The 87,022-nt window shown below is 45.7% G+C and carries 86 protein-coding genes, 1 pseudogene and 1 other annotated feature; of the genes and pseudogenes, 20 read left to right on the forward strand and 67 right to left on the reverse strand.

Annotated elements, in window-relative coordinates:
* Window positions 1-211 precede the first annotated feature (211 nt).
* The 5 genes from J7I83_RS07745 to J7I83_RS07765 all read right to left on the reverse strand — a co-directional run bounded on the left by J7I83_RS07745 (window position 212) and on the right by J7I83_RS07765 (window position 4,820).
* Window positions 212-1,051, reverse strand: a complete 840-nt coding sequence (locus J7I83_RS07745) for a M15 family metallopeptidase (protein ID WP_483313431.1) — start codon at window positions 1,049-1,051, stop codon at window positions 212-214.
* A 364-nt stretch (window positions 1,052-1,415) separates the two neighbouring features.
* Window positions 1,416-1,655 (reverse strand): hypothetical protein, encoded by a 240-nt coding sequence (locus J7I83_RS07750; RefSeq protein ID WP_251047544.1) that lies wholly within the window; start codon window positions 1,653-1,655, stop codon window positions 1,416-1,418.
* 57 nt (window positions 1,656-1,712) lie between these two features.
* Window positions 1,713-2,492, reverse strand: a complete 780-nt coding sequence (gene yidC / locus J7I83_RS07755; RefSeq protein ID WP_215100131.1) for a membrane protein insertase YidC — start codon at window positions 2,490-2,492, stop codon at window positions 1,713-1,715.
* Between the two features lie 294 nt (window positions 2,493-2,786).
* The gene (locus J7I83_RS07760; RefSeq protein WP_215100132.1) at window positions 2,787-3,572 is read right to left on the reverse strand and encodes a helix-turn-helix domain-containing protein; all 786 of its coding nucleotides are present in this window, start codon (window positions 3,570-3,572) and stop codon (window positions 2,787-2,789) included.
* 351 nt (window positions 3,573-3,923) lie between these two features.
* The gene (locus J7I83_RS07765; RefSeq protein WP_215100133.1) at window positions 3,924-4,820 is read right to left on the reverse strand and encodes a diacylglycerol/lipid kinase family protein; all 897 of its coding nucleotides are present in this window, start codon (window positions 4,818-4,820) and stop codon (window positions 3,924-3,926) included.
* Between the two features lie 103 nt (window positions 4,821-4,923).
* On the opposite strand from J7I83_RS07765, the gene J7I83_RS07770 reads away from it, so the two are divergent.
* Window positions 4,924-6,051, forward strand: coding sequence for an MFS transporter (locus J7I83_RS07770; protein WP_215100134.1), 1,128 nt, complete (start codon window positions 4,924-4,926; stop codon window positions 6,049-6,051).
* A gap of 37 nt (window positions 6,052-6,088) precedes the next feature.
* On the opposite strand, the gene J7I83_RS07775 is transcribed toward J7I83_RS07770, so the two are convergent.
* Window positions 6,089-6,481: a hypothetical protein gene (locus tag J7I83_RS07775; protein WP_215100135.1), complete on the reverse strand. Its 393-nt coding sequence runs from the start codon at window positions 6,479-6,481 to the stop codon at window positions 6,089-6,091.
* 86 nt (window positions 6,482-6,567) lie between these two features.
* Window positions 6,568-7,020, reverse strand: coding sequence for a GNAT family N-acetyltransferase (locus J7I83_RS07780; protein WP_215100136.1), 453 nt, complete (start codon window positions 7,018-7,020; stop codon window positions 6,568-6,570).
* A gap of 95 nt (window positions 7,021-7,115) precedes the next feature.
* On the opposite strand from J7I83_RS07780, the gene J7I83_RS07785 reads away from it, so the two are divergent.
* Window positions 7,116-7,607 carry a GNAT family N-acetyltransferase gene (locus J7I83_RS07785; protein ID WP_215100137.1) on the forward strand — a complete coding sequence of 164 codons (492 nt, stop codon included), beginning with the start codon at window positions 7,116-7,118 and terminating at the stop codon, window positions 7,605-7,607.
* 88 nt (window positions 7,608-7,695) lie between these two features.
* Here J7I83_RS07785 and J7I83_RS07790 read toward each other — a convergent pair whose 3' ends face one another.
* The 6 genes from J7I83_RS07790 to mntR all read right to left on the reverse strand — a co-directional run bounded on the left by J7I83_RS07790 (window position 7,696) and on the right by mntR (window position 12,340).
* A complete protein-coding gene (locus J7I83_RS07790; RefSeq protein WP_215100138.1) occupies window positions 7,696-8,280 on the reverse strand; it encodes a DUF4064 domain-containing protein in 585 nt (194 codons plus the stop codon).
* Window positions 8,281-8,692: 412 nt separating this feature from the next.
* Window positions 8,693-8,974 (reverse strand): GNAT family N-acetyltransferase, encoded by a 282-nt coding sequence (locus J7I83_RS07795; RefSeq protein ID WP_215100139.1) that lies wholly within the window; start codon window positions 8,972-8,974, stop codon window positions 8,693-8,695.
* An 18-nt stretch (window positions 8,975-8,992) separates the two neighbouring features.
* Window positions 8,993-9,961, reverse strand: a complete 969-nt coding sequence (locus J7I83_RS07800) for a ring-cleaving dioxygenase (RefSeq protein ID WP_215100140.1) — start codon at window positions 9,959-9,961, stop codon at window positions 8,993-8,995.
* 133 nt (window positions 9,962-10,094) lie between these two features.
* Window positions 10,095-10,982 carry a DUF1002 domain-containing protein gene (locus J7I83_RS07805; RefSeq protein WP_215100141.1) on the reverse strand — a complete coding sequence of 296 codons (888 nt, stop codon included), beginning with the start codon at window positions 10,980-10,982 and terminating at the stop codon, window positions 10,095-10,097.
* A gap of 53 nt (window positions 10,983-11,035) precedes the next feature.
* The gene (locus tag J7I83_RS07810) at window positions 11,036-11,896 is read right to left on the reverse strand and encodes a CvfB family protein (RefSeq protein ID WP_215100142.1); all 861 of its coding nucleotides are present in this window, start codon (window positions 11,894-11,896) and stop codon (window positions 11,036-11,038) included.
* Window positions 11,897-11,917: 21 nt separating this feature from the next.
* On the reverse strand, window positions 11,918-12,340 hold the full coding sequence (mntR, locus tag J7I83_RS07815; RefSeq protein WP_215100143.1) for a transcriptional regulator MntR: 423 nt from the start codon (window positions 12,338-12,340) through the stop codon (window positions 11,918-11,920).
* Window positions 12,341-12,515: 175 nt separating this feature from the next.
* On the opposite strand from mntR, the gene J7I83_RS07820 reads away from it, so the two are divergent.
* Entirely contained in the window at window positions 12,516-12,671 is a 156-nt protein-coding gene (locus tag J7I83_RS07820; protein WP_146558271.1) for a lmo0937 family membrane protein, read from the forward strand.
* 187 nt (window positions 12,672-12,858) lie between these two features.
* Here the strand turns inward: J7I83_RS07820 and J7I83_RS07825 are convergent, their stop codons facing one another.
* The 3 genes from J7I83_RS07825 to J7I83_RS07835 are packed head-to-tail and all read right to left on the reverse strand — an operon-like array spanning window position 12,859 to window position 16,417.
* On the reverse strand, window positions 12,859-13,977 hold the full coding sequence (locus J7I83_RS07825; RefSeq protein ID WP_215100144.1) for a GNAT family N-acetyltransferase: 1,119 nt from the start codon (window positions 13,975-13,977) through the stop codon (window positions 12,859-12,861).
* A gap of 21 nt (window positions 13,978-13,998) precedes the next feature.
* Window positions 13,999-16,068: a heavy metal translocating P-type ATPase gene (locus J7I83_RS07830; protein WP_215100145.1), complete on the reverse strand. Its 2,070-nt coding sequence runs from the start codon at window positions 16,066-16,068 to the stop codon at window positions 13,999-14,001.
* Window positions 16,061-16,417 carry an ArsR/SmtB family transcription factor gene (locus tag J7I83_RS07835; RefSeq protein WP_215100146.1) on the reverse strand — a complete coding sequence of 119 codons (357 nt, stop codon included), beginning with the start codon at window positions 16,415-16,417 and terminating at the stop codon, window positions 16,061-16,063. Before J7I83_RS07835 ends, J7I83_RS07830 begins: the two co-directional genes overlap by 8 nt.
* Before the next feature lie 188 nt (window positions 16,418-16,605).
* On the opposite strand from J7I83_RS07835, the gene J7I83_RS17795 reads away from it, so the two are divergent.
* Both J7I83_RS17795 and J7I83_RS07845 read left to right on the forward strand, forming a co-directional pair.
* On the forward strand, window positions 16,606-16,806 hold the full coding sequence (locus J7I83_RS17795; protein ID WP_251047530.1) for an STAS domain-containing protein: 201 nt from the start codon (window positions 16,606-16,608) through the stop codon (window positions 16,804-16,806).
* A gap of 81 nt (window positions 16,807-16,887) precedes the next feature.
* Complete coding sequence (locus J7I83_RS07845) at window positions 16,888-17,307, forward strand: universal stress protein (RefSeq protein ID WP_215100147.1); 420 nt, start codon at window positions 16,888-16,890, stop codon at window positions 17,305-17,307.
* A gap of 211 nt (window positions 17,308-17,518) precedes the next feature.
* Here the strand turns inward: J7I83_RS07845 and J7I83_RS07850 are convergent, their stop codons facing one another.
* Both J7I83_RS07850 and J7I83_RS07855 read right to left on the reverse strand, forming a co-directional pair.
* Entirely contained in the window at window positions 17,519-17,851 is a 333-nt protein-coding gene (locus J7I83_RS07850) for a fluoride efflux transporter FluC (RefSeq protein WP_215100148.1), read from the reverse strand.
* The gene (locus J7I83_RS07855; protein WP_215100149.1) at window positions 17,848-18,201 is read right to left on the reverse strand and encodes a fluoride efflux transporter FluC; all 354 of its coding nucleotides are present in this window, start codon (window positions 18,199-18,201) and stop codon (window positions 17,848-17,850) included. The genes J7I83_RS07850 and J7I83_RS07855 overlap by 4 nt, the downstream gene beginning before the upstream one ends.
* A 520-nt stretch (window positions 18,202-18,721) precedes the next feature.
* On the opposite strand from J7I83_RS07855, the pseudogene J7I83_RS07860 reads away from it, so the two are divergent.
* Window positions 18,722-20,177, forward strand: a pseudogene (locus J7I83_RS07860) (BCCT family transporter).
* A 343-nt stretch (window positions 20,178-20,520) separates the two neighbouring features.
* On the forward strand, window positions 20,521-20,985 hold the full coding sequence (locus J7I83_RS07865) for a CadD family cadmium resistance transporter (RefSeq protein WP_483313432.1): 465 nt from the start codon (window positions 20,521-20,523) through the stop codon (window positions 20,983-20,985).
* Between the two features lie 203 nt (window positions 20,986-21,188).
* Here the strand turns inward: J7I83_RS07865 and J7I83_RS07870 are convergent, their stop codons facing one another.
* Entirely contained in the window at window positions 21,189-22,097 is a 909-nt protein-coding gene (locus J7I83_RS07870; protein ID WP_215100150.1) for a DMT family transporter, read from the reverse strand.
* 154 nt (window positions 22,098-22,251) lie between these two features.
* On the opposite strand from J7I83_RS07870, the gene J7I83_RS07875 reads away from it, so the two are divergent.
* On the forward strand, window positions 22,252-23,661 hold the full coding sequence (locus J7I83_RS07875; RefSeq protein ID WP_215100151.1) for an aminotransferase-like domain-containing protein: 1,410 nt from the start codon (window positions 22,252-22,254) through the stop codon (window positions 23,659-23,661).
* 282 nt (window positions 23,662-23,943) lie between these two features.
* On the opposite strand, the gene J7I83_RS07880 is transcribed toward J7I83_RS07875, so the two are convergent.
* Together J7I83_RS07880 and murB are read right to left on the reverse strand one after the other, a co-directional pair.
* Complete coding sequence (locus tag J7I83_RS07880; RefSeq protein WP_215100152.1) at window positions 23,944-26,310, reverse strand: penicillin acylase family protein; 2,367 nt, start codon at window positions 26,308-26,310, stop codon at window positions 23,944-23,946.
* Between the two features lie 150 nt (window positions 26,311-26,460).
* Window positions 26,461-27,378: a UDP-N-acetylmuramate dehydrogenase gene (gene murB / locus J7I83_RS07885; RefSeq protein ID WP_215100153.1), complete on the reverse strand. Its 918-nt coding sequence runs from the start codon at window positions 27,376-27,378 to the stop codon at window positions 26,461-26,463.
* 202 nt (window positions 27,379-27,580) lie between these two features.
* On the opposite strand from murB, the gene J7I83_RS07890 reads away from it, so the two are divergent.
* Window positions 27,581-28,102, forward strand: coding sequence for a YceI family protein (locus tag J7I83_RS07890; RefSeq protein WP_215100154.1), 522 nt, complete (start codon window positions 27,581-27,583; stop codon window positions 28,100-28,102).
* A 122-nt stretch (window positions 28,103-28,224) separates the two neighbouring features.
* Here the strand turns inward: J7I83_RS07890 and J7I83_RS07895 are convergent, their stop codons facing one another.
* The 4 genes from J7I83_RS07895 to J7I83_RS07910 all read right to left on the reverse strand — a co-directional run bounded on the left by J7I83_RS07895 (window position 28,225) and on the right by J7I83_RS07910 (window position 32,553).
* Entirely contained in the window at window positions 28,225-29,772 is a 1,548-nt protein-coding gene (locus J7I83_RS07895; RefSeq protein ID WP_251047532.1) for an FAD-dependent oxidoreductase, read from the reverse strand.
* Window positions 29,773-30,020: 248 nt separating this feature from the next.
* Window positions 30,021-30,659: an FMN-dependent NADH-azoreductase gene (locus J7I83_RS07900; RefSeq protein ID WP_215100155.1), complete on the reverse strand. Its 639-nt coding sequence runs from the start codon at window positions 30,657-30,659 to the stop codon at window positions 30,021-30,023.
* Window positions 30,660-30,767: 108 nt separating this feature from the next.
* Entirely contained in the window at window positions 30,768-31,478 is a 711-nt protein-coding gene (locus J7I83_RS07905; RefSeq protein ID WP_215100156.1) for a DsbA family oxidoreductase, read from the reverse strand.
* A 148-nt stretch (window positions 31,479-31,626) separates the two neighbouring features.
* Window positions 31,627-32,553: a manganese-dependent inorganic pyrophosphatase gene (locus tag J7I83_RS07910; protein ID WP_215100157.1), complete on the reverse strand. Its 927-nt coding sequence runs from the start codon at window positions 32,551-32,553 to the stop codon at window positions 31,627-31,629.
* A gap of 210 nt (window positions 32,554-32,763) precedes the next feature.
* Here J7I83_RS07910 and J7I83_RS07915 point away from each other — a divergent pair, with 210 nt between their 5' ends.
* Complete coding sequence (locus J7I83_RS07915; protein ID WP_251047533.1) at window positions 32,764-33,573, forward strand: GNAT family N-acetyltransferase; 810 nt, start codon at window positions 32,764-32,766, stop codon at window positions 33,571-33,573.
* A 122-nt stretch (window positions 33,574-33,695) separates the two neighbouring features.
* Here the strand turns inward: J7I83_RS07915 and J7I83_RS07920 are convergent, their stop codons facing one another.
* The 21 genes from J7I83_RS07920 to J7I83_RS08015 all read right to left on the reverse strand — a co-directional run bounded on the left by J7I83_RS07920 (window position 33,696) and on the right by J7I83_RS08015 (window position 54,632).
* Entirely contained in the window at window positions 33,696-34,217 is a 522-nt protein-coding gene (locus J7I83_RS07920; protein WP_215100158.1) for a type 1 glutamine amidotransferase domain-containing protein, read from the reverse strand.
* A 69-nt stretch (window positions 34,218-34,286) separates the two neighbouring features.
* A complete protein-coding gene (locus tag J7I83_RS07925; protein WP_215100159.1) occupies window positions 34,287-34,877 on the reverse strand; it encodes a DNA-3-methyladenine glycosylase in 591 nt (196 codons plus the stop codon).
* Between the two features lie 20 nt (window positions 34,878-34,897).
* Window positions 34,898-35,668, reverse strand: coding sequence for a tryptophan synthase subunit alpha (gene trpA / locus J7I83_RS07930; protein ID WP_215100160.1), 771 nt, complete (start codon window positions 35,666-35,668; stop codon window positions 34,898-34,900).
* Entirely contained in the window at window positions 35,665-37,461 is a 1,797-nt protein-coding gene (gene trpB, locus J7I83_RS07935; RefSeq protein WP_215100161.1) for a tryptophan synthase subunit beta, read from the reverse strand. The genes trpA and trpB overlap by 4 nt, the downstream gene beginning before the upstream one ends.
* Entirely contained in the window at window positions 37,458-38,231 is a 774-nt protein-coding gene (gene trpC, locus J7I83_RS07940; RefSeq protein WP_215100162.1) for an indole-3-glycerol phosphate synthase TrpC, read from the reverse strand. Before trpC ends, trpB begins: the two co-directional genes overlap by 4 nt.
* Window positions 38,228-39,220 carry an anthranilate phosphoribosyltransferase gene (gene trpD / locus J7I83_RS07945; RefSeq protein WP_215100163.1) on the reverse strand — a complete coding sequence of 331 codons (993 nt, stop codon included), beginning with the start codon at window positions 39,218-39,220 and terminating at the stop codon, window positions 38,228-38,230. The genes trpC and trpD overlap by 4 nt, the downstream gene beginning before the upstream one ends.
* Window positions 39,221-39,281: 61 nt before the next feature.
* Window positions 39,282-39,517, reverse strand: a binding site (T-box leader).
* 458 nt (window positions 39,518-39,975) lie between these two features.
* Complete coding sequence (locus J7I83_RS07950; RefSeq protein WP_215100164.1) at window positions 39,976-41,592, reverse strand: long-chain fatty acid--CoA ligase; 1,617 nt, start codon at window positions 41,590-41,592, stop codon at window positions 39,976-39,978.
* A complete protein-coding gene (locus J7I83_RS07955; protein WP_215100165.1) occupies window positions 41,589-42,572 on the reverse strand; it encodes a CaiB/BaiF CoA transferase family protein in 984 nt (327 codons plus the stop codon). The genes J7I83_RS07950 and J7I83_RS07955 overlap by 4 nt, the downstream gene beginning before the upstream one ends.
* Complete coding sequence (locus tag J7I83_RS07960) at window positions 42,573-43,721, reverse strand: acyl-CoA dehydrogenase family protein (RefSeq protein WP_215100166.1); 1,149 nt, start codon at window positions 43,719-43,721, stop codon at window positions 42,573-42,575.
* A 14-nt stretch (window positions 43,722-43,735) separates the two neighbouring features.
* Window positions 43,736-44,506, reverse strand: a complete 771-nt coding sequence (locus J7I83_RS07965) for a 3-hydroxyacyl-CoA dehydrogenase (protein ID WP_215100167.1) — start codon at window positions 44,504-44,506, stop codon at window positions 43,736-43,738.
* A gap of 28 nt (window positions 44,507-44,534) precedes the next feature.
* Window positions 44,535-45,683, reverse strand: a complete 1,149-nt coding sequence (locus tag J7I83_RS07970) for a thiolase family protein (protein WP_215100168.1) — start codon at window positions 45,681-45,683, stop codon at window positions 44,535-44,537.
* A 448-nt stretch (window positions 45,684-46,131) separates the two neighbouring features.
* Window positions 46,132-47,025: a glycine betaine ABC transporter substrate-binding protein gene (locus J7I83_RS07975; protein WP_251047547.1), complete on the reverse strand. Its 894-nt coding sequence runs from the start codon at window positions 47,023-47,025 to the stop codon at window positions 46,132-46,134.
* Between the two features lie 165 nt (window positions 47,026-47,190).
* Window positions 47,191-48,093 carry a glycine betaine ABC transporter substrate-binding protein gene (locus J7I83_RS07980; RefSeq protein ID WP_215100170.1) on the reverse strand — a complete coding sequence of 301 codons (903 nt, stop codon included), beginning with the start codon at window positions 48,091-48,093 and terminating at the stop codon, window positions 47,191-47,193.
* Window positions 48,094-48,104: 11 nt separating this feature from the next.
* Entirely contained in the window at window positions 48,105-48,743 is a 639-nt protein-coding gene (locus tag J7I83_RS07985; protein WP_215100171.1) for an ABC transporter permease, read from the reverse strand.
* On the reverse strand, window positions 48,740-49,708 hold the full coding sequence (locus J7I83_RS07990) for an ABC transporter ATP-binding protein (protein WP_215100172.1): 969 nt from the start codon (window positions 49,706-49,708) through the stop codon (window positions 48,740-48,742). Before J7I83_RS07990 ends, J7I83_RS07985 begins: the two co-directional genes overlap by 4 nt.
* Before the next feature lie 88 nt (window positions 49,709-49,796).
* Entirely contained in the window at window positions 49,797-50,642 is an 846-nt protein-coding gene (locus J7I83_RS07995) for a GNAT family N-acetyltransferase (RefSeq protein ID WP_215100173.1), read from the reverse strand.
* Window positions 50,643-50,785: 143 nt separating this feature from the next.
* Entirely contained in the window at window positions 50,786-52,003 is a 1,218-nt protein-coding gene (locus J7I83_RS08000; RefSeq protein WP_215100174.1) for an MFS transporter, read from the reverse strand.
* A gap of 170 nt (window positions 52,004-52,173) precedes the next feature.
* Window positions 52,174-52,356: a hypothetical protein gene (locus tag J7I83_RS17805; protein WP_251047534.1), complete on the reverse strand. Its 183-nt coding sequence runs from the start codon at window positions 52,354-52,356 to the stop codon at window positions 52,174-52,176.
* Between the two features lie 36 nt (window positions 52,357-52,392).
* On the reverse strand, window positions 52,393-53,022 hold the full coding sequence (locus tag J7I83_RS08005) for a DUF4003 family protein (protein ID WP_251047535.1): 630 nt from the start codon (window positions 53,020-53,022) through the stop codon (window positions 52,393-52,395).
* Window positions 53,023-53,077: 55 nt separating this feature from the next.
* Window positions 53,078-53,887 carry a zinc transporter ZupT gene (gene zupT, locus J7I83_RS08010; protein ID WP_215100175.1) on the reverse strand — a complete coding sequence of 270 codons (810 nt, stop codon included), beginning with the start codon at window positions 53,885-53,887 and terminating at the stop codon, window positions 53,078-53,080.
* Window positions 53,888-53,987: 100 nt separating this feature from the next.
* The gene (locus J7I83_RS08015; protein WP_215100176.1) at window positions 53,988-54,632 is read right to left on the reverse strand and encodes a uracil-DNA glycosylase; all 645 of its coding nucleotides are present in this window, start codon (window positions 54,630-54,632) and stop codon (window positions 53,988-53,990) included.
* A 124-nt stretch (window positions 54,633-54,756) separates the two neighbouring features.
* On the opposite strand from J7I83_RS08015, the gene J7I83_RS08020 reads away from it, so the two are divergent.
* On the forward strand, window positions 54,757-55,098 hold the full coding sequence (locus J7I83_RS08020; RefSeq protein WP_215100177.1) for a P-II family nitrogen regulator: 342 nt from the start codon (window positions 54,757-54,759) through the stop codon (window positions 55,096-55,098).
* A gap of 12 nt (window positions 55,099-55,110) precedes the next feature.
* Complete coding sequence (locus J7I83_RS08025) at window positions 55,111-56,400, forward strand: ammonium transporter (RefSeq protein WP_215100178.1); 1,290 nt, start codon at window positions 55,111-55,113, stop codon at window positions 56,398-56,400.
* Between the two features lie 28 nt (window positions 56,401-56,428).
* On the opposite strand, the gene J7I83_RS18085 is transcribed toward J7I83_RS08025, so the two are convergent.
* The 9 genes from J7I83_RS18085 to J7I83_RS08070 all read right to left on the reverse strand — a co-directional run bounded on the left by J7I83_RS18085 (window position 56,429) and on the right by J7I83_RS08070 (window position 64,563).
* Entirely contained in the window at window positions 56,429-57,067 is a 639-nt protein-coding gene (locus J7I83_RS18085) for a phosphatase PAP2 family protein (RefSeq protein WP_215100179.1), read from the reverse strand.
* 96 nt (window positions 57,068-57,163) lie between these two features.
* On the reverse strand, window positions 57,164-57,832 hold the full coding sequence (locus tag J7I83_RS08035; RefSeq protein ID WP_215100180.1) for an ABC transporter ATP-binding protein: 669 nt from the start codon (window positions 57,830-57,832) through the stop codon (window positions 57,164-57,166).
* A 3-nt stretch (window positions 57,833-57,835) separates the two neighbouring features.
* Window positions 57,836-58,903, reverse strand: coding sequence for an ABC transporter permease (locus J7I83_RS08040; protein WP_215100181.1), 1,068 nt, complete (start codon window positions 58,901-58,903; stop codon window positions 57,836-57,838).
* A gap of 491 nt (window positions 58,904-59,394) precedes the next feature.
* On the reverse strand, window positions 59,395-59,703 hold the full coding sequence (locus tag J7I83_RS08045; protein ID WP_215100182.1) for an antibiotic biosynthesis monooxygenase family protein: 309 nt from the start codon (window positions 59,701-59,703) through the stop codon (window positions 59,395-59,397).
* Window positions 59,704-59,798: 95 nt separating this feature from the next.
* A complete protein-coding gene (locus tag J7I83_RS08050) occupies window positions 59,799-60,758 on the reverse strand; it encodes a siderophore ABC transporter substrate-binding protein (protein ID WP_215100183.1) in 960 nt (319 codons plus the stop codon).
* Between the two features lie 22 nt (window positions 60,759-60,780).
* Window positions 60,781-61,542, reverse strand: a complete 762-nt coding sequence (locus J7I83_RS08055; protein WP_215100184.1) for an iron ABC transporter ATP-binding protein — start codon at window positions 61,540-61,542, stop codon at window positions 60,781-60,783.
* Window positions 61,539-62,489: an iron chelate uptake ABC transporter family permease subunit gene (locus tag J7I83_RS08060; protein ID WP_215100185.1), complete on the reverse strand. Its 951-nt coding sequence runs from the start codon at window positions 62,487-62,489 to the stop codon at window positions 61,539-61,541. The genes J7I83_RS08055 and J7I83_RS08060 overlap by 4 nt, the downstream gene beginning before the upstream one ends.
* Window positions 62,482-63,432, reverse strand: a complete 951-nt coding sequence (locus tag J7I83_RS08065; protein ID WP_215100186.1) for an ABC transporter permease — start codon at window positions 63,430-63,432, stop codon at window positions 62,482-62,484. Before J7I83_RS08065 ends, J7I83_RS08060 begins: the two co-directional genes overlap by 8 nt.
* Before the next feature lie 267 nt (window positions 63,433-63,699).
* On the reverse strand, window positions 63,700-64,563 hold the full coding sequence (locus tag J7I83_RS08070; RefSeq protein WP_215100187.1) for a DUF6612 family protein: 864 nt from the start codon (window positions 64,561-64,563) through the stop codon (window positions 63,700-63,702).
* Between the two features lie 203 nt (window positions 64,564-64,766).
* Here J7I83_RS08070 and J7I83_RS08075 point away from each other — a divergent pair, with 203 nt between their 5' ends.
* Window positions 64,767-66,485, forward strand: a complete 1,719-nt coding sequence (locus J7I83_RS08075) for an ABC transporter ATP-binding protein (protein WP_215100188.1) — start codon at window positions 64,767-64,769, stop codon at window positions 66,483-66,485.
* A gap of 644 nt (window positions 66,486-67,129) precedes the next feature.
* Here J7I83_RS08075 and hflX read toward each other — a convergent pair.
* A complete protein-coding gene (gene hflX, locus J7I83_RS08080) occupies window positions 67,130-68,401 on the reverse strand; it encodes a GTPase HflX (protein ID WP_215100189.1) in 1,272 nt (423 codons plus the stop codon).
* Window positions 68,402-68,479: 78 nt separating this feature from the next.
* Window positions 68,480-69,193, reverse strand: a complete 714-nt coding sequence (locus J7I83_RS08085) for a VOC family protein (protein WP_215100190.1) — start codon at window positions 69,191-69,193, stop codon at window positions 68,480-68,482.
* A gap of 197 nt (window positions 69,194-69,390) precedes the next feature.
* On the opposite strand from J7I83_RS08085, the gene J7I83_RS08090 reads away from it, so the two are divergent.
* Window positions 69,391-70,941, forward strand: coding sequence for a BCCT family transporter (locus J7I83_RS08090; RefSeq protein WP_215100191.1), 1,551 nt, complete (start codon window positions 69,391-69,393; stop codon window positions 70,939-70,941).
* A 70-nt stretch (window positions 70,942-71,011) separates the two neighbouring features.
* Here the strand turns inward: J7I83_RS08090 and putP are convergent, their stop codons facing one another.
* On the reverse strand, window positions 71,012-72,532 hold the full coding sequence (gene putP, locus J7I83_RS08095) for a sodium/proline symporter PutP (protein ID WP_215100192.1): 1,521 nt from the start codon (window positions 72,530-72,532) through the stop codon (window positions 71,012-71,014).
* A 110-nt stretch (window positions 72,533-72,642) separates the two neighbouring features.
* Between putP and J7I83_RS08100 the strand changes: the two genes are divergently transcribed.
* On the forward strand, window positions 72,643-73,005 hold the full coding sequence (locus J7I83_RS08100) for a DUF2188 domain-containing protein (protein WP_215100193.1): 363 nt from the start codon (window positions 72,643-72,645) through the stop codon (window positions 73,003-73,005).
* A 42-nt stretch (window positions 73,006-73,047) separates the two neighbouring features.
* Here J7I83_RS08100 and J7I83_RS08105 read toward each other — a convergent pair whose 3' ends face one another.
* From J7I83_RS08105 to desA, 3 genes are all read right to left on the reverse strand, one after another.
* Window positions 73,048-73,647, reverse strand: coding sequence for a response regulator transcription factor (locus J7I83_RS08105; RefSeq protein ID WP_215100194.1), 600 nt, complete (start codon window positions 73,645-73,647; stop codon window positions 73,048-73,050).
* Entirely contained in the window at window positions 73,644-74,780 is a 1,137-nt protein-coding gene (locus tag J7I83_RS08110; RefSeq protein WP_215100195.1) for a sensor histidine kinase, read from the reverse strand. The genes J7I83_RS08105 and J7I83_RS08110 overlap by 4 nt, the downstream gene beginning before the upstream one ends.
* Before the next feature lie 98 nt (window positions 74,781-74,878).
* On the reverse strand, window positions 74,879-75,898 hold the full coding sequence (gene desA, locus J7I83_RS08115) for a Delta(5) desaturase DesA (protein ID WP_215100196.1): 1,020 nt from the start codon (window positions 75,896-75,898) through the stop codon (window positions 74,879-74,881).
* Between the two features lie 207 nt (window positions 75,899-76,105).
* Between desA and J7I83_RS08120 the strand changes: the two genes are divergently transcribed.
* Complete coding sequence (locus J7I83_RS08120; protein WP_215100197.1) at window positions 76,106-76,336, forward strand: hypothetical protein; 231 nt, start codon at window positions 76,106-76,108, stop codon at window positions 76,334-76,336.
* 60 nt (window positions 76,337-76,396) lie between these two features.
* On the opposite strand, the gene cydC is transcribed toward J7I83_RS08120, so the two are convergent.
* The 5 genes from cydC to J7I83_RS08145 form a co-directional block, all read right to left on the reverse strand.
* Entirely contained in the window at window positions 76,397-78,103 is a 1,707-nt protein-coding gene (gene cydC / locus J7I83_RS08125) for a thiol reductant ABC exporter subunit CydC (protein WP_215100198.1), read from the reverse strand.
* Entirely contained in the window at window positions 78,100-79,824 is a 1,725-nt protein-coding gene (gene cydD, locus J7I83_RS08130) for a thiol reductant ABC exporter subunit CydD (RefSeq protein WP_215100199.1), read from the reverse strand. The genes cydC and cydD overlap by 4 nt, the downstream gene beginning before the upstream one ends.
* Window positions 79,825-80,004: 180 nt before the next feature.
* Window positions 80,005-80,175 (reverse strand): hypothetical protein, encoded by a 171-nt coding sequence (locus tag J7I83_RS08135; protein ID WP_215100200.1) that lies wholly within the window; start codon window positions 80,173-80,175, stop codon window positions 80,005-80,007.
* Window positions 80,176-80,286: 111 nt separating this feature from the next.
* Window positions 80,287-81,018, reverse strand: coding sequence for a ZIP family metal transporter (locus J7I83_RS08140; RefSeq protein WP_215100201.1), 732 nt, complete (start codon window positions 81,016-81,018; stop codon window positions 80,287-80,289).
* 202 nt (window positions 81,019-81,220) lie between these two features.
* Window positions 81,221-82,864: an AMP-binding protein gene (locus J7I83_RS08145; RefSeq protein WP_215100202.1), complete on the reverse strand. Its 1,644-nt coding sequence runs from the start codon at window positions 82,862-82,864 to the stop codon at window positions 81,221-81,223.
* Window positions 82,865-83,020: 156 nt separating this feature from the next.
* Here J7I83_RS08145 and J7I83_RS08150 point away from each other — a divergent pair, with 156 nt between their 5' ends.
* The gene (locus J7I83_RS08150) at window positions 83,021-84,178 is read left to right on the forward strand and encodes a class I SAM-dependent methyltransferase (RefSeq protein ID WP_215100203.1); all 1,158 of its coding nucleotides are present in this window, start codon (window positions 83,021-83,023) and stop codon (window positions 84,176-84,178) included.
* Complete coding sequence (locus tag J7I83_RS08155) at window positions 84,175-84,429, forward strand: hypothetical protein (RefSeq protein ID WP_215100204.1); 255 nt, start codon at window positions 84,175-84,177, stop codon at window positions 84,427-84,429. Before J7I83_RS08150 ends, J7I83_RS08155 begins: the two co-directional genes overlap by 4 nt.
* A 54-nt stretch (window positions 84,430-84,483) precedes the next feature.
* Here the strand turns inward: J7I83_RS08155 and J7I83_RS08160 are convergent, their stop codons facing one another.
* Window positions 84,484-84,903, reverse strand: a complete 420-nt coding sequence (locus tag J7I83_RS08160; protein ID WP_215100205.1) for a hypothetical protein — start codon at window positions 84,901-84,903, stop codon at window positions 84,484-84,486.
* Window positions 84,904-85,057: 154 nt separating this feature from the next.
* On the opposite strand from J7I83_RS08160, the gene J7I83_RS08165 reads away from it, so the two are divergent.
* Together J7I83_RS08165 and J7I83_RS08170 are read left to right on the forward strand one after the other, a co-directional pair.
* On the forward strand, window positions 85,058-85,981 hold the full coding sequence (locus J7I83_RS08165) for an ABC transporter ATP-binding protein (protein ID WP_215100206.1): 924 nt from the start codon (window positions 85,058-85,060) through the stop codon (window positions 85,979-85,981).
* Complete coding sequence (locus J7I83_RS08170; RefSeq protein WP_215100207.1) at window positions 85,959-86,903, forward strand: ABC transporter permease subunit; 945 nt, start codon at window positions 85,959-85,961, stop codon at window positions 86,901-86,903. Before J7I83_RS08165 ends, J7I83_RS08170 begins: the two co-directional genes overlap by 23 nt.
* Window positions 86,904-87,022: the final 119 nt, after the last annotated feature.

Genomic DNA, 87,022 nt, shown 5'->3' on the forward strand with positions numbered 1-87,022 from the left:
GTTTCCGCGGACGAAGCGCTGAGCCTCCTCGTCGCAAGCTCCTGCGGGGTCTCATCACTCCGTTCTACCGCAGGAGTCGCCACCTTGCGCTCCAGATCCTTGAGTGAAGGGATTACTACGCTTGTTGGGGTTATACACCGCTATTCGTTTTGATTAGACTTTGTCTACACTCTGAACGTCTCCGAAAAACGGAGACGTTTTTTTTGCTTTCTTAAACCCCTAGATACTCTTCCAACGTCATGCCTTTTTGATAAATTTCTGTAGCAATATCTTTTCCAACATAACGGAAATGCCAAGATTCATGCATATAGCCCGTGATTTGTTCACTGCCTTCCGGATAGCGCAGAATAAATCCATATTTATGGGCATTAGCTGCCAGCCATTTGCCCCCTTCAGTGTCACCAAAGGATGCGGAAGCCCAATGCTGCTCTTGTCCGGCTTCACCGATGTCAAATGCGAGACCTGTCTGATGTTCCGAGTAGCCAGGGCGTGCACTGTATCGGTCTGCCGCTTGTTGGCCATCCTTCGCTACATAACCTTCGTACAATTGTTTTTGCCGTGCAAAATCACGATATGTACTGAATGCTGACAGGTTGAGACCGTCTTCCGCTGCTGCGGCTTTCATCGTTTCAAAAGCTGCACGCGCTTCCGGCACTTCTCCGGGCGCATAGGTTTCAGGCAACGGATGCTGTTTGTTTGCGAGTAACACGCCATTGACCAAAGTAGGTTCTACAGGCAATGCACTGACTTCCGGATAGACCGTAGCATCTGTCTTTCCCTCTACTTCAGGTTTTTCTGCTGCTGGCTCCTCTTCCCTTGCTTCCGGCTTTTCGGGTTCAGTTGGCGCTGCCGCATCCTCTTTCGGTGTTTCTATAGCGGGCTCTTCAATTGTTACAGCTTCCGCCAATGCTTTCATACTTTGCTCGACATCCCAGTCGTGTACGTAAAACCATACTGCTGCAAGAGCAGCCATAATTGCTGACACACAGATCACCATCCATTTTATATAGAACTTTTTGTTGTTTTGTTTAATTTTATCCATGAACTTCATGCCAAGCCTTCCTTCTGTCAACTTCTTTATTATTCTACCATGCTTATTGTTGAATTTCTTCTTCGATGAGCTCTATTTTCTCTATGCTTGAACCTGCATACCCAAAAAACATGAGCCATATTCACGGGAAATGACATGCTGTTTGCATTCACTTTGTTTATACGACCCCCATAAGCATGAGGTTTTTTACGAAAAACTGATTATAAATCTAGAAGGAGTGGAAACATTGAGTCGTATTACTGAATGTGATATCCAGGCATTAATGAACCAATTGGATACACTACTTGAAGAACGAATGAAAGAACAGTATGAATATACAAAAACAGCGTAATCTCAGTAAATGAGATTACGCTGTTTTTTATTTCTATACCAAAATAGTCGCCAACACCACAAAGAACAAGATGCCAAAGAGAATGCTCATGCCAAGCATCCACTTGGCTTCCCGGTGCATGCCTTGTGCCTTCATATGGCGATAACGGAAGCTGTTTGTCAGAACGAACAGCAAAGTCATAAACAGTACCGCTACTTCCAGGTAACCGAATATCAGAAACGTTAATGCGGTGACACTCAACAGCCCAATCCCGATTCCTTGCAATAGTTTCATATTCACGTAAGCATCCTCCAAAAAAGAAAGCCGGCAATATTTGCCGGCCAGCCATTATTATTTTTTTTCTTCTACTGCTTCAAGCGCTTTTTCCGGATGGTTCGAATAGAACTTGCGACCAATGAAGGTCTGAATGATCAGTAAGATCCCTCCGACTATCCAGTAAACCGGTAAAGCTGCCATCGATGTAAATGAAATGAACATGATCATGATTGGCGAAATATAAACGAACAGTTTCATCTGCTTTTGCTGCTGTTCAGGCATCGTCCATAAAGACACTTTTGCCTGGAAGAAGTAAACTGCTCCGGCAATCAAAGTCATGATCACATCGGGTGAACCGAGGTTAAACCATAAGAACTCGTGGGAGCGAACATCCGGTGAGTACAGAATAGCAAAATAAAGACCCATGATGATTGGCATTTGAATAATGACAGGCAAACAACCCATGTTCAGCGGATTTACTTCATGTTTCTTATAAAGACCCATCATTTCCTGCTGCAGTTTCATCTGTTCATCTTTATCCTTTGTTTCTTTCAAACGCTTTTGGATATCTTCCATTTCTGGACGCATTTTATCCATCTTGACTTTCATACCTTGCTGGCGTTTGTATGTGCGCAGCATGAAAGGCATTAATACTAAGCGGATAATGATCGTAATGACAACAATGGCCATGCCGTAGCTGCCACCGAACAATCCGCCTAAATAATCTAAAGAGATATCAAATGGTTTTACAAATATGGAATAAAAGTATCCCTCTTTGTTTTCAACAGCGGAACAACCACTCAATAAAACAGCAGCAATAGCCATCATCATTAATAATGTAATTTTCTTTTTCAAATTAGTCACCTTCACCCTTTTCAACTACTAAGAAGTATAACGATAAGCGCAGCAAAATTCAATCCATGGACAGAACACTGTTTGATTTTTTAAGTTTTGTGACAAAATTACGGCTTTGCATACCGCAAGATGAACCGGCACTTTTCAGCTGTTATCTTCTGAAAAAAATCCCCGTTTCCCTATAACGGCGAACCACAAAGCCAAAGTGATATGCGAAAGGAAAATCATTAACCAAGTAAATCCAGTTGGACCAGGGTGAAAAGTGAGCAAGAAAAAAAGGAGAATTTCTTCTCCTTACTTGGCGTTTGGTAGTGTATAGCGGAAATATGGAATGTGTTGGCTGTCACGGAATTGTTTTGGCGTGACTGCGGTATATTTTTTGAAGATTCGTGTAAAGTAGCTTTGGTTGCAGAAATGAAACTGCTTGGAAATATCTGAAATGCCTTTGTCGGAATGGCGCAGATAGTATTGTGATTCTTCGACACGGCGGACGTTCAAATATTCAACAAGGGTAATACCGGCATGCTCTCTGAAAATCCGGGATAAATGGCTTGTTGAAATATTAAAGTGCTTGGCAATCTCCTCGACTGACAAATCGCGCTCTACCTCATCATTAATGTAGATGACAACTTTATTGACTGTTTGATGGCCAAAAGACGGCTGCTTGCGCTCAGAAATAATCGATACAAAGAATTCGATCAACTCATCTGCCACAAACATGAATTCTGAATCATTCATATGCTTATCCACTAATTCTACACAAGCTGAATTAAAAGCGAATGCTTTCTTAGGTGGTACACGCATTTCGTATAGTTTGCGCGCCATGACGGAAGACAGAATAATGTAATAGTTGCGGATCGAGCGGATGATGTCTTTTTCCGAGCGAAGAGAAAGCATATCAATCAATTCTCTCAAGGTTTCTTTTGCCCGCTCTTTTTCAAGGTGGTGAATCTCATACATTAACTGTGTTTCAATTTCAAAAAATTTATCCAACCCTTCAATTTGGTTTAAACTTTCTGTTTCATTCATAAAGATTTTCGAAATGGTTTCTTGAATGGATGGTGCGGTGATAATATTCATCGTTTCCCCGTCTTTCTTTGTACAAGTTTTTGCAGCGTTGTTTCAACTATATACTGAAATAACCTAAAATAATAGCGATATGCTGCTGATTTTGTAATTTTTTTGTGTAATTTGCTCTACTAATCTAATACATTCCTTATGCCATCAGTAACATTTTAATACAAAATTTATACTAAATATAACGAAATCGTTTTAAAAAGGTTTCATTTTTACTTCATAAAACTCAATTTTAACAGGAATGTAAAACAAACCGAAAAAAATAGATAGTTTGTTTTAAATTCCTGCTTGGCAGTCGAATAGATTTCAGCGTCTGCACCTTGAAATCCATTCGGTAATGTATTTAGCTGTTATTTATTCATCTTTGTCCGGTGGGATTAGCGCACGGATATGACGCGGCAATACTTCAATGACAAATGGCGTTTTGGATCCCTCATCACCATCTATGTTACAGGACAAAGGTTCATTGGTTTTAATTGACACTTTTGTTGTATGAACTGCCTCTACTGACGGATCTTCTTCCAGCTTGCCTCTCAACACCGATGTTGCAATGCGGATAAAGCTTGGCAATGCTGCATTTTTCACAATATACAAATGCAGCAAACCATCATCAGTCAAAGCTTCCGGCGCTAATTTTTCAAAACCGCCTACTGAATTTGTCAGTGCGACTAATACCAGTTTCGCTTCTCCAGCCCAAGTCCCATGATCATGCTCAATCTCAAAATAGGTTTCTGTATCTGCTGTAATGGCTTTTATACCTTCAAGAAAGTAGGCTAAAGCTCCCAATTTGGTTTTCAACTCCGGATCAACATCATAAGTGGATTCTGCAATATCTCCGATTGCCAGTATGTTCATAAAGAAATGGTCTCCGACTTTCGCGATATCCACTCGCTTTTCATAACCGGTTTTAAGTGCTTCGATTGCTTCAGGCGGATCTAGTGAAATTCCGAGAGCCCGCGCAAAATCGTTGACAGTGCCAAGTGGAATCAATGAAAACAACGGCTGATGCGGTTTTTCCGCTAATCCGGATACAGCTTCGTTGATGGTGCCATCGCCGCCCATCGCGACGACGAAATCGTATTCTTTTTCACAAGCTTCAGCTGCGAAATGAGTCGCATCTTTCGCCTTCTGCGTTTCTCTCGTATCCACTTCATAGCCCATTGAGACAAGCGTTTCTTCGACTTGTTCACGGTATTCTGCAGCACGTTCTTTTCCAGAAGATGGATTTAGTATAAACATTGCTTTTTTCATCATCAGACCTCCGATGGTATAATAGAGCTATAGCTATCTTTACCCCTGAATCAGGGTGAACAAATCCTAAAACTGCGATTTGTTCAAGAAAGTAGGAACTGTCTTGCGAATCTTCGTTTATATTATTATCTTTTTTGCGTTTTTCGACTTATTTGCCCAGCTTCCCATCATGAGCACCTATGCGGTGTCATTGGGTGCCAGCCCTTTTATTGCTGGATTGGCAGTCGGCATGTATTCGCTGTCTAATACATTCGGGAACGTCATTTCCGGTATTTTTTCCGATCGAAAAGGGCCTTTTGCAATTTTAGTCATCGGCTTATTGTCGACCAGCTTCACCTTGTTCACATATTCTTCAATCGATGGTCCATATAGTCTGCTGGCTGTCAGATTTCTTCATGGTTTGGCAGCCGGACTTACGGTGCCAGCAGCTTTCACTTACCTGGCCAACCACACTGAACCCACAAAACGCGGAAAAGGTGCGGCTTTGTCAGGTGCTTTTGTCGGATTGGCAGCCATTCTTGGACCCGCTTATGGAGCCATTTATGCAAGCCGAAACGATGTTCCGCAAACCATGCTTCTGACTGGAATACTGATTTTGCTGATGGGGATAGCTGCATTTTTCACATTACGCCAGACAGCCGTAAAGAAAAAAAAGGCAGTCAAATACGCGGTTTCTCTAAAGGATATCTTAAAGAACAACGGGTTGATCCGCTCTTTTTCAGGTGCTTTTTTTCTGATGTTTTCGCAGGGAGTCCTGGCTTATATGCTGCCGCTTAAAGTTGAAGGACTTGGGATGGATTCCCAGCTCAGCGGTTTGCTGCTCAGCACCTTCGGATTAACGGCCATACTGGTGTTTCTGCTGCCTGTCAATCGAATTTTCGATGCCGCCAGGCCCATTTACACCTTAATCGCCGGCTTTGCAGTCATGGGCGCCTCACTGTTCTTCCTGAGTGCTGTATCGGTTGAGTGGCTGTTATATGCCAGCATGTGTGCCTACGGATTGGGCTTCGCTCTGCTGTTCCCGTCGATCAATTCCATCCTGATCGATTCAACGGATCCTGCATCCCGAGGTCGGGCTTACGGTTATTTCTATGCATTCTTTTCCATCGGTGTCGTAGCCGGTTCCGGTATTACGGGTGCATTTGCTTTAAGCCCCAACCAGGGATTTATGGTCAGCGGTTCGCTATTAATGGTTGTCGCTTTGCTTAATGTGCTGACTTTCAAAAAATAATTGGCAGTAAAAAGGATGGTCCAGGACCATCCTATTCTTATAATTTATCTGTATCGATTTTATTTTCAGGTGTAGCTGAAGATGTGTTTTCGGATTTCTCACTGCTGTTATCGTTCGATGACAGCTTCATGTCGGCCTTTTCTTTATCGAGCTTTTTTTGCTGCTGTTCATTGTAGTACTGAACGCTTGCTGAGGCGCCGCCTTCTGCAACCATCTTGTTTTCGCGCTTTTCTGTGGTGCTTGGTCCATCAGCATTGTCCGAGGTCGGATTGCCTTCTTTATCAAGGTTTTGCGATTCCATATAAGAATTCACTTTCACCTTCGCCTCATTGAAAGCTTTTGTGGCTTTTTCACGGTTTTCAGGATTTTTGAAATATGCATATGCTCCTGCAGCTAACCCTGCTAATAAGAGACCTCTTCCTCTTGCCATTTACAACACTCCTTCATCTAATTTGTTTATTATTTAGTAAATACCCTATTTTTCATAAGCTAATCTTTTTTTATATGTCAAAAGCATTACATTTTACTATGCGTAAGTTTCATGTCCACATGTGGAATCCCGTCTTCATCGTAGCTGTCTGAGATGGATTGGAATCCGAAAGATTGATAGAACTCCTTCAAATATACCTGTCCTTGCAACTGAATTGCCGAAGCCTGCCATTCCTCCAAAATATAGTTGATGCTGCGCTCCAGCAACTGCTTCGCAAAGCCGCGCCCTCTGGCATCTTCACGTACGATGACCCTGCCAATGGAAGGCAGCTCGTATTTCACTCCTGCCGGAACCAGCCGCGCATAGGCTAATACTTCATCATTTTCACTGTACAACAAATGAATGGACCGCTGGTCTAAATCGTCCAGCTCGGGGTAGGGGCAGTTTTGTTCAACCACAAACACATCCACACGCAGCTTTAACACCTCATATAATTTTTTAGCAGTTAGTTCATCGAATCGGTAGGTCTTCCAGTCCATATGTTACAGCCTCCTTTTACTTCTATTATTCCACATTAGTGGCTATTGGGCTCTTTTTTTGATATGATTGCAGAAACAATTTCAGAGGTGATTGCATGATTCGTACAGGTACATCCGCAGATATCACATCTGTTCAGGAAATTGCCAAAGTTAGTTGGAATGACACTTACACTGGCATCATTCCACCTACAGTCCAACAAATTTTTCTGGATAAATCATATTCTACTCCAATGATGGAGATGCGTTTAAAAAGAACCATTATATTGCTGGCGGAACACGAAGGCCAGCCCGTTGGTTTCGCTAATTTCACGAAAGTGGACGAAGATGGTGATGCCGAGCTGATTGCCATTTACATGAAACCGGAATTTCAACGCTCCGGCTATGGTAAACAATTGCTCAATAGCGGCCTGAGTTACCTGCTTAACGGCAACCAGTTATTCGTCTACGTAGAAAGCGAGAATATGAAAGGCCGTAATTTCTATGAAGCAAACGGTTTTGAATTTTTGGAGGAATTCGAAGAATTGTTCGAAGGCCATCCTCTCCAAACCGCCAAATATGTCTATGATTTAAAAGCACCTGCCCTATAGGCAGCTGCTTTTCTTGCAGACACATCAAAAGAGACGTTCAGGCTGAAAATGCCTGAGCGTCTCTTTCTCTTTTCGCACTTTCTCTGTTTTACAGCGGACGATAAGGCGTATCGTCATCGTTGCGGGTTGTTGCATCGTCACGGCGTACTTCGTCTTCGCGGCGCACTGATTCTTCTTTGCGGCGAAGTTGATCCTCCTGGTACTTGAAATCATCATCTCGTACATTTTGATTGTTTTGCACACTCGGTTTGCGTACAAAACACATGATTGCAGCGATATAGAAAAGAATGGAAGTTAATGATAGTAACCCCGCAAACAAACCAGCCAAGATAAAGAAGACACCGGCAATGGATGCTTTCCCGCTTTTCCGGAGATTAACTAAGGCAATAATTGCTAGAATTGTACTTAACGCCAATAGTGCAATCAGCACCCATCCCATTACGCCGAAGCTTGCCGACATCATGTCCATGACAACCTGTGCTTCTTCCGGAGTTGAAAATTCCGGATTGGCCATCATTTCCTCTTCGATAAACTGCTGGAATTCCGGGGTACCTTGAACGTTCGCATAGCTGGCCATCGCAAAACCGATTAAAGCGATAGCTAAGATATTAAAGATGATTCCGATAATGCCGAGCACTTTCTCTCCCGCTCTGTTCACCGTGTCTTGATTCATTTAATCCACCTCTTTCTTTTTACTTTTAACCTCTTAAATGTAGTAGACGTATAAATAAGAGATTTGCTCATATACTTACATTGTTCCCCTATTAAAATTAATAAAACCTGTTTAAAAAACTGCCAGTCGGGTATTTTATTAATATCAAGCATTTGAAAGGGGTTCTAAAAAATGGAAAAAAAACTAATTTTTAATCAAGCGGATTTCATGTATGGTGTTGGTGGAGCTTCAGTTTTAACAGCGATTGTTTTCTTTATGACAAGCATTTAAAGCGGAGGTAACAAATGAAAAACTACATAATCTTCAATTAACAAAGCAATCCACTCGACTGACAGCGGATTGCTTTTTGTGTGTCCATTATTCCATTTTCATGATCAACTAAAGTGAAATCCCCATTGTAGAAGAACTTTGATTATATTTTGACGTCATCGTATTCTTTATAGCGGTCAAAAGCCGTCACTGCATAAGAACAGACCGGTTCCATTTTATAGCTGTGTTCACGTGCGTAGTCTGCTGCCTGATCTAAAAGCTTCTTGGCCAACCCTTTGTGGCGCATCGCTTCATCAACAAATGTATGCTCAATGACCATGACATCCGCCAACTCTGTCCACGTGATTTCCGCTTTCATTTCCCCTTCTTCTTCCAGACGGAAGGAAAATTCGTCGTTTCCTAATTCAATCAATTTAAAATTCATCTTCCATTCTCCTCCTATTCACTGGTTAATATTCAATGGGCGAAGAGATGCTTCGATCTGAGCGCGTTTCGGCTCCAAAAATGGCGGCAGTGCAAGCTCTTCTCCTAAAGCATCCATCGGTTCGTCCGTTGCGAAGCCTGGCTCATCTGTCGATAATTCAAAAAGAATCCCATTAGGCTCCCGGAAATAAATTGCCTTAAAATAATAACGGTCGACTTCGCCGGAAGTTACAAAACCATTTGATCGCAAATAATCATTCCACTTGCTGTAATCTTCGTACGTTTTTATACGGAACGCAACATGATGGACACTTCCTCTGCCGGGACGTTCCGGCGGAAGGTCTGAACGCTCCTCTAAGTGTATTTCGCCAGCGGGACCGCCTTTTCCTGTCGAAAAGACTAAAATATCTTTTTGTCCCTCTACAGTGGATGGATAGCCACCTACCTGTTGAAATCCCATAATGTCTGTCAAAACAGCTGCAGTTTTATCGCTTTTGCGGACCGTCAAGCGGACATGCCCCAATCCGATAATCGCAAACTCTTCCGGAATTCCGGACTTGGTCCACGGTATTCCATATTCAATGCCGTTGCCGTCATCGGCGACAAGCATCAATCTGGAGCCTTCGAAATCCTGGAAAGTTAAAGTTGCACGATTGAAGCGCTTCTCAATGCTGCCATGGGGAACCTGCAATTCAACAAAGCGTTCAATCCAATAATCCAGCGCTCTTTCACTTTTTACACGGAATGCGGTATTGCTGATACTTGAAACACCGGGGCGTGTCCTTCCGGCCATGGGAATATCGAAATACGTCATGTCACTACCCGGAGTTCCGACAGCATCAGCGTAGAACAGATGATAGGAAGATGGATTGTCCTGATTGACGCTTTTCTTTACTAAGCGCATTCCCAGTATCCGTGTAAAAAAGTCATGGTTAGCGTCAGCATTAGCTGTTATAGCAGAAACGTGGTGAATTCCTTCTAATTTCATCCTTAGTCCCTCCCAATTATCTTGAATTCGAGATATTAATTCAATGTTATCACTGTCTTTTATCGGGTGCAAGCCATTAAACTCCAACAAAAAAAACAAGCAGACCCTGAAATTCAGGGCTTGCTTGTTCCAATTAATTCATCCAGCCGCGTACTGTATCAGCTAAATTTCTGAAGAACTTCTTCACACTTTCCCAAAATCCTTCGTCGTTGACGATTTCGCCAATTTTGTCTTCAATGGTCTTGCTCAAGTCTTCCAACTGGGTTGACCACTGTGAAAAATCGATATCAAGCTGTCGGATTCGGTCCATCAGATCCACCAATAATTGACGGTCTTCCGGACTTAATTCGATTTGAAGATTGCTCAATTGCTCTTCGACTATTTGTTCCACTTCTTCACGCGTAGCCGGATTTTGCTCTGCAATCTGCTTTTTGATTTCAGTTAACAGTTCGCTGACTTTAGCCTCTTCCACGCCGCCATCTGCCAGTTCAGTTGCAACGGTCAATTCGTCGTTTGCGACATCTGTCCGTTCGGGATCCAATTCTTCGCCGTTCACTTCATACGCTTTGTAGATTCCTACGAGCGCTGAATGGCCGGTTACTGCTTTGGGTGCTGCCACTTCTACAGTAGCGTTTTCAATACCTGCAGTGAGCATGGCATTGGCGTACATTTCAGACGTCACTTGTGTGATGTTGTCGGGAGTCACGATTTCAATGACCAGACCAGCACCTTCATCTTTGCGGGTGATCTTTGCAGATGAATACATGTTCGCACGGGAGTCGCCATCTTTGATGTAGTTGACCAGGTCCTGTCCGGTCACTTCAATTTCTTCCACATCCACTTCTCCTGCAACATCCAGGCTTTCAGCAACAGATGCTTTTTCATCAGCTGATAAATTGCCTCCGTAAACTACGATCGGCAGGCCAAACTTTTCATTGATGCCGACATTTGCCGAACTGTATGACGGCAGCATAATAGACAGAGTGAACAGTAATGCTATGACAGTGAGTAATTTTTTCATTTTTTATTGCCCCTTTCTTTAAATTAATACGAAATTAACTTAAAAAGGTTCCTTTACTTCGTTGACTTGGTCCATCCTTCTTCTTGGGTGATCTGGCGGTTTTTATACAATTTGCCGAGTGCACGCTTGAAAGCCGCTTTGCTCATACCGAAGATTTCTTGGATTTCGTCCGGTGAAGATTTATCGGTAAATGGCATCTTGCCGCCCGATTCTTCGAGATAACGCATGATTTCATCCGCGTCATCTGACAAACGTTCCTGTTTTCTTGGAAGCAACGAGCCGTTAAGTGTACCATCGTCTTTGACATCGATGATGCGGACGGTTTTTTCTTCCCCAAGGCGTGGTTCTTCATGGCGTTCTGTTTCGTGAACGAAGATCCGGTACATTTCAGGTACTGACAGCATGAAAGTACCAACCGGCAACAGGCGGTAAGCGCGTGCCTGCAAGTTTTGATTAAAAGCGGTTCCCGGTGCCGGCTGCATCAGTTCCAGAACTTTTTCTTCAGTTGCGAGACGCCCGTACAGATCACCGTGGCGATCTGTACGAAGTGTCATAAAGATATGGTCGCCCTGCTTTGGCCATAATTCCATGATTTGTGGAAGATCGGCTGGCAGTAGATAGACTTCGCGTGTTGTGCCGATATCAACTACTGCGCCTTCCCGAGGTGACACTTTCAAAACTTTCGCCCAGCCGTATTCACTTGGCAGGATGTGAGGAATCATCGGCGTGGCCGAAACGCCTCCTTGGCGGTTGCGGTATAGAAAGACTTCAATCTCTTCTCCGATTTCCTGGCCTTCTTCTATTTCTGACGCATTCATCATCACTTCATCGCCTGAACCATCTGATAAAATCCATTGCGATGTCGAACGGTCTTTTACTTGTAATGTCGCTTTTAATCCTGGGTGTAAAGCCATAATAAGCTCCTCCTATTTTTATTAACTGTCTTTTCCTTCTTTTTTCAGCTGTTCGAGCTTCTCCCTAAAATCCGGGCTTTCTTCCAGCAGTTGGACCAAATCGGCAATCCGATCGATTGAATTCCAGCTCAAATGGTGTTCGATTCCTTCAACGTCTCCATAGATCCGCTCTTCTTCCACACCAATCAACTGGAGAAATTGCTCAAGCAAACCATGCCGTTGCAACAACCGTTTTCCCAGTTTCTGACCTTTTGGCGTCAACACTAGACCTCGATAACGTTCGTATATCAAGTATCCGTCCTTATCCAGCTTCTGAACCATCTTGGTGACAGAAGAAGGCAACACCGATAAGGCCTCCGCGATATCCGATACACGCGCATAGCCCTTTTGCTCAATTAATGAATAGATGATTTCAATATGGTCTTCCATACTTGGAGTAGGCAAAATTCTTTCCTCCCTCACGTAACTATGTTCAGTTTACTATACCGCCATCATTGAAACAACTGAACTTGGGTGTCCTTGTAACAGTCCGTTTTTTCAGAAAGGTTTAAGCTAATTGCGGTCAGGGTAGTTATTACTATAAACAAAATAGTTATTCTTGAAAAGGTAGGTGAAAAATATGGGACGCATTCTTTGGATTATTTTAGCAGTTATTATCGTAGTATGGCTTATCGGATTCTTAATGGACGTAGCAGGTGGACTAATACACATTCTTCTAATCATTGCTGCAATCGTTCTGGTTATCAATTTAGTAACTGGACGTAAAGGCGTATAGCCATAGCATTAACTGAACGCACAAGGCTGTTCCCAAAGTCATTTATTATGACTTTGGGAACAGCCTTTTTTTGTTTTCTTATTTAGGATGCTCCAGTTTTAAAAGCGGGAAGAGAAAAACATCAGCCTTTCTCTTACCGCTTTCCAAAGAGCTTAACCGCTCCCCTAATTGTTCTTAGAGCCGGACTCTATTTTCTGACCTTAGCGTAAACACAGGTATCCCGGAGCTTATTCCCTACCCTGGAAACCGCATCATTCCGCAAGATGCCTTCCAACTCGAATTGCAGCCGGTTGGCTACCGCACGGCTGCGGACATTGTCGGGGTCACAACGGATTTCGACGCGGTTGGCTCCGAGTTCTTCAAAAGCGAAACGTGTGATGCGTTCGACCGCTTCTGTAACAAATCCTTTGCCCTCGTAGCGGCTGTCAACCCAATAGCCAATCTCGAATTTGCGTACTTCCCAGTCGATGCGATGAAGCCCTGTAGAACCGATAAACTGTCCGGTTTCCTTCAGAAAGAAATGAAGCCGCAAATCCTTGCGCAATTTAAAATCCGCCTCAGCTTCAACCAAGGTCGCTTTTGTTTCTGAAAGGTCAGGCTTTTGCTGTGCAAATGGCAGCCATGGCCGGAATGCCTCCAGAGAATGCATGACCGCCTCGTAACTGGCCTGTGCGTCTTCTTTTCTTGGCGCACGGATCAGTAAGCGCTCCGACTCGAATTCTTCCGGGAAATCCAGCAGTATCGGATTGAACGGCGGCTCTTTGATTTCTGTTACGTTGTCGTCCCACAGCACCGGCGTTGTGATTCCCGCCTGCCAGTCTTCGCGGGTCATGCCATAAGTCACTGCATCATAATAGCGGTTTTCCCTTGGAGAAAACCAGGCTTGGCGCAAATGGGCCTCTTTGACAAAGCCGGTACGCTCAAAAGCTTTGCGCATGGCAAAATTGTCATGCCGTGTATTGCCTTCCAGACGAATTTTCTTCTCTGGCAGCGAGAAGACAAAATCTGCGACCAACTTCAATGCTTTCGGTCCATAGCCTTTGCTGCGGTAAGGATCTGCAATCCGCAAATCGAAAAGTGGGATGTCGTCCTGCAAATCAAAGATTTTCACTAAGCCCACCTGCTGTTTTTCTTCATCTTCAATCCAGAATGTCGTCACTTGATCCGACTTATAGCCGCCCTCTTCAATCGTTTTTTCGATCAAAGCCCGGACAGGATGCTCATGCCCATGAAAAGGCCACGAGTTGGTTGTCATAAAATGAATCAGCTGCTCTTGTTCTTCCATTGTCCACTCTGTTAACTTCAATACAAAACCTCCAAACGTACCTCACTTCTGAACTTTCACAAGACGCAATGCATTCAAGATTACTATGAGCGTGGCACCCATATCTGCGAAAATCGCAATCCACAGTGTCAGCCAGCCTGGAATAATTAACAGCAATGCAATGATCTTGAGCCCTAATGCAAAGACGATATTTTCTTTTATTATACGCAATGTCTTTCGGCTGAGTCGAATTGTATAAGGAAGTTTTTCCAAATCATCGGCCATCAGGGCGATATCCGCAGTTTCCAGCGCTGCGTCTGTCCCTGCTCCGCCCATCGCGATGCCAATGCTTGATGCAGCCAGAGCCGGTGCATCGTTAATGCCATCACCGACCATAGCAACTCGGCCGTACTGCTTTTTCAACTCTTTAATTGCAGATAGTTTGTCTTCAGGCATTAATCCCGCCCGGACATCCGTTACACCGATTTCCGCTGCAATAGCTGTTGCCGTTGCCGGATGATCCCCTGTCAGCATAATGGTCCCTTTGATGCCCATTTCTTTCAGTTTCTTAATGATTGAAGGGCTTTCTGTGCGAATGGCATCTGCTACGGCAATGATTCCCAGCAGCGCTGTTTCTGAAAATACAGCGGTAACGGACTTTCCACTCTCTTGCAGTTTACGCGCTTTTTCCGGAATACGTAAGCCTTTTTCTTCTGCCCAATCCAAACTGCCGACGTGGATAGTTTCTTCATTAACCAGTGCATAAGCACCTTTGCCCGTAACCGAGTTAAACTCTTCAGAAGCATAGACACCTGCTGCTGCTTTTGAAATGGCTCTTGCCAAGGGATGCTGTGACATGGTTTCCACTGATGCTGCCAGTTTCAGCAGCTCTTCATTGGCGATGGTACTTTGGGTCAGAACGTCTGTCACTTCCGGATACCCTTTAGTCAATGTTCCCGTTTTATCAAAGGCGACTGCGTTGATCCGGCCGGTTTCTTCCAAGTGAACGCCGCCTTTAATGAGTACTCCCTGACGCGCGGCATTGCCGATGGCTGTCACAATGGCGACCGGAGTTGACACAACTAACGCACATGGACAACCCACTACAAGTACTGCCAAGCCCTGGTAAACCCACAGTTCCCAATTACCGGTCACAAAGCCTGGGACCAATGCTACGAAAAAGGCGATGGCGATGATGGCTGGTGTGTAGTATTTGGCGAACTGATCGATAAACTTCTGGGTCGGCGCTTTTTCGGCCTGCGCTTCTTCTACAAGATGGATGATTTTTGCGATGGTAGTGTCTTCCACACGTTTGGTAACGGTGACTTCGAGTGCCCCTTCATCATTCATCGTACCGGCAAAAACTTCATCTCCGACAGTTTTGACCGCAGGAAGCGATTCTCCTGTAATGGCTGCTTGGTTGACCGCCGACTGCCCGCGAAGGACCGTGCCGTCCATGGCGATTTTCTGCCCCGGTTTGACGATCAAAATATCTCCGATTCGGATATCTTCCGTATCCATTTCAATCAATTCACCGCTGCGCTGAATGAGTGCCCGTGCCGGAGCCAGATCCATCAGGCTGCGGATCGACTGGCGCGCTTTGTTCATGGAGAAGGACTCTAATGCTTCACTGACAGCGAAAAGAAATACCACAACAGCGCCTTCACGCCATTCGCCGATAATGACTGCACCAATAATTGCGATTGTCATCAACGTTTTCATATCAAACTGCAATGTGCTGAGGTTTTTCAGCCCGGTCCAGAACATATGGTAACCACCGATTGCCATGGAACCGCCAAACAGCGCAATGGACCAGGGATGCGTTTCGCCGATTTGGAACGAAACAATGATTCCCGCTATCAGCAGCAGCAGCGAAAGAGCGGTCTCTATCGTCTGGCGACGCTGATAGAAGGGAACATGCTGGACTTTTTCTTTTTCAGGATAAACACGGATATGGTCGAAGGCGCCTGCTTTTTCAAGCGCTTCAATCGTCACATTCCCGTCGATGGTCAATTTGGAAGCACCGAAATTCAAATTGACATCCTTGATATCAGGCAAGTCACGGACATTCCTTTCAAACTTGGCCGCACAACTGGTACACGATAAATTTTCAAGGCGGTAGGTTTTAACCATTTTCCACACCTTCTTTCGTGTGTTCATGAGCGATTGTCACCAATTGGCGGACATGGTCATCCGACAAGGAATAGTAAATCTGCTTTCCTTTGCGCTCCGACTTTGCCAATGCACGCTCCCGCAGATAACGCAGGTGATGGGAAGCGGTCGCTGTGGAAGAGCCAATGACCGCAGCAATATCACAGACGCACATTTCTTCTTCTATCGTTAAGGCATATGCGATGCTCAATCTAGTTTCATCCGCCAGCGCTTTAAATAAATTTGCTACATCCCCTAAATCGGTCATGCGCTTCTGGACGCGATCGACCGCTTCCGGATGGACTTTTGTCACTTCACATACTTCTTTCATGCCGCACCTCTTTCATTCAAATAGAGATTTGATTGTTTCCATCAGTATATCTACTCCACCCACTACAGTCAAACGAATGTTTGAATGAATTACATTTACTTCCTAAAAAGACGATCCAGTTTCAAGTTATTGTTTTGGAGAGCATCACTTTCGCCTAAATCTCCAAAGTGAACGCCCGCAAAGAAGGAATGGAATCCAACGCGTCGAATAGATATACCATACACGGGCAATTGTTTTTTGCTTCTTCCCAAAACTTCGTCTCCGCATTCGATAAAGTTGAAGCCGCCAAAGGAGTTATCCTGAATTACTCAGATGCGGCTGTCTGGGACGATTCCGGTATCGGTGCAATTGACCGGGTCATGAATAAACTGTTGAAATTGTCGGTTTGAATGTCTCCAGCCAGAAGCTCGTGGATAAGTCAGCGACATCCGGCAATGCAGGCAAGAACACACATTAAGGGGGGATGCTCCATGTATGAGAAAATCTTAGTTGCAGCTGACGGCTCCGATCATTCAAAAAGAGCCGCTCAAGAAGCTGCCAGAATGGCCAAAGCCAATCCGCAGGCTTTCGTCACTTTGCTGTATGTCATCGATTATGAAAAAGCACGAACCGAAATTCTCCATGGCCAAAGCAGTGACGAAGTTCATTTGGAACGCCGTAAATATCTGGTGCCGCTCGAAGAAATCTTCAGTTCTGCGGGTGTTGATTTCGAAACCAAAACGCTGCATGGCGTTCCTGGCCCAACCATTGTCAAGCATGCCAATGAAACCGGCTATGATGTCGTATTGATCGGCAGCCGCGGATTAAACGTGCTGCAGGAGATGGTGCTCGGCAGCGTCAGCCATAAGGTGGCCAAACGCGTTCAAGCTCCTGTCATCATCGTCAAATAAACCCAGCCGCTTTTCGGATTTTCCGAAAAGTGGCTGGGTTTTTGTTTATTTCTAATTTGCAGTCGTTCAACGGGATTTACGGTCGCTTAGAAAAATTTACAGTCGTTCAGCAGATTTTACAGTCGCTCAGCCGGATTTGCAGTCGCTCAACGGGATTTATGGTCGCTCATAAGAAAACTCCTCCTGCATCGATCACAGGAAGAGCCCAAACTTATTGCATCAAGATGTAGCCGAGGATGAACAATAAAAGCCCACTCGCTAAAGTGGCGAGAATATAACTGCCGCCCTGCAGCCATTTGCCGTCTTCGAAGTCTTTGACAGCATCCAAGGACATCGTTGAAAACGTGGTGAAGGCTCCGAGAAAACCGGTGATCCAAAATGCTGACAAACTGCCGCTGCCGACAAATGCGCCCAGCACCAATGAACCGATGCTGTTGACCAGCCAGGTGGCGGCTTTCGGCTGCCATGACCTGCTTTCAACCAACAGGTAGAACATGTAGCGTGTGATAGCGCCTAAAAATCCGCCAATCGCTATGCCGATCATACCGACACCCCTCTTCGCCCAATCCACAGTCCCGCGGCCGCCGAGACAATACAAGTCACTGTCATGCTTCCGGCAAAAGCTATGCCCAGCCAAATGGATGACTCCAAGTGATGGAACCAGTCAGCGGAGAATGCGGAAAAAGTGGTAAACGACCCTAATAGGCCTGTCGACACCAATAACCGCAGCTCTCCCGACTGGCGGGCCAAACGGACAGCTGCAACTCCGATCAAAAAACTTCCAACTATGTTAACGAGCCAAAGCCCGAGCCCTCCTGCAACCGCCATGTATACTCCTGCACGCAACAACGCGCCAGCCATCCCGCCAAACCCTACCGCCAGTATCCGTTTCATTCCAAACGCCCCGCATCCGTTTTTCTTCAGTATAGCTTATTGAAAAGAAACATGTTTATTTGTCAAGTCAAGAGATAAGTTGCTTCAATCTCGAGCTCTTTTGCAGTAAACCTAAAGAACCCCCTCGTAACCTTTTAATACCAAGGTTACGAGGGGGTTCTTCAGGTATATACTCAGGCTATTGCAGCTTCCGTTAAACGATTATATGTTAATTTAATACGGTGTATGTATATTCGTTAAGTTAATCTTTTGCGAATATATATAAATGAATAACTATTATCCATTGTTCCAGTTTAAACTGAGTCTCGAATCAGCGATACTTAAAATTAATCTCATTTGGTGTCTTGGTTCTATAAGAATAAAATTTTCTCTATTTCAATACAATCCAGCAAAAGCTTCAGCAAAACAATTTGTAAACTTAATATTATAATACCCCAATGATCAGGTTATCCATTCGTGTTTAACTCTTTTTTGAGGTGGAAAACATCTATTAATACCTTTCTGTTGAAGGAGTAATTTTATGTGGAACAAAAACATCGGATTTGTATTTTATATTTCATTCAGCATTGTCATCATCCTGGTTCTGGCCGGCGTTTTTATTCCGGAAGTGCTGCAACAATGGAGCAGTGCAACGCTATCGTGGGTGCAAAAAAGCTTCAGCTGGTTCTACATGCTCGTGATGACATTTTTCGTCATCATGGCACTTTTCCTCGGATTCGGGCCATACCGGAAAATGCGTCTCGGCAAACCGGATGAGAAGCCCGAGTATTCGTTCTATACTTGGATTGGCTTGATTTTTGCGGGTGGCATGGGCGTTGGCCTTGTATTTTATGGAACAGCCGAACCCATTCTTCATTATATCAATCCGCCGCCCGGGACAGAAGCGGAAACCGTGGAAGCAGCAAGAACTTCCCTGCAATACAGTGCATTCCACTGGGCTCTGCAGCCATGGGCAGTTTACGCCACTGTTGGGCTGGCAATCGCCTTCATCAAATTTCGCGAAGGCTATCCGGTTCTTCTCAGCCAGGCTTTCCGTCCGCTGATCGGTGATCGAGTTGACGGGCTTGCTGGAAAAGTGATCAACATTATCGCGGTTATCACGACCGCCATCGGTGTTGCCACCACTTTCGGTTTGAGTGCGCTGCAAGTGAGCGGCGGTATATCTGAAGTGTTTTCAATCCCCAATTCAACGGCCACCCAATTGATCATTATCGCGGTCATCTCCGTGCTGTTTATGATTTCTGCATTATCCGGTGTCAATAAAGGCATCCGATATTTAAGTATGATCAACTTGGCTTTGGCCGGCCTTTTGTTGCTCGCTGTTCTTTTTCTCGGGCCGACCGCGTTTCTGTTTGAGAACTTTACAACGGCAATCGGCAGTTATCTGGGCAATTTTCTCGAACTCAGCCTGACGCTTGCGCCGTATTCCGACGAAGGCTGGTTCGGCGAATGGACCATCTTCTTCTGGGCGTGGGGTATTTCATGGGCACCCTATGTCGGCACATTCATCGCCCGGGTATCACGCGGGCGAACCATTCAGGAATTCATCATCGGCGTGCTTGCCGTGCCATCCCTTCTCGGCATTTTGTGGTTTACAGTTTTCGGCGGCACAGCAATCGACATGCAGATCAACGGTGTTGCCGACATTGCCGGACCCAGCCGGGAAAACCAGGAGCTTGCGCTGTTCTTAATGCTCCAGAACCTGCCTGGCGGATTGATACTGAGCATTATGGCTTTATTGCTGATTGTAATTTTCTTCATTACATCAGCTGACTCGGCCAGCTATGTGCTCAGTACATTGACTTCGAGTGGCGCCATACGCCCCTCAAAGGCTGTCCACTGCGGCGTCGCTTCTCCTAAGCGGCGGACTTAAGGCACTCCAGTCCATTGCAATCATTACCGCACTGCCGTTTTCCATCATCATTGTTATTATGGCTTTTTCACTCATCAAAGGCCTGAAAAGGGACAAAAGGTGAATTGGATGAAAGAAGGGGATGCTCCATAATCCCCTAACATCTAAATGGAACCGTTGAAAGCTTAGTCGGTATTATCGGCTTCCCATACATACAGGTTTTAACAAGTAAACCACAACATTTAAATATTCATTTGAACGTTTAGCTAATCGAATGGTATTAGTCGGTGCTAGTATCTACAAAGGAGTTGATGATGCTGATATCCACTATTTTTTCTGCCATTGCAGTTTATATTGCAAAAAGCATTGATTACGTTATTATTTTATTGATTTTGTTTTCACAAATCACAAAAAAGGCCAGTTAAAATCAATTGTCATTGGTCAGTATTTAGGGACAGCTCTATTGGTTGGCGTCAGTCTATTGGCTGCATCAGGTCTTGCCCCTCGTGCCGGAACGCTGGGTTGGGCTACTAGGACTAATTCCGATTTATTTGGGAATTAAAGTGTGGTTTAAAGGAGAAGAGGAAACCGACGACGAAGATATCTTATCCCGATTGTCTTCCGGAAAATCCAATCGTTTGTATATGACCGTCACGTTCATTACATTGGCAGCCGGCGGCGATAACGTCGGCGTCTACATACCTTACTTTTCAACTTTGAACCCAAGTAACACCGTCGTGATGCTTGTTGTCTTCGCCATTATGATCGCCGTTTTGTGTTACCTCAGTTACCGTTTGGCATCCATTGAATCGGTCTGGGAAACGATTGAGAAATGGGAGCGATGGATTGTCCCGATTGTCTTGATCGGACTGGGAATCTTGATCATGGTGGAGAACGGAACATTCCAATTTCTTTGTAGTTTGTTGAGCTGAAGTGATTTTTCATGCTTCAATTTTCTATAGAAGAAAGTCTATTGCTAAAAAACGAATCATGAAAAAAGTGAAAAACGGGCCCCTACCAGGGCTATCCTTAACTTATTCTCATCGGATTGTTAATACGCTAAATCCTCATAATTTTTGACGGCCTCCCCTTCGGCTTTGAAGCTATGAAAGAGAATCAATCAGCATTCAACTAATTAAGACACTGCCTCGATTTCTTTTTTCGGTTGTTTCTCTTTGCTTTTTGTGTTGGATACGAACACTCCCAACAATACAATAACTCCACCCAGGATGGCATAAAAGGGCGGCACTTCCCCAAGCCAAATCCACGCAATCAGAAAAGCGAAAGCTGGCGTCAGATACAGGGAGCTTGTCGCTTCGGATGCCCCTGAATGCGAAGTGATATAGGCCAAAGCAAAGTATGGAATAACAGTGGGAAAAAGGCCTAAGTAAACCACGGTCATGGTGACATCAAGAGGAGCCTCGCTAATTTCATGCCCGAGACCAGGAATGAACAACAACATGAAAAGAGTTCCCGACCAAATGGCATACATCGTAAAAGGAACAAACCCGTATTTTTTCAAATACGGACTCTGGAAAACAAAATAGATACTCTCTGAGAAGGAAGCTACTAAAATGAGAAGTAGACCTAGATTTAATGCAAGATTGCCGGTCGATCCGCCTAACGAAATGAATGCCACGCCCGCAAACCCAATCAATGCACCGATCCATCCTCTGATGCCAATTTTCGCGCGAAAGAAGATTAAAGCAAGAAGTGCTGTGAATATAGGAGTTGTGGAAACCAATAAACTGGCGACGCCCGCGCTGACTGTCTGTTCTCCGTAATTCAAGGCGGTTTGATAAACAGAAAAGCCCAAAAATCCCAGCAATAAGATAAAAGGGAGATCTTTCGGCTCCGGAAGACGAATTTTGATAATAAGGGCCACTATGATTAAGAAGACCGAGCCAATCAGCAACCGTAAAAGAGATAAATGTTCTGGTGAATAAGCTGTAAGGGCTGCTCGGATTCCTGGAAACGCAGATGCCCATAAAATAATGGTCAATAAATGGGCCGTAATCAATTTCAACTGGAGTTTATTCCCCATTTAACCACTTCCTCTTCAATTAGTTAACCAACCATTATTTTTAATTCGGCAGGATGTTACCAATCTTAATCTCAGTTTGTTAAAATGTCTTCAACCAGTTAAGTTATTGAAAACCAACCAATTTTCAAATTAAGGTTTGAAGGAGATTTCCAGAATGAGTAAACCGAAGTATGTAATGATCGTTGAACATGTAAAAGAAAAAATTGCAAAAGGCGAGTGGATCATCGGTAGCCGAATTTCAAGCCAAAGAGAACTTGCCACCAAATTTGGAGTTAATCGAAGCACAGTTATCACTGCATTAGAAGAGTTAATGGCAGAGGGTCTGATCGAAGGCAGAGCAGGCATGGGAACGGTTGTGACGAACAATACCTGGACGCTAATGGGAAACCAGTCATCAGCTAATTGGAATGAAAATGTTAATTCCGGCATTCATAAAGCCAGTTTAGCAACTGTACAAGAAATTAATGAAGCCGAATCAAATCAGCAGCTGATTCAAATGAGTAAAGGAGAATTGTCTCCCGACATTTTTCCGTTAGAAGAAATGAAATCTGTTGTCCGTAAAGTCTCGGATCAGTTGTTGCCTTTTGGGTATGAAGAGCCGAAGGGAAATCTACACTTGCGCAAAGCCATTAGTGAACACTTAAAGAAAGACGGGATTGATGCCTCCCCTTCTTCCATTCTTGTCGTATCTGGGGCTCTTCAGGCATTACACCTAATTTCAATCGGCCTTCTTTCAAGAGGTTCCTCTGTCTTGTTAGAAGTGCCCTCGTACCTTTATTCGTTATCCGTTTTCCAATCTGCGGGGATGAAATTGAGAGGATTGCCGATGGATAAAGAAGGAGTGATGGCAAATTCAATCTATCAATCCAGTGAGTCAGAGGAAAGTATTCTTTACACCATTCCAACTTTCCATAACCCAACAGGAATATTAATGCCGGAAAAAAGACGTAAAGAGCTTATGGAAATCTGTGAGAGGGAACAACTTCCGATTATTGAGGATGACGTTTACCGTGAATTATGGATTGATGCACCTCCTCCGCCTTCATTGAAATCAACTGATAAATATGGAAACGTCTTATATATTGGGAGCCTCTCCAAATCACTGAGTCCTGGGTTGAGAATTGGGTGGGTAGTTGGGGCAGAGTCGGTGATTTCCCGTTTAGCCGACTTGAAAATGCAATCTGATTACGGCTCAAGCTCCTTATCCCAGCGTGTCGCAGCGGAGTGGTTATCTAGCGGTTTATATGAAACCCATCTATTGTATGTTAGAGATCAGCTTAAAGTCAGGAGAGATGCAGCATTAAAAGCATTAGAACAATATTTAAGCAGCTATGCCAGTTGGGAAAAACCCAGTGGAGGCTTTTTCATTTGGGTTAAAATAAAACCTGATTTCAAAGTAAGCCAGCTGTTTCGTAAGGCGATGTCAAAGGGCATCCTTCTTAACCCGGGAAGTATTTATGCGGTAAATTCGGGACAGTTTATCCGACTGTCCTACGCGTTTGCTTCCTTGGAAGAAATTAAAGAAGGAATAATTCAATTAGGAAAAATTATTGAAAATGGTTAGTTGGTCTGTGTTTTTACTTTTGATTCCTTATACAAGGTAAATGGAACATTTCCCTACTATTTCGATAATTGAACTACGCCGACTCTTTCCGAAATATTATGAATATCCAAGACAGGTAAGTTGGAAAGTTTTTTATAAAATGCGCGTTCGTAAAAGTACACTTTGGCGAACCCTTTCAAAATAGCTGGAAAACGGCAAAAAGAACGTTCGTAAAGGTGTCAAAACACTTTACGAACGTTCGTGAATTTCCATACACTTTTACGAACGGTTTTCAGGTATAACTCATTGCGCTTTCAAAATTAATGTCGACCCTTCAACGTCTGCGACAATCTCAGTTTTGTGAAATCTGCCTTCGGCCCATTTGTCCACTTGATTGTGGAAGTAATCGGATTTTATGTGTCCGCTTAAACCGGGTCCGACAATATGATAGGCACTTGATAAATCAGCTAGATCCGCTACAAATCGCCAGGACGCACCGTGATCCACATTGCCTTCCGGTGTGGACGCAGCTGCCTGAACCGTGATGTTGGAACCTCCAATCGGCACCGGATCCGGGTTAAGGAATTCAGCAAAAATTGCGGAGGCACCCGCAAGCGGATGCGGGAAAGTCAATTGATGATGGTCTCCCCATACCCAATCACCCAAATCACTTCCCTGTTCTTCTTCAACTTCAGCAACTGCCGCCTCCAGCGAATCGACAAGCCATTTTTCGGTACCGCCGTATTCCGTTATCCAAATTCCTTCATCTCCATCAAACGCATTGCGCATCATTTCATCAGTAATGTGATTTTTGCCTGCCAGCATATCGAAGACATCTTCCGGAAATTCAGCCGCCAATAAAGTTTCCGGTAGCTGCTTCATCCACTTATGGAAAACCAGCGGCGCACCCTGGTCTTCACCGTCGACCTGATCCCATTCTTCCAGCAAAGTCAGGACTCCATCGTATTCGTCGGTTTCACTGCGCACGATCGAAATCATCTCTTCCAAAAACTCAGCCGCATATAAATTCTGCTGATCCATCTGCAGCTCCATCATATCCTGTGCTGTCAGATCATCCGATGCTTCCAGCACCTCGGCAATCCGTTCGTAGCGATACGGCTGCGCCCAAAAATCGGTGATGTGGTACGGATAGGACTCATCAATCACTTCATTATTCGCTGTGGCAATAAACCCGCTTTCCGGATTGACTGCAGTCGGCAATTCGTCAAAAGGCACATAGCCTTCCCAGCCGTATTCTGCAGAATCTCCCGGAACCGGCAATTGGCCGTCTCCGGATTTACGGATGGGGATGCGGCCATTCGCTTTATAGGCGATCGTTCCATCCGTGGAAGCAAAGACAAAATTCTGTGCAGGTGCCTGAAAATCCTCCAGCGCCAGTTCAAACTCTTCCCAATTGGATGCTTTATTGAAATTCAGGACTGCCTGTAGCTCCAGCGTCGGCTCAAGGGCTGTCCATTGCATCGAAAAGACGGCGTCCGCTTCCTCTTCATCGTACAGGACATTCGACACGACAGGACCGTGCCTGGTCACCAGCACTTCAAAGTTTTCGGTTTCCCCGTCCTTGACTTTGATCGGTTCTTTCCTTACTTCCGCCTGCTCCCACTCGCCCTCATACTGGAACTGTGTCGGATCGTCGGGATTTGGCGTTTCGATATAAAGATCCTGAACGTCCGGTCCGACATTGGTGACACCCCAGGCAATTTCTTCGTTATGCCCCAGGATAATTCCGGGAATGCCCGCAAAAATGACGCCACTGACATTTTGTTCAGGCGATTTCAAATGCATTTGGTACCAGATGGACGGCGTGCTCAGCCCAAGATGCGGATCATCTGCAAGCAGCGGTTTGCCGCTCGCGGTTTTGTCTCCCGACACCACCCAGTTATTGCTGCCATTGAATTCAGGCGGAAGAACAGAGGCATCGAATTCTCCGGCTACTTGAACAGGCTGCTGTTTGTTCGCTGCCAAAATCGCCGGTGCAATTTCTGGATAAGATATAAACAGCTCACGGGCTTTGTCTTCTGGGAATTCGTTCAATGCCCAGTGGCGGACTGCAAGTGTATTCCAATGCCCGCCGAGGTCATAAGCCATGAACTTTCCGATTGTCAGTGAGTCGACAGGGGTCCATTCCGAAGGTTGGTAACCGAGCAGCGTGAACTCAAAGCTCAACCTGCCGTCCTCCTTCGCCTCTTCCATGTAAGCATTAACGCCTTCCGCATACCATTCAAGAACCTGCTTGGCTTCTGCGTCATAGCCATCCCAAGACTTTTCCGCAGCATCCCGCAAACTGAAGGTCCGGAAAAACTTATCGGTATCGACCGCATCTGCTCCGATTACTTCCGCCAATTGGCCACTGGCCTGTCTGCGCGACAGATCCATCTGGAACATCCGATCCTGCGCCTGTACATATCCTTGCGCCCGGTAAAGGTCAGCATCTGTGTCCGCCTGAATATGCGGCACGCCGATGCTATCGCGAATGACCGAAACATCACTATCCAGTATGGAGACTGCTGCTTCGCCTTCAATAACCGGTTTGGATTTCCCTATGTAAACGTTTACAAAAATAAGTGCGGCTACCGCAATTGCAACAAGAACACCAAAAATACCCAAGAGCCATTTCAGCCATCTTCTGCTTTTCACTTTTTTCTCCATTGTCCTTCCCCCTTTTCTTATGGTGTTTTATTCGACTGGCGAAGGATAAATCCCTTTTTTTTTTAAAAAGAATAACCTTTCTTGCAGGAGAACATTCACAGGCATTTTCCCACAAAAAAAGATGTCCCGGCTAAGGGACATCTTTTCCAATCAAACTTGGTCTTCTCCTACAATCTTCACTTCCAACTCCAAATCAATGCCGAATTTTTCCTGGACAGCCGCTTTGACCATCTCAATAGTCTGGATGTAATCGTTGGCGGATGCATTGTTTTTATTGACAATAAAACCAGCATGTTTAGTGGAAACTTCCGCTCCACCGAATCCCCGTCCCTGAAGGCCGCTGTCCTGTATCAATTTGCCGGCAAAATTGCCCGGTGGACGTTTAAAGACACTACCTGCAGAAGGAAATTCCAATGGTTGTTTCGTTTCCCGCTGATATGTCAATTCAGTCATTTTGGCATCGATGATCGTTTGCTTGCCGATTTCCAACTCAAATTCAGCCGACAAGACGTAAAATCCTTTTTTAATGATGATGCTCTTCCGGTAGCCAAGATCCAAGTCTTCTTTGGATAAAATCAGCTTTTCTCCTTCTTTCGAAAGAACTGTTGCCTGTATAATGACATCTTTGATTTCTCCACCATAAGCGCCCGCATTCATCGCCATGGCACCGCCGATGGAACCCGGGATTCCGCAAGCAAACTCAAATCCTGTGAGCTGTTTCGCTGCAACGGTTTTCGATACCTTTTTGATGTTTGCCCCACCTTGAGCATAAACTTTCGTACCGTCTATGCGGATCTCCTGTAAACTCTTTAAAGTCAGGACAATTCCACGGAATCCTCCGTCCCGGACAACCATGTTAGATCCATTTCCGAGAAGCAATAAAGGGATGTTATTCGTATATGCATATTTTACTGTAAAAGCAGTTTCATCTTCAGTCGTCGGTGTCACAAAAATATCAGCTGGCCCACCCATTTTAGTTAATGTATGAAGGTGTAGCGGTTCATCCATTTTGACGTGATCATCTGTTAAAAAATCGCGTAAATCCGTCAACCATTGTTGTTTCGTCATCTAAAGCAAATCCCTTCTAAACTTATAACTTCTACTAGTATCCAATTTTCATACTGGTTTGACAAGCAATATAATAAGGTTCAGGCCAAAAGTCCAATAAAATAATATCTCGAATTCGAGAATCATTAATTAATAACTATTGACTTTGAGATTTAATACCCTTATATTTAGGCTAGAAGAATATTTTTAGGAGGAATTTAACATGAAAAAATGGACGGTAGACACAGCACACTCAGAAATCGGATTTTCCGTAAAACACATGATGATTTCGAAAGTAAAAGGCTCTTTTACATCTTACGAAGCAATCGTTGAAGCAAACGAAGAAGATCTGCAAGGTGCATTGATCGACTTCAAAATCGACGTAGCAAGCATCAATACCAACAATACAGACCGTGACAACCATTTGCGCTCTGCTGATTTCTTTGACGCTGAGCAGTTCCCATATATCACATTTAAAGCCAACGATATCGTTAAAAAAGACAGCGAATACGAATTGACTGGTGACCTTACGATGAAAGGTGTTACACGTCCGGCTACTTTTGAAGTGGAATATGGCGGCAAAGGCACGAATCCTTGGGGAGTTGAAGTAGTCGCTTTCAATGTAGAAGGCAAAGTAAACCGCAAAGATTTCGGCCTTACGTGGAACCAAGCTCTTGAAACTGGCGGCGTAATGGTCGGCGAAGACATCAAAATCACATTGGAATTAGAAGGCAACCCAGCATAATAGCAAAAACGTAAAAAGCAGTGCGAGGAATTTTCCTCGCACTGCTTTTTTGGAGCTTCTGAATAGTTAATGCTTTAGCTCTTCAGATCATAAGTCAATTCCTCACAGATACTCCCGCTTTTCTATTCTTCTATTTTCTTCAACGGTTTAACAGCCGGCCCATTCAATACATCTCCAGTATAAGAGAAACGCGAGCCGTGGCACGGACAATCCCAAGATCGTTCCGCGTCATTCCAATTGACTTCGCATCCCATATGGGTGCATGCCGTATCAACAAGATGGACTTGGCCATATTCATCCCGGTAGCCGCCTGCCTTCTTCTTGCCGACTTTGACTAGTGACCCTTCGTCCTTGCCAAGATCCTCGACAGTTTTGGAAGCTCTTTTCAGTTTCCCTTTGACCAATTCCTTGGCAACCGACGCATTGTCTTTTGCAAAGCTTGCAACATCCACAGCCTTCATCTTAGGCCGAGTAGGACTGAAGATGGGCGCATAGCGATTTTCCTTGCCCAAAATCTGATCTGTCAGCAGCATGCCGGCCAAGGCACCATTTGACATTCCCCATTTGTGGAACCCGGTCGCTACCAGGATATTGTCATATCCAGCCGTGATGGTTCCGATATAAGGGATCTGGTCGAGTGTTGTCATGTCCTGAGCTGACCAGCGGTATGGAATCTCCTGAATGCCAAAATGCTCGTCCCCAAACTTCTCAAGGTTATAGTAGTGTTCCATGGTTTCGCTGGAGCTCTTTCCTGTTGTATGGCCATCGCCGCCGATCAGCAAAAGCCTCTCCCCATCCTCACCCGTTGCGTAGCGGAGGGAACGGGACGGCATATCACCGCTGATGTACATGCCATTCGGAATCTTGCCGCTCACTTTGGCTGCAATGACATACGAGCGGTTGACGGATAAACGTGAAAAATACATGCCATCAAAATCATTAAATGGATAGTGGGTAGCGACAATCACTTTATTGCACGATAAATGCGAAAGATTTTCGGTTTGGATGACCGGATCGTTTTTGCTCAAAATCTTTACAGCGCGTGTGTGCTCATAGATTTTGCCGCCCAGCCGTTCAATCTCCTTCACCAATCCTGCCAGGAATTTCACTGGATGAAATTGGGCCTGGCCGCGCATGACCACAGCTTCTTTCACCTGAAACGGCAATTCGACTTCGTCTTTTGCCAACTCACCGTCAATTCCCAGTTGCTCATAAGTCTCTGCCTCTTTCTCAACCAGCTTTGCCCCTGCAGCCGTATTGGCATAGACGAACGCATTATGATGGGAAAAATCACAGTCGATGCCCAGTTCACCGGCAGTTTCTTCAACGAATTTCAAGCCATCCATATTTGCCTGGTAATACAGCTTCGCTTTTTCTTCTCCTACCAGCTTGACCAGCGGATAATAAAACAGGCCATGCTGTGCGGTTACTTTAGCGGTCGTGTAACCCGTTACTCCGTCAACCAGTTTTCCAGCATCGATCAACGTCACTTTTCTCCCGGCTTTCGCCAAAAGATAAGCACTAATAATACCGACCATCCCGCCGCCGACAACAGCAATATCTGTCGACTCATTTTCCTGTAAAGCAGGATAACTTGGAATATCCTTGTATTCTCTCCAATACGACTTCTGCTCTTCTGGAACCCGACTCACGTTATCACTTTTCACCATACCGTTCCTCCTTAAAAGTAGCTTTTAATAAATGTCTACCCCTAATGAAAAATCCTAATCAGGCTAGTTGTTTAACAAGTATATTTCCCATTTTTTGGATATACTGTGAATTAGGCGAAATACTGTCCAAGTTTCAAAAACACTGTCCGCTTCCGATGATTTACTGTCCGTTATCCCAAGTTTACTGTCCAGATACCGGGAAAACCAAAAAAGGACCGCCCTTTAAGGGCAGTCTTTCATCCAAAAATTTATGCGTATACTTTTACTAATGAATTTGCAGATTGCTCTACGCGCTTCATGCCTTCAGCAACGATTTCTTCCGCACGGTCCGGATACATATTATGTCCTTCGATGATAACTTCTTCAATATCAGTGATGCCGAAGAAATCCATGATCAAACGGATATAGTTGACGCTCATTTCAGCAGGAGCCATTTCAGGCGTTGAATAAACTCCGCCGCGAGCGTTCAGGATGATGACTTTTTTCTCCGGTACAAGGCCAACCGGGCCTTCAGCTGTATATTTGAACGTAACGCCTGCACGGTAAACGTAATCAATGAACGTCTGCAATGGTGCAGGAATTGTTTTATTCCATAATGGGAATGCGAATACGACCACATCAGCATCCATGAATGCATCCATAGCTTTGTTGGCAGCAGTCAAAATGCGCTGCTCCAACTCAGTCATTTCTTCAGCTTGTGCGGATTTTTGCATAGCGTCAAAGAAATCCTGGCCAAAATATGGCATATCTTCTTTAAATACATCGAAGGTGTTGATGTCAAGTTCAGTACCCATACCAATCGAATCCATGAATACTTCGTACATTTTGCTTGAAACCCCCTCAGATGCAGGGCGATTATTTGCTTTTACTACTAGAACGTTTGTCATTAGGTTAAAACTCCTTTTGTAATTACATTAAAATTATTTATCTCAGATTAAAAGTACTTTATTATTTTAAGAAAAGGCAGAGTAAAAGTCAATTACTCTGCCTCGGGCTTACACCCCGTCACAAGAATCTCCTGTGCAATAACTGGTTTTCTTTTTGCCCATTGGCTTTAGCTTAGGACGAACCCCTTCTTCTTCAGCAATTTGTTCCAATGCTTCAACAAATGCTTCCAAAGGCTGAGCACCGGAAATGGCATATTTGCGGTTAACAACAAAAAACGGGACACCCTGCACGCCGATTTGGCCGGCTTCGGCGATATCAACCTGTACCTCTGCCATGAATTGGTCTGATTCCAGCACCTTTTTCGCTTCGTCGCCCGGCAGCCCGACTGCTTGCGTCAGGTCCAATAAAACCTCATGATTGCTGACGTTTTTGGCTTCCACGAAATACTGATGCATAAGCTGTTCAGTCAGTTCTGCATCTTTGCCATGGGTTTCAGCCCATTTCACCAAACGATGAGCAGCCAATGTATTGGCTTCCACCATACCTTCGAAATTATATTCCAAACCTACGGAACGGGCATGCTGCGCCACTCCTTCAGTCATTTCTTTCGCTTGTTCCATAGTTTGCCCCAATTTTTTCGCTAGACTTTCATAAGTCGAAACAACAGAATCGGTCGGGGTATTCGGATCTAACTGATAAGCCTTAAACGAAACCTCCGCCTGACTTTCAAAGCCCGATTGAACCAACGCCTTTTCCAAAGTTCGCTTGCCTATATAGCAGAATGGGCATACATAATCTGACCAAACTTCAATTTTCATATTATCCACCTCGCCATTAACTATAGCAACGAAAACAACAGCCCTCAATTTTTTTGCCTGTGGAAAGAAAAACAGAGGCGATCGAGCGAGACCTGACGGACATAAGCTGTGCTATTAAACCACAAAAAAACTGACTCCCAAAAGGGAATCAGCTTAATGCTTCGGTGATGACAGGAACAATCTGCTTCTTGCGTGACACGACACCCGGCAGCAGGACACGGTTATCAACCACGCTTGTTTTAAAGGCACCTTCAATAATGCCTGCTCTTTCGCCAAGAACGATCGCAACCGAGTTATTGTTGAGAATATCCGTGACAGCAAATACGAAAAGATCCAGGCCTTTGGCAGAAATGGTATTTGCCATCAATGCTTCAAGCTCTTTTTGGCGGACCATGACTTCTTCGACGTCGATGGCGTTGACTTGAGCAACTTCAAACCGGCGATCGCCTGCTTCGAATTCTTTTGAATCCAATGAAATCAAGTCTTCCAGTGTTTTATTGCTTAAATCAGCGCCAGCTTTCAATAGGCCAAGCCCGTAATTTTGCACATCGACATCAGCGATTTTCGCCAATTCTTTGGCTGCGTTAACGTCTTGTGGTGTGCAGGTCGGTGACTTGAAAAGAAGTGAATCTGAAATAATGGCCGACAGCATCAGGCCGGCAATGTTCGGCGGCACTTCCACACCATTTTCTTTAAATAATTTCAAGATGATGGTCGTCGTGCAGCCAACCGGCTCTGCACGGAAAAAAAGCGGATCTGTGGTTTCAAAGTTGGCGATGCGGTGATGGTCCACTACTTCAATCACTTGAACTTCGTTGATGTCTTCTGCACTTTGCTGGCGTTCATTGTGATCCACCAAAATTACCTGCGCAGCTTCTTTCGCGACTTGTGTTACCAGACGCGGCTGATCGAATTTGAATGTCTCTAGAGCGAATAAGGTTTCGTTGTTCACTTCACCTAAGCGGATAGGTTCAGCAACCATGCCCATTTCATTCTTTAAATAAGCATATGAAATGGCCGAACAAATTGAATCGGTGTCCGGATTTTTATGACCCAATACTAAAACATTTGACATGAATGATAGCCTCCTGGAAAACTTAGTTTCTGTGTTTATTCTATCATAAGAACAGCATTTGAAAAAATCGAACCTAAAAGCTATAAAAAATAAACCTAAAAGAGTATGAAGTTTATAGAATTATCTGTTTTTTATGAATTTGATATGTACTTTAGCACATGCGAATGGTATAATATGACTAACTAATTCAAAGTTAGGTGGAAGGAAGAGATGCCTGTGACCGTTTTATTGGAAAAGAAATACATTCCTCTGGCTGATTATTTCTCCGGAGCGACGAATTCCTCAATAAAGTTAACATTTTCTGAAATCGAACAAATTATGGGACAGAATTTGCCCAATGCGGCCTACTTGAACAAAAGCTGGTGGAAAAAGACAAAAGCACCGGCGAAACACTTCCACGCTTGGGTGGACGCTGGTTATTTTGTCAGTGATGTTGAACCAGACCGCTTTGTTGTCTTCGAACGAGTGGACCTTTCGAATGGAAAGGGCTCAGGACAAGACGAAGAGGATCAGGACATCCTTCTTATCCGAACAGCAGAGCACGGGGATGCACGCTCTCTTGCCGCCTTACAGAAAACGGTGGAATCTGAATCTGATTTTATGCTGTACGCTAAAGATGAGCGAACACAATCCACACAAAAAGTCCGCAAGCAAATCATCGAATGGAAACAAAGCGGACACTCGACCATTATCATTGCTATCTTGAACGGTCAGCATGTCGGCTATTTGATGATTATGGGAAATGATGCAAAGCGCGCCGCTCATCGGGCCACAATCGACCTTGGCCTTCAGAAAGATGCCCAAGGCAAAGGGATTGCAAAATCTTTGCTCACAAAAGCAGAGGAATGGTCCAAAGAAAAAGGCATCACCCGACTTGAACTGACAGTCGTCGAAGAAAACGAACCGGCCCGCAAATTATATGAAAAAGCTGGTTTTGAATCTGAGGGCATCCGCCAAAAATCCATGATGATAAACGGCGAACCCCATAACGAAATTTATTTGGCAAAGTTTTTGGATTAGCTAAAAGGAGCGTGCTTTGTGCACGCTCCTTTTCAACGGATTTAGTTGCTCGATTGCGTAAACATAAAGACTTTTGCGAAATAAAACCCGAACCAGCTTGGCTGGTTCGGGTTTTATTTTTATTAAGCTAATTTTTCAAGCAGACGCAGCGATTCGCGGTTGAATGCCGGAAGGTCATCCGGCTGACGGCTAGTGACCAGTTGATCCTGGCACACTGCCACTTCTTCATCCACTACAGTAGCTCCTGCATATTCCATATCGACTTGAATCGATTTATAGCCCGTCGCTTTGCGGCCTTCCAATGCTTTGGCCGTAATCAATAGTTGAGGCCCATGACAGATTGCAAAGACCGGTTTTTTCGCGTCCATGAAGGTTTTCGTGAATGCCACGAAACGATCATCCGCACGCAATTGATCTGGAGAAAATCCGCCTGGCAGGAATAAAGCATCGTAGTCATCCGGATTGACATCATCAATGCCTTTGTCGATCGTGACAACAGCTTCGCCCTGTTTGCCTGTCACTTCTTTGCCAGCTTCTTTTTCGATGGTGAAAACTTCGTGACCCGCATCATTAAACGCTTTCGATGGATCTGTATATTCCACATCTTCGAACATGTCTGTAATTAAAGTTGCGATTTTTGCCACTTTCTACCACTCCTTCTGCTTAATCATTCTCTTTCAGTATTCCACCAAAAGATGACATTAAACACAGAACTAGCGAAATTTCGAGACAAAGGGATTTTCTGTCTCCCAAAAACGATAAGGATAGTCGACCGCTTCGAGTGAATTTCCGATGCCCACGCGCGGGCCAACCGATACGGCATGAACCGGATCTCCTTGAGCGATATAAAGCGGTTTCTCAGAAAAATGGTTGCCGTAATAATCCATTGTAATAGCCATCGCCTTGGTCAGTTTTCCAGGTCCACTTGTCCATTGTTTCATCGGCATGTGTTTGCCGCGCAGTTCCGCCATCAGATCAATGCCTTCTACCGGTTCGACTGCACGAATCAAAATCGCCCGCGGGGTATCTTCCGGCCCGCTGACGACATTGATCAATGTATGGGTGTGCATTTGGTAAGTATAAATAAGTCCGGGTTTTCCGAACATGATTTCTGTGCGTTTGGTACGGCGATTGCCGAAACTGTGGGCAGCACGATCTTCCGCTCCCATATAGGCTTCGGTTTCCACTATTCGCCCCGCAATGATGCCTTCCGGTAATTCATGGACCAGGATCTGGCCAAGCAATTTACGGGACAGCTCCAATGTCGGAACATGGAAAAATTCAGCAGTGACTGGTGTAAACATAAAATCTCCTCCTATCGGCATTATACCGAATGGATGGCAGTCACTGCATGGATAAGCGGTTCAATTTCCTGAATTCTATTGTCATTGAAAGCTTCCACAATGGCGCTTCCTACAATGAATCCATCTACATCATCACGCAGCATGTCGACGTGGCTGCTTTTTGAAATTCCGAATCCAGCATAAACCGGAACCGGGCTTTTATCCCGTACTTTGCGCATAAAGGCTTTAACATCTTCCGACATTTCATCGCGTGATCCCGTTATGCCTTTGACCGTTACTGCATAAACAAAGCCTTCCGCTCCGCTGAGGATATCATCCAGCCGAACATCGGTCGTCGTCAAGGTCACCAGTTGAATTAATTTGATGCCTTCTTTATCAACATGGGGCTGTACCAGCTCTTTATGTTCATAAGGAAGATCCGGTATGATGACAGCTGACACTCCAGCCTTGCTGCATTCAGACGCAAAACGTTCCACGCCAAATTTCAGCACCGGATTCAGATACGTCATAATCAGCAGCGGTATTTCGACCTGGAAAGTCCAGGTTTGCATTTCTTCCAGTACTTTCTGCAGCGTGACGCCCTGTTTCAAGGCACGGTTGCCCGCCGCTTCGATCGTCGGGCCATCCGCTACCGGGTCAGAAAAAGGGATGCCGATTTCAATGGCTGTTACGCCAGCTCCCTGTAGGTACTGCACTTGTTCCTTCAAACGGTCGAGGCCGCCGTCTCCTGCCATGATGTAGGCGACAAACGCTTTATTTCCTGAACTTTTCAGCTGTTCCAGTCGTTTCATGACAGTCCCTCCAGTTGCTCAGCATAAGTGGCCATATCTTTGTCACCGCGTCCTGATACGCAAATGACCAAAATCTGGTCTGTAGTCATCGTCTTGGCTTGCTTCTCAGCTTCTGCAATGGCATGTGCTGTTTCAAGAGCAGGGATGATCCCTTCAAGGCGGGACATGCTAATGACCGCATCAAGCGCTTCCTTGTCCGTAATCGAACGGTATTCAACGCGGCCGATATCCGCCAAATAAGCATGTTCTGGTCCGATTCCCGGATAATCAAGACCTGCAGAAATCGAGTGTGCTTCCTGTACTTGCCCGGCATCATCCTGCAATAATTTCATCATAGCGCCGTGAAGTACACCTTCTGTTCCTTTCGTTAAGGTCGCCGCATGCTTGTCCGTATCCACACCTTGACCAGCTGCTTCAACGCCGATCAACTGAACATCTTTATCTTTAATGAAGGGATAGAACATGCCGATGGCGTTGCTGCCACCGCCGACGCATGCCAAAATGGCGTCAGGCAAACGTCCTTCTTTATCCAGAATCTGACGTCTCGTCTCATCGCCGATGACGCGTTGGAAATCACGGACCATCGTTGGGAACGGATGCGGCCCGAGAGCCGAACCGATCAGGTAATGCGTATCTTCCACATTGGAAACCCAGTAGCGCAAGGCTTCATTGACTGCATCCTTCAAAGTTGCACTGCCTTTTGTGACACTTTCCACACGTGCGCCCAGGAGCTTCATGCGAAAAACATTCAGTTGTTGGCGCTTGATATCTTCTTCCCCCATGAAAATGACGCATTCCAAATCGAAAAGGGCACAGATTGTCGCTGTTGCCACACCATGCTGGCCCGCCCCTGTTTCTGCTACAATTTTGCGTTTGCCCATGCGCATGGCAAGCAAGGCCTGGCCAATTGCATTATTCACTTTATGGGCACCGGTATGATTCAAGTCTTCCCGTTTTAAATAGATTTTCGGTCCACCCAGCGCTTCAGTCATCCGTTTTGCGAATGTCAGTGGCTGTTCGCGTCCAACATACTCTGATAGATAATGATTGTATTCTTTATAGAATTCGGGATCTTTTTTTACCGCTTCGTAAGCATCTTCTAATTCCTTGACGGCTTTCATCAAGGTTTCCGGCACAAATTGGCCACCGTATTTGCCGAAAAATCCGGTTTTCTCTATTGTCTGTTCCATCGAATCATCCTTTACCTGTTTAATGAATTTCTGTATCTTCTCGGTATCTTTGCGGCCGTCTGTTTCGACTCCGCTTGAAACATCCACCATATAAGGCGTTGTCTGTGTAATGGCTGCATGAACATTATTCGGATTCAAGCCGCCTGCTATAATCAGGCGGGATGGATCGATAGCAGCTCCGTCCAATAGAGACCAATCGAAGACATTGCCACTGCCTCCGCGGTAATCGGTGCCAGGGGCATCCACCAGCACATAATCAGCCAGGGATTTCTCCAACTGGTCCACATCTTTTTTCGTACGGATGGAAAAAGCCTGAATGACCGGTACTCGAATTGCCTTGATCAGTTCATCTGGTTCATCTCCGTGCAATTGGACCATCGTCAATGGAACGCCTGCAATCGTCTCTTCGATTTCTTCTAAAGAAGCATTGACGAACACACCAATTTTATCGGTATCTGTTGGAATATGTTTTGCCAGTTCAGCCGCCTGTTCGATTGTCACCTGACGTTTGCTCGGAGCAAAGACAAAGCCTATGGCATCTGCCCGTTTCGCCGCTTCAACATGCTGTTTTTCCTTCAAGCCACAGATTTTCACTTTGGTCATTGGACTGCCTCCTCGCTGGTCGCCTCGCGGATCCAGCTGCCCGGATCCTCTGATCGCATCAATGCCTCGCCCACCAAAATTCCTGAAGCACCACTCGCATAAGCGAATTTCGCATCTTCTTGCGTATGCATCCCACTCTCACTGATCAGCACACGTTCGCCGTCGAATGGGAATTTCTCAGCCAATTGCGCGGTCCGCTCAATCGAAACGTCAAAGGTCTTCAGGTTGCGGTTATTGACGCCAATCAGCTTGGCATCCAGCTCCAGCGCTCTCTGCAGCTCTTCTTCATCATGGACTTCCACCAAAACCTCGAGTCCTTTAGATAGGGCATACTGGTAAAGGCTATGCAGCTCTTGCTTTTCGAGTGCCGCAACAATCAATAGGATGATGGTGCCTCCTGCGTGCTGGGCACGGTCAATCTGAATTTCGCTGACCATAAAATCTTTGCACAGAACAGGAATCGAAACGGCTTTTGCCACTTCGCGCAGATCATCAATCGATCCTTTAAAGTAGGTTTCATCGGTGAGGACCGAAATTGCGGCCGCTCCCGCTGCTTCGTATTTTTTAGCTTGCGCCACAACATCCACTCTTGTGTGGATATCCCCTTTTGACGGGGAAGCGCGTTTTATTTCTGAAATGACGCCATTTTTTTCTTTTAGGCGCTGCAGCAGCTTTGATTTTTCCGGAAAAACGATGCTGCCGGACTCAACCGGTTTATAGGTTTTGATTTCTTCGTGTTTAGTTGCAATGATTTTATCCAGTATTGTCATACAAATACCCCCGCTGCTAACCGGTGCAAGTCGAAGACACGCGCGGTTTCGCCTGATTTGATTGATGCTTTTGCCTGTTGTACACCTTCCGCCACGGTTTCGGCCTTGCCACTGACATACAATACGGTTCCTGCATTTAAAGCCACTGTGTCCAAATATGGGCTCTCGGTCCCAGATAGAACGTCCATAAAGATCTCGGCATTGCGTTCCGGATCGCCGCCGCGAATCGCTTCGATCGGCGCGACTTCCAAACCAACCTCATTTGGATGGATGGTCATTTTCCGCTTGCCCCGTTCATCAAAAACGATCAATTCGTTGGTGCCGGCAAGCGACAATTCGTCCAATCCCCCTGCACCGTGAACCAAGGCACCTTTTTTTCTGCCCAGCCGAATCAAGGCATCTGCCATCGGCTCCAGCATATCAAGGCGATAAACACCAGTCATTTGAACCGTAATCGGCAATGGATTTGCCAAAGGCCCAACTAAATTAAAGATGGTCGGAGTGCCGATGTCTTTGCGGATCTGACGCAGCCCACCGAGTGCCGGATGGATAGCGGGCGCAAATAAAAGTGCAATCCCAGTTTGATCCAGCATCGCCGGAATTGACACAATATCCGATTTTGTTGAAATGCCGAGTGCTTCCAATACATCGGAACTGCCGGTCTTGCTCGACACACTGCGATTGCCGTGCTTGGCAACGGTCAATCCACAGCCTGCCAAAACAAAAGCCGTCAATGTACTGATGTTGAAACTATAGGAACGATCCCCTCCAGTTCCGCAAACATCGACCAACTCGCCTTCCACCACTGGAAGTTTCACCGCTTTTTCACGCATCGCTTTGACCAAACCGACCAATTCATCTGCTGTTTCGCCTTTTTCATGCAAATCAGATAAAAATTTTTTCACTTGTTGCTCATCTATCGTACCGTTCAAAATTTCCAACGATTTTTCGTACATCAATTGTTCGCTCAAATTCTCTACTCTGCTCATCCTGATCTCTCCTCGTCTTGTTTTGAATGCAAAAATCCCCGCAACCAGATAGTTATCTGATTGCGGGGACGGGTTGAAACCGCGGTACCACCACGCATTAATGCAAAAAAATTCTGCACTCACTTAAACAGGCTCTTCGCCTTTCCCTTTAACGCAGGGCTTACGTCTCCCTTACTCGCTTCCGCTTTCAGGCCAGCTCTCCTAAGTCCATTCGCGCAGATCACCCAATCAGCTTCCACCAGCCGCTGACTCTCTAAATGGATTTCCCTGCCTACTCGTCTCAATCCTCGATTTGTACACTCTTCTATTCTAGTCTTCTCTAGGCTCTTCTCTCAAAAGGACTTGCTTCTCATACAACAAGTTGACCCTTATATTAAAAGGTTTTGTTTATTCTGTCAAGTGTTAAGAAATGTGCAGGCAGCCATATAGCTCTGACGGGCATAAGACAGACCAGCGAAGTGGTGCTTTTTACCACACAGTTGGGTTGGCTTATGACCCGAAGAGCTGGCTGCCGGAGTCTGGACACTATAGAAATGCGGAAGCGGCCGTGCAGGTCCGATGGGCATAAGACAGACCGGCGAAGCCACGCGTTTTCAGCCGCATAGCCAGAGTGGCTTACGTCCCGAAGAGCTAGGCACTGCAACTGGACACCAGGTTGGCTTATGACCCTGAGAATCTGGGCACTGAAGTCCAGACAACAAGAAAAGCCCAGGCACCCATCTTTCTCTTGGCGCCTGAGCTCAAACAAATAATAGTTATTGATAATAGCCATCCAGTTCTTTTCGCAAAGCCGCTTTAAGGAATTTCCCGACCGAGGTCTTTGGCACTTCTTTCAAAAAGACCACATCGTCCGGAACCCACCATTTGGCGAATTGGCTCTCCAGGTATGTCAGCAACTCCAATTTCATCGCTTCGTCTTCAGCATAGCCTTCTTTTAGGACCACACAGGCGAGTGGGCGTTCCATCCATTTCTCATGTGGAATTGCGACAACTGCTGCTTCAAAAACTGCATCATGTGTCATCAATGAGTTTTCCAGGTCGACAGATGAAATCCATTCCCCGCCGCTCTTGATCAGATCTTTTGTCCGGTCTGTCAGCTTGATATAACCATCCGGTTCAATGACAGCGATGTCACCCGTATAAAGCCAGCCGTCCCTAAAGGCATCTGCAGTCCGTTCATCCTTATAATATTCATCAGCGATCCATGCCCCTTTGACATTCAGCTCGCCCATCGTTTCGCCGTCCCAGGGAGCCTCACCATCTTCATTGACAATCCGCACTTCCAGCCCTGGCATCGGCAAACCTGCCATCGAGCGGCGTTCGATGCGCTCATCCATCGTCATATCAGCCATGGCCGAAGTGGTGATGGCCAAACTGACAAGTGGCGCGGTTTCCGTCATGCCATAGCCTGTCACAAACGGTACACCGTATTTCTCCTCAAACGCCCGTATCAAGCCTTTCGGTGAAGCTGAGCCACCGCAGATGATCATCCGAAGCGTTCCAATATTGCGCGGGTTCGCTTCCAGTTCCTTCAGTACGCCCATCCAAATGGTTGGGACACCGGCAGTCAAAGTAACTTTCTCGGATTCAATCAAATCCAACAGCATGCCTGGAGCAAAGCCCGGCCCCGGCAATACTTGCGTAGTACCAAACAAGACACTGGCAAACGGCAGGCCCCATGCATTGGCATGGAACATCGGAACAATCGACAAGGCGACGTCACGTTCCGACAAGCCCATAGCATCGGACATGCCCAGTGCATAACTGTGGAGCACCAGCCCACGGTGTGTATAGACGACCCCTTTCGGATTACCGGTAGTCGCCGAAGTATAGCACATGCCAGCCGGCGTGTTTTCGTCCAGATCTTCAGGGAATTCAAAGCTGCCGTCTTCAGCGGCCAACAGCTCTTCGTAGGAATAGACGTTTTCAAGTGTGGTTTCCGGCAAATCTGTTCCGTCTTTCATGATGACAAAATACTTGACTGTTTTCAGCATTGGCGCCAGCTTTTCAATCAAGGGAAACAAATCATGATCGACCACCAGAATTTCATCTTCGGCATGGTTGATGACATAGGCGATATGTTCCGGAGACAAGCGAATATTGATCATATGCAGGATAGCGCCGGCACCGGGCACACCAAAGTACAATTCCAGATGGCGGTGATGATTCCAGGCAAAACTTCCGACTTTCGCGCCTCGGTCCATGCCGATTTTCGTCAAAGCAGCGGCCAGTTTACGTGTTCGCACAGCAAATTCTTTATAGGGAATGCGATGGACCATATTCTCTCCGGTCCGTGAAATGATCAATTTTTCAGGAAAATAGCGCTCTGCTCTTTTTACGAAAGATGATAATAATAACGGTGAATCCATCATGTCACATCCGACTCCTTTTTCGTTCTATTTTTTTCAATGAAAAACGGGTGTTCATGCCGTTCATGCGCCTTTAATATGGGCGCCAGGCAGGCATCCACCTGCAATGATATCCGGTACCATTCCTGCCAGTCCTTCGATTTGAAAAAATTTGCCACTTCCTGGTGTTCCGGGCTTTCCAAGGGCCTGTCTCCCCATTCCAGCCATTCCGGCTGGTGGGCAAAATCACAGAAAGCACGCCAGAATTTCTCCTCCAGCGCCCCTAAAGTCATATAGCGGCCATCTTTTGTTTCATAGATGGCGTAGCTGACCCTCGTGCCGCCGATTTCCGGAATTCCTCTATCCGAAACACCCGCTTCATGATAGACGTCATGATTCCCAAGAAATTCAGCCATCACTTCAGCCAAAGCAATATCCAGGTACTGCCCCTTTCCGGTCCGGAACTTTTTCAATAACGCAGCAAGCAGCTGTTCTGAAGCGAGCAAGCCTCCCGTGAAATCAGCGAACGTATTGGTTGGGTGAATCGGCCTACCGGAAGCATCTGTCAATTGATCCAAAGCACCCGACAAAGCCATATAATTCAAGTCATGGCTGCCCAAGCCGGCCATTTCACCCGTTTGTCCATACCCCGATAATGAACAGTAAACCAGATCCGGCTTCAGGATTTTCAAGCTGTCATAATCCAAGCCCAATTTTTTCATGACACCCGGCCGGAATGTCTCAATAAGCGCATCTGCACTTTTCACCAATTCCAGCATCTCAAGACGGCCTTCAGGTGATTTCAAGTCGATCCGGACAATCGTTTTGCCGTGGTTATTCGCCCGGTGGACATGCCCTCCGCTCATATAACGCGCCGGATCACCGGCTGGCGGTTCCACTTTGATGACTTCCGCCCCTAGTTCGGCAAGCCGCATTCCTGCATACGGCCCTGGAACATAATAAGTGACGTCCAGTATCCGTACACCTTTCAATGCATTTTCCATTTACAGGCCCATCCGTTTAGCAACGATGGTTTTCATGATTTCATTAGAGCCTGCATAGATTGCTGCTACTGGGATATCCCGGTAGCGGCGTGCAATCTTGTATTCTTCCATGTAGCCGTATCCGCCATGCAATTGCATGCACTCACCGGAAATCTTTTTGGCCGTGTCGGTCAGCCAAAATTTCGCCATCGACACTTTGGAAACAATGTCTTTCCCAGCCATATGGTCTTCAATGAGTGATTCCAAAAATGAATGGCCCAATTCGATTTCCGTCGCCATTTCCACCAATTTAAATTGGGAATTCTGGAACGAGCCGATTGGCTTGCCAAAGGCCTTTCTTGACTTTACATATTCCAAGGTCATCTCCAGCATATCCTCTGATGCCACCTGGGCGGCCATTGCGACCACCAAGCGTTCCTGCTGCAGTTTTTCCATCAAATAGGTAAAGCCTTTGTTTTCTTCGCCGATCAAATTTGCTGCTGGAACAACACAATCCTCAAAATACAGTTCGGACGTATCTTGTGCATGAAGGCCGACTTTATCGAGCTTACGCCCTTTTATAAATCCAAGTGTCCCTTCTTCTACCATCAAAAGAGAAATGCCACGGTGCTTCGGTTCTGCTTTTGGATCGGTTTTCACGACCACCAGCACCAATGTCGAATTGATGCCGTTAGTGATGAAGGTCTTCTGGCCATTGACAATGTAATTGTCGCCATCCCGAACGGCGGTGGTTGATATATTCGCCAGGTCAGATCCTGCTCCCGGTTCTGTCATGGCGATCGCTGTAATGTGATCACCTGAAACGCAGCCTGGCAGCCAGCGCTGTTTTTGCTCTTCATTGCCGTAGGATTCAACATAAGGAACGGTGATATCATTATGGAGGCCAACGCCTGTCAAACTGGCACCGACACGTTCCATCTCTTCTCCGATAACAACTGCGTAACGGAAATCAAGTCCAAGACCGCCATATTGTTCTTCAACTTGAGGGCTTAAAAAACCCATATCCCCAAGTTTTTTCCAGAAGGATTTTGGAATAAGGCGATCTTTTTCCCACTGGTCATAATTCGGGACCGCTTCTTTCTCCAGAAATTTGCGCAACGACTTTCGGAACATCACATGTTCTTCTTCTTCAAAACGGTATCTCCCCATCCTCTTTGTCCCCCTTATTTCGGCTGCATGCGGATTGCTCCGTCGAGTCGGATTGTTTCTCCATTCAACATCGGATTCACTGTAATGCTTTCCACCAATTGTGCGTATTCAGCAGGTTTTCCAAGGCGTGCTGGAAATGGCACAGCCGCAGACAATGAAGCAATTGCAGCATCCGGCAGCCCTTCCACCATCGGCGTCTCCATTAACCCAGGGGCAATTGCCATGACGCGGATTCCGTCTCTCGCCAATTCCCTCGCTATCGGCAAAGTCATTGAGACCACTCCGCCTTTTGACGCACTATAGGCCGCTTGTCCAATCTGACCTTCGTAAGCGGCCACAGATGCTGTTGAAATAATGACCCCGCGCTCCCCTTCTTCATTCGGCTCATTTTTCTGCATAGCTGCCGCGGCAACACGGATCACATTAAAGCTGCCGATCAAATTTACTTTGATGACTTTTTCGAATTGATCCAGCCCGATCGGTGTGCCTTTGGACAATACTTTTCCTGGAGTGCCGATACCTGCACAATTGACCACTAAATCGATCTCGCCGAATTGTTCGAGCGTTTCGCTGATATTCTGTTCGACCTGCCTCGCATCTGTCACGTCGGTTTCTTTGTAGATAACTGATTCTCCGCCTAACTCCTCGATCAGCTTTCTTGCCCGTTCTGCATTCAGGTCAAAAATAGCCGCTTTTCCGCCACTTTTTGCAATGTGGCGCACTGTCGCTTCTCCTAGCCCGGATGCTCCACCTGTAACCACTGCTTTAACATTTGAAAATTCCATTGTCATCCCCCTCAGTGTTCAAAACGATCTACAGTTTTTCAATGATGGTGGCATTGGCCATTCCCATCCCTTCGCAAATTGCCAATAGACCATAACGCCCATTTGTCCGCTCCAGTTCATGCAGCAGCGACACCAGCAATTTGGTTCCTGTTGCGCCAAGCGGGTGCCCAAGTGCTATCGCGCCACCGTTGACATTCAGTTTTTCGGGATCTCCGCCGATGTCGTTCAGCCATGCAAGTGGAACTGGCGCAAACGCTTCATTGACTTCATAACGATCCATATCACCAATTTCGAGCCCTGCTTTTTCAAGCACTTTCCTTGTTGCCGCAATCGGCCCCGTCAGCATCAATGTCGGATCGGAGCCCACCACTACACGCGCCAGTATCCGCGCTTTCGGTTTCAAGCCCAGCTCCTGCGCTTTCTCAGCCGACATCAAAAGGACGGCTGAAGCACCATCACTCATCTGGCTGGCGTTCCCCGCAGTGATTACACCATTCTCATCAAAAGCCGTTTTCAGTCTCCCCAGAACTTCCTGTGTCGTTCCAGGACGCGGCCCTTCATCTACCGCAACGGTTTGTTTTTCGCCGTCTGCGCCTTGTGTTTCAATCGGAACAATTTCCCGCTCGTAATGTCCTGCCTGAATGGCATTTTGCGCCCGCTCATGACTTTGCACCGCGAAAGCATCAAGCTGCTCCCTGGTGAATCCCCATTTCTCAGCGATGCGTTCTGCCGATAATCCCTGGTTGATGATTTCGTATTGGTCAGTCAGCTTCTTGCTGGGTTTTGCATCCTGCATATTGGAAAACATCGGTACGCGCGTCATACTTTCTACACCACCCGCAATGACGATATCCATATCTCCCGCTAAAATCGCCTGCGCCCCAAAATGCACTGCCTGCTGGCTTGAACCGCATTGGCGATCAATGGTGACACCGGGCACATAATCCGGAAAACCTGCAATCAATGCTGCCGTGCGCGCAATATTGCCACCCTGTTCGCCGGCCTGTGAAACACAACCTAAAATAACATCTTCTATATCCGCTTTTTCCACACCAGCACGTTTCACCAGCGCTTCCAGTACTAAAGCTGCCAATTCATCCGGGCGTTGATTCGCAAACTGCCCTTTTCTGCGCCCTATCGGTGAACGTACTCCTTCTATTATTACAACTTCTCTCATATCCTTCACCCCATTATAGATTTTTGAAATCGCTTTCATTTAGCTGAATTGAATGACTATTCACTCATTAAAACCATTGTACAAGAACCGTTTGCCAAATGCTACAAGAAAAGCGAAAGCACCCATATAGCTCTGACAGGCATAAGACAGACCAGCAGTGCGGCGCTCTTTGCCGCGCAGCTGGGTTGGCTTATGACCCGAAGAGCTGGGTGCTGGAGTCTGGACAATAAGAAAAGCGAAAGCACCCATATAGCTCTGACAGGCATAAGACAGACCAGCAGTGCGGCGCTCTTTGCCGCGCAGCTGGGTTGGCTTATGATCCGAAGAGCTGGGTGCTGGAGTCTGGACAATAAGAAAAGCGAAAGCACCCAAGTAGCTCTGACAGCACAAAGCCACATATTTTCTTGAGCAAAAAAAGATTCCGCAGCCTCAGCCACGGAATCTTTTCTTATTCTTCAATCAATCCTTTTTCAAACAAGAAGTCACGGGCCACATCACGGGCGATTGCCTGGTCTTGATCTACTCTTGCATTCATGAGCATCATTTCTTCCTCGCTAATTTGCCCAGCGAGTTCATTGACCAGATCTTCAAGCTCCGGATAGTCTTTCAAAGTTTCTTGTCGAACGATCGGTACCGCATCATATTTAGGAAAGAACCCTAAGTTATCTTCTGTGGTTTGCAAGTCGAACAATTCAATTCGGCTATCCGTGGTGAAGGCAGGAATAACGTCTACATCGCCTTCAGCAACTGCTTCATACATAATTGATGGATCAAAACTTTCGGTATTGGAAAATTCCATCTCATATGTGGAGACCAAGTCTTCGTAACCATCTCCTTCCCGTTCATAAAATGAATGAGGGCCGCCAAAGCTCACTGGCTGTGAATGGGTTATCTCAGCCAGTTCCGACAGTGTTTGACTGTCTTTTGAAAATGCCACCGTGTAGCTGTTCTCAAAACCTAAAGGCTCCAGCCAAGTCACATCCAACGCTTCTTCATATCCAGCCCGCACACGTGCCAGTACTTCTTCTGAAGATTCTCCGATTACCGATTCTTCTTTTAACACATCCTTTAATCCGGTTCCTGTATATTCGACATACATATCGATGTCCCCATCTTCAATAGCCGGTGTCAAAATCAACACTTCCCCCAAGCCTTCTTCATAGCTTACTGAATACTCCGAATTGCCTTCAATGTATTGACCTAGAATTTGCGGCAAGATATATTGCTCAGTCCACGGTTTACCTCCAATGACAACGGGATCAGTACTCGCAGCCTCATTTCCGCAAGCAGCCACTAAAAATACTGTTGTTGCCAAACCAACTATTAGAATGCTTCTCATCAGCTTCCTCTTTTTAATTATCTGAATTTACAAACTATTTATTGCTGGAGTAATTGTACAAGAAATCGAAACAAAACACTATAAAAGACAGCCACATTCCTTTCATTAAACAGAAAAAAGCTGCGCTGAAAGTCATAGTTACCGACTTCCAGCACAGCTGCTTGCACTTTACTCTTCAATTAGCCCTTTTTCAATCAGGAACTCACGAGCGACATCACTCGCCACTTCCTGGTCTACGTCAACTCGTGAATTCATGGCCAGCATTTCTTCTTCACTGATTTGCCCCGCCAGCCCACTTAAGACTTCCTCAAGCTCTGGGTATTCTTCGAGTGTTTCCATTCGAACAACAGGAACTGCGTCGTATTTCGGGAAAAACGAAAGATCGTCTTCTGTTGTTTCAAGATCAAATAATTCAATGCGGCTGTCTGTTGTAAAGGCTGGAATAACATCTACTTCTCCGCCTTGGACAGCTTCATACATAATGGCCGGATCAAAACTTTCCGTAGCTGAAAACTCAAATGGGTAAGTAGCGACAAGGTCATCAAAACCATCTCCCTGGCGTTCATAGAAAGGGTGCGGTGCGCCGAAACGCATATTTTCCGACTTTGAAATTTCCGCTAAATCCGAGTAAGTTTCCGCGTCATAACCGCTGTCCTTAGAAAACGCTAAAGTATAGCCATTTTCAAAACCAAGCGGCTCTAGCCAAGTCGCACCCAAAGTGTCTTCATAGCCTGCTCTGACAATCTCCAATACTTCTTCCGAAGACTGTCCAGGTACAGACTCTTCCTTCAAAACATCTTTTAGCCCTGTACCAGTGTATTCCACATACATATCAATATCCCCTTGTTCCAAAGCAGGCGTTAAAATCGCTACTTCTCCAAGGCCATCTTCGTATTCCACTGTATATTCCGAATTTGCCTCAATGTATTGTCCAAGAATGTGAGGCAGGATATACTGTTCCGTCCAGGGCTTGCCGCCGATTACAAGTGGCTCCGATGCTTCTCCACCTGATCCGCATCCTGCAATGATAGTCGTTCCAGCCAATAAAATGCCTAATGCCGCTTTCTTCATCCTGATTCCCCCTATGTTTTTAAGCCTTTTGGTGTTGCTCTTTTTTCAATCCACTTCAAAATTTGATCAAATCCAATGGCTAAAAAAGCGACCGGTAGCGCACCAGCCAGCACCAGCGAATTATTATACGATTGCAGGCCGCGGTAAATAATGTCTCCCAAGCCACCAGCTCCGACAAAGGTGGCAAGCGTAGCGATTCCGACCGTCAAGACAGTCGCTGTCCGAATCCCCGCCATAATGAACGGCAGTGCCAGCGGCAATTCGATTTGACGCAGGATTTGCGTTCGCGTCATTCCCATTCCACGTCCCGCTTCGATTGTGGAGCCATCGACACCGACAATGCCAGCATAAGTATTCCGCAAAATCGGCAGCAATGCATAAATGATGAGTGCAATTAATGCAGTAGGTGAGCCGATCCCCAAAATAGGCACCAAAAAGCCAAACAAGGCAAGGCTTGGGATCGTCTGGAAAACAGCCGTCACCCCGATGATTGGTTCAGCATAGCGCCGGTAGCGTGTAATGATAATTCCCAATGGCAATGCAATGGCAATGCCGATCGCCACTGCTACAAACGACAGATAGATATGTTCCAAGAATGCGCTGATGATCATGTCCTGCCGGCTGACAAGAGTATCCAGAAAATTTCTCATGCCAGTACCCCCGTTTCCTTAGCAAGAGCAGCTTTCAATAAATCACGGTCATTAGCATATGCAATAATCCGGCCATCTTGAACGACTGCCAAATAATCCTGGTCGCTTTCATCCAATTGCAGAAAAGCTTCTTCAATTGATGAGTCAGCAGAAATCTTCTTGGCATCTCCTGCCCAATCGGCTGTGAACAAGTCCAAAAATTCCATTAATCTCTTTTCTCCAAATGTCCGTTTTTGATTGATGCGCTCTACGCCGATAAAATTCCGCACAAACTCATTAGCAGGATTGTCGATCAATTGCTGGGGTGTTCCTGTCTGCTCGACTTGCCCGTCGCGCATCAAGATAATGGAATCGGCGATTTTCAAGGCCTCATCCATATCATGGGTAACAAAAACGATGGTTTTTTTGATGGTTTGTTGGAGATTCCGGAGTTCGTCCTGCAACTGTTCCCGGCTGATGGGGTCAAGAGCTGAAAACGGTTCATCCATTAACACAATGTTCGGGTCTCCAGCAAGCGCCCGTATCACTCCGACACGCTGCTGCTGTCCACCACTCAATTCGAGGGGATAGCGGTCCATATAAATTGCTGGATCCAGCCCGACCAATTCGAGCAGTTCCCGTACCCGCTCTTCTTTTTTGGCTTTTGGCCATTCCAGCAGTTTTGGGACCAGCGCCACATTGTCCGAGATGGTCATATGAGGAAACAAGCCAATACGTTGAATCACGTAGCCGATTGAGCGGCGTAATTGAACTTCGTCCATTCCGTTTATAGGTTTCTCGTCAATATAGATACTCCCGGCAGTCGGTTTTTCCAGTTTATTGATCATTTTCATTAAAGTGGTTTTGCCGCATCCACTGGGACCAATTACGGCAGTCAATTCATGAGTGGGAAGAACGAGTGAAATGTCTTTTAATGCTTCCGTTCCATCCGGAAAGCGCTTTGTGACATTTTCAAATCGAATCATAGCATCCGCTCCCTTCTGATTCTTTCAGCCTAGCTTTTTTATACCCTCTAGCAGACTGCTTTACTCATTTAAAGTTTACACGGAATAATTAATGTTCTTCAAAAACAAGGTGAACCGGGTTGGCAATCTGCACGTAGCCAATTTCCCTGTAGATTTTATTGGCCGCAGCATTGCTCAGGTCGGTGTAGAGCATCACAAAATCAAATTCCAGCAGCAGCTCGTCTGTGACTTCAGCGACCAACGTCCGCGCATACCCTTTGCCACGGCGATGCTTCGGTGTAAATACGAAGGAAACCGTAATGCCGTTTTTGGAAGGACGCGCTTTCTTCATGCAGGAGACGACCACTCCATCCACTTCCCACACATAGATTTCTTTTCTTTCCAGAAAGTCGGCAATCCGGTGCGTTGCCTGTGCTTGAGTAGAGCGTTTGATCCCCGTGTCCACCTCAAAGAGCCTGTACCATTCCTCTAAGAGTTCCGCATCTTTTTTACTGGCAATTCGCCAGGAACCGCCACTTTTATGCAAACCTTTATTAACCGCATCAATGCGGTATAAACCTTGGTTCATCAATACTTTTACCTGTTCTTCTGTCTGCTTGGTCCAAGCTTCCGCAAAAAGCCGGCTTGTTTCCTGTTCACCGACAACTCCACTTATTTCGATTCCAAGATTCTGCAAATGTTCAGCGATTTCTTTTTCAATTTCGGGAAGATTCCTGAAAATAACCAATTGCAAAGCATGCGGCGGAGTCATCAAACAAGCACCTACAATCTCGCCTTCGGTTTCTGCAATCGCCAAAAAGTATTCCTCATACTGATTGGCCTGAATTTGGCCAAGCACTCCAAGGAACAAGCTGTATATATCTTCATTCTTATACAACAACGGTGCCACTCTTTCCGTAAATGCTGCTGAATCCGAGCAGGTAAGCAATTCCATTTTCCCACATCCATTTCTGTGGTAATTCCTCTTCATAAAGGTATTAGCTATATTATGGAAAATCTCCTGCTCATTTCCGTTATTTCTTTAATAAAAACAACGTGCTCCGAAACAAAATCGGATACGTTGTTTTTGAAGTTAATCTATTCCAGTTCCATTTGCTTTGTTTCGGTTCCCAGAAATGCCACAGCCATTGCACCGATGAGGATGGACACACAGAAAATCCCAAAAATCACATTGATGCCAATACCAGCCGTCAGCATCGAACCGACCAAGAGCGGCCCAAGAACTCCGCCAATCCGGCCAAACGATGCGGCCATACCTGTACCAGTTCCACGGATAACCGTCGGATACTGCTCCGGCGAATAGGCATATAATGCTCCCCACGCACCCAGGTTGAAGAACGACAGGAAAGCGCCGGCAACAATCAATAAGGTGATAGTATCTGCATTTCCAAACGCCAGCGCACTGGCCGCTGTCCCGATCAAATATGTAACCAATACAAATTTCCGGCCAGCACGCTCGATAAGCCAAGCTGCGGAAAAATATCCAGGCAATTGAGCCAGCGTCATAATCAAGACATACTGAAAGCTTTGGATAAGAGTAAATCCTTTAAGCACCATAACGCTTGGCAGCCACAGGAACATTCCATAATACGAAAAGACAACTGTAAACCAGACGATCCACAACATCATAGTAGGGCGTCTGTATTTTTTGGACCAGACTTCTTTGATGTTTGTGGAAACCGATCGCAGCACATCTTTTTTAGCAGAAAACTGTGGTGAATCCGGCAGATTGATGCGAAGATACAATGCATAAAGCGCTGGCAATGCAGTCAGCAACAACGCAACACGCCATCCGAAAGACGGAATAATGAAATACGAAATAATTGCAGCAACCAGCCATCCGGCTGCCCAAAAACTTTCCAGCAGGACGACGACGCGTCCGCGCTCTTTTGCCGGCACACTTTCCGATACCAAAGTAGAGGCAACCGGCAATTCTCCACCCAGTCCCATCCCAACAAAAAAGCGCAGGATCATAAACGCTGCAAGTGTTGTAGTAAAGGCAGAAAGTCCACTGGCAATTGAAAACAGCAGTAAGGTGATGATGAATATCTTCTTCCTGCCAACACGGTCTGCATAGATGCCAAAAACGAATGCACCAACCGCCATCCCGATTGAGTTGACGCTGCCGATCCAGCCCATTTGACTGGAAGTCAGTCCCCAGTCCACATGCAATGCCGCAATAACGAAAGCTAAGATTCCAACATCCATTGCATCAAAGAGCCACCCCAGTCCCGCGACCCACAATAATTTATTTCTTGAAATAGAACTTGGATTTTTCTCAGTTACGGTTGACATTGCCGCCCTCCTTGTCTTGACACATGTATAGTTCTATCTTTACACAACTATACGCTCACGGCGAATCTGTGACAAGTCCAGATTGAAAAGTCTGTTTTTTTCAATCAAATAATATTTTATGGTGCTTAAGCTAACTGTTTCCACACGTTAACAAGAGCAGGAAAATCCCCTTACAAACTTTCATCAGAAGAATTATTTGCCGAGAAGATAATGGCCGTATTGACACTGATCATCATCGCTGCCTGCCGTTCTTGCATCAAGGTTTCCAGCGAAGTAGAAAACGCCATGGCAGAGATATTCTGTACATCTATATTATCGACCATTGCCTGCTGGACAGCGGTCGAAAAAGCCATATCCTTGTACCAGCGGAAAATCTTGTTTTTTCCAGTTCACGCGTGTTTTCCGCAATTTCTTTCAGCGCTTCGCCCCCCCCCCACTTGGGTCACCGCTAAAAAACCAAGAATAGGAAACTGCGCCAAACGGATTTTGATTTTTTCATCTTTGAAAAGTTGATGGATGGCCAATACCCTTCCCACCATTCCTGGATCATAAGCCGGTGAATCGAAGGTCATGATCCAGGACAGCCATTGAAGGTCATTGCCCATCGTAAAGCCTTGTTCACGTAAATCGTGGTAATACATATTCATTGTCGCTGCCCGCTCCGCTTCTTCCGGACTCTTCATCAGCAGAGCAGCCAGATACGTATAGGAAGTTTTCCAAAACCCCGCGTTATTCAGCTCTTTCTGATTTTGATTGACCAGCTTCAACGAACTTTCTAGATCCTCTTTTTTTGCCACCATGAAAGCTTCTGCTATATGAAGCAGATGGGAGCGCAGTAGTGAAGTCCATCCCTCATTCTTTTTAATGATTCCAACTGCCCTTTCATGCATTTCCGCATCAAAAGCTTGATCACGCGACAAGTATATATTGGTGACAGCCAATGCAATTCGTTTATCTACGTCCTCCCCTGTTGTTTTTGACACTTCCGAGAAAGCTTGTTCAATTCGTTTGATATCCATAGAAAAAGCCTCCTTTTCTCTCTACTGAGAGAAAAGGAGGCTTAAAGTTTCAAGATTAGAGGATCAATACCAGGCTGACAGCCATTACCGCCATGCCGGCTACCAATCCATAGATGGATAGATGCGCTTCGTCGTAACGTTTTGCAGCAGGCAATAGTTCATCCAGGGAAATGAAAACCATAATTCCCGCCACCCCGGCGAATATAATACCAAATAACGTATCGCTGAGAAATGGCATCAGGAACAGCCAGGCAGCAATTGCTCCGATCGGTTCTGAAATACCTGAAAGAAAACTGTATTGAAAAGCTTTTTTCCGGCTCCCGGTTGCATAATAAATCGGAACCGACACAGCAATTCCCTCTGGAATATTGTGGATGGCTACTGCGATAGCGATGGCGATTCCGAGGGCAGGATCCTGCATTGCCGACATGAATGTCGCAATCCCTTCCGGAAAGTTATGGATACCAATCGCCAAAGCTGTAAAAATACCCATCTTTCGAAGCCGGGCATATTCATCATTGGTCGGTCCTTCATCCATGTCCTCCACCGTTTTGACTTCATGCGGATTTCCAAGTTGCGGCAGGATCCGATCCAATATCGCCATGAAAATCATTCCGCCGAAAAAGCCAGCCAACGTCAGCCAGTAACCCATGCTTTCGCCATGGGCGTTCGTCAAGGAATCTTTTGCTTTAACAAAGATTTCAATTAAGGAAACGTAAATCATCACCCCAGCCGAAAAACCCAGCGAGACCGACAGGAATTTCGTGTTGGTGCGGGATGCAAAAAATGCGAGGAGACTGCCAATCCCAGTGGCCAGTCCTGCAAAAAGAGTTAGTCCAAGCGCAAATAAGACTGTACTATCCATAGATATGCCTTCTTTCCAATTCTAGTGAATATGGTTATTCTACACTTAAAGTTTCCTTCGTACACCTTTTTTTAATAAGGAAAGATTTTCTATTATTCATTTATTTCACTCTCCCCAGCAAACCTTTCAGCTTGTGCCAATCTGCGTCCTTCAAGGCACGGACGGATGGATTATAAAAAACACTTGCCGGATGAAAAGTCGGGAAAACATGGTAAACTTCAACGGTTTCTTCAAAACTGCCCTCTTCTTCGTTCCAGTATAAAATCGGCGTCTCCATTAAGACCCCATGAAGTTCCGTGACTCTTGCCTTCGGACCGATCAACCGCTGCAAGCCGATATTTCCAAGTGTCACAATCAACGGCGGCTGGACATCTTGAATCTCCGTGTCCAATATCGGCGCATGCGCAATAATTTCTTTTTTGGTCGGTGCCCTGTTGTATTTTCTTTCAATAGTTTCGCCATTGCGCTTTTTTTTCGTTCCCCATTTATAAGGCCTGCTCCGCACCGCGCTTGTAATATAGACATCTTCCCTTGCCAAACCGACACTCTCAAGAGAAGCCATCAACTCTTTTCCCGCCCGTCCTGTGAATGGGATGCCCGTTTCTACTTCATTTTCTCCCGGGGCTTCTCCCACCAGCATGATTGCCGGATTTTCAGGACCACTCCCCCAAACAAACCCCTCAATGGGGTGCCCTTTGATTCTTTTTTTGCCCAATGCAGCTAGTTCTTCCGAAATTCTGTACATTCCACTTCACCTCTATTATTTTTAATGTACGTAAGGAAACCTTACACGAAATAAAAATAACTCTTGCATTATCAGAAAATATAGATTAATATGTTAACAAACCTAACATGAAGGAGGAAAAGACATGAAAAAGATTGAAACGATTATTCGGCCATCGGTTTTCGCAGACGTTCGCCAAGCTTTGGCGCTTGAAGGAATAGACGGTTTGAGTGTAACGGAAATTGCCGGAATCGGAAAGCAGGAAGGCCGAGTCGGTTTATTCCGCGGCAACGCCTATACGATGGAATTTTCTCCAAAACTGAAATTGGAGATGGTGGTGGATGACCATAAGGTCGAAGACATCATCCAGGCTTTACTGGAATACGCTTCGACTGGCCAAGTCGGAGATGGCAAGATTTTCATTTTGCCTGTCGAAGAAGCTATACGGATCAGAACAAAAGAACGCGGCGCAGTCGCGATTGGATAAGGAGGAGATTGGATGGAAGCAGTTCAAAGTTCAGTAGATATGTTATGGGTGATGCTCGGAGCCATGTTGGTATTTTTCATGCACGCAGGATTCGCCATGGTGGAATCAGGCTTTACACGTTCTAAAAACACTTTGAATATTTTAATGAAAAACATGATCACTGTTTCGCTTGGGTCGATTCTTTATTTTATCGTCGGGTACGCTCTTATGTTTGGCCCTTCGTCTTTTGGATTGATCGGTACACAAGGGTTTGCGCTATCAGGTGTTGAAGACATCGGGTTCTTTGTCTTCCAGGCTGTGTTCGCTGCCACTTGCGCAACAATCATTTCGGGAGCTGTAGCCGAGCGGATGCATTTATCCGCTTATATTCTATTGACGATTGCCATGACTGCAGTTATTTATCCGATTGTTGGACATTGGGTATGGGGCGGCGGCTGGTTGTCACAGATTGGCTTTATTGATTTCGCCGGTTCAACTGTTGTGCATTTAACCGGGGCAGTAGCTGCATTTGTCGCAGCTTGGAAAATCGGTCCACGCATCGGCAAGTACAGCGGAAAAACCGTCAATACGATTCCTGGCCACAGTTTGCCACTTGGCGCATTAGGTGTTTTCATCCTTTGGCTTGGCTGGTTCGGCTTTAATGGTGGCAGCACCTTGGCAGCTGACCCTGCTCTCGTGCCTCCAGTAATTGCCAATACACTATTGGCAGCATCTGCCGGCGTGATCGCCACTGCGGGATATACTCGTTTGCGCTATGGCCGTATTGACGCTTCCTTAACGATGAACGGTGCACTTGCAGGCCTTGTCGGAATTACGGCAGGAGCAGCGAACGTTTCACTTGTCGGCGCTCTTGCTATCGGCTTAATCGCTGGAGTTGTCATGACTGAAGCTATTCGTTTGCTTGATTCTAAAATTCGTGTCGATGATCCGGTCGGAGCTATTTCCGTTCACGGTATTGCAGGTATCTGGGGGACGCTTGCAGTCGGCTTGTTTGATACTACGGGCGGCTTGCTTTATGGAGGCGGAGTAGAAATTCTTGGCCTCCAGGCAGTCGGCATTCTGGCTGTAATTGCTTGGGCTTCTATCTCAACCGGATTGGTGTTGTTCGCCGTCGGCAGCCTTACACCACTTAGAGTAACTGCTGAAGAAGAAGAAGTAGGATTGGATTTTTCAGAGCACGGTTCACAAGCTTACTCCATGCAGGATGTTCTGTTGGGCTCACCAACAGGGAGCAGCGATTCATTCGCGCACCGGCTGAATCAGCTGGGCGATGCACCCACTTCTCAAAAACCGACTTCATAACCCAAAATAAAAAAAGAGGAATTTCCGGTTATTCCGGAAATTCCTCTTTTTTTCGCGCTTCATCTCTTTTGTGGAACTGGCGCTCACGTATCTCGTACCAGACGGCTACGGCCACAAACCAGGCATATCCAGCAAAAAGGCCCGCTGTTACATCAGAGAAGTAATTTTCTCCTCCCGCCACTCTCGATAAGGCGACTATCAGGGACAGGCCAACAGCCAACAGCCAGACCACCATCTTCGTTTTTCTTGAGGAACTGTCTCCTGCAATGAAATAAGCCAATGTGAAAAGATACAATAAGCCAACCATTGCATGGTTTGATGGGAAACTAAAGGATTCCAGGCCATGCGGCAAATCCGGACGCGGACGCCCAAACCATTCTCGCATCAACTGATTCAGCACATTTCCTACACCCACAGCCAGAAAGACGAACAGCATTCCCCGATAATTTTTCCGGAACAGCCACAGGTAGACGAGCAGCGAAAGACTCACAGCAGCTATCAGCCATGGTTCTCCTATAAATGACATGCTGCCGAGAAGACGCTGCCCGCCAAACAGTTCCGACGCCTGCCGGTCGATTTGAATAACGGCATTCCCAGAGTAGTTTCCAAATATGGCAAAGAACCCAAGCAAGGTCGCTACTGCCATTGGATAAAAAAGACGCTTCACGACATCCACCCTCTTTCATCATTACCTACAGTTTATCATAAGCAAAATGAAAAGCCCGTTTGCCATATCGGCAAGCGGGCTCGATTATCATTCCAGTTACTGCAGTTCCAGAACGCCATCAACCATCTTGTAGACTTTGTCACAATAATCGACTAGACGGATATCGTGCGTCACCACAATCGTCGTTGTTTTCTTGCTTTTCGTTTCTTCCTTGAGTAATTCCATAACTTCATAAGCACGGTCGGAATCCAAAGAAGCTGTCGGCTCATCCGCCAAAATAATGGATGGATTGCTGTATAGCGCTTTAGCGATGGCAACCCGCTGGCGTTCTCCTCCAGAAAGATCCGAAGGGTATTTGCCGCGGAGGTCGCCAATCCCCAAATCTTTGTAAAGCTGTTCAAGCTGTTCTTTGTTCATGTTGTCTTTTTTCACTTTATCCAATAGCTTCAACTGCTTTTCCACCGTCAAGAACGGTACCAAATTCGAAGCCTGCAGGATAAAGCCGATTTCCTTTAGGCGAATCCTAGAAAGCTGTTTTTCATTTAAAGTGGAGATATTTGCATTGTTGATCAGAACTTCTCCAGTTGTTGGCGACAAAAGCCCTCCGGCGATCGTTAAAAATGTGCTTTTTCCGGAACCGGAAGGCCCGATCACCGCAATCAATTCTCCTTGTTCTGCATGAAAGTTCGTTTCTTTCAGCGCATCCACTTTTTTGTGGCCTGTGCCAAACGATTTTTCCACCTGTTTCATTTCCAATACTGCCATGATTTAACCTCCAATCGCTTTTAATGGATCAATTTTCACAATCGTCAACACAGAGAATACGGCGCCCAAAATGGCCACTACCATCAGGACCACTCCGTAGATCAGCATCGTCGGAATATCAAATGATATCGGAACCGCACTTGGCAGAAAAGCTCCAGTGAGAAGCGTCAGTCCGAGCCCTACCGCGACACCAATTGCCGCGAGGATGGCTGTCTGCGCAATAACTGAGCGTGCCAAATAACTGCTCGGGATTCCCTGCGCTTTCATGACGCCGAACATGCTGATTTTCTGAACCGTCAGGACGTAAAGGAATATCGCGACGATCACTGATGAGATGACAAACAGGAAGTAAATCATAAAGTTCAAAGTCAGACTTTGCTCTGTGTACCCAGGAAGGCTTTCAATGAAGGTTTCCGTCTCAATCGCTGCCAGCTCTTCCTCATCTGTAATTGAGGAAACATCAGCTGACCGCACCACAATGCCGCTGATCTGGCTGTTATCTCTAGTCGCCTCTTCGCTGAACTTCACGCGCTGGAACGTTTCCAAATCCGTATAAAGAACAGGTGCAGCATTAAACCGGGCTTCGTCTGTAAAGCCTACAATTTCCAGCTTTTCTTCTGTAGAAGACAAGCTCAATACATCTCCAAGCCCAAAGCCATCATCTTTAAGTGAATCCCCGGCAATCACTTCATTGCCACCGGTGAACGCAGTTCCCTCCGTTACTTCCGGCATGATAAATTCATCACTGTCGATTCCAAAAATCGAGACATTGGCTTTTTGATCGCCGGTTTGCGCAATGGCATTAAGCTGTCCGAGAACAGCTGTTTCATCAGCATCAATGCTGTCAGCTGTATCGACGGCAAAAGAAGACTGGACCAGGCTTTGATCCGATTCCTCAGTTAACACGATGGCATCCGCATCCCATTTGTCCACTGCTTCCCTATTTAAACTCGCCAGCCCGTTTGCTAAACCGGATAAAAAGAACACCAGATAAGCAACCAGCATCAAGACGCCAATAATCAATGTAAAGCGCAATTTATTCTTCAGGATTTCGTTCCATGCCAAAAACATCTTTTCACTTCCTTTTTATGATTTATACAGATTGAACTAAAGGCCCAGCTTGTTTAAGAGAAGAAGATTTGAAGAAATCCAATATCGAAAAGCTTTTTGCTGAAGAAAACTTTTCTATTCATTTTCTCAGCGCCGGCCTCTTATACTTAAAGCGATTGAAGCGAAAGGCATAAGTTAAGTTTTTTTGTTCAACTTCTCTAACTTATCTCTTATCACTTCCAATTATACTGCAGGAGGCTATACAATTCCTGTATAAACCTTATATAAATATAGTATTTATTACTAACTTGTGAAATCCCCATAAAAAAGGCTGTACCAAAAGCTCGTGAAAAATGCCCTTTGCGGCGCACAGCCTCAGCTGGTTCTAAAAAAACAAAAAATCGCCCTTCCTGCTAAATGGAAGTTACCATACCACCATTTCAGAAAGGACGATTTTTATGCGCAATGCGAAGATTACTACCCAGAATTATATCACTGAACAAGCCTCTTTTTTATCTTACAGCGTGAACATGATAGGTGTTTTGCGAAGACTCGATAATGTGTTCTGGTTTCGGTTTGCCGATATTGGCTTTGTGTCCTGCAATGTGGCCAGGATTCTTCTCCCAATTTTTCCAGTCATTTTCCGATTCCCAGCGCACATAAACAATCACTTCTTCATCGCCTCGGCGAATGTTTTTCTTCAATACCGTACGGTCAATATAACCAGGCTGCTTTTCAAGCTTGCCTTCACCGGAAAAGCGATCTAATACAAGTTCCGAAAATCCCTCTTTCACGACGATTCGTTTCATTTGGACAAACACACGATCCGCTCCTTTATTCTTTTTCCGTTTGACGATCAGTCGATATATCAACAATCAGCGAGGATAGAAAATCCCCACTGATTGTTAGTTGCTCTTTATTCAAATGCTGACTGTACATCCGTTACCATTTGAGCGACAGACTGCAATCCGCCACCTGACAGGTACCAGAAGTCTGGATCCAAGTAGATGATTTTATCGTTTTGAGCAGCATTAGTCTTTTCAACCAATTCATTTTCAAGAGAATCTGCAGCACTTGCACCGTTTCCGACAACAGCGTTGCGATCAACTACGAACATCATGTCCGGGTTTGTCTCCAAAATGTATTCATAAGAAATGCCTTGCCCGTGCGTAGAAGCTTCGATACCTTCGTCAGCCTGTTTTACGCCAAACACATCATGGATGATGCCAAAACGTGAAGCCGCACCATAAGCACTTACTTTTCCTTCATTTGCAAGAACGATCAATGCTTTTTCATCAGACTTACTTACTGTTGCTTTCACTTCTTCGATTTGCGTATCAATCGCCGCTAATTCCTCAACGATTTGGTTTTCTTTACCGAAAATTTCGCCAAGAGTGGTCATGTTGCCTTTAAATGACTCCAAGTAATCTTCTGTATCTACAGCCATATGAACGGTTGGAGCGATGTCAGAAAACTCTTCGTACATATCAGCCTGGCGTCCAGAAATGATGATCAGATCAGGCTTCATTGCATTGATTGCTTCAAAATCCGCTTCTTTTAATGTACCAACATTTTCATATTTTTCAGTATCTGCATATTTATCAAGATAAGATGGCAAAGATTCCTGCGGAACTCCTGCAACAGCTTCAAGACCTAACTTATCCATTGAGTCAAGAACACCAAAGTCGAATACCACTACTTTTTCAGGGTTCTTGTTGAATGTTGTTTCTCCAAGTTCGTGCGTTACTGTCATTTCCTCTGTTTCTTCAGCTCCAGCATTTGCCGTATCGGATTCTGTTGTTTCTTCAGTTGATCCACAAGCCGCAAGGAAAGCCACCAGCATTAGGATAAATGCTACCAATAACCATTTTTTCATTTTATTTCAAGCTCCTCTTTTTTTAAGAATTAAAATACACACAAATTCGGCAATCATTCATCTGCTGAATCGGGATATCCATATCATAGATTTCTTTTAATGCCGCACTTTGAATAATTTCTTCCGTTGTTCCGTCTTTGACTACGCGGCCATTTTTCAAAGCCACAATCCGGTCAGAGTATACGGAAGCGAAGTTGATGTCGTGAAGAACAATGACCACTGTTTTGCCGAGGTCATCGACCAAGCGGCGCAAAATCTTCATGATTTGGACCGAATGCTTCATGTCCAGGTTGTTCAATGGTTCATCCAATAGAATATAATCAGTGTCCTGCGCAATGACCATTGCGATAAAGGCACGCTGGCGCTGACCGCCTGAAAGTTCATCCAGATAGGAGTTCTCCATTTCCTTTAAATCCATGTAATCGATGGACTGGTCCACCATTTTTTCATCTTCATCGTTGAGACGGCCTTTTGAATAAGGAAAGCGGCCAAAAGAGACCAGCTCGCGAATCGTCAAACGGACATTCATGTAGTTGGACTGTTTTAAGATCGATACACGTTTTGAGAACTCATTGGACTTCAACTTTTTGGTATTGGTTGAATCAATGAGCACTTCGCCGGTATCCGCATCCAGCAGCCGGCTAACCATGGAAAGCAATGTGGATTTCCCAGCCCCGTTCGGCCCGATAAAGGATGTAATCTGGCCTCGCTGGATATCAACTGAGACATTTTCCACAACTTGTTTTTTTCCGTAGAGCTTTGTCAATTCACGAACTTGGATCATTTAGATCGACTCTCCTTTAATAGTAGGTAGATGAAGTAAATTCCACCGATGAAATTGATGATGACGCTCAATGTCGTATTGAAAGTGAAGATCCGTTCCACTACCCACTGGCCGCCGACCAAGGCGACTACGCTGATGACAATAGATCCTATCAGTAAAACCGAATGTTTATATGAAGTAAAGAATTGATAGGACAAGTTGGCCACAATCAAACCGAAAAACGTAATCGGTCCGACCAGCGCCGTGGCAATGGCGATCAGGACAGCCGATAAAACGAGCATCTGTTTTACTAAGGCATCGTAGTTTACGCCCAAGTTAATCGCTGTATCACGCCCAAGCGTCAGAACATCCAACGATGAATTTTGTTTCCAGGCAAATGTAATCAACAGGGTGATGATGACGAGGGAGGTCCACACCAAATCTGAATTGACATTATTAAAGCTGGCAAACATCCGGTCTTGGATGATTGAAAATTCATTCGGATCAATTAAGACTTGCAAGAAGGTTGTGATACTGCCGAAAAACGTTCCGCATATGATGCCGACCAACAAGAGAAAGTAAATCGGCCGATCGTTTTTTTTGAAAAGCAAGCGATAAAACAGCAGAGCGAAGATGACCATGACAGCAATCGACAGCATGAAATTCACTTGCTTATTGACGATAGTTACATGATCTGAACCGAGGAAAAAGATCAGCACCGTCTGAAGCAGCATATACAGTGAATCCAAGCCCATAATGCTCGGCGTCAATATCCGATTATGGGTGATGGTCTGAAAGACAACCGTCGCATAAGCGATAGCCACTCCGGTCAACACCATGGCAAACACTTTTACACCACGTCTTGGCAAGGCGTAATCAAAACTTCCGTTTAAATCTTGGAACAGATAAACTCCACAAGCCACTAAAGCCAAGCCGACTAATATCAGCATTTTATGTAGGTCACGCATATGCTTTCCTCCTAAACAACAAGAAGAGGAAAATAAAGCTTCCGATAACGCCGACCATCAAGCTGATGGAAATCTCATACGGGTAAATCAGCACTCTCCCCAAGATATCGCACACCAGCAAGAAAATAGCTCCAAGCACTGCAGTATGCGGCAATGTTTTTTGTAGATGATCTCCTTTGAAGATCGATACGATGTTCGGAATGATCAACCCAAGGAATGGGATAACCCCTACCGTCAAAACAACCGTCGCTGTGATCAAAGCCACGAGTACCAATCCGATGTTGACGACGCTCCGGTATTTCATCCCCAGGTTTTTGGAGAAGTCCTCGCCCATGCCTGCTACCGTAAACCGATTAGCGTACAGATAAGCGATGATAAAGACCGGAACACTGATGTAGAGAAGTTCATAGCTTCCCTTCATGACCATCGAAAAGTCACCTTGCAGCCAGGCGGACATATTTTGGATCACGTCCGCCCGATAAGCGAAAAATGTTGTGATGGAAGACAGGATGTTTCCGAACATCAAACCAACTAAAGGAATGAATATAGCATCTTTAAATTTGATGCGGTTTAGTATTTGCATAAAAAGAAACGTACCGGCAAGCGCAAAAGCAAAAGCCACTGTCATTTTTTCCAGCATCGATGCGTTGGCGAACAACAGCATTGACACGAGAATCCCAAGCCGAGTAGCGTCTAATGTACCTGCCGTTGTCGGAGACACGAACTTGTTGCGGCTTAACTGTTGCATGATGAGTCCTGCCATACTCATCCCTGCACCTGCCAGCAAAATCGCGACCAGCCTTGGCAGACGGCTGATCAGGAATATCTGTGTCTCTTCCGATTGGAAGTCAAGCAAATCAACAATGCTGATACTGCTCACCCCGACAAACAAGGAAACGATCGACAGTATGATTAATGTTGGTATTAAATAACGTTTTTTCATTACTGTCCCTCATCTGTCCTCAATAAAAATTATTGATTATTCGATAGTGATAATCATTATCAATTAGTCACTTGGTTTAGTATAGCATGTTAGAAATAAGAGTCAATAATTAGTTGAGAATTATTTTCATTTAGAATAGATTGGCATCTATTTGTCAAGTTTTATCAAAGCTTCATGACACAAAATAGAACATGCCAATGCGGCATGTTCTATCTCTTTTCAGATAAAATTCAGGTGTTGTCACCACAAGTAGAGGGGGTAAACCAATTAACCTGCAATTTCCCGCGCCTGTTCCAGCACTTCAGCCGGAACAGTGATGGCATCAATTTCGTTATATTGGCTATAGTCAGCCTGTACATCCGACTTGATGTTCATGGTTTCGCCTTCGATATTCATATCCATGTCCATGGTCATATTCATACTGTTTGTCAGGAATGTCTCTTTGTCGATATTGATGATGTAGTTCACTGAATGAATGGTCATATCTTCAAGCGCCATCTGTGCTTCAATTTCCATTTGCCCCAAAGTTTTGCCCAGTTGCTGATCCATCAATTCCTGGAATTTTTCTCCCGATGCATCAAGAGTCAAAATGAATTCTTCCTCCGTCTGTTCGAAAGTGAAATCTTCCTGGAATTCGGATAGTTCTTCGAGCTGTTGAGCAGGATCGGCAGTTTGCTGATCCGCCAAGCCTTTTAAATCCTCAATGCTTTCATCCGGCATTTTCAACCAGGTGGCCATCGTTTCTTCATACATGAACAAACCCTGATCTGTGAAATACATTTCCATGCTCATGGGATTGGCATTCTCTATATCCTCGGAGACGATGGCCGTCTCTGCGGTTTGATGGAATGCCAACGGATCGGTCGTCATATCCATAGCAGAATCCATTTTCATATTGATCACCATGCCATCCGCCTGCATATCCATCACCTGATCGGTTACAATATCCGCGTGAAGACCTGTAATGCCTTTGGAAGCTTCCAACGATTTCATATATACCTCTTGAGCCGTCAAATCGCTGTCTTCCCCTTTTGCCGCTCCATCTTCAGACGCCGGTTCCGCTGTTTCGCCGCATGCGGAAAGGCCAATGGCTAAAGTGGCTGTGCTCATGAACATTATCCATTTCTTCAATATGATCACCCTCCTCTAGTTCGCATTAACTTTCGTCCTTTTAACTGATCAACGGGAAAGAAAAAAACTTATTAAATTGAATCTCCCTAATCTACGGACAACATTGGAAATAGTTTCATACTACTTGTTTACCCAAATTCCAGTCGTTTATTTGTTCAACTTCGATTATACTTTTCACTGTGAGAAAAAACGAGGTGGCTTTTTTGAGATTAAAACATTTTTTCAGTTACTATAAACCGCATAAACGGTTATTTATCATTGATTTTTCCAGTGCCGTCCTTGTAGCTATCCTGGAACTGGCATTTCCAGTCGCTGTTCAATGGTTCATTGACGACCTGCTGCCGAGCGGCGATTGGGGAACCATCACTACAATCAGTTTTCTGCTTCTGGCAGTGTTTCTATTAAGTACATTTCTACAGTATATCGTCAGTTATCTGGGGCATAAACTAGGCATCAACATCGAGACGGATATGAGGGAAGAGCTGTTCACTCACGTTCAGCGGCAATCGTTCCGTTTCTTTGATAACACCAAAACGGGCCATATCATGAGCCGCGTCACCAATGATTTATTCGACATCGGCGAACTTGCCCATCACGGACCGGAAGATTTCTTTATCGCCATCATGACCTTTTTCGGGGCGTTCGGCATCATGTTCTGGATCAACCCCAAACTTGCCCTTGTTACACTGATCGTCATCCCGTTCCTGATTTGGCTCATCACGTTCTGCAATATTAAGATGAACCAGGCCTGGGGCAGCATGTACGGGAAAATCGCTGACGTCAACGGCCGTGTAGAAGACAGTGTTTCAGGAGCGCGCGTCGTCCAGTCGTTCACAAACGAAGAGTTTGAAATCGACCGCTTTAAAACGGACAATGACCGCTTTCGCACGGCGAAGATGGTTGCCTACAAAGTCATGGCGGCAACCCATTCGAGCATCTACATGATGACGCGTCTTTTGACTTTGGTCGTACTGGTTTACGGAGCGTGGCTTAACTTCCAGGGCGAGTTATCGTATGGAGAGCTTGTCAGTTTCGTCCTGTTCCTAAATGTGCTGATCAAACCGATCGATAAAATCAGTGCCTTGCTCGAACTTTATCCAAAAGGCATGGCTGGCTTCAGCCGTTTCCGCGAATTGATTGAGCAGGCACCTGATATCAATGATCGGAAAGATGCTGTAGCTGTCGAGAAATTAATCGGAAATATTACATTTGAAGATGTTCATTTTGGCTATGACGACAACAAACCTGTTTTGTCAGGCATTGATCTGAACCTTCAGGCCGGAGAAACTGTTGCGTTTGTCGGTCCTTCCGGTGCGGGGAAAACGACTATTTGTTCATTGATCCCCCGGTTCTATGACATCCAGGAAGGCAGCATCTCCATCGACGGCATGGATATCCGCGACATGACCATGCACTCGCTGCGTTCACAAATTGGTATCGTCCAACAGGATGTCTTCTTGTTTACTGGAACGATTCGCGAAAACATCGCTTACGGCAAAAGAGATGCCAGCGAAGACGAAATTTTAGCAGCCGCCAAAAAAGCCCATTTAGAGGATTTTGTTCTGAAATTGCCACAGGGTTATGACACCCAAATCGGAGAGCGCGGATTGAAATTATCCGGCGGCCAAAAGCAGCGGCTGGCTATCGCCCGTATGTTCCTGAAAAATCCGCCGATCTTAATACTGGATGAAGCCACTTCGGCACTCGATACCCAAACAGAGCGCGTCATCCAGGAAGCCTTGGCCAAACTGGCGGAAAATCGCACAACCTTGATCATCGCCCATCGCCTCGCTACAATACGCGATGCTGATCGCGTGATTGTCGTAACGGAAGATGGAATTGCTGAACAGGGCGGGTACAGCGAGTTGCTGGAAAGCGATGGCATTTTCGCCAACCTTCACCGCATTCAGTTTCAGCAATAAGAAAACCTGACAATTAATGGATGTAAAGGTCGCGCTGATAAACTAGAGTTCCCATATCACTGAAGAAGAGATAGCTGGGGTGATTTAAGGGAACGAACTTTTCTTTGACGAAAAGTCCTTCCATCAAAATTATTAAGCGCTACTGAAACACTGGATTCCAAAAAATCCTTGCGGAATCTCAGCAATTGAACGTTTGAATGTCCCTTATACAACACACGTAAAAAAGGCGAATCTCATAAAAAATGAGATTCGCCTTTTCAGCTTGTTGAAAAAGTCTTCATACTACATTTCGCTCTAGGCGGACGCATTCCACGGGCACGGCTTCTGCCGCTTTGCTCGCTCTGCTCAGTCCAGTGGAGATCGTGTCGCTCTGTCGCTTTGCTCCCGTTAGAGTCGCCGCCTTCCGCTACATTCAAAGAAGAAAGCGTTCATAAAGTGGTTTGGAGAAGCGTCCGCTCGACTCCTGCGGAGCAGCGTTAGCGACGAGACGGCCGAGACCCCGCAGAGAGCAAAGCGAACGAGGAGGCTTGGACGCGAGCCCGCGGAAAGCGAGCGGTAAGCTTCGGAAAACCACGGCTTGTTAGAAGTTTCTCGACAGCCTGAAAAGGCGAATCTCATAAAAAATGAGATTCACCTTTTTCTTTTTAGTTGCCGACGACAAATTCCTGGTAGCGGTCGTAATCCTCGTGGCTCAATTCAACCTTCAGCAAGGTGCCTTCTTCTTCGTATTCCGTTTCCAGAATGCTGGCTTGTTCGTTTAAATAAGCGACGATATCACCGCGGTCGAACGGGATGACCATCCGGCAAGTGACGTAATCTGCAAAAATCCGTTTTTTGATGACTTCCAGAAGTTCATCCAAACCCTTGCCTTCTTTTGCAGCCATCCACACGCCATCTCCGGTTACAGCCGGATAACGGACGCCCGCCAAATCCGATTTATTGTAGACGTACAGCGTTGGTACATTTTCCACCCCAACAGCCTGTAAGGTCAAATTCGTTACTTCCATCATATAGCGATGTTCTTCATTGGAAACATCCACGACATGCAGCAGCAGATCCGCATTTCGGGCTTCCTCCAATGTGGAACGAAACGCTTTTACCAAGTGATGTGGCAGTTTGCTGACAAATCCGACTGTATCCGTCAGCAGGAAGCTTTTATTGTCTTCCAGTCGTATTTGCCGGACCGAGGTTTCCAATGTCGCGAACAACATGTCTTTTTCAAACACCTGCTTTTCATCGTCCTGGCCAGTTTTCGCCAACAATCCATTCATGATCGTCGATTTCCCAGCGTTTGTGTAACCAACCAGCGAGACGACAGGCATGCCCTTTTTAGTCCGCTGCTTACGCTGCGTGACACGCTGATCCTTAATATGCTCCAACTCTTTGTGAAGCTTCGAAATCTGTTCTTCGATTTTCCGGCGATCCAGCTCCAGCTTCGTCTCCCCGGCTCCACGGTTGGCTACGCCTCCGCTGCTGCTGCCTCCTTGACGTCCTAGTGAAGCACGCAGGCCAACTAAACGCGGCAGCATGTATTGAAGCTGCGCCAGCTCCACCTGTACCTGTGCTTCGCGTGTTTTTGCACGACGCGAGAAAATATCCAGAATCAGCATGGTCCGGTCAATCACTTTACATTCCAAGTCTTCTTCCAGATTCCGGATCTGCGATGGTGACAGCTCATCATTGAAAATCACCAGATTCGCATCTGCCTCTTCATAGAAAGCTTTTATTTCTTCCACTTTTCCACTTCCCACGTAATGAGAAGGGTTGATACGATCCAGGTTCTGCGTAATTTCTCCGGCCACTTCCACATTGCAGGCCTCCGCTAAATTATGCAGTTCTTCCATTCCATATGCGAAATGAAGATCTTTTTGAAGCTGGACACCGACAATGACCGCTTTTTCTTGTAATTCATCCATTTATCATGTCCTCCTAGTTCAGGAAAGGAAAATTCCCATTCGATTTCTCCATTTTACCACAGTTTCTCAGCTGCTTAGCTACACGAGGGGCAGCCAATACTGCCCCTGTTCAAATTCCACTTTATCTTCACCCTCCGCAAAATGTACTTCTTCCAGACGTTCCATCGGATGATCCGTTTTTCTGAATTCAAGGCGGCAATTATCCAGTTCCAGGCTTCCGCCCAGAATTGTCTGCCATTTACTGGCGGCTTCTTTTGGATTCCATACGCCAAAAACACAGCGATCAATTGCCATTTTTTCGTTTGATGCTTGAACAATGCCATTATCCCTTAGTTTCTTGTAGCGCTCTTGATCCGTTTTCTGCCATTCAATGAAAAATGGATATGGCAGCCGGGCCGATACGGCTTCTTCAATAAACAGCATCCTCCACTTGATCAACTGCCCGGCTTCGGTCCGGCGTTCAGCATCCAGAACTCCCGATGTGTTGATTCCACGATTTCTAAGGTCATCATTTAAGCCCTTGATGTTCTTGGTGCGCAAACATACCGTTCCAAAACCGGCTTGGTCATGCAACAGCTGCCGGGTAAGAGGATGATCAGCATGGCAAGCAACTTCCTCTTTCTCTACTGCCAACCATTCGATATAGCAATCTTTCAAATACAAGAGAGCATTATGCGTTCCCCAGCTTATATGCTGTCCTCCCACAGCCGCATGAAATCCTCGTTCCCGCCAATAGGCTGTCGTTTCCTGCGGATTTTCATGGACGAAATGAACAATATGATCCAACTCCATAAAGCACCTCACTTATTTTTTCTGTCATGCTATACCGTTCGCCATCGTTTCCCTAGTCTCCTTTAAGCAGGAAAAAGTAAAGTTTCTATGCATAAAGCTGATTAACCTAACTAAAATTTGGTTTTTTACCATAATGGGTGGTTTTTATTCTGCATATTCGGTAGGGTAAACTATAGAAAAGCTTATAGGAGGTCACGATGGAAAAAAAATTGTTGAAAAATCCCGTATTTATAGTATCCGCCGCCGTTATTATTATACTAGTTATTTTTGGTGCGGCGACACCAGTACAGTTTGGGGAAGTAGCGGGAAGCTTATTTAGTTTTACCACCTTGAATTTCGGCTGGTTCTACTTGCTTGCTGTCTTTGTCATTACCCTCTTCCTTATTATCATCGCATTGTCCAAATATGGCGGCATTCGACTTGGGGCCGACAGCGATCGTCCGGAATTCCCCTTCTTTACTTGGATCGGCATGCTATTTTCTGCCGGATTCGGAGCAGGCCTCGTATTTTGGGGCGTAGCTGAACCGATGAGCCATTTTTTCACCACCCCTTTCGCCAATGAAGCGCAAACGCCAGAAGCAGCGAGAATCGCCATGGGTTATTCGTTTTTCCACTGGGGAATCAGCCAATGGTCGGTATTCGCTATTGTCGGGCTCGTCATCGGATTTCTTCAATTCCGCAAAAAGAAACCTGGCTTGGTCTCAACAGCTCTGGAGCCGGTACTCGGCAGCAAGCCATTAATCAAACACTCTATCGATTCCCTTGCGGTCATCGCTACAGTCATGGGGATTGCCACATCTCTCGGCTTGGGTGTTCTTCAAATGAATGGCGGACTGAATGCCGTATTCGGCATCGACAACGCCTTTCCGATACAGCTGGGCATTATTGTTGTCATGTTCGCTGCCTACACCTTATCTTCTTCCACTGGATTGAAGAAAGGGATTGCGTATTTAAGCAACTTGAACCTTGGACTGGCCTTAGTGCTGATGGTCTTTGTCTTTATTGCTGGTCCCACCGTCTTCATCATGGAGACTTTCACATTAGCGATGGGCGATTACATCACTAACTTCGTCTCCTATAGCCTACGCCTTCAGCCTTATGCAGATGGCGGCTGGGTACAGGGCTGGACCATTTTCTATTGGGCCTGGGCGATTGCCTGGTCTCCGTTCGTCGGGGCATTTGTCGCGCGCGTCTCCAGAGGACGCACCATCCGTGAATTCGTAATGGGCGTACTCGTCATTCCACCAGCTATCGCTTGTCTGTGGATTGCAGTCTTTGGCGGCACCGCACTTTGGTACGACTTGAATCAAGGCACTGGAATTGCCGAAGCCGTCAATAACGACCTGACATCGGCCCTATTCCAGACTTTCGGAGTTCTGCCTTTGACAACCATTATGTCGGTTCTAGCCATTCTGCTGATTTTCACTTTCCTAGTGACTTCTGCTGACTCGGCCACTTACATCCTGGCTTCTATGACCAGCTATGGCAGCTTAAATCCACCAACTTTTTTCAAGATTGTCTGGGGCGTGCTGATGTCCGCAATTGCTGCGGTTCTGCTGTATGCAGGCGGACTGGAAGCTCTTCAAACAGCTTCCCTGATATCGGCTCTGCCTTTCACCGTGCTGCTTGTATTGATGCTTTGGTCCTTCACTAAAATCATTCGCACAGAATCACCGCCAATTCGGAGATCTGAATTGCAGCGATTTAAACAGATGGAACAAGAAGCCCGAAAGCAACGCAATAAATAACCGGACAAACAGCAAAAGACGTACAGCTCTTTCCAGATGGAAAGAGCTGTACGTCTTTTTGTTTGGAGAATTATTTATCTTCGTTGATCAAGCGAACTGTTTCATCAAATTCTTTTTCAATCTGCGCATCTGGTTTGTAGGTCACCAGACTGACAAGCCATGTCACAATCAGGCACAGGAAGAAGCCTGGAATAATTTCATAAACACTGCCCATGAAATTGGTCATTTCAGTGGCTCCAGGCTCGTCTGCAGCTGTACCGAGCAAGTCCCAAACAATAACCGTTACAGCACCGACGATCATTCCGGCCAAAGCGCCTTTTGAAGTCAGCTTGCGCCAGAATAGAGAAAACAGGATGATTGGTCCGAAAGCGGCACCAAATCCTGCCCACGCATAAGCGACAAGGCCCAAAATGGTATTATTTTGCTCCCATGCAAGGTATGCAGCAAAAACAGCAATCACTGCTACAGCAATACGCCCTAAATTCACGTAGCCTTTTGGTGATGATTCTTTTTTGAATGCAATCTTGTATAAATCTTCAATCAATGCAGATGAACTGACCAGCAGCTGAGAAGAAATCGTACTCATAACAGCGGCCAGAACAGCAGCCAATACAAATCCGGCAACCAATGGATGGAACAAGATCTGGCTCAAGTCTAGAAAGACCGATTCAGGATCCACTAAAGTTGCTGAAGGATTCTGTTGGAAGTAAGCAATCCCGACAAGCGCTGTTGCCGTTGCTCCAAGAAGACTGAAAATCATCCAGCTCATACCGATGCGGCGGGCTATGCGAACTTCTTTCAATGTTTTAATCGCCATAAAACGGACGATGATATGCGGCTGGCCAAAATAACCCAGACCCCAGGCCACCGCAGAGATGACTCCGATTGTTGATGCTCCCGAAACTAGGTTCAACATGTTCGGATCCACTTCACGAATGCTTGCAGCAGTTTCACTAAATCCGCCTGTAGCGAAAATCCCAATTGCCGGTACCGCGATCAAAGCCAATACCATCATAATGCCTTGGACAAAGTCCGTGTAGCTGACGGCCAGGAATCCGCCGAACAGCGTATAGGCTACAACAACAACTGAGCCTAGAACAAGACCTAAATGATAGTCCATCCCGAACGAGCTCTGGAAGAATAACCCAGATGCTACCATTCCGGATGACACGTAAAATGTGAAGAAAATCAAGATAATAATACCCGAAACAATTCTTAATAACCGTGATTTATCTTTCAAACGGTTCTCCAGGAAACTTGGAATCGTAATGGAGTCGCTTGTGACGAACGAATAAATCCGCAAGCGCGGTGCAACAAAGTACCAGTTTAAAAAGGCACCCACTGTCAATCCAATTGCAATCCATACCTCAACTAATCCACCAAGGTAGATAGCACCTGGCAATCCCAGTAAGAGCCATCCGGACATATCCGATGCACCGGCACTGAGTGCAGCAACTGCCGGTCCAAGCCCCCTTCCACCAAGCATGTAGTCGGATAAATTTGCAGTTTTTCGATAAGCATACCAGCCAATAAATAGCATGGCTGCAAGATAAATAGCTAAAGCAATGATTTGATATGTCGTATCTGTCATTTTATCCCCTCCTTATTTTACAGTGTAACATTATTGACACTTTTTAAAAGTCCCATTTTGGTTTTACAGTCAATATAAGGGGGGAAAAGAGTCTCAAGGAGGAGATTATTATGCCATGGAGCAAAAATGATTATCCGGATTCGTTTAAAAACCTGGACAACGCCGTCCGCAGTAAAGCCATTGAAATAGCCAACGCGCTGTTGCGTGATGGCTATGAAGAAGAACGCGCGATTCCCATTGCTCTCGATCGTGCAAAACAAAGTGTAGTAAGAGATGAAGAGCGGCCAATCTACGAAATCAGAAAACACGATGAAGGATGGCAATTAAAGAAGAAAGACAGTAAAAAAGCCATTCTGATCGAAGAAACAAAGAAGAGTCTGATGGGGGAAGCCAAGCGTTACGTCAACAAGAACCATGGGGAGCTGCACATTTACAACGAAGATGGTTCCCTATCGGAAACGCTTTACGAATGACTCGGGAACAGTAAAATACCGCTGTCAGCTGACAGCGGTATTTTACTTGAACCAGCCTTTTTCTTTAAAACGGGAAATTGCTTCAATCCGGTTCCCGACCTCCAGCTTGTCCAAGATGGTCGAAATATAATTCCGGACAGTGCCGGTTGTAATGAACAGCTCCTTGGCAATTTCTTTCGTGCTGCGCCCTTCGGCGATCAGTTCCATGACCTGGCTTTCGCGGTCAGTCAATGGATTTTCATCAGCATAAGCCAAATCCACCAATTCCGGCGCATAGATACGGCGTCCATCCATGATTGTCCGGATCGATGTTGCCAAGTCTTCACTTGGACTATCTTTCAGCAAATACCCGCTGACTCCCGCTTTTCTCGCGCGCTCAAAATAGCCCGAACGTGCAAATGTGGTCAGAATAATGATTTTGCACGGCTGGTCCCTCAGAATTTCTGCAGCATCCAATCCGCTTTTTAACGGCATTTCAATATCCATGATGCAAATATCAGGTTCCAGCTTTTCTACAAGCTCGATCACTTCTTCCCCATTCGACGCTTTGCCGACCACTTCCATATCCTCTTCCAAATCCAATAACGAACCCAAAGCTCCCAGCATCATCCGCTGATCTTCAGCTAATACGATCCGAATCATTCGACCGCCTCCTTTGAACTATAAAGAATCACGTTTGGCACCCGGATATTCAAGGTGGTGCCTTCCATTTCTTTAATATCCACCGAACCATTGACAAATTCCAGACGTTCGCGCATCCCTGCCAACCCGTTTCCTTGCAAGGAAGTGTTCCCTTCCGGAAATCCCTTGCCATCATCCTGTACCTGCACAAGAATCTCTTCAGGATTTTGCTTGATTAAGACACTGCAACGTGCAGCACCACTATGTTTGACTACGTTCGTCACCGCCTCTTTCAGGCACATGCTCAAGACATTTTCCACCAAAAGCGGCGTATTGGTCAACTGCGGTGAACCATAGAACACAAAATCGATTTCAGCAGCTTTCAATATCTGCTGGATTCGCAATAATTCTTCGTCCAGCTTAGTGCCGCGCATATTGGACACCAGCTCCCTCACTTCCTTTAAAGCAGTGCGGGCTGTCTGCCGAACATCGTTTATTTCATTTAAAGCAGATTCTGGATTCCGGTAAATAAGCTTACCCGCCAAATCACTTTTCAAACCGATCAATGACAATTTCTGGCCTAATGTATCATGAAGATCGCGTGCAATCCTTTCACGTTCTTCGATGATGATAAGTTGGGAAATCCGCTTATTGGCATCTTCAAGTTGTCCCTCCAACTTTTCCCGCTTGTTGCGGTTATAAGTATTGAAGGGCAAAAGAATTACTCCCAATATACTGAGTACAATAAACGGCAGCTGGGAAAGATACAGTTCACTGTGTTCAAAAAAGCCGAATACCACAGCTGCAATCGTCGTTCCGATGTGAATGCCATAAATAATGAAAAAGCCGACTTTGTTGCGCAAATTCCCAATGAAAAAACCGACAAAAATTGAAAGATAAACATAACCGAACAGCAGGATCATCCCGATATTGATAGCCATTTCAAAGCTCACCCAAACATAAACAAATCCGGTTCTCGAATTGAAAGAAAGGCGATATGCAACGAAGAACAACAACAGCAGCAAAATGCCAAAAATAATTTCAGACAGCAAAGAAGAACGAAAAATAAAGAAGAAAGGCAAAATACAAAAGATAACCCAAGCGTAAAGGCTTAACCATGGGTTTTTAGGGAATATTTGATACCAGCTTTGCATAACGGTCTCCGCTTCCTTTCTATTAATGGTTTAATCATAGCAAAAAAATAGGCAAAAGAAAAAACCATTCCGCTAAGAATGGTTTTTTGCTTGTCTTTTTACTGTTCAGCAGTTTTCGAATTGCTTAACAAGTGCTTGATATCACCAAATGTAACGAATGTTTTATTCGGTGCATCGTACAATTTATAGCGCAATGATTTAAGGCTGGATTTGATGTTGATTGTTGTCGCCTGTTGAAGCGGCGGAGTAGACTCGTGCGCTTTTTCCAGGTTGTAGTTTGGAACACGCGGGCTCAAGTGATGCACGTGGTGGAAGCCGATATTGCCGGTTACCCATTGCAATACTTTTGGAAGTTGGTAATACGAGCTTCCTTCTACTGCCGCTTTTACATAATCCCATTCGTTTTCGTCTTCAAAATACGAATCTTCGAATGTGTGCTGGACGTAGAACAACCAGATACCGAATGCTCCGGCAATAAACATCGTTGTTCCTTGAATAATCAGGAATGCCTGCCAGCCGATTGCCCAGATTAAGAGCGAATAGATGACAACAAGAGAGATATTGATCAAATACGTGTTGTTACGTTCTTTTTTACGTGCATCTTTACGATTGAAGCGGCTTGAAATCAAGACCAAGAACAAAGGACCAATTCCGAACATAACCAATGGATTGCGGTACATGCGGTATTTGAAACGTTCCCATTTCGAAGCTTCTACATATTCTTCGATTGTCATAATCCAGATATCGCCGACTCCGCGCTTATCAAGATTCCCACTTGAAGCATGGTGAATCGAATGCTCGCGTTTCCACTTTTCGTAAGCGAAAAGGGTCATGATGCCTGTAATAGTACCAACAATTGCATTTGCTTTTTTGTTTTTGAAAAACGATCCGTGCGTGCAGTCATGGAAGATGATGAATGTACGGATAACGAATGCGGCTGCCACTGCGGATAACGCAATAGTTAACCAGATTGAGACATCGAGTGCTTGATAAGCCAAGAACCATGCCAATATAAAAGGTGGAATTGTATTCACTAATTGTCTTACACTTGATTTGACATCCGCCTTTTCAAAAGGGGCGACATATTTGCGTAACTGCGCTGTTTTTTCTCTGCTCATGTCTTAGTCTTCCTCCTTGTGCGAACTTTTTCAGTCCAAATAACTTATTAACCTAATCATAAAGGGAAAACTGTATGGCCATAAGACATAAACGTCTATATTTACATATGACAGTTGTCATGTATTTCAAAAAATCTACTTCTTTAAAATTACAAGTGATATGTGTATACTGTAAGTAATCAGAAAAATCAGAACGGAGTGAGGCGTATGACCGGTCTTGTTGCCGTCATCATGATCTTTTCAATACCACTTGTAGCCATCATCAGCTCACACTTCCAGACGCAGTTAAAACTTAAGCACAAGATGATTGAGACTGAATTGGAACTCGAAAAGCTGAAACACGATAATTTCATCATCGAAACAGAGAAAATGCGTCTCGAACTGGAAAAACTGAAATTGGAAGACGCTAAAAAAAATGAACATTTACTGCTGAAATAAGAACAGCAAAAGGCCCATCACTGGATTGCGTGATGGGTCTTTTTGGCGCTTCCGCTTTCCTTACGCAAATACGCTGTTTTCAATTTGTTTTAATTGATGGAAATAGGATTTTCTTTCCATCAGTTCTTTGTAGGATCCGCTTTCGACGATGCGGCCGTTTTCCATCACGATGATCTGATCCATTTTTTCGAGGCCTGCCAGATCATGGCTGATTAGGACGAACAGATTTTCTTTGCCTTGCTGGAAAAGTTCCTGGTAAATGGCTTGGCCTGTCAGGCTGTCGACTGAAGAAACCGGTTCATCGAGAAGCCAAAGCGATTTGCCTTTCAGGAGAGCCCGCGCGATTGCCAAACGCTGCTTTTGGCCTCCAGACAAATTCTGCCCTTTCTCTTCCATGGCCATCGATAGCGGAAATAGTTCCAGGTGAACTTTAGCCAATGCCTGTTCCATCTGTTCATCGCTTGCCGTTGGATCGGCAATCAATAAATTGCTGCGTACCGTACCATAGAAGAAATGATTTTCCTGCAGCACTATGTTCATTTTCTGCCAGATGGCTTCCTGTCCGAAGTTTTCGGCCGGTTTCCCACCAATTGACAATTGCCCCTGATCAAGAGGGAAGACATTCAGCAGCAATTGCATAAGCGTCGATTTGCCGGAACCGCTTGGCCCGACAATCGCAGTCTTCGTGCCCGGCTTTAAATGAATGGAAACATCATCAACTGCCAAGTTCTTTTCTCCCGGATAGCTGAAGGATGCTCCCGTAAGCTCTATATCAAGCGGACCGTCCGGAAGCTGTTCCGTTCCCCGCAGTGCGGACGGCTCTGCGACAATTTCTTCTAACCGCACAGCGGCTTTTCTACTTTCTTCAAAATATGCCGGGAATGCAGCCATTGGCGCCACATTTTCAAAGGCGGCAATGGAAATCATGACAAGCATAGCCAAATACAAGCCGTCCAGTTCACCCGCTGCCACAAAATACGCTCCAACACCCAGTACAAAAAACGACACCAGCAATGCCACCAACGAATTGATGGACTGAGCCAGATTTTCCTCCAGCCCTTCTTTTCGCTGCCCTTCGTTATACCGGGCTGCATCAGTTGTCAGCTGCTGTTCTTTCGCGCTGAGCTGCTGGTGAATTTTCAGATCACGAAAACCATAAAGGAATTCAGTCGCTTCAATAGCCAAACTTCCCCGCTTCGCTCTGACTTGTCCATCTGTCCGTCGTTTCCTAATGGAAAAAAGCGCTGGAACTGCAACGACCGTCAGCAGCATTCCGATGAACATGACAGCAGCAATTCCCATGGAAAAGAATGAGCTGAAGAAAATGGTACTTAAAAAGACGATGCCCAATACAACCGGCGGGTAAAAAACACGCAGCAGAAAATTCTGCAGACTTTCTACGTCCCCAACGATTCGGGACAATAAGTCCCCACTTCTGTACTTGCCGAATATTCCAGGAGCCAGTGGAGCCAGACGCTCAAAGAAGGACATTCTCAAATGGCTGAGCATAGTGAATGTTGCCCGGTGAGAATACAAACGCTCCCCGTAACGGCTTAATGCCGAAGCAAAGCCGAATAATTTCAGGCAGGCTGCCATGACGACAAGTGTCGTCATTTGAGAAGTCAACGCGGCTTTGGAAATTAAATAACCGCTTGAACCCATCAAGGCGACTCCCGCTACGCCCGCTATAAATCCGAAGAAGATGGCAATGGAAACGTCCTTCTTCTCAATCAACATCAATTTCAAAACATGCTTTAACTCATTCATCGCACGCCACCTCCCTGCTGTGCAGAAAGCATCTCTTTATAAGGGCCATAATTTTGCAGCAGTTCATCATGGCTCCCCGCGGCTTCAAGCCTGCCATTTTCCAGGAAGAAAATCAGGTCCGCCCGCTTGATGGTATGCAGTCGGTGAGCAACCGTGATGACTGTTGATGTTTTTTGCAGCTCATGAAGCGAGTCCTGCAGGATCTGTTCCGTTCGCAGATCAAGGCCAGTCGTCGGCTCATCAAATAAAATCAGTGAGGGTCGTTTCAAAAAGGCGCGAGCCAGCGCAATCCGTTGTTTCTCTCCGCCAGATAATCCACGGCCTGCTTCGCCGATTGGTGTCTCAAAGCCCTGTTCAAGCGTTAAGACCCATTCTGCGATTCCCGCCTTTTCAGCGGCTGCCAGCACTTCCGCATCACTGACTGGCCGATTGGCACCAATTACCATATTTTCACGAATGGTGCCGGCAAAAAGGTAGGGGGTTTGCGATATATAGCTCATTTGGTCAAACCAGGACTTCTCGCTGATGGTCTCCCGCGGAACTCCGTTGACCATTAGATCGCCCTCGGTTTGCGGAAGAAGCCCCGCCAGCAGATGCATAAATGTCGTTTTCCCAGAACCGCTTTTGCCGACAATCGCCACTTGGCTGTAAGGCGGAATTTCTCCATTGAGTGGAGCCAGCGAAAATCCTTCTCCATATTGAAATGATAAACTTTCCAAGGAAAGGTGAGGCGGCTCGGATGCAATGGTTTCCTTGCCCCATGCCAGTGGTGAATGATTTTTCTCAAGCTCGGCCCCCAATTGATTGGCTGCCGATACGCTGCCGCGTGCTGTGTGGAAGGCACTCCCAAAATCCTTCAACAAATTAAAGAAATCCGGCACTAAAATCAGGATGAAAAACGCTGTAAAAAAGCTGATGCTGTCAAACACAACCAGACGCAGCCCGATTTCCAGCGCAACAATACCGATGCTCAGCATGGAAATGTATTCCAGCATCAAAGAAGATAAAAATGCGGATTTCAGCACTTCCATCGTGGAATCCCGGAAGTTTAAACTACTTTTACGGATGGCTTGCTGCTGCTTTTCAGCCTGACCGAATAGTTTGAGCGTCGACAACCCTTGCAGGATATCCAGGAAAGTACCGGAAAATCGGCTGAGCTGCTCCATTTTTTCATCCGCTTTTTTCTTCGTTCCTTTTCCGACCATTGCCATGAAAACCGGGATGAATGGTGCCGTGATGAGAATGATGACACCGGTTGTCCAGTTTTGAGTGAAAATAACACCCAATAACAGCAGCGGAATAATATAGGTTTGCATCATTTGTGGAATGTATTTACTGTAAAAGCCATCTACTTCATCTACTGCATCCATGAGCAGGCTGACTTTTTGGCCGGATTGGCCTTGAGCCGCAGAAAGCATTGGATTTTCCGCAAACGACTTTATTAAGGTAGTTCTAAACTCGCTCTTTACATCAGCAGCGAGGTTGACACCCGCCCTGCCAATTGCATAACCGGCTCCTACGCGCAGCAGGATTGCCGCGAACAAGCCGCCAAACAATGGCAGTAAACTTTCGAACGCCGCATCCTGAAGAAAAACACGATCGGCAATGAACACGAAAAATAAGGCTTGGCCGATGGTGGCGCTTCCCTTTACGAGCGATGCCGCTGCCAGGAAGGCCATTGTGTTTTTCCGTTGGAATGCCAGCTGTTTTAAATCGTTCATGCCATTCTCCCCTTCGCTTTACTTCCTTTCATTATAAAGCATACAATGCTGAAACCCCCGTCAGGCACCCGTGCCAACTGCATTTATCCACAGCTTTGTTACAATCACGTTCACAAATTCCAGTGTTTTTCTATACGTATAAAAAACCCTGCAGGCAACATCCCTGCAGGGTCGAAATCGTTAACTTTCAATTTTCTCTTCGTAAGCACCTGGTGAAGAAATGGCCATTTTTAAGCAAGCCATATCTTCTAGTATTCTCAGTTTCAAGGATTGATCAACACATTTTCGGTATTCTTCCATTAGCTTAATCAGTTCGTATTCGAAAATGGCCAACTCTTCTTCTGTGATCACTGCAAACACCCTCTTAGGTAAGCCGTTTTATACACCGTGCTTTATTACCTACTTTCGTAAGCCTATTATACCAAAATATTTATTTTTTTGCCATTAAAATAGATTTTTATTTTACAAAAGTAACAATAAAATGGAATATGAAGTTAATCCAGTACAAAAGGCCAATAAACTGCTTTCCCTTTCTTCAGGCAGTTCTTCTTTTAGGACGTTCAGAATGACCCCTCCTGCGAGGAAGGCCGTCAGCACGGAAATGATCCATTCATGGACATCAACAAAAGCTCCGATTCCCCAACCAATCAGGATGGCAGCGGCGAGCAGCCATCTGCCGTATCGATCGTAGTCCTCCCGATGCGTGGCCCGCAACCCCTTATCATTGGTCATAAAATGGACACCCATCGCGATAAAAAACAAGGACATCCCCCATGCATCTTCATACTCTTCCCTGACAAGCAAGTAACCGATGACTGCGTTGTAAAGGGCGAAGGAAATGATATGAACCCAGAAAACACCGGATGAAGCTTTCGATTGTGCTTTATGCTTGTTTTTTCTTTTCGAAGTTTTAACCGAGTGTTCCAAAGCATAAAAAATGACCAGGCCAGCCATCGCCACTAAGTATATATGGTTTTCCAAAAACTTCAGACTGCTATTCTCAAGCTCTCCCCGCAATTCATCCTGGAAGATTCCCAATTCCGGCAATAAATGCAAAAAGACATAAGCAACCGATATACCACCGGCAATGGAAAGAAATCGGCTGCGCGGCAAAACCTTCAGCAGCTTCAAGCGTTTTGAAAAAAGATGAAGCAATACAAATCCAATGGCAAAAATGAAGCTTAGACTAAGCATCCGCCGCCTTCCTCCTTTATACGTGAATAGTGCAGAATAGGATGATACGGATACCCTACATTCGAGATAACACTCTTTTTATTTATCTCCCCGTAGTTGCACATATATAAACAAACTGGATATTAGCGAAGCTTTTTCCTATAAAACAGCAAATAAAAAAAGCGTCCCGGAAGACGCTTTTACCTTATGCCCTTTCAATCTTTTAGACTTCCGCTTGCCGGCTGTGCTCAACGGATAATTCGCGCAGCTTAAATTTCTGTATTTTCCCTGAGGCTGTCATCGGGTATTCCTTGGTGAACTCGATGTAGCGCGGAATTTTATGGCGGGAAATTTTTCCAGTGAAATAAGTCTTCAACTCTTCTGCACTGAGAACTTCGCCTTCTTTCAGGATAATCCAGGCCATCAGCTCTTCACCGTATTTCGGATCCGGTACACCCACCACCTGAACATCCTGGATGGAAGAATGCTGGTAAAGAAACTCTTCGATTTCACGTGGATAAATGTTTTCACCTCCACGAATCACCATGTCTTTGATGCGGCCAGTGATGGCAATATACCCATCTTCGTCTTCAACTGCGATATCCCCTGTATGAAGCCAGCCTCTCGGGTCAATGGCAACTTTTGTGGCTTCTTCGTTCTTGTAATAGCCCTTCATCACATGATAACCTCTCGTGCAAAGTTCTCCGGGAACCCCTGCCGCGACTTTTTCTCCTGTCACCGGGTCGATGATTTTCACTTCCACTCCGGCATGCGGCTTACCAACTGTCGATACCCGTTTTTCAATATTATCATCGGCCCGCGTCTGCGTGATGACCGGTGATGATTCTGTCTGTCCGTAAGCGATGGTGATTTCCGAAGCTCCCATATCATGGATAACTTTCTTCATCACTTCAATTGGGCAAGGCGATCCCGCCATAATCCCCGTGCGAAGCGAAGAAGTATCAAAAGATGAAAATTCCGGATGGTTCAATTCCGCGATGAACATGGTTGGCACTCCATGAAGTCCGGTGCATTTTTCATCCTGCACCATCTGCAGCACAAGTTTCGGCTCGAATTGTTCGGCGATGACCATGGTCGTGGAGTGCGTCACTGCCGCCATCGTTCCGAGGACGCAACCAAAGCAATGGAAAAAAGGCACTGGAATGCACAGACGATCCCTTTCCGTCAGGTTCATCGTGTCGCCGATCAGCTTGCCATTATTGACAACATTCAAGTGCGTCAGCATGACACCTTTCGGAAATCCGGTAGTGCCAGACGTATACTGGATATTAATAACATCATCAGGGTCCATCGAATGGAAACGTTCCTCAAACTCAATGTCGCTGACCCCTTCAGCAAAAGCTTCGAATTCATTCCACGAATAGATTCCCGGATAACTATTGTCGCTCATAACAATCACCCGTTTAAAATGGGGCAGGTTTGCGCATGTAATCTGTCCTTTATCAGCTGTCGCCAACTCCGGGCAAACCGTTTCCAGAATTTCTATATAACTGGCCCCTTTAAATTCTTCCCCTAATATCAAAGTTGTCGCGTCCGACTGCTCCAATAAATACTCAAGTTCACTCGACTGATAGCTGGTATTGACCGTCACCAGTACGCCACCCATTTTGCCGGTGGCGAATTGGCTCAGCAGCCATTCACGCTTATTGTCTGACCAAATGGCCACATGCTCCCCTTTTTCTATGCCGATGCCGATAAACGCCTTTGCCAGGTAATCCGTTTCTTCATCAAATTCCTTATAGGTTTTCCGGATTCCATGCTCCGGATAGACGTAAGCCTCAGTCTCCGGATTACGTGCAGCCTGTTCTTTCACGACTTGGCCGACAGTTTTCTGCAAAATAACCATTCTCCATCCCCCTAGTTGAAAACGTTTTCAGTCCACTATATGTTATCACAAAATTCCAAATTAATGGAACCGCTGTATTTGAAAAACGGTCAGCTCGCTCTTATCGTGCACAGCGTGATAAACTAAAACTATTACACGCAACGGAAGGGATCGACCATGGACTTACAAATAATGCAGGACCAACTTACAGAACGCCTTTTGCAGCAGCAGCTGGTGTCAGCAACTATCAGCCAGCCACGGCTTAAATCAAATGACATCAAGCGGATCAAACTAAAGCCGGTAGAGATCAAAAAGGAATACCTGATTCAATTTGAATACCAGCATGAACATGTGTTGAAACATGAAAACCTGCCGGTGGAGGAAGCAGCGCGGAAATTGGCTGTTCTGTTCACCGATTTCCGCCAAGCCTTATTCCAATTTACAGACGAGCAAGTGCAGATCCAGTTGTCCAAAAAATTCAAAGTCAGCTGGAAAACGGAACAGACCGGAGAGAAAAAAGTCGAGTTGTCGCATAACCGCAAAAAACAGTATTTGCTGGAAGACGGCATTCCATATCCGTTTCTGGTGCGCCTAGGCGTACAGAGTGCGGACGGAAAAGTCAAAAAGCAGAAATACGATAAATTCCGCCAAATCAACCGCTTTATCGAATTTATTGATGATGCACTTGCCCATTTACCGCAGGACCGCACCGTCCGCATCCTCGATTTCGGTTCTGGAAAATCGTATTTGACCTTTGCGCTGTATCATTATTTACGCATTGAAAAAGGACTGGATCTCCGTGTTACCGGGCTGGATTTAAAAAAAGAGGTAATCGAGGAATGCCAGCAGATCGCGCAGGATCTTCGCTACGATCGGCTCGAATTTCTGGTCGGCGATATCAACGATTACAATAATGAATCAGCTGTTGATATGGTTGTCACCCTGCATGCCTGTGACGTGGCGACCGATATGGCCTTAGCGCGTGCCATCAAATGGGATGCCAAGGTGATTTTGAGCGTTCCCTGCTGCCAGCATGAATTGAACAGCCAGGTAGCAGCACCTGAGCTCGGCATCATGCTTCAGCACGGACTGATCAAAGAGCGCTTCAGTGCCTTGGCTACCGACTCCATTCGTGCAGAACTGCTGTCGCTGGTCGGCTACGAAACTCAGTTGATGGAGTTTATCGATATGGAGCATACGCCTAAAAATATTTTGATCCGTGCCTATAAAACCGGCCGAAAACCGGCTGCTGGACAATTTGAATGCTACCAGCAGTTCACCTCTTTACTGTCAGCCAAACCATTTTTAGAAAACGAATTAAAGGAGTATTTATGAAACGCAAAAACCTGGTAAACGGCATAATTCTTGCTTTTTCTGTCGTGCTGATCCGTTTTATCGATGTCCGCATCTATGATATGAATATAATTGTCACTTTGCTGCTGCTAGTTGCCCTTATTTACGGAGCGATGCGGATCGTCGAACGGTTCCCCTCTCTTGATCAGCCTGTCAGCAAGCGCGCATCGTATACCGTCAACACACTGGTGATCATCTCCATCTTTCTGGCGTTCTTTATCTTTAAACTGTAGCAAACCTAAAAGAAGCGGCGGTCCGATTTTCGGCCGCCGCTTCTTTTTGTCCACTTAAGGAGAATTTTCATTCGGTTTTTTCTGCGCCTGTTCCCTAATTGTTTTGTATACATAGGTTTCTACCGGCTCCAGGGTGAATTTCAGGTTACTGGTCTTCAGGTGGTTTTCCAAATAATTCAGTTGATGCTCTTCCACTGTTTCTGATTGCAGGTTCAAGATATTGTGGACATATAGCATTCCATTATTTGTTGTCATCGGGCTGTCCTCTCCCGCTTTTTCGCGGGCTTCCACCTGCTTCATACCGAAAATTAACCCTTCATCCTCCAGTTCCTTTACCGCCTTGGCATACCGCTCGTCGCCAATTTCTTTCGATAAGTGCCGATCCAATTGTTTGATGTCATCAAAATCCGCACCTTTGTAGTATTGCGCATAGTATGCTATCAGAATCTGCTCTTTGTCCTCCATCTCTTTCATCGCCAATCCCTCCATCACTTTGCCGTTATTGCTGTTATTCCCTTTTCCTGAAGACAGTATGCATCGTTGATGAAGATCACAATAAAAAAGTGAAACTTTAGCATCTATAGTTCGTTACTACTACTGACACGATAAGAGAAAGCAGGTGCATCATATGGCTGAACAAGCGATCGTCCAAATTAAAAATCTGTCGAAAACGATCGGCAACAAAAAAATCATCAAAAACCTGAGCCTTGATTTGCACAAAGGTGAAATCACGGGATTCCTGGGACCGAATGGTGCAGGTAAAACCACCACTATCCGGATGATGGTCGGCTTGATGCGGCCCACTGAAGGAGAAGTTTGGATTGACGGCCAATCCGTACAAGGGGATTTTGAAGGCAGTATCCGGAAAGTCGGAGTCATTGTTGAAAACCCGGAGATGTACAAATACATGTCAGGCTATAAAAACCTGCTTCACTTTTCCCGGATGCATAAAGGTGTATCAAAAGAGCGTATTAATGAGGTTGTCAAACAAGTTGGGATGCAGAATCGCATCAACGAAAAAGTCGGTTCCTATTCACTCGGCATGCGCCAACGGCTCGGACTTGCACAGGCGCTTTTGCACGATCCGAAGTTTCTTATTCTCGATGAACCTACCAATGGACTCGATCCGGCCGGCATACGCGAGTTCAGGGTGTACCTCCAAAAAATCGCAAGGGAAAATGGCGTTGCAATTTTCGTCTCAAGCCATTTATTGTCTGAAATCGAATTGTTATGCGACCGGATTGCCATTATCCAGAATGGCGAATTGATCGACATTAAAAATGTCAACGAACTTCAGCAATCCCGCTACTACATTCAAGCAGAACCGCTGGAGCTTGCCGGAGAAGTGCTGGCGGGCGCTGGATTTCCCGCAGTGTTACATGACAAGGGCTATTTGATCGACTCTGGAGCGGAACATATACCAGGAGCCATTAACTTATTGGTCGGTGCCGGCGCTAGAATCTTTGCCGTCCAGCCGTATCGGGAAACACTGGAATCCCAATTCCTCGAAATGACGGGAGGCGGAGAAATTGCTCAAGCTCATACAGAATGAATGGATGAAATTATGGAGCCGGAAAGTTACTTGGATTATGATCGTATTGATGGTTTTTCTGGTATTTGCTGTTCTGGGCATCACCAAATGGATGAATTCCACGGGCAATGAAGAAATCAATGAAAGCTGGCAGGATATTACACAGACAGAACTCGCCAGCATCAGCCTCTTACTAGATGAACCCAATCTGAGTGAAACGCAGATTGATTATTACGAAGGGAAAATCGCCATCGCTGAGCACCGCCTGGAAAATGATATTGCGCCACTCGAATACGGCAGCATGCAGCAACAGGTGCTCGACACCCACATGATGATGTCGCTCGTTACGCTATTGACAGCCATCGTGGCAGCCGGCATCGTGGCTTCCGAGTTTTCGCAAGGCACCATTAAAATGCTACTGACGCGGCCGGTGAAACGCTGGAAAATCCTGACTTCCAAGTACATAACGGTTCTCCTGTTCGCCGTTTTACTGAGTGTCTTCCTTCTGATTTCAACAGCGTTTGCCGGACTGCTCTTTTTCGGTATTGGAGAAGGCCAACTTCTCGTTTGGAATGGTACTGAAGTAGCTGAAGCTTCATTTTGGCTGGAAGCACTGAAACTGGCGACTCTTAAATTTTCAAGTATCTGGATGATCAGCACATTCGCATTTATGTTGGGAACCGTTTTCCGTTCCAGTTCGCTGGCTATCGGCTTATCGATTTTCCTCATGTTCACAGGCGTTCAAGCGGTACTACTATTGCGGAATTATGAAATCGTCAAATACTATTTGTTCACCCATACAGACCTGACACAATTTTACACCGGCAATTTTCTGGTTCCGGGCATCACCATGTCGATGTCCCTCCTTGTACTGGCCGTCTATTTCCTGGTGTTCATGGCCATCAGCTACTGGACATTCGGAAAAAGAGACGTCACAGCTTAACAGAAAAGCAGAAGCGCCCATGTAGCTCTGAAGGGCATAAGACAGACCGGCAAAGCGGCGTTTTTTTGCCGCACAGCCGGGTTGGCTTATGACGCGAAGAGCTGGCTGCTGGAGTCTGG

This window comes from Planococcus sp. ISL-110 (assembly GCF_018613575.1).
Taxonomy (GTDB): domain Bacteria; phylum Bacillota; class Bacilli; order Bacillales_A; family Planococcaceae; genus Planococcus.

What these genes read in the sequence shown, in the direction of transcription:
- J7I83_RS07745 (WP_483313431.1), bottom strand. Translation starts at nt 1,051, where the DNA reads ATGAAGTTCATGGATAAAATTAAACAAAACAACAAAAAGTTCTATATA.
- J7I83_RS07750 (WP_251047544.1), bottom strand. Translation starts at nt 1,655, where the DNA reads ATGAAACTATTGCAAGGAATCGGGATTGGGCTGTTGAGTGTCACCGCA.
- J7I83_RS07760 (WP_215100132.1), bottom strand. Translation starts at nt 3,572, where the DNA reads ATGAATATTATCACCGCACCATCCATTCAAGAAACCATTTCGAAAATC.
- J7I83_RS07765 (WP_215100133.1), bottom strand. Translation starts at nt 4,820, where the DNA reads ATGAAAAAAGCAATGTTTATACTAAATCCATCTTCTGGAAAAGAACGT.
- J7I83_RS07775 (WP_215100135.1), bottom strand. Translation starts at nt 6,481, where the DNA reads ATGGCAAGAGGAAGAGGTCTCTTATTAGCAGGGTTAGCTGCAGGAGCA.
- J7I83_RS07780 (WP_215100136.1), bottom strand. Translation starts at nt 7,020, where the DNA reads ATGGACTGGAAGACCTACCGATTCGATGAACTAACTGCTAAAAAATTA.
- J7I83_RS07785 (WP_215100137.1), top strand. Translation starts at nt 7,116, where the DNA reads ATGATTCGTACAGGTACATCCGCAGATATCACATCTGTTCAGGAAATT.
- J7I83_RS07790 (WP_215100138.1), bottom strand. Translation starts at nt 8,280, where the DNA reads ATGAATCAAGACACGGTGAACAGAGCGGGAGAGAAAGTGCTCGGCATT.
- J7I83_RS07795 (WP_215100139.1), bottom strand. Translation starts at nt 8,974, where the DNA reads ATGAATTTTAAATTGATTGAATTAGGAAACGACGAATTTTCCTTCCGT.
- J7I83_RS07800 (WP_215100140.1), bottom strand. Translation starts at nt 9,961, where the DNA reads ATGAAATTAGAAGGAATTCACCACGTTTCTGCTATAACAGCTAATGCT.
- J7I83_RS07805 (WP_215100141.1), bottom strand. Translation starts at nt 10,982, where the DNA reads ATGAAAAAATTACTCACTGTCATAGCATTACTGTTCACTCTGTCTATT.
- J7I83_RS07810 (WP_215100142.1), bottom strand. Translation starts at nt 11,896, where the DNA reads ATGGCTTTACACCCAGGATTAAAAGCGACATTACAAGTAAAAGACCGT.
- J7I83_RS07820 (WP_146558271.1), top strand. Translation starts at nt 12,516, where the DNA reads ATGGGACGCATTCTTTGGATTATTTTAGCAGTTATTATCGTAGTATGG.
- J7I83_RS07830 (WP_215100145.1), bottom strand. Translation starts at nt 16,068, where the DNA reads ATGGTTAAAACCTACCGCCTTGAAAATTTATCGTGTACCAGTTGTGCG.
- J7I83_RS07835 (WP_215100146.1), bottom strand. Translation starts at nt 16,417, where the DNA reads ATGAAAGAAGTATGTGAAGTGACAAAAGTCCATCCGGAAGCGGTCGAT.
- J7I83_RS17795 (WP_251047530.1), top strand. Translation starts at nt 16,606, where the DNA reads ATGGAATCCAACGCGTCGAATAGATATACCATACACGGGCAATTGTTT.
- J7I83_RS07845 (WP_215100147.1), top strand. Translation starts at nt 16,888, where the DNA reads ATGTATGAGAAAATCTTAGTTGCAGCTGACGGCTCCGATCATTCAAAA.
- J7I83_RS07850 (WP_215100148.1), bottom strand. Translation starts at nt 17,851, where the DNA reads ATGATCGGCATAGCGATTGGCGGATTTTTAGGCGCTATCACACGCTAC.
- J7I83_RS07855 (WP_215100149.1), bottom strand. Translation starts at nt 18,201, where the DNA reads ATGAAACGGATACTGGCGGTAGGGTTTGGCGGGATGGCTGGCGCGTTG.
- J7I83_RS07870 (WP_215100150.1), bottom strand. Translation starts at nt 22,097, where the DNA reads ATGGGGAATAAACTCCAGTTGAAATTGATTACGGCCCATTTATTGACC.
- J7I83_RS07875 (WP_215100151.1), top strand. Translation starts at nt 22,252, where the DNA reads ATGAGTAAACCGAAGTATGTAATGATCGTTGAACATGTAAAAGAAAAA.
- J7I83_RS07880 (WP_215100152.1), bottom strand. Translation starts at nt 26,310, where the DNA reads ATGGAGAAAAAAGTGAAAAGCAGAAGATGGCTGAAATGGCTCTTGGGT.
- murB (WP_215100153.1), bottom strand. Translation starts at nt 27,378, where the DNA reads ATGACGAAACAACAATGGTTGACGGATTTACGCGATTTTTTAACAGAT.
- J7I83_RS07890 (WP_215100154.1), top strand. Translation starts at nt 27,581, where the DNA reads ATGAAAAAATGGACGGTAGACACAGCACACTCAGAAATCGGATTTTCC.
- J7I83_RS07895 (WP_251047532.1), bottom strand. Translation starts at nt 29,772, where the DNA reads ATGGTGAAAAGTGATAACGTGAGTCGGGTTCCAGAAGAGCAGAAGTCG.
- J7I83_RS07900 (WP_215100155.1), bottom strand. Translation starts at nt 30,659, where the DNA reads ATGACAAACGTTCTAGTAGTAAAAGCAAATAATCGCCCTGCATCTGAG.
- J7I83_RS07905 (WP_215100156.1), bottom strand. Translation starts at nt 31,478, where the DNA reads ATGAAAATTGAAGTTTGGTCAGATTATGTATGCCCATTCTGCTATATA.
- J7I83_RS07910 (WP_215100157.1), bottom strand. Translation starts at nt 32,553, where the DNA reads ATGTCAAATGTTTTAGTATTGGGTCATAAAAATCCGGACACCGATTCA.
- J7I83_RS07915 (WP_251047533.1), top strand. Translation starts at nt 32,764, where the DNA reads ATGCCTGTGACCGTTTTATTGGAAAAGAAATACATTCCTCTGGCTGAT.
- J7I83_RS07925 (WP_215100159.1), bottom strand. Translation starts at nt 34,877, where the DNA reads ATGTTTACACCAGTCACTGCTGAATTTTTCCATGTTCCGACATTGGAG.
- trpA (WP_215100160.1), bottom strand. Translation starts at nt 35,668, where the DNA reads ATGAAACGACTGGAACAGCTGAAAAGTTCAGGAAATAAAGCGTTTGTC.
- trpB (WP_215100161.1), bottom strand. Translation starts at nt 37,461, where the DNA reads ATGACCAAAGTGAAAATCTGTGGCTTGAAGGAAAAACAGCATGTTGAA.
- trpC (WP_215100162.1), bottom strand. Translation starts at nt 38,231, where the DNA reads ATGACAATACTGGATAAAATCATTGCAACTAAACACGAAGAAATCAAA.
- trpD (WP_215100163.1), bottom strand. Translation starts at nt 39,220, where the DNA reads ATGAGCAGAGTAGAGAATTTGAGCGAACAATTGATGTACGAAAAATCG.
- J7I83_RS07950 (WP_215100164.1), bottom strand. Translation starts at nt 41,592, where the DNA reads ATGATGGATTCACCGTTATTATTATCATCTTTCGTAAAAAGAGCAGAG.
- J7I83_RS07955 (WP_215100165.1), bottom strand. Translation starts at nt 42,572, where the DNA reads ATGGAAAATGCATTGAAAGGTGTACGGATACTGGACGTCACTTATTAT.
- J7I83_RS07960 (WP_215100166.1), bottom strand. Translation starts at nt 43,721, where the DNA reads ATGGGGAGATACCGTTTTGAAGAAGAAGAACATGTGATGTTCCGAAAG.
- J7I83_RS07965 (WP_215100167.1), bottom strand. Translation starts at nt 44,506, where the DNA reads ATGGAATTTTCAAATGTTAAAGCAGTGGTTACAGGTGGAGCATCCGGG.
- J7I83_RS07970 (WP_215100168.1), bottom strand. Translation starts at nt 45,683, where the DNA reads ATGAGAGAAGTTGTAATAATAGAAGGAGTACGTTCACCGATAGGGCGC.
- J7I83_RS07980 (WP_215100170.1), bottom strand. Translation starts at nt 48,093, where the DNA reads ATGAAGAAAGCGGCATTAGGCATTTTATTGGCTGGAACGACTATCATT.
- J7I83_RS07985 (WP_215100171.1), bottom strand. Translation starts at nt 48,743, where the DNA reads ATGAGAAATTTTCTGGATACTCTTGTCAGCCGGCAGGACATGATCATC.
- J7I83_RS07990 (WP_215100172.1), bottom strand. Translation starts at nt 49,708, where the DNA reads ATGATTCGATTTGAAAATGTCACAAAGCGCTTTCCGGATGGAACGGAA.
- J7I83_RS07995 (WP_215100173.1), bottom strand. Translation starts at nt 50,642, where the DNA reads ATGGAATTGCTTACCTGCTCGGATTCAGCAGCATTTACGGAAAGAGTG.
- J7I83_RS08000 (WP_215100174.1), bottom strand. Translation starts at nt 52,003, where the DNA reads ATGTCAACCGTAACTGAGAAAAATCCAAGTTCTATTTCAAGAAATAAA.
- J7I83_RS17805 (WP_251047534.1), bottom strand. Translation starts at nt 52,356, where the DNA reads ATGGCTTTTTCGACCGCTGTCCAGCAGGCAATGGTCGATAATATAGAT.
- J7I83_RS08005 (WP_251047535.1), bottom strand. Translation starts at nt 53,022, where the DNA reads ATGGATATCAAACGAATTGAACAAGCTTTCTCGGAAGTGTCAAAAACA.
- zupT (WP_215100175.1), bottom strand. Translation starts at nt 53,887, where the DNA reads ATGGATAGTACAGTCTTATTTGCGCTTGGACTAACTCTTTTTGCAGGA.
- J7I83_RS08015 (WP_215100176.1), bottom strand. Translation starts at nt 54,632, where the DNA reads ATGTACAGAATTTCGGAAGAACTAGCTGCATTGGGCAAAAAAAGAATC.
- J7I83_RS08020 (WP_215100177.1), top strand. Translation starts at nt 54,757, where the DNA reads ATGAAAAAGATTGAAACGATTATTCGGCCATCGGTTTTCGCAGACGTT.
- J7I83_RS08025 (WP_215100178.1), top strand. Translation starts at nt 55,111, where the DNA reads ATGGAAGCAGTTCAAAGTTCAGTAGATATGTTATGGGTGATGCTCGGA.
- J7I83_RS08035 (WP_215100180.1), bottom strand. Translation starts at nt 57,832, where the DNA reads ATGGCAGTATTGGAAATGAAACAGGTGGAAAAATCGTTTGGCACAGGC.
- J7I83_RS08040 (WP_215100181.1), bottom strand. Translation starts at nt 58,903, where the DNA reads ATGTTTTTGGCATGGAACGAAATCCTGAAGAATAAATTGCGCTTTACA.
- J7I83_RS08050 (WP_215100183.1), bottom strand. Translation starts at nt 60,758, where the DNA reads ATGAAAAAATGGTTATTGGTAGCATTTATCCTAATGCTGGTGGCTTTC.
- J7I83_RS08055 (WP_215100184.1), bottom strand. Translation starts at nt 61,542, where the DNA reads ATGATCCAAGTTCGTGAATTGACAAAGCTCTACGGAAAAAAACAAGTT.
- J7I83_RS08060 (WP_215100185.1), bottom strand. Translation starts at nt 62,489, where the DNA reads ATGCGTGACCTACATAAAATGCTGATATTAGTCGGCTTGGCTTTAGTG.
- J7I83_RS08065 (WP_215100186.1), bottom strand. Translation starts at nt 63,432, where the DNA reads ATGAAAAAACGTTATTTAATACCAACATTAATCATACTGTCGATCGTT.
- hflX (WP_215100189.1), bottom strand. Translation starts at nt 68,401, where the DNA reads ATGGATGAATTACAAGAAAAAGCGGTCATTGTCGGTGTCCAGCTTCAA.
- J7I83_RS08085 (WP_215100190.1), bottom strand. Translation starts at nt 69,193, where the DNA reads ATGGAGTTGGATCATATTGTTCATTTCGTCCATGAAAATCCGCAGGAA.
- J7I83_RS08090 (WP_215100191.1), top strand. Translation starts at nt 69,391, where the DNA reads ATGGAAAAAAAATTGTTGAAAAATCCCGTATTTATAGTATCCGCCGCC.
- putP (WP_215100192.1), bottom strand. Translation starts at nt 72,532, where the DNA reads ATGACAGATACGACATATCAAATCATTGCTTTAGCTATTTATCTTGCA.
- J7I83_RS08100 (WP_215100193.1), top strand. Translation starts at nt 72,643, where the DNA reads ATGCCATGGAGCAAAAATGATTATCCGGATTCGTTTAAAAACCTGGAC.
- J7I83_RS08105 (WP_215100194.1), bottom strand. Translation starts at nt 73,647, where the DNA reads ATGATTCGGATCGTATTAGCTGAAGATCAGCGGATGATGCTGGGAGCT.
- J7I83_RS08110 (WP_215100195.1), bottom strand. Translation starts at nt 74,780, where the DNA reads ATGCAAAGCTGGTATCAAATATTCCCTAAAAACCCATGGTTAAGCCTT.
- desA (WP_215100196.1), bottom strand. Translation starts at nt 75,898, where the DNA reads ATGAGCAGAGAAAAAACAGCGCAGTTACGCAAATATGTCGCCCCTTTT.
- J7I83_RS08120 (WP_215100197.1), top strand. Translation starts at nt 76,106, where the DNA reads ATGACCGGTCTTGTTGCCGTCATCATGATCTTTTCAATACCACTTGTA.
- cydC (WP_215100198.1), bottom strand. Translation starts at nt 78,103, where the DNA reads ATGAATGAGTTAAAGCATGTTTTGAAATTGATGTTGATTGAGAAGAAG.
- cydD (WP_215100199.1), bottom strand. Translation starts at nt 79,824, where the DNA reads ATGAACGATTTAAAACAGCTGGCATTCCAACGGAAAAACACAATGGCC.
- J7I83_RS08140 (WP_215100201.1), bottom strand. Translation starts at nt 81,018, where the DNA reads ATGCTTAGTCTAAGCTTCATTTTTGCCATTGGATTTGTATTGCTTCAT.
- J7I83_RS08145 (WP_215100202.1), bottom strand. Translation starts at nt 82,864, where the DNA reads ATGGTTATTTTGCAGAAAACTGTCGGCCAAGTCGTGAAAGAACAGGCT.
- J7I83_RS08150 (WP_215100203.1), top strand. Translation starts at nt 83,021, where the DNA reads ATGGACTTACAAATAATGCAGGACCAACTTACAGAACGCCTTTTGCAG.
- J7I83_RS08155 (WP_215100204.1), top strand. Translation starts at nt 84,175, where the DNA reads ATGAAACGCAAAAACCTGGTAAACGGCATAATTCTTGCTTTTTCTGTC.
- J7I83_RS08160 (WP_215100205.1), bottom strand. Translation starts at nt 84,903, where the DNA reads ATGAAAGAGATGGAGGACAAAGAGCAGATTCTGATAGCATACTATGCG.
- J7I83_RS08165 (WP_215100206.1), top strand. Translation starts at nt 85,058, where the DNA reads ATGGCTGAACAAGCGATCGTCCAAATTAAAAATCTGTCGAAAACGATC.